Genomic DNA, 114,344 nt, shown 5'->3' on the forward strand with positions numbered 1-114,344 from the left:
TTGCCTGAATATGGCGAGGGGTCACGAGGATTTCCAATATAGGCTGCGCATAGATTCAATAGCCGCGCGACAAGGACAGCTCCCCGGCTCACGTCCAGTCGCGCCGAGCTGCGAGCCGCCAGTGGCTCCCCGCATTGCGGACACCTCAGTTCATCTTTCGGGCCCGATGCACCGGGAGCGTCACGACGAAACAGGCGCCGCCGTCCGGCGGGGTTTCGTAACGGACCGCCCCGCCGTGGCGTTCGGCGATCTGGCGAACCAGCGCCAGCCCTAACCCCCAGCCGCCCGTGGCCTCGCTGCGTCCCGAGGGCCTATAGAACGGCTCGAAAACGCGGGTGCTCTCGCCGGCCGGTATGCCCGGCCCGTGGTCGCGGACCCTGAGTTCCACCATGCTATCCGCCTGCGCGACCGTGGCTATGACGGGCGGGCTGCCGTGGCGCAGCGCGTTCTGCATCAGATTGCGCACCAGCCTGCCGATGAGGCGCGCATCGCCTGTGACAGTCGCGGGTGTGCCGGAGACCTCGACGCCGTTGCGCGCCCCTTCTTCCGAGACCAGAGCCAGAAGGTCGACGGACGCGGTCGCATCGAGTTTCTCGACGTGGTCGAGCCTGCTCGCCAGCAGGATCTCCTCGACCAGCGTGTCCAGCTCGGCGAGGTTGCGGACGATCTCCTCCCTGCGGTTCCCGCTCGGCGCCTGCTCATAAAGGTCGATCGCGATCCGCAGACGCGCAAGCGGCGAGCGCAATTCGTGGCTGGCATTGGCGAGCAGGGCGCGGTGTGACTTGATCAGCCGCTCGACGTGATCGGCGGCCCTGTTGAAGCTCTTCGCCACCGCCGCGACCTCATCGCTGCCGTCCGCCGGCACGCGAGCCACGAAATCGCCCCGCCCCCACGCATCGACGCCCGCGCGTAACCGCTCCAGCCGGCGCGTCAGGTGACGCACCACCGGATAGGCGGCGAGCCCGATGACGCCGGCGATCAACGCCAGGTAGGCGAGCGGATTGCGGCCAGCCGGCCGGAAAGGCCTCTCCATGCGCGCGGCGACAGTGCGACCGTCGGGCAACTCGGTTACCATGGTGTGAAAGTTACCGCGCGGGCCGTGGCGCCAGGGCCGCTCGACCATGTCGCGGGGGAGCGGCTGGCCGGCACTCGCGATCAGCCTGCCGCGCGGATCGTATACCGCTATGTCGGCGTCAAAGGCTCGTGAAAGCCGCTTGAGCGTCGCCCCGACCGACTGCCGGTCCATGTCGGGCGGAATGAGCGCGGCGACGAACCGCGCGCGTTGGCTCTGCCAACCGGACTCCTCCTCTCCCTGTCCCAGCCACACGAAGGCGGCACTGGCGACGGCGACCGCGGCAAGGCTCGCCAGCAGCGTCAGGTAAATCTTCAGGAACAACCGGCTGCGCATGCTCTAGGTCTCTGTTTTTGATGCATGTCGTCCCAAAACCGCCGCACATTTTTGGGCGACACGCATTATCCTTCGTCCTGGAAACGGGCGAAGACATAGCCGGCGCCGCGCACGGTGATGATGCGCCTCGGGTGCTTGGGATCGCTCTCTATGGCCGCCCTGATGCGCGAGATATGGACGTCGATGGAACGGTCGAAGGCATCCAGCTCCTCGCCCTTGACCGCGCCCATCAACTGCTCGCGCGAGAGCGTGCGGCCGGCATTTTCGGCAAGCGCCACGAGCAGGTCGAACTGATAGCTGGTCAGCACACATTCGTGGCCGTCGATTCTGACCGAGCGGGATCCCGGATCGATCTCCAGCCGTCCGAAACGTAAGATCCGCGAAACCGCCGCGCTGCCGTTGCGGCGGCGCAGGATCGCCTTCAGCCGGGCCAGCAGTTCGCGCGGATTGAAGGGCTTCGGCAGATAGTCGTCGGCTCCGAGCTCCAGACCAACGATGCGGTCTGTCTCCTCGCCTTTGGCCGTGAGCATCAGGATCGGCACGTCCGAGGCCGCGCGCATGCGCCGGCAGGTCTCGAAGCCGTCAAGGTCCGGCAGCATGACATCGAGAATCACGACGTCCGGCGCACGGCGGCCGAGGTCGCTGAGGCCCGCTGTGGCGGTCGCCGCGGTGTGGACGGTGTAGCCGTTTCCGGAGAGATAGTCCGAGAGCATGGCGGAGAGGCGCGTGTCGTCATCGACAATCAAGACCCGTTCCGCCATCTCTTGCGCTCCCATCAGTCACCTACAGCGCCGCGCGTTTTCTCAGACGCGCAAAGGTCGCTGTAGCACTTTGAATCGCTGCATGTTTTTATCCTTAAATCCGATACGATTTAAGGAAACATGCAGTAGTCGATTCACTCTTACCACCGGCCGTGCCCCCTGCGCTCCTTCAAATGTTCGACCAGTTTGGCGCGCTGCTCCGGCGTCAGCACTTCGGCGGCGTCGAGGAGCGCCGTCGTCATCTTGCGCGAGGCCTCGTCGATGGCCGCGATGCGTTCGCTGCGCAGTTTCTCGGCGGCGGCGCGGTCGATAGTTGACGCGCCGAGGAGTTCGATAACCTCCTCACGCGTCTCGCGGAAGTCCCGGAACGTCGGTCGGATCTCGGCGCGCGCCTTGTCGATGATGTCCCAAAGCTTGTCTTCCTGCTCGGGCGTCGCGTCGAGCTCATCGAGCACGGAGCCGATCCGGTGTTCCATGAAGCCACCTCCCATATGCGCCTGCATCATATGGCCGCCCATGCCGAAACGGCCCATGCCGAAGCCGAAATCATCGCTGCGCGCGGCAGCAAAACCGACCGCGCCGACAACTGCGACGGCCGCGATGCCGCCGATCGCTGCGCGCCGCGCCCATCCTTTCGAGGCGGGCCCGCCGGCGGCCGGGCTCGAAAGGTTCTTGTCTTCGTTTTCCATAATGGTCTCCTTTCACTCCGTAGCATCTGCTGCAGTGGAGGAAAGCTAACCGGGCAACGTTTCGAGCGTTCTGGACGAATGTAAAGAAATGTGAAGCGGTTCGGCGCGCTTCGTCTGCAAAGGGGTCGTGGCGAGCGGCGGTCCCCGTACTCGAGAGATCATGGTCTCGCTAATTACGGCGGCTCATGTGGACTTACGCACGATGAGGGTGCCCGGAAGTGTTACGGTCTCAGGCTCCAGCCGTCCCGTGATCATACCGATGATTATCTGAACCATTTCGTCGCGCGGCTGCTCGTATGTTGTGAGGCTGTAGGCGGACGATCCGCAGAGTTCGTAGTTGTCGAAGCCGACGACCGCTATGTCGTGCGGGACCCGCAAGCCAAAACGGCCGTGGATTTCATCCATAGCTCCGAGCGCCAGGATGTCGTTTTCGCACATCAGGACGTCGACTCGGTCCGCGGGCTCGGTCTGCTTGAGATAGTTGCGGGCGGCTTCGGCCCCGGCTTCGGCGCTGTATTTCTCAGCCGAGAACACCGAGACGTCATCCACACCCTTCTCCTTCCAGAAATCGACGAAATGTTGCCGACGTCTGAGTGCTGTCGACAGGACTGTCGCACCTGTCATGAAGCCGGGGCGCCGGTATCCTCTTTCAAAGAGATGATCGACAATCTCGCGTAGCGCCAGTTCGGCATCGCATGTGACTGCCGGCACGCCTTCGATCTGGCTGTCTCTCGCCAGCACGAACATGGGTGGCGTTCCCCGGCCTAGTTGCAGATCACTCAGTGTCTCGCTGCGAAATGCCGTTCCGAACAGGATGACGGCATCGACCTGACGCTGGTCTGCGTGAAGCAATGCGTGCACATGGTCGAAGTGCGTGTTGATATTGATCAGCAGGGCGACCATCCCCTCGGCCTGCAGTCGTTCGGTCAATGTCTCCAGGAAGGGCAACTTCTGAGGATTGGCGAAATCATCGACGAACACTGCCACCTGATGGGTGGAGTTGGTCGCGAGGCTGCGGGCAAGCAGATTCGGAGTGTAGTTGAGCGCCGCGGCCGCCTCGAGGACTTTGCGTTTGCTTTCCTCCGCGATCGATGCGCCCGGCGTGAAAGCCCGTATGACCGTCCACTTCGAGACACCCGCGGCATCCGCCACTTCCCTCGCCGTCGCCCGCTTGCGCATAGAGTCTCCTGCAAATGGAATAGCCATTCCATTTTTTATTCAGATGAAATGAATGCTTGCTTTTACTACATCCAACGATAATATGCACCCGCTTGCACCCGGTAGCAAACAGAAATGCACCCGGTAGCATTAGTTTTTCTCGCCATCCTGTGGAGTGGACGGCGAATTGAGGAGGAGCAAATGAAATCTCTCTTGAAGAAGCTGGCATTCGGCGCTGTCGCACTCGGTGTCGCCACCTCGGCAGCCATAAGTGCGAAAGCTCAGGAGCCTACCATCATCGCCGTGACGCACGGGCAGGCATCCGATCCGTTCTGGTCGATCGTGAAGAACGGCATCATGCAGGCCGGCAAAGACAGCGGCGTGCAGGTCGATTACCGCGCGCCCGAGACCTTCGACATGGTGGCGATGGCTCAGCTCATCGAAGCTGCTGTCAACCAGAATCCCGCGGGCATCGTCATTTCGAACCCGGACCCGGATGCGCTCGGCCCGGCAATCGAGAAGGCCGTCGCCGCCGGTATTCCGGTCATCTCGATGAACTCCGGCATCTCCGCCGCCGAAAAACTCGGCATCAAGCTGCATGTCGGCCAGGATGAGACGCCGGCTGGTATCAAGGTAGGCGAGAAGTTGAAGTCGCTCGGCCTCAAGCACGTCCTCTGCGTCAACCAGGAAGTTGGCAACGCCGCGCTCGACCAGCGTTGTGCAGGTACGGAACAGGGCTTCGAGGGCGGCAAGGTCACCGTACTGCCGACCACCTCCGATCCCGCCGAGATCGAATCGAAGATTCAGGCGGCGGTCACGTCCGACCCGTCGATCGATGTTGTGCTCGGCCTTTCGGCGCCGCTCGTCGGCGAGCGGGCGGTTGCGGTCGTGGAGAAGATGGGAGTCGGCGACAAGGTGAAGGTCGCCTCCTATGACCTCTCAGCGAGCTTCCTTCAGTCCGTGGCCGATGGCAAGGCGCTGTTCGCGGTCGATCAGCAGCCTTATCTGCAGGGATATCTGCCGGTGACCTTCCTGGCGCTCAATGCGCGCTACGGAACGATCCCGGCCGGCAACGTGGCTTCTGGTCCCAGCTTCGTGACCTCCGAAACGGCCGCGCAGGTGATCGAGAAATCCTCCCAGGGCATCCGCTAAGGCGGAGCCCGGCAGCCCCCGTCCCGGACGGGGACTGCCTGTCGCCGCCCATTAGGCCGACGCGACACTTCGGTTTGCAGGTGGCCTTCGCGCGCACGGACAACGACCGATATCTAAGGAACGAACCATGACGCTAGCCAACGAACAGAACGGGTCTGTAGTCGGACCCGATGAGCGGCTGAAAAAGGTTTCGACATTGACCGCAATTCTACGGCGTCCCGAACTCGGCGCTGTAGCCGGTCTAGTGCTCGTGACCATCTTCTTCTTCGTCACCGCCAATCCCGCCATGTTCACCTTGGCGGGTGTGATGAACTTTATGGCTCCGGCTGCCCAACTCGGCATCCTCGCCATCGGCGCAGCGCTCCTGATGATCGGCGGAGAATTCGACCTATCGATCGGCTCGATGGTCGCCTTTGCCGGCCTCGTTTTTGGCACGGCACTGGTCGTGTGGCAGGGGCCGCTCAGCGTCGCCATCCTCGTGGCGATCGCGTTTGCCGTATTCATCGGCATCACCAACGCGCAGCTCACGATGCGCACCGGCCTTCCGTCCTTCATCGTGACGCTGGCCTTCCTCTTCATCCTGCGCGGCCTGACGCTGGTGGGCCTGAAATGGGCAAGCGGTGGCGCGACCCAGCTTCGCGGCATGAAGGGAGCAGTGGCCGGCAGCCCGCTTGCCCCCTTGTTCTCGGGAGATGCCTTCCCCGGACTGTTCACCTGGCTTGCTGAAGCCGGCATCATCGACACCTTTCCGAACGGCACACCGAGGGTGCCCGGCATTCCCGTCGAGATCCTGTGGTTCGTTGCCATAGCGCTCCTTGCCACCTGGATCCTGTTGAGAACGCGCTTCGGCAACTGGATTTTCGCATCCGGCGGCGATCCGCGGGCCGCGCGCAAGTCGGGCGTGCCGGTGGCTAGGGTCAAGACCACGCTCTTCGTCGTCACCGCCCTTTGCGCCACGCTGGTCGCCATCCTCACGGTGCTCGATGCCGGCTCGACGGACGCCCGCCGCGGTTTTCAGAAAGAGTTCGAGGCAATCATCGCGGCCGTCATCGGCGGCTGCCTGCTGACCGGCGGCTACGGCTCCGCCATCGGCGCGTTCTTCGGATCGATTGTGTTCGGCATGGTGTTGATCGGCCTGACTTACACGTCGATCGACCAGGATTGGTACCTCGTTTTCCTCGGCGGCATGCTGCTGACAGCCGTCGTCTTCAACAACGTCATCCGCAAACGCGTCACGGGAGAACGCTGATGAGCACATCTCAGACGCCCCTCGTCGAGGTCAGGAACCTCGTCAAGCATTTCGGCTCCGTCATCGCCCTCAACGGCGTGTCCATGAGCGTCAATCGGAACGAGGTTCTATGCCTGCTCGGCGACAATGGCGCGGGCAAATCGACCCTGATCAACACGCTTGCAGGCGTGCACAAGCCGACCTCGGGCGATTTCCTGGTCGAGGGTCAGCCTCGGTTGTTCTCGGGTCCGCGCGACGCCCTCGATGCCGGCATTGCCACGGTCTATCAGGACCTTGCGATGATCCCGCTGATGTCGGTGACCCGCAACTTCTTCATGGGGCGGGAACCCGTGATCGGCTTCGGCCCCTTCAAGCGCATGAACATGGATGAGGCCGACAACGTGACGCGCGATGAGATGCACAAGATCGGCATCGACGTCCGCGACCCGCAGCAGGCGGTTGGCACGCTATCGGGCGGCGAGCGGCAATGCGTGGCGATCGCCAGAGCGGTTTATTTCGGCGCCAAGGTGCTGATCCTCGACGAACCGACGTCGGCGCTCGGCGTCGCCCAGACGTCAATGGTGCTGAAATATATCAACCAGGTCCGAGCCAAGGGCCTCGGCGTGATCTTCATCACCCACAACGTCCGTCACGCCTATGCCGTTGGCAACCGCTTCACGGTGCTCAACCGCGGCAAGACGCTCGGAACCTATGCCAAGAACGAGATTGGCATCGACGAACTGCAGAACCTGATGGCCGGAGGCAAGGAGCTGCAGTCTTTGTCGGAAGAGCTCGGCGGAACGATCTGATCGAAATCTGCTCGCATGCATGTCGGTGCGGCGCATCTCACGCCGCTCCACCCATCGCCATACCCAAAATAGCGGAACACTAGCCAATGAGTGCACCCAAGACTTCTCCCTTCCCACTCGCAGCCTGCGCGGAAATGCTCTGGCGCGACAAGCCGATCGAGTGGCGCGCCGCGCGCCTGAAAGAAATGGGTTTCGGCGTCGGTCTCTGGAACTGGCCGGACCACGACCTCACGAAGCTGGAAGCGACCGGGGCGACCTTCACGATCATGAACGGCTATCTGACCGGCCGCCTTACGGACGACGACGGTGCAGCAGAACTCCTGAGGACGGCAGGCGAGACCGCGCAGGTTGGAAAGCGGCTCGGCGTTGAGCGGCTCAACCTGCACGGCACAGGCTTGGGAGACGGAGGCCTACCTGTCCAGCCGATCGAAGTCGTCACGGGCGCGATGTGGCTGAAGGCGCGCGATACTCTCTGCCGCATCGTGGAGATGGCTGAAGAAGAAGGCGTCACCTTCACGCTCGAAAACCTCAACCTGCCGGTTGATCACCCCGGCGTGCCCTTCGGCCGTGCCGAGGACACGCTGGCGTTGGTCTCGAGCGTCGATCATCCGCGGCTCCGCCTTAATCTCGATCTCTATCATGCTCAGATCGGCGAGGGGAACCTGATTGAACTCTGCCGCAAGTGCCTGCCTTGGATCGGCGAGATCCAGGTGGCTGACGTACCCGGCCGCTGCGAGCCCGGTACTGGTGAGGTCAACTGGCACGGCATCGCCAAGGCGCTGAATGCCATGGGCTATTCCGGCCCGATCGGCATGGAAGCCTGGGCCGCTGGCGATCCCGAAGTGGCGCTCGAAGCGTTCCGCACAGCCTTCACCGTCTGACCTTTTCAACCCTGACAGGATCAATTCAATGCCCAAGAACAAACCCGTCAATGTCGGTCTCGTTGGTGCCGGGCGCATCGGTTCCTTTCACGGCGAGACCGTTACACGCCGCCTCGTCGATGCCGAGCTCGTCGCCATTGCCGATCCCGCTCCAGGGGCTGCGGCCGGTCTCGCCGCCAAGCTCGGCGTCGAAAGCTCCTACACCGATGTCGCGGATCTCCTTGCCCACCCGGACCTCGATGCCGTGATCATCGCTACGCCGGCGCGGTTTCATACAAACATCCTCGTGCAGGCCGCCGAAGCCGGTAAGGCGATCTTTTGCGAGAAGCCGATGGCGTTGACCTTGGAGGATGCCGACCGGGCAATCGCGGCGGCGCGCTCTGCCGGCGCTCCGCTTCAGGTCGGTTTCAACCGCCGCTGGGATCAGGCCTTCTCGGAAGGACGTACCGCAATCGTTGGCGGAAAGATCGGCGCCCCTCAGTTGCTCCGGTCGCTCACCCGCGATCCCGGTCCGTTTGGTGCCGACCCCGCCAGGATTCCGCCGTGGACGATCTTCTACGAACGCTGATCCACGATTTCGACACGCTGCTTTGGCTGAACCCGAATGCCAAGCCCGTCGAGGTTTCCGCCGTTGCCGACGCGCTGGTTCGTCCGGATTTCGCCGATAAGGGCTTCCACGACACGGCGGTGGTCACGATCCGATTTGACAACGGATCGATCGCTGTCGCGGAAGCGAACTTCTGCGCGATGTACGGCTACGACATCCGCGGCGAGGTCTTCGGTGCCAGTGGCATGGTGACGATGGGCGACATCCGTCGTTCAAGCATGACGCTGTTCGATAAGAACGGTGTGTCGAGCGAGACCTGGCGTCGCGACACCGACCATTTCGTCCACGGTTACACAGTGCAGCTCGCGTCCTTCGTAACCGCCGTTCGTCGCGGCGAGCTTACCGAAGGACCGACCGGTATGGACGCGCGCAATGCGCTGAACATCGCGCTTGCCTGCATTGAGTCCGTCTCAAAGAAGGCAGCCGTAGCGCTGGAATAACGGGCCGAGAAATCGAGGCGGTCATGAAGATGAGCGAGGCGACAAGACCTCCGACCAACGTCACGGAGCTTAAGGGCTTGATCGCTTCCAGAGCCCTTAAACTCCCGAAACAGCTCGAGCAGGTAGCTCGTCTGGCCCTCGCACGGCCAGATGTTGTCGCCTTCGGCAGCGCCCGCTCGATCGCTGTCGCTTGCTCCGTCTCTCCCACCACGGTGGCGCGCCTCGCAACCGCCCTCGGCTTCGACAGTTTTCGGGAGTTCAAGTTGTTCTTTCAACAGCATCTAAGGGGAACTGCAAGCTCCGAGGCCGGCGGTTGTTTTTGATCGGTTTCGGTCTGATTCCGATCTTCATGGCATGTCCTTTCGCGAATGTGGAAGAGGCGCGCCGCGGTCACAGACGGGGCGAGCGAAGGCATCAAGCATTTCGCCTAGTTCGATCAAGTTGTCTTGCCGCGCGCGAGACGAACATTGTCCACTTCAGACCGGCAGCCCGGCCTGTTTCCGCAAGCTCTTGTCGAAAGCGGATTCGGGTACGAAACGGCGCAGCAAGCGAACTTGGCCGGCGAGTTTTCCCGCGGTGTAGCGTCTTCTCGGCGCCTTCGCCGTTGCCGCTTTGACAACCGCCTCTGCCACGACCTCTGGGTCGTCGCCTCTTTCGACGCTCTTGCGCATCTGCACTTCCATGTCAGCGCGCACCGCATCGTAAACAGCAAGGGAGCGATCGGGCCTTGTTAGGTTCTCCTCGAATGCCGTGCGGGTATAGGCGGGCTCGACAAGCACGACCCGAATTCCGAATGTGCGCAGTTCGTGATCGAGCGACTCGGAGTAGCCTTCGACGGCATGCTTGGTCGATGCGTAGAGCGCATTGTAGGGGGAGGGGATCAGCCCCAGAATGGAACTTATGTTGATGATCCTGCCCTTGCCTTGACCCCGCATTGTAGGCAACACCGCGTTGGTCATGCGGAGCACGCCGAAGACGTTCACGTCGAACAGCGCCTGTGCCTGGGCAGTTGAGGACTCCTCTGCGCCGCCGAGCAGTCCAATGCCGGCATTGTTGACGAGCAGGTCGATACGCCCTGTCCCGGCAAGCACCTCCTCGACCAGTTTCGCCACGGATGCGTCATCGGTCACGTCGCAGGTCAGCATGGTGACGCCATCGGATCTTTCGGGCACCGCGCGACGGCTGGTTCCGAAGACGCGAAAGCCCGCCTTCTGCAAGGCTCTGGCCGTCGCGTGCCCGATGCCGGTCGATGCCCCAGTTACCAGGGCGACCCCAAGATTGGCTTTGTTCATTGAAATTGCTTCCTTCTTTGCGCTGGATTTCGTGGGGGAATGACGCAAGCGCTCTCGTTCATGCTGCCCGGCTAAGCTTCAGTCACGGGCGGCAAGCTTGTCTGTCCACCGACGGAACACGGCGCTGGCGTTGACACCTCCGAAGCCGAAGCCGTTGGAGATCGCGTAGTCCATCTCCGTTGGCCGGGCCTGGTTTGCAACGAAATCAATCCCGTCGCCGGCCGGATCAGGAGCGCTCAAATTGAGCGTCGGCGGGGCCGTCTGATCCCTAAGCGCCAGGATCGTGAAAATGGCTTCAAGCCCGCCGGCGGCTCCCAGCAGGTGGCCGGTGGCCGACTTCGTTCCGCTGACAGCCACGCTGAAATCCGCGCCGAAGACCCTCTTGATCGCCGCGATTTCCCCCAGGTCGCCGACTGGCGTGGAGGTCGCGTGCGCATTGAGGTGGCGGATCTCGCGCGGCGAAATCCCGGCCTGGGCAATCGCGATCTCCATGGCGCGGCGGGCGCCGTCGCCGTCCTCGGGACCGGACGTGACGTGGTGGGCGTCCGCAGTCGTGCCGTAGCCGACGAGCTCCGCGAGCGGCTTCGCACCGCGCGCAAGCGCGTGGCTCAATGCCTCGATGACCAGGATGCCGGCGCCTTCGCCCATGACGAAGCCGTCACGCAACATGTCGAAGGGGCGTGAGCCCCGGTCAGGCGTTTCATTGAAGCCGGTCGAAAGAGAGCGTGCCGCGGCAAAACCACCGAGGCTGACGATATTCATGCATGCTTCCGTTCCGCCGCACACGGCAATATCGGCTTCATTGGCGCGAATAACACGAGCCGCATCGCCGATCGCCTGAATGCCGGCGGCACACGCGGTCACCGGCGCGCCGATCGGCCCTTTGAAGCCGTAACGCATGGAAATTTGTCCCGCTGCCAGGTTCACCAGGAAAGATGGTACGGTGAAGGGTGAAAGACGCCGCACACCGCGCTGATCAACCGTTCGCACCGCCTCAGTTATGGCCGGAAACCCGCCGATGCCCGAAGCGATGATGGTCGCGGTGCGGGTCCGGTCATCTTCCGAGACCGGCTTCCACCCCGCCTGCGCAAGCGCCTCTTCCGCCGCCGCCAGCGCGAAGAGAATGAATCGGTCTACCTTGCGCTGATCCTTTGGAGCAAAGACGGTATTCGGATCGAAGCCCGCCTCGGGGTCGCCTTCCAGAGAGGGAACCGTCCCGCCGATCTTCGCCGGCAGGTCTCCCACCACTTCGTCCGGAAGCCGCCGGATTCCCGAACGGCCAGACAAGAGCCGAGACCAGGAAGCCGCGACATTGGCTCCGAGCGGGCTAACTGCTCCCATGCCTGTAATAACGATACGGCGCATGTGTTCTCCAACTGTTATTTTGTGTCATCCGTCTGCACGCCGTGCAGACGCTCGATCGGCGATTGCCGCATATTCACTTCGGCAATAGTCTCGTCCGGGTGATCTCGGGACGTGTCCCAGGGGCGAGCGGGTAAGAGTCCGAGAAGGCATCCTGCGGACGCGTGAGGCAATGACGCCACTGGTCTCATGCGTTTCTGGCGGAAGCGGCGATCCGCCGAACTTCGTTGGCGGCTGCCTCGAGAAAGCGCTGCGACATCTCTTCATCATTCAAGATACGAGAGATCGTCACGGCACCCACCATGAGCGACAGCATCGCCATGGCCTTGCCATAGGTTTTCGGGCTTTCCGCCTCCGGCATCAGTTCTTCGAGAATTTGAAGATGCGCTTGAACGCCGTCCTGGAACGGGGCTCTCACCTCCTCGCTTTGGCGCGCCGCATCAGCGCCAAGCGCCACCAAGGGACAACCGTCGCTCTTCTCTTCGCGATGGCCCAGCGACAGGTAGAGCTCAATAAGGGCCTCAAGGGGGTCAGGGCTCGCGGCAGCGACAGCCGACCATCTGCGGGTCGCGTGCTCCATCGCTCGCTTGGAGGCCTGCGCTGCAAGATCGTCCTTGGATTCGAACTGCTTGTAGAACCCGCCTTGTGTGAGACCGGCGCCCTTCATCAGGTCCTTGAGCCCGATGCCGTCGAAGCCGTGCTCTCGAAAAAGCCGGCTCGCTGCGTTGATGACCGCTTCGCGATTTGCCTCGGCCTGTGCGCGACTGACTCTCATGATTGACCTCGCCATTAGATTTCACTTGACATCTATACCACGGATAGATTTAGATCGCAATCTAATAGAGGCAGCGCCCGCCAACAAGGGTCATCTCACATGAACCGCAAATTTCTTCTCACATCGATCGGTCTTATGGCTGCAGCCGGCGGCGCCGCTTTTGCGTTCGTGTTCGAAACGCCAGCGCGGGACGCGGAGACTGCAGATCCCCGCGTCGCGTCGCCACTTGTAAGAGTCGTGGAAGCGACGAGGCCGGAAAGAGCCGAGCGCGCCTTTACAGGTACGATCGCCGCCCGAGTGCAGAGCAATCTTGGTTTTCGCGTGCCCGGCAAGATCATTCAGCGCCTCGTGGACGTCGGTGAACAGGTGAAGGCGGGGCAGCCGCTGCTGCGGATCGATGAGACCGATCTACAACTTGCGCTCACGGCAAAGCGCAACGCTGTCGCTGCAGCACGCGCTGTTCTGGTTCAGGTGCGTGCGGACGAGAGGCGATATGCTGTCCTGGTGAAGAACGGATTGGCGGCGACGCCGCAGCGTTACGAGCAGGCGAGGGCGGCGCTGGACACCGCCGCGGCACAGCTTGCCGCCGCGGAAGCGGAAGCGAAGGTCGCAGAGAACGAGGCGACCTATTCTGTCCTGGTGGCGGACGCCGATGGAACCGTAACTGAAACGCTTGCCGAGCCGGGGCAGGTTGTCGCCGCCGGTCAGCCGGTGGTCAGACTTGCCCACGCCGGCCCCCGCGAGGCGGTGGTCCCGCTTCCCGAGACGCTCCGGCCGGCGCTCGGCTCGGTGGCCGAGGCCAGCCTGTACGGGCGCGATGAGCGCCGCTACACGGCACGTCTCCGGCAGCTATCGGATTCCGCCGATGCCCAGACCCGTACATACGAGGCCCGCTATGTCCTCGACGGCGAGGCCGCGGCAGCACCGCTCGGCGCCACGGTGACAATCCGGCTTCCAAGCCAGGGGAGTGAACCGGAGGTCCAAGTGCCGCTCGGAGCGGTGCTCGACGACGGCGAGAGGACCGGCGTTTGGGTGGTGGATAGCACCACCTCTACCGTACACTTTCGGCCCGTCAAACTTGTTCGCGTGACCAGTGAAACCGCCATGATCTCCGGATTGAACTCTGGCGATGCGATCGTTTCGCTCGGCGCACATCTTCTGCAGGAAAGTGCTCGCGTCAGGACTGCGCCTGAGGGGAACAACTGATGACAAGCCTCAATCTTTCCGCGATCGCCGTTCGCGAACGCGCCGTCACCCTGTTCTTCATCCTCCTGCTGGTGGCCGCCGGCGCCTACGCCTTCCTCATGCTCGGACGGGCGGAGGATCCGAACTTCACCATCAAGACCATGACGGTCACGACGGCGTGGCCCGGTGCGACGGCGCACGAGATGCAGGATCTCGTCGCCGAACCGTTGGAGAAGCGGCTTCAGGAGCTGACCTGGTACGACCGGGTGGAGACGACCACACGGCCAGGTTATGCCTATATGACGGTCACGCTGAAGGACAGCACCCCGCCATCTGCCGTGCAGGAGGAGTTCTACCAGGCCCGCAAGAAGCTCGGGGATGAAGCCCGCAACCTGCCTTCGGGTGTCTTCGGTCCCTTCGTCAACGATGAATATTCGGACGTGAGCTTCGCCCTTTATGCGCTGAAGGCCAAGGGCATGCCGATGCGTGAGCTGGCGAGGCAAGCGGAGGTGATCCGCCAGGACCTCCTGCACGTGCCCGGCGTCAAGAAGATCAACATCCTCGGTGAACGTCCCGAACAGATATTCGTCGAGTTCTCCTACGCCAAACTGGCAACCCTCGGCGTCTCGGCACAGGATATCGTTGCCGCCTTGCAGCGGCAGAACACCGTCACACCGGCGGGCTCGATCGACACAAAGGGGCCGCAGGTCTTCATTCGGGTCGACGGCGCTTATGACAGTGTCCAAGCGATCGCCGACACGCCGATTGCGGCTACTGGGCGGACGCTGAAGCTCTCCGACATCGCCGAGGTCCGCCGCGGCTACCAGGATCCTCCGACCTACCTGATCCGGCGCCAGGGTGAGCCGACCATCATGCTCGCAGCCGTCATGCAGGAGGGCTGGGATGGTCTCGCGCTCGGCAAGGCGCTGGAGGACAGGACTGCGGCGATCGCATCGGCACTGCCGCTCGGGATGACGCTCGACAAGGTGACCGATCAGGCCGTCAACATCACCTCGGCGGTCGACGAGTTCATGATGAAGTTCGCGATGGCACTCGGCGTGGTGCTGGTGGTGAGCCTGCTCAGCCTCGGCTGGCGCGTCGGCATCGTCGTAGCGGCTGCCGTCCCCCTGACGCTTGCCGTCGTCTTCCTCATCATGCTGGAAACCGGCCGGTTCTTCGACCGCATCACGCTCGGTGCGCTCATCCTGGCGCTCGGCCTTCTCGTCGACGACGCCATCATCGCCATCGAGGTGATGGTGGTGAAGATGGAAGAAGGCATGGACCGCATCAAGGCGGCGGCCTATGCGTGGAGCCACACTGCGGCGCCGATGCTGTCGGGAACACTCGTGACGGTCGCCGGCTTCCTGCCGGTGGGCTTCGCGCGCTCGACGGCCGGCGAATACGCCGGCAACATCTTTTGGGTCGTGGGCTTCGCCCTCATCGTCTCCTGGATCGTCGCGGTGGTCTTCACGCCCTACCTCGGCGTTAAGATGCTGCCCGCGATCAAACCGATCGAAGGCGGTCATGACGCGATTTACAACACACCGAACTATCGGCGTCTGCGACGGCTTATCACCTTTGCGGTGCGCCACAAGTTTCTGACCTGTGCTATCGTCGGCATCGCCTTCGCGCTTTCTGTAGTCGGCATGGGCGGCGTCAAACAGCAGTTCTTCCCGACGTCAGACCGCCCGGAGGTGCTGGTGGAGGTTCGCCTGCCGCAAGGCACCAGCATCGAGACGACGACCGCGACCGTCGAGACGCTCGAACAGTGGCTGGACAAGCAGCCCGAAGCCAAGATCGTCACGAGCTATGTCGGTCAGGGCGCGCCCCGCTTCTTCTTTGCGATGGCGCCGGAATTGCCTGATCCCGCCTTCGCCAAGATTGTCGTGCTGACCCCGAACGCGGAGGCGCGCGAGGCCTTGAAACACCGGCTGCGCGAAGCGGTGGCACAGGGGCTCACACCTGAGGCCTATGTCCGCGTCACCCAGCTTGTGTTCGGACCCTACACACCGTTCCCGGTCGAGTTTCGGGTGATGGGACCTGATCCGGCCCAGCTATACAGCATTTCCGAGAAAGCACTCGACATCATGCGCGGCGTCCCGGACGTGCGGCAGGCCAACCGCGACTGGGGCAGTCGCACGCCCGTACTCCGCTTCGTCCCGGATCAGGAGCGACTGAGCCTCATCGGCCTTTCGCCGGCCGAAGCGGCCCAGCAACTGCAGTTCCTCCTTACCGGTATCCCCGTTACGCAGGTCCGCGAGGACATTCGCAATGTCCCGATCGTCGCACGCAGCGCCGGCAACGAACGACTGGATCCGACGCGCCTTGCGGATTTCTCCCTGATGAGCCGCGACGGCCGTCCGATTCCGCTCGACCAGATCGGCCATTCGGAGATCCATCTGGAAGAGCCGATCCTGAAGCGCCGCGATCGCACGCCCGTCATCACGATCCGCTCGGACATCAATGAGGCGACTCAACCTCCGGAGGTCTCCAAGCAGATCATGACCGCCCTTCAGCCGCTGATCGCATCGCTTCCCGCCGGCTATCGCATCGAATTGGGTGGATCGATCGAGGAGGCTGCCAAGGCCAATACCGCACTGGGCAAGGTTTTCCCGGCCATGATTGCCGCGATGCTGATCGTCATCATGCTGCAGGTGCGATCCTTCTCGACGATGGCCATGGTCATGCTGACGGCGCCGCTTGGCCTTGTCGGCGTCGTGCCGATGTTGCTCACCTTCAATCAGCCCTTCGGCTTCAACGCCATTCTGGGCCTCATCGGACTGGCCGGCATCCTGATGCGCAATACGCTTATCCTTACCGAACAGATCAAGGAGAACCGTGCGGCCGGCCTCGATGCCCATCACGCCGTCATCGAGGCCACGGTGCAACGCACGAGGCCCGTGATCTTGACCGCACTTGCCGCCGTGCTGGCCTTCATTCCCCTCACACACTCGGTCTTCTGGGGGTCGATGGCCTATACCCTGATTGGCGGTACGGCCGTTGGCACGGTGCTGATCCTGCTCTTCCTTCCGGCGCTCTACGCAGCCTGGTTCCGGATCAAGCCGACTGCAGGTGAGATCCAGGAGGAGCCGATAGAGGAACCGGAATTGCGCATAGCGATGGCTGCCGAGTAGGGCTGGTCGTCGGGCGGACATGGTGCGTCTCGCGCGCGAGGCTTTGCCGGACATACCTAGGTCAGTTCCACGACCTTGCCGCTTACACAGGGCATAGAGGCGGGCGAGTTCGAGGTCGAAGATGCCGCGGAAGCGGCGCGTGCGGTTAAGACCGCGTTCATCCCGTTCTTCCATCCGGTTCTGATCGAACACTGCGTTCAACGCGGCGAAGACACCGAAGCGGCCCTGCGCGAGCAGATTCGCTTAATCCTGAAGGCTCTCGGCAAGTCGGACTATGGGGGCTGTAAACGGGATCCAGCACTCCGGAAAAAACAAGGAAATAAGGGAATTTAGCAAGAATTGGCTGGGGAACCTGGATTCGAACCAGGACTAACGGAGTCAGAGTCCGCTGGTCTACCGTTAACCTATTCCCCAAGGTCCGCTGGTCAAGCTTAGCCGCCGCGTCGGTGTGGCGGGCTTATAAACAAAAGAACGGCGGATGCAAATACCTTTTGGCAAAAAAATGCGGCCGCGCTGTGTTCAACTCGTTCCGAGTTGCGGCAAAACGCGCAGGGCCGCTATGCGCTTCGTTTCGAAGGACTTGTCGTCCAAGGAGGGTAACACTGCGGCTCACGAGCCCTGTCTCAGCCTCAAAAAAGGTTTGGCGAAAAAGGGCGGCGCTGGTACAGTCGCGCCAACGCAAAATCGAGAGAGCGCCTTGAGCGGCCGCAAGGCTTCGCGCGGCGCCATGGTTGAGACACGTGAAAGACCCCGAACACGGCGAGGTGCCGTATGAATCCGGGGCGTCGGCAGCAGGTCGTGGCGAGGCGCGCAAGCATGCGTCGCGCGGCGGCAAGGGCAAGCGGAGGCGGCGCAAGCCCTCCGGTTCGCCGCCTGCAATTGCCAGCCGATCCGGCGAGACCGGAGAAGCAGGGCGTCCCGCAGCACTGGACGAGGCGGAGCCGGCGCGCAAGCGCAAACGGCGCCGGCGCTCGAAATCAGCAAAACCGCAGAACCAGCCCGCGGCCGCCGCTTCCGGCGGAGAGGCGCCGCTTCTCGATGCGACGGTTGCCGACAAGAAAGGTCATAAGCGCAGCAGGAAGGCGCGTCATCGGCGCGGGCTTCAGGGGCGGCCGTTGGCGTCGGCCGGTAAGGCACCTGCAACGCAGCGGCCCGGCGAATCACAGCGTCCACGTGGTGCCGAAACCGCTCCGCCGCAATCTCCACAGCAGCCGCGTTCCGAAAAGATGGGTGCTCCCTATGTGGCGCCGAGCGAGCCGCCGACGCCGCTTTACGCGGCGCTCGATCTCGGCACCAACAATTGTCGCCTCCTGGTCGCGCAGCCGACCCGCCCGGGTCAGTTCCGCGTCGTCGATGCGTTCTCCCGCATCGTCAGGCTGGGCGAGGGGCTCGGCGCGAGCGGGCGGCTCTCCGACGATGCGATGGAGCGCTCGGTCGAAGCGTTGAAGATCTGCGCCGGCAAGCTCAACACCCGCTCGATCCGCCGCCGCCGGCTGATAGCGACGGAGGCCGCGCGGTCGGCCGCCAATGGCGAGACCTTCCTGAAGCGCGTCGCCGAGGAGACCGGCCTCGAACTCGAAATCATCAATCGCGAGACCGAGGCGCGGCTCGCGGTTTCCGGCTGCTCCTCGCTCGTCGATCGTGAGACCAAGTCCGTCGTGCTCTTCGATATCGGCGGCGGCTCGTCCGAGATCGCCGTCATTCGCATTGGCGAGAACCGTTCGAGCCGGCTTGCCAATCACATTACCCATTGGACCTCGCTACCGGTCGGCGTCGTCACGCTTTCGGAGCGCCATGGCGGCGAGCACGTGACGCCTCAAAGCTTCGAGACGATGGTGCGTGAGGTCGAGGACATGCTCGCCGCCTTCGACAGCCCCTCGGTGGATGCGCTGGCCAGCGGCACCGACAGCGGCTTCCATCTGATCGGCACGTCGGGAACCGTGACGACGCTCGCCGGCGTCCACCTCGACCTGCCGCGCTATGATCGCCGCCGTGTGGATGGGCTATGGCTCTCCGACGACGAGGTTTCGGCGATGCAGGCGCGGCTCCTCTCCTGGGATTTCGCCGCGCGCGCCGCCAATCCCTGCATAGGGCCGGACCGGGCCGATCTGGTACTGGCGGGCTGCGCAATCCTCGAAGCGATCCGTCGCCGGTGGCCTTCGACGCGCATGCGGGTCGCCGATCGTGGTCTACGCGAGGGGCTCTTGACCGACATGATGGCAGACGATGGGGCCTGGCGCCGGGCGCGGCCGCGCCGCCACCAGCGCAGCTTCGGTCCTCCGCCGGCCGGCGAGGAGCGGCTGAAGTCCCACGAAGGAAACAACGCATGACGAAATCCCCGATCGGCGGCAACCGTAGCGGCCGCAAGCTCGGTCAGAAGGTGAAGAAAGGCAAGCTCAAGGCTTCGTCGCGCCGTTGGCTCGAGCGCCACATCAACGATCCGTACGTGCAGCGGGCGCAGCTCGAGGGCTATCGCGCCCGGGCGGCCTTCAAGCTTCTGGAGATCGATGAGAAGCACAAGATTCTTTCCGGCGCCAAGCGGATCATCGATCTGGGTGCCGCACCCGGAAGCTGGTCGCAGATCGCGGCCAAGGTCACGAATTCGACTGACGCCGATCCGCGTGTCGCGGCCATTGATTTTCTGGAAATGGATCCGATCCCGGGCGTCAATATTCTGCAACTGGATTTCCTCGATCCGGAGGCGCCGGAAAAGCTCAAGCAGGCGATCGGCGGAGCTCCGGACATCGTCATGTCGGATATGGCGGCGCCGACGACTGGCCATCGGCAAACCGACCACTTGCGCACAATGCATCTCTGCGAAGTGGCGGCGCATTTCGCCGTCGACGTGCTCGCCGAGGGCGGACATTTCCTGGCAAAGACCTTTCAGGGCGGCACCGAGCGCGATCTGCTCAACATGCTGAAGCAGAATTTCCGTCAGGTCGTGCACGTGAAGCCGGCCTCTTCCCGTGCCGAATCGGTGGAGATGTTCCTGCTCGCCAAGGGCTTCAAAGGCAGGCAACCGTCCGAGACCGGAGAGCCCGCGGAAGATCGAGCGGAGTAGGCCGATGCTGCTTTATGTGACCCTCGGCTCCAACGACCTCGAACGGGCCGGCGCGTTCTACGACAGGACGCTCGCGACGCTCGGCCTCAAACGCCGCAAGGAGGACGAGGTCGAGATCGGCTACGGCGCGGAGGGTGACTTCCGCTCCCGCCTGTGGGTCGTCACCCCGTTCAACCGCGAGGCTGCAACGATCGGCAACGGCTCGATGGTGGCGCTCGAAGCGGGTAGCCGCGCGGCGGTCGATGCGTTCTATGCCGCCGCCCTCGCCAATGGCGGTACGGATGAGGGCGCGCCGGGGCTTCGGCCGTTCCACCCGAATTTTTACGCGGCCTATGTCCGCGATCCGGACGGTAACAAGCTCTCCGCCGTCTGCGAGCGGCCGGAATAACTCCGTTTATTTTCCGGCCGTCGTCGTCTCCGCCTCCCGCATCGGCAAGCGGTGGCCGGAAACGGAAGCGCCGGCATTCTTCGCCATGGTCAAGAAGGGGATCGCCGCGAGCAGGTTGGCGGCGGCGATGATCATGAAGGCGACCTGGAAATCCTCGAGGCTGAGCGGACCGCCGCTGATCGCGGTCTCGATTTCGAGGATCGCGCCTGCGACCGCCACTCCCAAAGCAAGGCTGATCTGCTGCAGGACGGCGCTCATCGACGTCGCCTTGCTGGCATCGGCATCTTCGATATCGGCGAAGGAAAGCGCGTTGACGCTGGTGAAGAAGAAGGAGCGGGCGAAGCCGGCGATCAGCAGGATCGTGATCATCACCAGATAGGGCGTCGCCGGCGTGAAGAAGCCGTTGGCGAAGGTCATGACGCCGGCGATCACGGCCGCAATGATCAGCGTCGTGCGGAATCCGGCGAAGGCGAGCACACGGCGGGCGAGGAACTTGGTGGTGATGGCGCCGACCGCGCCGATGAAGGTGATGAGGCCAGACTGGAACGCGCTAAGGCCGAATCCGACTTGCAGCATCAGCGGCATCAGGAAAGGCACGGCACCGACGGAAATCCGGAAGATCGTGCCGCCGATCGAAGCAGCGCGGAAGGCGCCGTCGCGAAACAGCCGAAGATCGAGCACCGGGGCCGGATGCCGGCGCGCGTGGAAGATGTAGAGCAGCGACGCGGCGATTCCGGCGGAAACGGAGGCGATGCCGATCGCCGGCGGCAGCGCCGGCAGGCTGATGACGGAGAGACCGAAGACGACGCCGGCGGCGGCGATACCCCCGAGCAGAAAGCCGAAGATATCGAGCGGCGGCGGGCTTCGCCGCTCCATCTCCGGGAGGTAAATGCCGGAAAGCACATAGCCCGCAATGCCGGCCGGCACGTTGATCAGGAAAATCCAATGCCAGGAAAAATAGGTGGTGATGAAGCCGCCGAGCGGCGGGCCGGCAAGCGGACCGACCAGCGCCGGGATGGTGAGCAGCGCCATGGCCGAGACCAGCTCGCTACGTGGCGCGCTGCGGACGAGAACGAGGCGCGCGACCGGCGTCATCATGGCGCCGCCCATCCCCTGCAGGAAGCGTGAAAGAACGAAGGCGAGGAGGCTATCGGCGACAGCGCAGAATACCGACCCGGCGATGAAAACCAGCATCGCGGCGCGAAAGATGCGCTTGGCGCCGAAGCGGTCCGCCATCCAGCCACTCAACGGGATGAAGATCGCGAGCGCCACCATGTAGGAAGTCAGCGCCAGCTTCAGCGTGATCGGCCCGACGCCGATATCGCGCGCGATCGCCGGCAACGAGGTCGAAATGACCGTCGAATCCATCTGCTCCATAAACAGAGCGACGGCGAGGATCATTGGCACGATGCGATTCATGAAAAGGCCTTGGGGCTGTAGCGGTCGCGCGGGTAAAGGCTTCCGATGGCTTTGTAAGGGCCAAACCGGAGATTGCAGATCAAAAGCGTGTGATCCGGGCTGTCCTTTTCTGTCAAGGCGCTACTTCTCGCCTGTCATGTCTGGCGCGCGGGCAGCGCCAAATCAGCAGGAGGGAATCGTGACGGCATTTTCATTAAAGCGGCGAACCTTGTTCGCAGCAGGGGCGGGCGCTTTGGCGGCGCCGAGCCTGCTGGCGGGTCTTGTGAATGCTCAGGAGAGTGCGGACAAAGACGTCATGGCCAACGGTGCGGATTTCAAGACGTTGAAGCTCGGAAGCTTCAAAGTGACGGTGATCAGCGACGGCACGCGCGCCTCGGACAATCCGCACGAGACCTACGGTACCAATCAGCCAGCAGACGCGGTCACCGCGCTGCTCGAGCAGAATTTCCTGCCGACCGCCGGGTTCATCAATGGCTTTTCCCCGGTTCTGGTCGATACCGGATCGGACGTCGTGCTGTTTGATACAGGGCTCGGTGAGGGTGGCCGGGACGCGGGAACGGGCAAGCTCGCTCACGGTATCCGGGCCGCCGGCTACACGCCCGAGCAGGTTTCGGTGGTCGTGATCACCCATATGCATGGCGATCACATCGGCGGCCTGATGGAGGCTGGCAAGCCGGCCTTTGCCAATGCACGCTATGTGACGGGGAAGGTCGAATTCGATTTCTGGAAGGACCCTGCCCGCGTCGGGACGCCTGCCGAAAACGGACACAAGGCGGTGCTTCAGAAAGTCGTGCCGCTGGCCGAGAAGACGACTTTCATCGCCGACGGTGCCGAGGTCGTGCCTGGCATCACGGCCGTTGCCGCTTTCGGGCACTCCCCGGGGCACATGATCTACCGGCTCGATTCGGATGGGCAGGCGCTCATCCTCACGGCGGACACGGCCAACCACTATGTCCTGTCGCTGCAGCGGCCGGATTGGGAGGTCCGCTTCGACATGGACAAGTCAGCGGCGAGCGCGACCAGAAAGAAGGTCTTCGACATGATCGCGACGGATCGGCTGCCCTTCGTCGGCTATCACATGCCGTTCCCCGCTGTTGGTTTCGTCGAGCGGCAGGATCAGGGCTACCGTTTCGTGCCGGCGACCTACCAATTCGACATCTGAAAGTCCTTTGTTGCTCTGCAACAACATTTTAGCACGGCCCGGGAGATTTCCGGGCCTACAGCGCCGCGCGTCTTCAGACGCGCCAAGGTCGCTGCAGCACTTTGAGTTGCTGCATGTTTCTTGAATCGGCTACGATTCAAGAAACATGCAGTAGCCTATTTTCATTCTGACATATCCGTGTTACGAGCCCTCGCCAACTTCCAAGACAAGCTTTGAAGTCGCCCGGTGGACAAGTTGCTGATCGTCCCCGGGGATTTTCGTTTATTGAAGAGGAACTGGCCATGGCGCGTATCATCGAAACGGCAACCGGTCTGGAGGCTTTGACCTTCGACGACGTCCTGCTTCAGCCGGGACATTCCGAGGTCATGCCGGGCCAGACGAACATCGCGACGCGCATCGCGCAGGATATCGATCTCAATCTGCCGATCCTTTCATCCGCCATGGACACGGTCACCGAGGCACGGCTGGCGATCGCCATGGCCCAGGCCGGCGGCATCGGCGTCATCCACCGCAATCTGACGCCCGTCGAGCAGGCGGAAGAGGTTCGTCAGGTCAAGAAGTTCGAAAGCGGCATGGTCGTCAATCCGGTGACGATCGGCCCGGATGCGACGCTTGCAGACGCGTTGAGCCTGATGAAAGCGCATGGCATTTCCGGCATTCCCGTCGTCGAAAACGGTGGTGTCGGCGGGCAGACCCAAGGCCGTCTCGTCGGCATCCTCACCAATCGAGACGTTCGCTTCGCTTCCGATCCGTCGCAGAAGATCTATGAGCTGATGACCCGGGAAAACCTGGTTACCGTCAAGGAAAACGTCGATCAGCAGGAAGCCAAGCGTCTGCTGCACAAGCATCGGATCGAGAAGCTGCTGGTGGTCGACCCGGAGGGCCGCTGCGTCGGCCTGATCACGGTGAAGGACATCGAGAAGTCGCAGCTTAACCCCAACGCCTCCAAGGACGCTCAGGGGCGCCTTCGCGCCGCCGCCGCCGTCAGCGTCGGTGACGACGGCTACGAACGCGCCGAGCGGCTGATCGACGCTGGCGTCGACCTGATCGTCGTCGACACCGCCCATGGCCATTCGCAGCGCGTGCTGGATGCGGTCCGCCGGATAAAGAAGCTTACGAATTCCGTACGGATCATGGCCGGCAACGTCGCGACGGCGGACGGTACCAAGGCGCTGATCGATGCGGGTGCGGATGCGGTCAAGGTCGGCATCGGTCCCGGTTCCATCTGCACGACGCGCATCGTCGCCGGTGTCGGCGTGCCGCAGCTCGCGGCGATCATGGCGGCCGTCGAGGCTGCGCAGGCGGCGGGCATTCCGATTATCGCCGACGGCGGCATCAAATATTCCGGCGACCTTGCGAAGGCGATCGCCGCCGGCGCTTCCGCCGTGATGATCGGCTCGCTGCTTGCCGGCACCGACGAGAGCCCGGGCGAGGTCTTCCTCTATCAGGGCCGCTCCTTCAAGGCCTATCGCGGCATGGGCTCCGTCGGCGCGATGGCGCGCGGTTCGGCCGACCGTTATTTCCAGGCGGAAGTCCGCGACACGCTGAAGCTCGTGCCGGAAGGCATCGAGGGCCAGGTTCCCTATAAGGGGCCGGTGTCCGGCGTCCTGCATCAGCTCGCCGGCGGCCTCAAGGCGTCGATGGGCTACGTTGGCGGCGCGACGATCAAGGACTATCAGGAGCGCGCCACTTTTGTCCGCATCTCCGGCGCCGGCCTTCGCGAGAGCCACGCGCATGACGTGACGATCACCCGCGAGAGCCCGAACTACCCGGGCGCTGCCTGAAATATCTCCTTCGGTACGCCGGTCAGGGTTCAAAGCGCTACAGCGCCCTTCCTACCGCATGGCCGGTCACGCAGTTTTGTAAGTCTTTGTAAGTCTGTGACCGCCCGCTGGCTTATCTTGTCGGCGGGCGGTTTTTCGTTCATCGGCCGCCGAAACCAGGCCCAGAGCATTTGCAGCCAGGTGGAATCACCTGACATCGCACAAATGCGGCAAATACAAAGGGATAGAGCGGGCGCGCGAACGCGTGTGAGCGCATCCCGCTCCAGGAAACAGCCGAAGGAGGCCGTCATGGACAAGCCTGTGATCACCCAGGCGATGATCGATGCGTATGACGAATATACCCATTTGACCCTCGATCGCCGCCGCTTCATGGAAAGGCTGACGGCGCTTGCCGGTTCAGCTGCCGCTGCCGCGGCAATCGCGCCGATGCTGGCCGCCAACAGCGCCAAGGCCGAAATCGTTGCGGCGACCGACGAGCGGATCAAGGGAGAGGACATCACCTATCCCGGTGCCGACGGCGACATGAAGGGGTACCTGGTTCGGCCGGCCAACGCGACCGGCAAGCTTCCGGCCGTGATCGTCATCCATGAGAATCGCGGTCTCAATTCGCACATCAGGGACGTTGCGCGTCGCGTGGCGCTTGAAGGCTTCGTGGCACTTGCTCCCGATTTCCTCTCGCCCGATGGCGGTACTCCGAGCGACGAGGACAAGGCACGCGAGATGATCAGCGCACTCGATCAGGCCGAGACGAGCGAGAATGCGGTCGCAACCGTCACGTACCTGAACGGACACGCGGAAAGCACAGGCAATGTCGGCGCCATCGGCTTCTGCTGGGGCGGTGGTCTCGTCAACCGGCTTGCCGTGAACTCGCCGGACCTGAAGGCCGGCGTCGCCTATTACGGCTCCCAGCCGAAGGCCGAGGACGTGCCGAAGATCAGGGCGGCGTTGCTTCTGCACTACGCAGGGCTGGACGAGCGCATCAATGCCGGCATTGAAGATTATCGGAAGGCGCTGACGGAGAGCGGCAAGGACTTCACGATCCACGTCTACGAGGGCGCCAATCACGCTTTCAATAACGACACGTCGGCGGCTCGCTACAACAAGGAGGCGGCCGACCTCGCCTGGCAGCGTACGGTCGAGTTCCTGATGGCGAAGCTCGCGTGACACCGATCGGAGTGCAGCGAAAATCGGTGCCTCGGCCGAGGCGTGCCTCTTCGTTCGGCTGCTAAGTCGTCACCAGCCGGGCAGCATGTGGCTCTGCCTGAGGCGCGGATAACGCGGGAAGCCCTTGATATCATTGTCGAGATCGTCGTTGACGGCGATCGGCGTGATGTTGTCGAGGCAGGCCGTGATATGGTTGGTGATGGCGTTCGACAGCGACGGCGAGAGGCCGGGGCGCTTCATGATACCGATCTGCACCGGTGCGAGCGCCGGAAATCCGTCCGCCAGAGTGAGAACCTTCATGCCGGGGCGCAGCGCCGATTCCGGCAGCACCGACACGGCCATGCCGGCCAGTACCGCCGCGGCGACGACCGTCGACGACCAGCTCGTGAACAATATCTGGTATTCCCTGCCGGTCGCATCGAGCGCGGCGCAGGCCGCCTGCCGCCACAGACAGTCACGGCGTCCGACGGCAAGCGGGATCGGCGCGTTTTCGGGGAGCGGATGGTTGATCGAACTCACCCAGCAGAGCGGCTCGGTGCGCACGACGTCCGAGGCGCGCGCCCGCGGATTGTGGGTTACCAGCGCAATGTCGAGATCGCCCTTGGCCATCTTCTCGGCGAGATCGGCCGAAGGCTCGCAGACGATGTAGAGCTCGACGTTCGGATGCGTCTTGGCGAAACGCACGATGATTTCGGGCATGTAGCGATCGGCATAGTCGTCCGGCGTGCCGATCCGAAGCGTGCCCTCGAGCCGGTTGTCGTCGAAGGACGCAATCGCCTCGTTATTGAGGCGGATCATCCGGCGGGCGAAATTCAGGAGCCTGTCGCCCTCGACGGTCAGCCGGTTACCTCGGCCGTCCTTCATGAAAAGCGCTTTGCCGATGCGCTCTTCCAGGCGGCGCATCTGCATCGAAACGGCGGATTGCGTCTTGAAAACGCGGTCGGCGGCCTTGGTGAAGCTGCCGGTGTCTGCAATGGCGACGAAAGTTTGCAACTGATCGATATCGAGCGGTGCGGACATGGCCGGAATACCCATAAGATTGTTTGATGAATATCATTAAAAACATTCGTTGGACTGATCAATAAGGATTTGCGATTGATAAGTCGCAAATTACATCGATCCCTCGGCGCCTTCCCAGCCGATCTGCCAAATCGTTTCCGCCTGCCCCTGCGTAGACCTCCCCGCAGGGGACAGGTCTCTTCGTGCCTGAGAAAAAAGGAGTTCCGTCATGCGCACGACCCCACACGCCCTCGGTCTAGACCTCGTCGCTGGCAAGCCGTCGCTTGCCTCCCGCACGGCAGGCGTAGTCGGCGTGCTGACGGCTGTCTGGCGCCTGTACCGAAACCGCTGCCAAATCGCTCGCCTGCACGATCTCGACGACCGTCAGCTCCTCGACATGGGGTTGAAACGCGAAGATCTGCAGGAGGCCCTGACCTCGTCCTTCTTCGACAATCCGGGAAGCTACCTGACGCGGGCCTCGCGAAACCGGGTGAACCTCTTCTATAGGGGTGTTCGCCACGATTGATTATCCCCATGGCGCATCCCGCCGCCTCGGATGCGCCATTTGCGGCATGATCCTGCGCGAGGTTGCCGCCGTTGCGCAGATCATGCCGCAAAGTTCCAGTTACGGTGTGTAAGTTGCGCCGAACAGTTCCCCGCAGGGTATGAGCCAATAGACCCTGCTGCTTGCCCGGTACATGCCAAGACATGTACCGGGCTTTTTTTTATGCGTGGTGCCCGGTAAACGTTGTGCTGAATGTGCCCTCATCTGCCTGCCGGCACCTTCTCCCCGCAGGCGGGGAGAAGGGACTCGCGACGCTCGCTCAAGCCCGCCCGCCTGCGGGGGAGAGCTGGGGTGAGGGGCAAAACAGCGCTGCGTGAAGTCTAACCCTTGCCGCCAGAACTTTTTCTGTAGCTTTCGAAGAGGGCGTCGATGTTCTTCTGATATTCCTTCTGCATTTCCAGCCCGGTGTCGAACATCTTGTTCATCGCCTGCGAGAACTGAGTGAAGGCCGGGTTTTCTGCCGGCGTCTTATCAGGGGTGCCTGAGCTGTTGCTCATCATCTCCTGGAACGCCTTGAAGAACGGATTGTCGGCGAAAAAGTCGGGCGCCTTCGGCTTCTCCTCCGCCTTGCCCATGCCGAAGAAACCCTGCATCGCCTGGGTGAAGGGGTTGTCGAAGGGGTTCGGCGGAGGCGTCGGTTTTTTCGCGAGGCCCGTCGCCTCCATCCACTGCTGCATCAGCACCATGATCGGATTGTTGGCGAGGGCATCGCTCATCTGGCCCGTGGTCTGCTTGAAGAGGCCGCCCATGAGCGTGCTCGCCATCACCGGCAGCATCTGCTTGTAGATCTCCTGACCGATTCCTGTCATCTGCGCCGCCTGCGCCGCGATCGCTCGCGACATCTCCTTCGAGCCGAAAAGCTGGCCGAGGATATCGTTGCCGTCGGCAACGCCTTGAGGCGTAAAGGCTTGTCTCATGTCCTCGAAATATTTGGCGTAATTGCCGGTCGAGAGTGCCGTGAGCAGCGCGCCGAAATCATAGGGATTGGTGGTGTTGCGCTTGAAGGCGGTGGAAAAGGCCGGCATCAGCGCCGCCGCGGCCTTCGCCATCTGCTCCTGCGCGAGCCCGAATTGCTTCGCCATCAGTTCAAGGGCCTGGCCGTTCTGCGCCTGTGCGAACATGTCAAAAAGCGGTGCCATTGGCGTTTCCTTCCCGGCGAACGACGCATGTCATTGCACTATAACGGGAATCAAGGGACTGGAAACCGCTTTTTATGGAATGCCCGCCGGAGCGGAATCGGGTACCGATTCCAACCTCGCTCAGTACTGGTATTCGGCGAATACCGGCTCGACCGATTCGTTCCAGCGGCCGTGGTAGAGCGCGAGCATGTCCTCGGCGAGCGTCGCCCTTTTCGCCAGGACCTCGTCGAGCGGCGCTAGGAATTGGCTTTCGTCGATGCCGTCGCCATTGACCCGATTGCGGCGCTTGAGGCCGTCGCGCGAAATCGCGAGAACCTCGCGCGCGACGTCGAAGAGCGACATCGTCCTGAACTTTGCCGAAAGCGCCTGAGCGGGAACCGCGTTCCTCAGCGCAAGGACTTCCTCATAGGTCCAGTCGTGGCTCAACGCCTCGGCCCCCGCCAGAGCCTCCTCGTCATAGAGCAGCCCGACCCAGAAGGCGGGAAGCGCACAGATCCGTCGCCACGGGCCGCCGTCGGCGCCGCGCATCTCGAGGAAACGCTTCAGGCGGACGTCGGGGAAGAGCGTCGAGAGGTGGTTGGTCCAGTCGCCCATATTGGGCTGCCATTCGGCGATCTCGCCTTTCAGCGCCCCATTCATGAACTGGCGGAACGTGACGTGGGTACAGTCGTGATAATGTCCCCCGCGTACGACGAAATACATCGGCACGTCGAGCGCCCATTCCGCGTAATCGGCAAAACCGAAGTCCGGCTTGAAGGTCGAGGGTAGCAGGCCCGCGCGTCGATTGTCGGTGTCGCGCCAAATGTCTCCGCGCCAGGAGAGGAGCCCGTTCGGCTTGCCGTCGGTGAAGGGAGAACTTGCGAAGAGGGCGGTCGCAAGCGGCTGCAGCTTCATCGACACCTGCATCTTGCGCCGCATGTCCTCCTCGGACGAAAAGTCGAGATTCACCTGGATCGTGCAGGTGCGGTACATCATGTCGAGGCCCTTGGTGCCGACCTTCGGCATGTAGCGCGTCATGATCGCGTAACGAGACTTCGGCATGCGCGGCGTCTCTTCAAAGGTCCACTTCGGACTGCCGCCGATGCCGAGGAAGCGGATGCCGAGCGGCTCGGCGATCTCGCGAAGAACGGCCAGGTGCTGGTTCGATTCCTTGCAGGTCTGGTGCAGGTTCTCGAGCGGCGCGCCGGAAAGCTCGAATTGTCCGCCGGGCTCCAGCGAGATCGCGCCGTTGCCTTCGCGGTCGGCAAGGCCGATGATGTTGCCCTCGTCGACGATCGGCTCCCAACCATTCCTTTCGGCCATGCCGTTCAACAGCGCCTGAATGCTGGCCTCGCCGAAATAGGGCACGGGGCTGTTGTCGGCCTTGAAGAAGGCGAATTTCTCGTGCTCCGTGCCGATCCTAAACTTCTCCTTCGGCTTTGAGCCTGATGCCAAATAGGCGGTCAGGTCAGCGACAGAGGTAACCGGCGTCTGGTCGGTGGTATCTCGGGCCATATTCGTCTTCTTTGCCTGGGCGGCTCCTGCCGATCAGCAGGAGTGGATGGAGGGTGCTTGAACCGGAATCAAGTGCGGTGCAAGTCAATTTCTTTCAAGATGTCCTCAAAAAAACTCCGCGAAGGTTTTGCGACAAAACGCCATCTATCGCCAGTCGCCGATCGAGGCCTGGATGACCGCCATTGCCGCCACCGCCGCCGTGTCGGCGCGCAGAATACGCGGCCCGAGCGGGATCGCCGTCACGAAATCGAGACTGCGCAGGAGCGTGCGCTCGGCCTCTGAAAAGCCGCCTTCCGGACCGATCAGGAGCGCAAGCCGGCGTTCGCTGATACCGTTGAGGATAGGCAGCGGGTTTTGGCTTTCATTGCCCTCGTCGCAGAAGATCATGCGCCGGTCGCGGGGCCAGCTCGCGAGAATATCTTCAAGCTTCCGCGGCGCTTCCACGGCGGGGATGCCGAGAACGCCGCATTGCTCGGCCGCCTCGACGACATTGGCACGAACGCGGTCGAGGCTGGCGATCTTACCCTGAACGTGTTGCGTCATCACCGGCTGAAGCACGCCGGCGCCCATCTCGACCGCTTTCTGGACGAGATAGTCGAGACGGCCCACCTTGAGCGGCGCGAAGAGATAGACGAGATCTGAGGGGAGTGGTTGCGGGCGCGTCTGTTCGAGCGCCGTCAGGACCGCCTGTTTGCGCGAATGCATGGAAAGCTCCGCCCGCCACTCGCCATCCCGGCCGTTGAACACGAGGAGCGAGGAGCCCTCATCGAAGCGGAGCACGTTGACGAGGTAGTTGAACTGCTCTCTCGTGGCCTCGTGCCTTGCTCCCGTGTGAAGCGGACTCTCGACGAACAGTCGCTGCATGCGAAAGTTGGCGCGCATTTGGTCACCTACAGGAAAAGGCCGGAAAGGATGAAGTAGACTACGGCGGAGAGCAGCGCCGATACGGGAACCGTGATCACCCAGGCTGCAACGATCGTCAGGAAATAGGAGCGGCGCACCAGCCGGCGGCGGCGCACCTCGGCGAAATTCGTTTCGACCTTCTCCATGAAGTCGGCGTGGCCGGTCCTGCGGCGGACATATTCGAGTCTTCGCTTGGAGCGCCGCGTATACCATTCACGGAAGAAGCCGACGCCGAAGACGGCGCCGACCGCGGTGTGGGTCGAGCTGATCGGCAGCCCGAGGGCCGAAGCAAGCAGCACCGTTATTGCCGTCGCGAGCGCCACGCAGAAGGCCCGCATCGGATTGAGACGCGTGATCTCCTCGCCGACGACGCGGATGAGCAGCGGTCCGTAGAGCGTGAGGCCGAGCGAAATGCCGAGCGCGCCGATGAGCAGCACCCAGAAAGGCGCGTCCGATCGCGCCGTCGAGACGACGCCGTTGACGGCGGAGACGATCGCCGACAAGGGACCGATCGCGTTCGATACGTCGTTGGCGCCGTGCGCGAAGGAGAGCAGTGCTGCAGAAAAGATGAGCGGCAGGCGGAACAGCTTGCGCAGCGACTGGTTGCGGTTGTCGAGACCTTCCGACTGGCGGTGGATCCACGGCTTCGACAAGACGTAACAAGCGGCGCCGGCCAATACACCGATCAACAGAGCGGTCGGGAGTGAGACAAACGTCACCTGATCCAGGGCAAAGACCGCCACATAGGCCGTGAAGGATCCCGCCGTCACCCCGAGAACGACCGGCATCCAGCGCCGGGCGGCGGCGATCTTGTCGTCTCGATAGATGACGAATTCCTTGAGAAAGGCGAGAATGAGCGCAGCGATGGCGCCACCGAGTAGGGGAGACACCGACCAGCTTGCGGTGATGCCGGCGATCGACCACCATTTGACGCTGGCAAAGCCCGCGGCGGCGAGGCCGGCCCCGACGATGCCGCCGACGATGGAGTGCGTGGTCGAGACCGGTGCGCGCGAGTAGGTGGCGATATTGATCCAGATCGCCGAAGAGATCAGCGCCGACATCATCACCCAGACCAGCGTCTCGGCGCTCAAGAGCTGCGTGCCATCGACGATACCAGCTTCAATGGTAAGCGTGACACGGCGCCCGGCGATCAATGCACCGGCGATCTCGAACACCGCGGCGATCGAGAGCGCGGTCGCCATCGACATGGCTTTCGCACCAACCGCCGCGCCGACGTTGTTCGTCACGTCGTTGGCGCCGATGTTCATCGCCATGTAGCCCGCGACCGCTGCCGCAGCAATGACGACGGCCATGCCGGACGCGCCGGTGAAATAGCTCGCGGCGAAACCCATGCTGAGGATCAGGAAAAGAGCTGCGAGACCCGGCGCCGCCAGGCGGCGCATGACATGATGCGACGCCTCCTCGGCAAGACTGAACTTGTCGAGGTCCTTGTCGATCGTCAGCTTCTCCAGACGCGGGCGCGGTTTGACCACTGGATGTTCTCCATCGTGATGATCGCAGTAGCGGCAGCGGCCGGCGCATTCAAGCGGAATTGAGGAGGGCAGGATCAAGCGGCGGGCGAAGTCCTATCGATGCGCGCAAGGGGCGCGCCGGGATCGGCGTTAGTCCTTGGTGGTCTTCTGCTTCGGCTCCGGAGTGGGAGTCATCCGTTCGCCGAAGCCGAGGATGAGCTCCTTCAGCGAAGGCTCGGCCACGCGGCTCGCTGCCTCCTGGTAGTCGACCCACTCGAGTCGTCTCGCGCCCTTCTCCGGGAAGTTCTTGCAGAAGTCCTCGACTTCGAGCGCGTGCACCTGCACCTTGCAGGAAATCGCCAAGCCGTGATCCATGCGCTTCTGGTAGACATAGGAGCCGATCGTCGCCCTGTGCGCCTTGCCCTTGACTCCGGCCTCTTCGTAGGCCTCGCGTTCGGCGACCTCGTGCGCCCGCTTTCCCTGCATCGGCCACCCCTTGGGGATGACCCAGCGTCCGGTATCGCGGCTGGTGATCAGCAGGATTTCGAGCGCGTTGGTCTTCTTGCGGAAACGGTAGCACAATGCGGCATACTGCATGCGCGCCGGGCGACGCAGCATCAGATGCACATCAGAGGCCAGCCGATGCAAGATGTTCAAGGCGCGAATACTCCTTATGCGGGCGAATCGGCAACAATCAGTCACCTTAAGTGTATGCCTTACTTGCCTTACCTTCAAATGAAGTTGCTTTGAAAAGAATAACCGCTGGAAAGGCGCTGCGGTTCCGACGCAGGCGCGGTCCATTTCAGATAGAGCTCGGAATACATGTAATGCGTCGATCTGGCCCTTGCCAGGATGCGACATTGTTGTGCGCAGGAGCGCGAGGGGTGCGGTTTTCGGTATGTGGTGGCAGCGAGGCAACAGGGCCGTAAGAAGGAGTACCTCGGAGTTTCGCGGCGGTTGAGGTGCCGTTACGATCCGGCGCGGCCGCGTTGCTGCAGGCGTAGCCGTGCCACGCGTGCCCAGTCGCCGCTACGCTCCGCCTCGCGCGCGGCCGCCGCGACGAAATCGATGTGGCTCTGCGCGGCTGCCTTGGCCGCCTTCGGGTCACCGGCCATGATGGCCGCATAGATCGCCTCGTGCTGCACAAGAAGCTGGTCGCGCGCGCCGGGCGCACCGAAGACCGAGTTGCGGTGGAAGAAGATGCCCTGCGTCAGGAGGCGGTAGCAGGCCCTGAGCGTGTGCAGCAGGATAATGTTATGGGCGCTTTCCCCGATCGCATTGTGCAGCTCGACGTCGGCTTCGAGTTCCTCATCGAAGTTGCCGCTCTCATGTGCGGCGCGCATGCGTTCGATGACGCGGGTCAGGATATCGCGGTCGAAGTCCGTGGCGCGCTTTGCGGCGAGCTCCGCCGTCAGCCCTTCGAGTTCCCGCCGATATTCGAGATAATCCTGCGTTGCCTTGTGATGGCGTCCGATGAGCTCGATCAGCGGCTTCGAGAAGATCTGGCCGACGACGTCGGCGACGAACGTCCCTCCGCCGTGCCGGCTTTCGACGAGGCCGCGCGCTTCCAGTTCCTTGAGCGCCTCGCGGAGAATCGGCCGTGATACGTCGAACCGCTTCGACAGCTCCCTCTCCCCCGGAAGCCGGTCGCCGTCGCGCAGCACGCCCTCGAGGATCAGAAGCTCGATCTGCTGCACGACCTCGTCCGCCGTCCGGCTGTGGCTGATGCGCGCATAGAGGTCGGTCTGGTCTTCGGTCACGGCCATATCTCCCGGAGCGGTGAGGAAAAGCATGTGCGGTCTTCCGCTCGCCTGCCGCTCCCTTGCGGCAATCTAGCAGTCCCGGCAAAGTGGTCAAATTGATTGTCCACTTTGCCGCCGCCACACTGACAAAAGTCAAGCTGCGTCAATGCGTCCTGTTCTTTTTGCTCGGTTGGTTGATAAGAAAGTGATGATGAACGCGTGAGGGGGATGAAGCGCTTCATGTCGAAGGGCAGTTTTGCATTTCCGGTGGCGCCTTTGCGTGCCCAGGTGCTCGGCGAAGTTCATTCGCGGCCCTATGCGTTGGTCACGACGCCACGCGTCATCTTTCAGCTCGCTTTCATCACCGAGGGCGGAGCGATCGTCGATCATGCCGTGCTTTCCGAGCTATCGCGCTCGCGCGGCATCGCGCCACCCGGACGCGACGCCAATCACCATGCGATGCCCTGGGGGCAGGGGACGCTGCGCTGGGAACGGCACACGGAATTCTCCACCTATTTCTGGGACGCGCCGGCGCCGGAGCGCTTCGGCGGCGAAGTGCCGATCCATCCCTTCGGCGACGGCTTTTCGCCGCCGGGTTCGCTGATTTCCGGTATTCGGCTGGAAATTCGGCCCGATTCGCCCGAGGCACGCGAGGCAATCAAGGCCTTCGATCCGACGAGCCTCTGTTACAGCGAAACCAAGAACGGCCAGGCGGTACTTTTGACCGACTTTCGCCAGAACGGCGACGGCCTTACCCAGATCCTCGTCATCGACCGCGGCATGACCGAGGCGGGAACAGGCGCCCTGGTGCAGCGTCTGCTCGATATCGAGACCTATCGCACGTTGGCCATGCTCGGCCTGCCGCTCGCGCAGTCGCTCTCGCCGGAAATCCGCCGCACCGAGGATGGCCTGACCGCCGTCACGCAGCGGATGAAGGAGAATGTCCGCGAGGAGGCCGACGAGATGCTGGCCGAAATCACGCGGCTGGCCGCCGATCTCGAGGCCGGCGCCGCCTTAAGCCTTTATCGCTTCGGCGCAAGCCGCGCCTACTACGGCATCGTCCAGGAGCGCATTCGCACGCTTTCCGAAACGCCCGTGCCCGGTTACGAGACGATCGGCACCTTTCTCGAACGCAGGCTGGCGCCGGCGATGCGCACCTGCCAATCGGTCGAGGAGCGGCAGGAGAATCTCTCGCGCAAGCTCGCCCGCGCGACGGCGCTCTTGAGAAGCTGGATCGACGTCGAGCTCGAACGCCAGAACAGCGCGCTTCTGAATTCGATGGATCGTCGCGCCAAGCTGCAATTGCGCCTGCAGCAGACCGTCGAAGGATTGTCGGTGGCCGCGATTTCCTATTATGTCGTCGGGCTCTTCGGCTATCTTGCAAAGCCGCTGAGCCACCAAATTCCGGTCGATCCCGGCGTGCTCACCGGCTTCGCCGTTCCGTTCGCGGTCGTCGGCGTTTGGCTCATCGTCCGGCGCATTCGCCGCCGCCACGAGGAAAGTGCGCAGAAATAGCGGCCGTTGTCGCGCGGCTATTGCTCCCAGTAGGGCACCGGACCGTAGAGACCGGCGATATAGTCGATGAAAAGCCGCACCTTCGCCGGCAGAAATTGGCGGCTTGGATAGACGGCGGAGAGCGTGAGCCCGCGCGCGCCCTCCCATTGCGGCAGCACCTGGATGAGGCGCCCGTCTCGTAATTCCTTGCCGACATCCCAGGTGGAACGAAGCGCGATGCCGGCGCCGGCGATCACCGCCTCGCGGATGATTTCCGAAGAATTGGTAACGAGCGGACCCTCCGGCCGGTAGGAGAGGCTGCCGTCCGGCCCTTCCAGTTTCCAATTGTCGTTGTTGTGCGCCGGCAGGCAGATGTGGTTCGCGAGATCGCCGATCTCCTTCGGCACGCCATATCGGTCAATATAGCTCGGCGCCGCGCAGAGCAGACGGCGCACCGGCGCGAGCTTGCGGGCGACGAGGCTCGAGTCGCCGAGTTCACCGATGCGGACGGCAAGGTCGAAGCCTTCGGCGACGATATCGGTGAAATCGTCGCTGAGCACGATGTGGAGCTTGAGGTCGGGGTGGTCCTTCATGAAGCCGGTCAGATGAGGGGCGATGTGCATGCGGCCGAAGGATGTGGGTGCCGAGATGCGGAGCGTTCCCTGGGCCTGGGACGAGCGTCCCGAGGCATAGGCCTCGGCTTCCTCGATGCCCGCGAGAATGCCGAGCACGCGGTCATAGAAACCCTGGCCGGCTTCGGTCAGCGAGATCTGCCGTGTGGTTCGTTGCAGGAGCCTTGTCCCGAGCCGGTCCTCGAGCCGCTTGATGCGCTTGGAGATCACCGCCGCGGAAAAGCCGAGCGCGCGACCCGCCGCCGACATGCTGCCGGTCGACACGACACGCGCAAAGATTTCGAGGTCGCCGAGATTCGTCATCAATCTTGACCATTGTTTCCAAAAGCGAAAAGATCATTAGCATTTGCCGCGTCACCTTCCCAGTGGTAAACAAAAAATACCACCTGCGGCGCATTTGGTTGGAGGAGCTCATGCCGGAGACGATCGGCTTTCTGAAGCCCAGGCAGGCCGTCCTCGACCGTCGGCGCGAAATCATCGCCGATCTTGCCGATCTGTTGCCTGAAGGCTGTCTCATCAGCGAGGAACGCGGGCTGAAGCCCTTCGAGACGGATGCATTCCTTGCCTATCGCCGCGTGCCGCTCGCCGTAGTCCTGCCCGAAACGACGGAGCAGGTGGCCGCGGTCCTCAAATATTGCAGCCACTACGGCATCCCGGTCGTGCCGCGCGGTGCCGGCACGTCGCTCTCCGGTGGCGCCATACCGCAGGAGGACGCCATCGTCGTCGGCCTCTCCAAGATGTCGCGCATCCTCGACATCGACCTCTTCAACCGTACTGCGACGGTGCAGGCAGGGGTAACCAATCTCAACATTTCCGAGGCGGTTTCCGCCGATGGCTTCTTCTATGCGCCCGATCCGAGTTCACAGCTCGCCTGCACCATCGGGGGCAATATCGGCATGAATTCCGGCGGCGCCCATTGCCTGAAATATGGCGTGACGACCAACAATCTCCTGGGCGTGAAGATGGTGCTCTTCGACGGCACGGTCATCGAGCTCGGCGGCAAGGCGCTGGACGCGCCGGGCTACGACCTGCTCGGCCTCGTCTGCGGCTCGGAAGGCCAGCTCGGCATCGTCACGGAAGCGACCGTCAGGCTGATCGCCAAACCCGAAGGCGCGCGGCCCGTCCTCTTCGGCTTCGCCTCGTCGGAGGCGGCCGGTTCCTGCGTCGCCGATATCATCGGCTCGGGCATCATCCCGGTCGCGATCGAATTCATGGACAAGCCGGCGATCGAGATCTGCGAGGCCTTTGCCCACGCCGGCTACCCGCTCGATGTCGAAGCGCTGCTGATCGTCGAGGTGGAGGGCTCCGAGCCGGAAATGGACGCGATGCTCGAGAGCATCATCGAGATCGCGCGCCGGCATGGCGTCGTCACGATCAAGGAATCGCAGTCGGCGCTCGAGGCCGCATTGATCTGGAAGGGCCGGAAATCCGCTTTCGGTGCAACGGGCCGGGTCGCCGATTATATCTGCATGGACGGGACCGTACCGCTGAGCCAGCTTTCCTATGTCTTGCAAAGGACCGGCGAGATCGTTTCGGGCTACGGGCTGCGCGTCGCGAACGTCTTCCATGCCGGCGACGGCAACATGCACCCGCTGATCCTCTACAACATCAACGATCCGGAGGATGCGGCCCGCGCGGAAGCCGCTGGCAATGACATACTGAAACTTTGCGTCGACGCGGGCGGCTGCCTGACCGGCGAGCACGGCGTCGGCATCGAGAAACGCGACCTGATGCTGCATCAATACAGCAAGGCCGATCTTAACCAGCAGATGGCGGTGCGCGCGGCCTTCGATCCGCAGTGGCTCCTGAACCCGTCGAAGGTCTTTCCGCTCGAAGGGCGGCCGGCAGCATGATCGTCCATTTCGAACCGGCAAGCGAGGAGGGGATCGCCTCGATCGTTCGCTCCGCCGCCTCGGAGCGCGTCACCCTTGCGATCGTCGGAGGCGGGACGCGTCTAGGGCTCGGCAACCCGGTGCGGGCGGACCGGACACTTTCGACGCGGCGTCTTTCCGGCATCGTGAATTACAATCCGGCGGAGATGACGATGAGCGCGCTCGCGGGCACGCCGCTTTCTGAGGTCGAGGCGGCTCTCGAGGCGAAAGGGCAGATGCTCTCCTTCGAGCCGATGGATCATCGGCCGATCTTCGGAACTTCGGGCGAGCCGACGATCGGCGGCGTCTTTGCTGCCAATGTCTCCGGCCCCCGCCGCTATGTCGCCGGTGCCGCGCGCGACAGCCTGCTCGGTGTTCGTTTCGTCAACGGTCGCGGTGAGCTGATCAAGGCCGGCGGCCGGGTTATGAAGAACGTTACGGGGCTCGATCTCGTCAAGCTCATGGCGGGGTCCTACGGCACGCTCGGGATTCTGACCGAGGTCACGTTCAAGGTGCTGCCGCTTCCGTCGGCCACCGCCACCGTCGTGGTCTCCGGCCTCAACGATGCGGAAGCCGCCGCGGTCATGGCCGAGGCGATGGCGCAGCCGGTGGAAGTATCGGGTGCGGTGCACTTGCCGGAAAGCGTGCGAGGCCGCTTTGTTGGCGGGTCGCTGCCCGAAGGTGCGGCGACCGTGCTTCGGCTCGAGGGCTTGGAGGCCTCCATTGCCATGCGCGCCGAAAAACTCGCGGCCGCGCTGGCGCGCTTCGGACCAGTCTCGCGACTCGATGCCGTACAAAGCAAGCTCCTCTGGGCGGAGATTCGCGACGTGATGCCCTATGCCGACGGCACCAGGCGGCCCCTGTGGCGCGTCTCGGTCGCCCCCTCGGCGGGCCATCAGCTTGTAGCCGCCCTGCGCCTTCAGACCGGCGTGGATGCCTTCTACGACTGGCAGGGCGGCCTTGTCTGGCTGCGCATGGAAGCCGAGCCCGAGGCCGAACTCCTTCGCCGCTATGTCGGCGCACTCGGCGGCGGCCATGCCATGCTGATCCGCGCCGACGATGCATCACGCGGCCGCATCCCGGCCTTTGAACCGCAGGCCCCGGCTGTGGCACAATTGTCGGAGCGCGTCCGCGCCCAGCTCGATCCGTCGCGGATTTTCAATCCAGGGCGGATGGCGACCGCCGCTTGAGCGCTTGCGGCATCGTGATCCGGTGCCGCTGCCTCGCCGATTTAGGGCCGATCGCAGTCCGTCCCAACCAAGGAGAGACCGATGTCCGATCCCGGTTCGCAAACGCCGCTTTCCCGTGAGACCGATCGCTGGCTCGAACCGGGCAAGGTCAACATCCAGATCATCTATCTGCTCTATCTTGTCGGCTTTGCCGTCGGTATCACCGTGATCATCGGGCTTGTCCTTGCCTATCTCAACCGGGACAAGGCCGAGCTATGGGCAAGGACGCACTATACCTGGGCGATCCGCACTTTCTGGATAGCTCTACTCTTCGGCGTCGTCTCGGCGCTGCTGACCACGGTGCTGATCGGAGTGCTCGGCTTCGTCGCCACGGCGGTATGGATCGTCGTGCGCTGTGTCATCGGCCTACAAAGGGTTGCCCGCGAGGAACCAATCAGCGATCCCGAAAGCTGGTGGGTCTAGCGTGGATGAGGAAAGTGTGAGCGGTTTGAACGGCATCCACAAAAACAACGACCTAAAGCGCGTCGCATTGGAGTATTCGGTTGCAGACCAACTTTTCCCCTGAGCAACTCGCCGACCCGCATGTCGCCGAATCCGAAAAGATCCTGCGCAGGTGCGTCCACTGCGGCTTCTGCACGGCGACCTGTCCGACTTATGTGGTGCTCGGCGACGAACTCGACAGCCCGCGTGGCCGAATCTATCTGATAAAGGACATGCTGGAAAACGGGCGGGCGGCGGATTCCGAGACCGTCACCCATATCGATCGCTGTCTTTCCTGCCTCTCCTGCCTCACGACCTGTCCTTCGGGCGTCGACTACATGCATCTCGTCGACCATGCCCGCGTCCATATCGAACAGACCTACAGACGTCCGTTCAAGGACCGGCTTGCTCGCTCCATCATCGCCGCGACGCTGCCCTATCCTCCACGCTTTCGGCTAGCGCTGAGGGCGGCCGGTTTTGCGCGCCCGCTTGCGGGATTGCTGAAGCGGGTTCCGCTACTCAAGACCTTCGGCGTCATGTTGGATCTGGCGCCAAACGCCTTGCCGGCATCCCGCGCGGCAAAGCCGGCGGTCTATGCGGCGAGGGGCACGCCACGTGGTCGCGTCGCATTGCTTACTGGCTGCGCGCAGCCGGTGCTGGGGCCGGAAATCAACGATGCGACCATCCGCCTGCTCACGGGGCAAGGCGTCGAGGTCGTCGTCGCGGCGGGCGAGGGCTGTTGCGGCGCTCTCGTCCATCACATGGGGCGCGAGGAACAGGCGCTGCAAGCGGCCCGACGCAATATCGACATCTGGCTGAAGGCCGCGGAGGAGGACGGTCTCGACGCGATCGTCATCACCGCCTCCGGTTGCGGCACGACGATCAAGGACTACGGCCACATGCTGCGGCTCGACCCCGCCTATGCCGATAAGGCCGCGAAGGTCTCCGCGCTCGCGAAGGACATAACCGAATATCTCGCCGGTCTCGACTTGCCGGAGCAGGGGGCGCGGGGCCTGACCGTCGCCTACCACTCCGCCTGCTCGATGCAGCACGGGCAGAAGATCACCACGGCGCCGAAGCAACTTTTGAAACGGGCGGGTTTCACTGTCCGAGAGCCGGCGGAAGGCCATCTCTGCTGCGGCTCGGCCGGCACCTACAACATCCTGCAGCCGGAGATCTCGGCCAAGCTTAAGGCTCGCAAGGTCAGGAACATCGAGGCGACCAAGCCCGATGTGATCGCTACCGGTAACATAGGCTGCATCACGCAGATCGCCAGCGGAACGAAGATCCCGATCCTGCACACCGTCGAACTGCTCGACTGGGCCTATGGCGGGCCGAAGCCGGCGGAGCTTTGAAGTTTAGGTAGGTGGGCGAACGCCCTCATCCGTCTGCCGGCACCTTCTTCCGCAGGCGGGAGAAGGGACGATGCTACACCCGCAAAAGCTCCCTCTCCCACGCGGGGAGAGGGGAGGGTGAGGTCAGCCGCCGAAAATCTGGCGGAAGATGTCCACGCCGCGGTCGTCGAAATAGGTGTCGCCGGGCTTGCTGCCGGGGCCGATGACGATGACTTTCGTTCCGATGCCGGCGCGGTCGTAGAGGTGTTCGACATCCTCGTTCATCATGCGGATGCAGCCCGAGGACATGTTCTGGCCGATGGTCCAGGGCTGGTTGGTGCCATGGATGCGGAAGATCGTGTCGCGGCCGCCCTTGTAGAGGTAGAGGGCGCGCGCGCCGAGCGGATTGTCGATGCCGCCCGGCTGGGTGATCGGCAGGACACGGCCCTTCGCCCTCTCGCGCACGCGCATCTCGGGCGGCGGCGTCCAGGCCGGCCATTCGGCCTTGCGGCCCACCTTCACGACGCCCGACCAGCCGAAGCCGTCGCGGCCGACACCGATGCCGTAGCGCGTCGCGCGGTTCGGGCCATCGATGTAATAGAGGTATTTGCTGTTGGTATCGACGATGATCGTGCCGGGTGCCTCGTCCGTGCGGAAACGGACCTTAGTACGCCAATATTTCTTCGCCGGCCGCTTTTCATAAGCGGCGAGCACGACGTCGGAATTGATGACCGGTCCGCTGCGATCGGCGGGCGCGAACGCCGAAGCATTTGCTGCAGCAAGAAGGGCAGTGGCCGCGATGGTGAGCGCGGCCAGCCTGGTGGCATGACGTTTCATTTACGATTCCCTCTGAACCCCGTTACCGGCAAGCTATGCAATCTAATCCCAAGTGCAAGCCCGCGACATCTCCTATAGAGCAAGGACAACGGCGGAGCTTGTAACTAGGGGAACGGCTGTTGCTTCAAAACCACGCTTTGCCGACAGAAGAAGCGAGTAAGCGGAGGAAGTATTCTACCCTCCGCCTCCGTGTTAGATGACGATAACCTTGGTGCCGACCTTGACCCTCTCGTAGAGATCAACCACGTCTTCGTTGCGCATGCGGATACAGCCCGAGGACACGCCATAGCCGATCGTCCAAGGCGCATTAGTGCCGTGGATGCGATAGAGCGTGGAGCCGAGATACATGGCGCGCGCGCCAAGCGGGTTCGCAGGACCGCCGTCCATGCGCGCCGGTAGGTAGTGGCCCTTGGCCGCTTCGCGCGCGATCATCTCCTGCGGCGGGGTCCAATCCGGCCACTCGGCTTTGCGCGTGATTCTGTGCTCTCCCGCCCATTCGAAGCCCGGCTTGCCCACACCGACGCCATAGCGCCGCGCCTCTCCATTGCCGGTGACGAGGTAGAGGAAGCGGTTGTTGGTGTCGATGACGATCGTTCCGGGTTTCTCTTTCGTCTCGTAGGCGACCATCTGCGGCAGGAATTGCGGATCGAATTGAGACTTCACCAGTTTTTGCCGGCGCGCGATCGATGCCGGCTGCACGACGGCCGGACGCGGCTGGCGCGTTGCCTGGCGTGCAATCTGTTTTCGGGTGGCTGCCGGAACCTGCTGGCGATAGACGGCCGGGCGGACGCGCTCGCCGGTCAACTGCATCACCCAGGGGGCAGTGAGATCGGGGCTGACGATGACCGGCGGACGGTTCTGATAACGATCCTGCGCGCCGGCGGTGCCGGAGAGGATCAAGAGGAAGGATGCGGCAAGAAAAAGGGACTTCTTCATCATCGGACGGACTCGCTACCTTACGCCGAAAAATCTCCGGAGGGCACCGAAGCCGGAGGTCTTCCGGCCGGCGCTCGGATAATTCCAATGGGTTGGAACGGAGGGCAGAAAGAAACCGCACGCTTTTCCTCGCCCCACTCCAGCAATGGCGCGATGCTCTCACGCACCCGCCACCGAAAGGTAAACGGCGCTTCGATAAAAAGCGGCAGCATCAATAAAGCTTTGGGTAGGGTTATTCGCAGCTTTATGAATCTGGTGTGCAAATGGTAAAGAGAACAAAAAGGAAACAGAGGAGAGAGGCGAAGCATGGCAGAAAAGGGCTTGATCACCGGGGATGACGGGCTCACCCGTTGCGCCTGGCACAGCAACCTCGAGGACTACCGCCGCTATCACGACGAGGAATGGGGCCGGCCGGTCGCGGACGACCGCCGGCTGTTCGAGAAGATCTGCCTGGAAGGCTTTCAATCGGGCCTGTCTTGGCTGACGATCTTGAGAAAGCGCGAGGCGTTTCGCGCCGCATTCGCAGGCTTCGATTTCGATAAGGTCGCCGAATTCGGAGAAGAGGACATTGAGCGTTGCCTCGCCGATCCCGGGATCGTGCGCCATCGCGGCAAGATCGTCTCGACCATCAACAACGCCCGGCGGGCAAGGGAACTGCGTGACGAGTTCGCTTCGCTGGCCGCCTATTTCTGGTCGCACGAACCGGACGGAAGCGAGCGTCCGAAGGTGATGGATTACGACACGTTGATCGCCAATCCGACGACAGCGACTTCGGCCAGGATATCGAAGGATCTGAAGAAGCGCGGCTGGACCTTCGTCGGTCCCACCACCGTATATGCTTTCATGCAGGCCATGGGCCTCGTCAACGACCACATCGAAGGATGCTTCTGCCGCGCGTCCGTCGAGGAGATGCGGCGTCAGTTCGCAAGACCGCGGGCGTAGCGAGGATACGTCGTCCCTGGCACGCGATGATTGCCCTCCCCCTTCAAAGCGGGGAGGGCGTCTTGTCAGCCGCCGTTCTTGGCAAGCCATTCCCTCATCATCTTGATCTCGGCTTCCTGCGCCTTGATGATGTCTTCGGCGAGCTTGCGGATCGCGTCATCCTTGCCGTATTGAAGCTCGACCTTCGCCATGTCGATGGCACCCTGATGGTGAGCGATCATGCCGCGCACGAAATCGACATCGGTGTTGCCGCTGAAGACAATGTCCATGTCCTTGTGCATCTTGGCGTTCGCCTCGGCAAAGGCTTTGCTCGAGGCCGACATCTCGCCCGCCTGGCCGGTCATCTCCATGGAGCCGTGATGAATGCCGCTATGGCCATTGTCCTGTGCGAAGGCAGGGGTGGTGAAGACCGTGGCGAGCAGCAGGACGGCGGTGAAACTTTTCGGAGACATATATCTCTTCCTTTCCATCATTCTCTTGGTGGCGCGTGCTTCTCCGCGCCGGGAACATTTCGCCTCCGGGCGAGGCGCTGAAGCGGCCGGCGCCTCAAGGCGTCGGGTCATTCTTCGCGCTTTTTCGGAAGTGCGGCGCTAGATGGAGAGGACCACTTTAGGTGGCGGTGATCGCGGTTTGAGGAGAAGCGCACGAAGCTCTTTATCGCGATCCGGCGACAGCCGCGCGGAAGGCCGCGCCGGACGTGTCACTCCGAGCTGCGAGGCGCCGATCGCGACGCATGCCGAACAAAGAAACGGGTGCTCGGTCTTCGCCGGATGTCCGCACCGTTCGCCGTCTTCGCAGGCGGCCTCGGGCTTCGCGGAAGCGTGGCCGTGCCTGACCGGGGCCATCTGGTGATGATGTTCGACTGTGGCGTTCGCTCCCAGATCCCGGGCCTGCGCAGCCGCGGCAAGCCCACCGGTGAGCGGCGCAGCGAGAAAAAGAAGAATGATCGCGAGAAGGCGCAACATGCGAGCAAGATAGGGTGCTTCATTGCAATAGAAAAGGCAGCGATAGCGCAAGGCAGATGCCGGCCCTCATGAAGCTCAATGCCTGCCCGCTCCGGGAAGCGCGAACACGCCTTCGAGCAAGCCTTCGGCTCCGTGTTCGCTGAGCGTCGAATTGCCGATGCAGTAAAGCGGCGAGATTTGCCCCCTTGAACCGCGAACCGTCGTCGAGAAACAGAAGGAAGAGGAGCTTGCCGTCGCCTGTTCCAGGATGCTGAGGATCGTCGGCCGGTCGCCTTTGTCATAGGCGCGGAGGAGATCGATGATGCCGCAGGGATTTTGCCTGAGGCCAAGAAGCAAAAGCGTACGCGCACCCAAGACGAAAGTGCCGCTGGCAACGTCGCAACGCCATGGTTCTACTAGGCAACCGGCCTCTGCGATACTGCGGGTCCAAGCCTTGTGGGTCTCCGGATTCAGGGGCTTGACCGCTCCCGATCCGGGCGTCATCAAAGTCAGCATATCGCTACGGCTCCCCATTTAAGCCCTCTTAAACTTAACTTATAAGCGTATGCATTACAGTTTACAATCACAGCTTTGTTATCATGATGTCGGCTCTTGAACGCTTCGGCGGCCGCTAGGTTCCCTCCTGTTCCGGAGCTCACGGCGCTTTATTGTCGCCGCCCTTGCCGGTCTCGACTTGATCCGGTAGGGAAGGCACCGACCAAGCTTTAAAGCCCGGAATGCCTTCCATGAACGATAAACCGAAGAAAACGCAGAAGCTCAAGGCGCGCCTTCCGCGCGGCTTCGTCGATCGTTCGGCCGCGGACATTCGCGCCGCCGACGAGATGATCGCGAAGATCCGCGAAGTCTATGAGCGCTATGGCTTCGATCCGGTGGAAACGCCGCTGTTCGAATACACGGAGGCACTTGGCAAGTTTCTTCCCGACAGCGACCGTCCGAACGAAGGCGTCTTCTCGCTGACGGACGACGACGAGCAATGGATGAGCCTGCGCTACGACCTGACCGCGCCGCTCGCGCGCCACGTCGCGGAGAATTTCAACGAGATCCAGCTTCCCTACCGGACCTATCGCGCCGGCTACGTGTTCCGCAACGAAAAGCCGGGTCCAGGGCGCTTCCGCCAGTTCATGCAGTTCGATGCCGACACCGTCGGTGCGGCCGGTGTCCAGGCCGATGCCGAAATGTGCATGATGATGGCCGATACGATGGAAGCGCTCGGCATCGCACGCGGCGACTACGTGATCCGCGTCAACAACCGCAAGGTTCTGGACGGCGTGCTCGAGGCGATCGGCCTCGGCGGCGACGAGCAGGCGAACACGCGCCTGACGGTGCTCCGAGCCATCGACAAGCTCGACAAGTTCGGCCCCGAGGGCGTGCGCCTGCTGCTCGGCGAAGGGCGCAAGGATGAGAGCGGAGACTTCACCAAGGGCGCCGGGCTTAACGAGGAGCAGATCCGCAAGATCCTGTTCTTCGTGGGCATCACCGACTACGCGAAGAGCGCAGACGAACTTGCCGAGCTCGTCGCCGGCACCGCCCACGGGGCGGACGGCGTCGCGGAGCTGAACACCATCCGCAGCCTCGTGCTGAGCGCGGGTTACGAGGCGGACCGGATCAAGATCGATCCGTCGGTGGTGCGCGGCCTGGAATATTACACAGGCCCGGTCTTCGAGGCCGAGCTGCAATTTGCCGTCACCAACGAGAAGGGAGAGAAGGTCGTCTTCGGCTCTGTCGGCGGCGGTGGCCGTTATGATGGCCTCGTCTCGCGCTTCATGGGCCAGCCGGTGCCTGCGACGGGCTTCTCGATCGGTGTGTCGCGGCTGATGACTGCGCTGAAAAACCTCGGCAAGCTCGGCGTCGAGGAGGTGATCGCGCCGGTTGTCGTCTGCGTCATGGACCGCGACCCCGACAGCATGGGCCGCTACCAGCGCTTCGTGCAGGGGCTGCGCCATGCCGGTATCCGCGCCGAAATGTATCAGGGCAACAAGAAGCACTTTGGCGACCAGCTCAAGTATGCCGATCGCCGCGGCTCGCCGATTGCCATCATCCAGGGCGGTGACGAGCGTGCTGCCGGTGTTGTCCAGATCAAGGATTTGATCGAGGGCAAGCGGCTTTCGGGTGAAATCGAGGACAACGTCGCCTGGCGGGAGGCGCGCGTCGCCCAGGTTTCCGTTCCGGAAAGCGAACTCGTCGCGAAGGTCCGCGAAATTCTGGCGGGACAGGCAGAGGATCGGAAAAGGGCAGGCTGATGCCGCTGATCAATCTCCCCGCCTTTGCCGGAGACTTGCTCGCCGATTTCGAGCGGCTGAAGACGCTGCGTGTCGACACGCCGGTGATCCAGCCGGCCGAGCCCTTCCTCGACATGGCGGGTGAGGATCTGCGCCGGCGTATCTTCATGACGGAGAGCGAGACCGGTGAAAGCCTCTGCCTGCGGCCGGAATTCACCATTCCGGTCTGCCTACGGCATATCGAAACGGCGACCGGCACGCCACAGCGCTACGCCTATCTTGGCGAGGTCTTCCGCCAGCGGCGCGACGGCTCGAGCGAGTTCTATCAGGCGGGCATCGAAGACCTAGGCGACCCGGATACAGCGGGAGCGGACGCGCGGGCGATCGGCGACGCGATGCTGGTGCTCGCCCACCGGCTGCCGGACGCGCGGCTGAAGGTGACGCTCGGCGACCAGTCGGTCTTCGAGGCGGTAGTTGCCGCCTGCGGCTTGCCGGCGGGCTGGCAGAAGCGGCTGATCCATGCCTTCGGCGACCAGAAGCAGTTGCAGAAGCTCCTTGGCGAGCTTGCAGATCCCAAATCGCCCGGCGTCTTCGGCCCTGAAGTCGAGCGGCTTGCAATCATGGGCATTCTCGAGGACGAGGAACGGCTCGTCGCCCATATCGCTGGCACCATGGAGGCGACCGGCTATTCCACGAATGCCAGCCGTTCGCCCCGAGACATCGCCCGCCGATTGAAGGAAAAGCTGGAACTGGCGACGACGAGGCTCGATAAAGCGGCGCTTTCCGTCATGCGCGAGTTCCTGGCTTTTGACCTGGCGCTTGCTGACGCACCGGCCGCCCTTCACCAGTTCGCCGGCAGATCGGGACTGAAGATCGAAGACGCCCTTTCGCTTTTCGACGCGCGCGTTGCGGCGATTGCCAAGGTGGGGGCTGACCCCGGCGTCATCCGCTACCGCGCCGCCTTCGGTCGTCCGCTGGACTATTACACCAGTCTCGTCTTCGAGGTCGAGGTCGAGGGGACGCCGGCGGTGCTTGCCGGCGGCGGCCGCTTCGATCGCCTGCTGACGCTCCTGGGCGCTCGCGAGCATATTCCCGCCGTCGGTTTCTCTCTCTGGCTCGATCGGATCGAGCGGGCCATCGCTCTAGCAGGGAGCGCGAAATGACGATCACCATTGCGCTACCGTCCAAGGGCCGGATGAAGGACGACGCCTCGGCGATTTTCGAGCGTGCCGGCATGAAGATCGTCGCCGTCGGCAGCGACCGCTCCTATCGCGGCCGCGTCGAGGGTTGGGAAGACGTCGAGGTCGCCTTCCTCTCGGCCTCCGAGATTTCCCGCGAGGTCGGCAGCGGCGCCGTCGATTTCGGCGTCACCGGCGAGGACCTCGTGCGCGAAAGCCTGGCTGACGTCGACGCGCGCGTCGAATTTTCAGCGCGGCTCGGCTTCGGACATGCCGATGTCGTCGTGGCCGTACCGGAGATCTGGTACGACGTCGACACCATGGCCGATCTCGGCGACGTCGCCGCCGACTTCCGTGCCCGTCATGGCCGCCGGCTCGCGATCGCCACCAAATACTGGCGGCTGACGCAGCAGTTCTTCTCCGGCAGCCACGGCATCCAGCTCTACCGCATCGTCGAAAGCCTCGGCGCGACCGAGGGCGCGCCGGCTTCCGGCTCGGCAGACATCATCGTCGACATCACCTCGACCGGCTCCACGCTCAAGGCGAACCACCTGAAGATCCTCTCGGACGGCGTGATCCTGCGCTCGGAGGCTTGCCTCGTTCGCGCGCGCAAGGCGACCCACGAGGGCAATCCAGTCATCGATCGGATCGTCGCGGCTGTCCGCGCCGCGCTCTGACGCCGGTGTATGGGCTGGACGGAAATTGTCGGTTCGGCCCTGACAAATGCAACCGGCGTTACCTATGTAGGGGCGTCAGATACCCAACCTCCCAAGTCCCACCTCGAGGCATCCACTATGGCTGATCTTTCCTCTTTCCCGATCACGAGCCGCTGGCCGGCGAAAAATTCCGACATCATCCAACTCTACTCGCTGCCGACGCCGAACGGCGTGAAGGTCTCGATCGCTCTCGAAGAGCTTGGGCTCCCCTATGAGGCGCATCGTATCTCCTTCGATACCAACGAGCAGAAGTCGCCGGAGTTCGTGTCGCTCAATCCGAATGGCCGCATCCCGGCGATCATCGACCCGAACGGACCGGACGGCAAGCCGATCGGCCTCTTCGAGTCCGGCGCGATCCTGATCTATCTCGCGGAAAAGACCGGCAAGCTCATTCCGGCGGATGCGGGCCGCCGCTACGAAACGCTTTGCTGGGTCATGTTCCAGATGGGCGGCATCGGGCCGATGTTCGGGCAGTTCGGCCATTTCTTCAAATTCGCCGCCGACAAGGTCGCCAACAATTCCTATCCGGTTGAGCGCTACCGTGACGAGTCGAAGCGTCTTCTCGGTGTCCTGGAAGCAAGACTCGAAGGCCGGCAATGGTTGATGGGCGACGAGTACACCATCGCCGATATCGCCACCTATCCTTGGGTGGAGGGCGCGCGCAAGTTCTACGGCGGCGCCGAGGTGCTCGACTACAAGAGCTTCCCGAACGTCATGGCTTGGGTCGAGCGCGGCCTTGCGCGCCCGGCCGCACAGAAAGGCATGGAAATTCCCAGAAAGGAATGACCCTTACGTGATGCTCCGGCCCGAGTTGACGAAGCCCGGGCCGGGAGGATACGGCTGAGTAGAGACGTCGAGACGGGTGGACAAGGTGACGGGAAGACTTGTTGTTGTCGGTGGCGGGCAGGCCGCTTTCGCCTTGGTTGCCAAGCTCCGTGCACTTGGGGACCGGCGCCCGATCACCGTCATCGCCGCCGAGGAGAGCCTGCCCTATCAACGGCCGCCGCTTTCCAAGAAATACCTGCTCAAAGAAATGACCCTCGACCGGCTGCTCTATCGGCCGGAGAACTGGTATGCGGAGCACGAGATCGATATCCGCCTCGCGATGACGGTGACGCGGTTGGACCGGGCGGCAAAGCAAGTAACGCTCAGCGACGGCTCGAAGCTCGACTATGAAACGCTGGCCTTTGCTACGGGAGCCACACCACGCCGGCTACCGGCTTCGATCGGCGGCGATCTCGCCGGCGTCTATGTGGTGCGCGATTTCAAGGACGCGGACCAACTCGCCGAGGAGATGAGACCGGGGCGGCGCGTCCTGGTGGTCGGCGGCGGCTATATCGGCCTGGAAGCGGCGGCGGTCGCGAGAACCTGTGGGCTGGAGGTCACCGTCATCGAAATGGCGGATCGTATTCTCCAGCGCGTCGCTTCCGCGGCGACTTCCGCGATCGTCCGTGAAATCCATCGCTCGCATGGAGTCGATATCCGCGAACGCATGGGCCTTCACCGGCTGATTGGCGACGGAGGCCGGGTCTCGGGGGCCGAGCTTGCGGATGGCTCCATCATCCCGGTCGACCTTGTTATCGTCGGCATCGGCGTGACGGCGAATGATGTGCTGGCGCATGATGCCGGGCTCGATACCGCCAACGGCATCGTCGTAGACAGTCATGGCCGAACGTCCGATCCGGCCATCTTCGCCATAGGCGATTGTGCAGTCTTCCCCTGGCACGACATGCGCGTTCGCCTCGAGTCAGTGCAGAATGCCGTGGATCAGGCGGAAGCGATCGCCGCCATCCTCGCGGGCGGTTCAGAGCCTTACGATCCCAATCCCTGGTTCTGGTCGGACCAGTACGACGTCAAGCTGCAGATTGCCGGCTTTGGGCTTGGCCATGACGAGACATTGGTCCGCCCCGGCCAGCGCGAGGGCAGCGTCTCCGTCTGGTATTTCCGGCAGGGCAAGCTGATCGCGGTCGACGCCGTCAACGACGCCAAAGCCTATGTGACGGGGAAGAAATTGCTTGAGGCGGGTGCCACCCCGAACCGCGCACTCCTGGCCGATCCGCAGATCGATCTCAAGACGTTGCTGGCATAGCGGCCGAATTGCGTCACCCGCGCACCATTCTGCGCTGCGGTTTCGCGATTCATTAACGCAAAAAGCACTGTTTCATCTCGAAACGGCGGCCCGGCGGTTATTTTCATCCTTCCTTAAACGACGCAGAGCCAACAGATAGAGGCCCAACGCGGTACGCGTGGCGGGCGGACTTTTTATGTGGGCGACCTGCGATGTTCAAGATCCTTTCGTGCCTCGTCGTGGAACATGATCTGCGCCTGGTTGCGCTGGCCGCGGTGATCTGCTTCCTGTCTAGCTATGGTGCCGTGACCCTGATTCAGCGTGCGCGTGCTTCCAAGGGCAGGCCGCAGGCGATCTGGGTAGCGGCCGCAGGTGCCGCCAGCGGTTTCGGTATCTGGGCCACGCATTTCATCGCCATGCTCGCATACGATCCGGGTGTCGTGCTCGGCTATCAGGCGAAGCTCACGACATTGTCGCTGGTCGTCGCGATCGTACTGACAACGTCGGCCCTGGCGGTCGCGACGCATGTGAGGGGGCGGGCCGCATGGCTGCTTGGCGGCCTGGTTCTAGGCGCCGGCGTAGCCTGCATGCATTTCCTGGGCATGGCCGCGCTTGAGGTGCCCGGAGCCATCCGCTGGGACACGGCGCTCGTTGCTGCGTCCATCCTGGTCGGCTCACTGTTCGACATAGGCGCGCTCCTCGCGATCGACCGCGGCGGTAGCGCGCTGAAATCCAAGCTGATCGCAACATCGGCGATGACGCTCGGCATCGTCGCGCTGCACTTCACCGCCATGGGCGCGGTAACTCTCGAGATCGACCGCGCCGCAGAGATTCGCGAAGGAATGATCGCGCCGCATCTTCTGGCCTTCGTCATCGCCGGAACGGCCTTCTTCCTTCTCTCCGCCGTGCTGATCGCCGCCGCTTTTGCGCGCCAGGCGGAAATCCTCGCGGCGGCCTCGGAGAAAGAGTTCGCGCGCTTTGTGCGCAGCGTCAAGGAGTACGCGATCTGCATGCTCGATGTGGACGGCCGCGTCGCAAGCTGGAACGCCGGCGCCGAGGCCAACAAAGGCTACACGGCCGAGGAAATCATCGGCAAGAACTTCGCCTGCTTCTATTCTCCTGAGGAGCAGGAGGCGAAGCTGCCGGAGCGCGCTTTGCGCATTGCCCTTGATGCCGGCAAATATGAAACCGAGGGCTGGCGCTACCGCAAGGACGGGACGCGGCTTTGGGCGCATGTCATCATCGATCCGCTCATCGACGATGACGGGCGACATGCGGGCTTCATCACGATCGTCAAGGACATCACCAAGCAGAAAGAAGACGCCGACCGCATCGCCGAGGTCACCAAGAATCTCGACATTGCGCTCGAGAACATGAGTCAGGGCATATGTCTCTTCGATCGTGCCGATCGGCTATTGATCTCGAACCGTCGTAGCCTCGAGATATTCGGTCTCCCCGAATCGCTCGCGGGCAAGGGACTGACCTTCCGCGAAGTTCTTGGGCGAATATCGGCCCGCAGCTATGCGGATCCGACTACGGCGGAAGCGAAAGTGCAGGAGGCCTATCAGAAGCACAGGCTCGACATCGTCGCGAAGGGCGGTGGGGACCTGATCGAGAAATTGCCGAACGGCCGCTCCATCCTCACGAAGCACCGGACGCTTCCCGATGGCGGTTGGGTTTCCACCTACGAGGATATCACCGAGCGGCTCGACTCGGAGGAGCAGATCTCCTTCCTCGCCCGTCACGACAGTCTGACGGGTCTACCCAACCGGCCGGAGTTCAATAGTTACCTGGACGAGGAGCTCGATGCGGCCGCCTGGTTCTCGCGCAAGGTGGCGGTCATCGGCATCGATCTCGACAAGTTCAAGGAAGTCAACGACCTGCATGGGCATGCGGCAGGCGATTTCGTGCTGGTCACGATCGCACAGCGGATGAAGGCGCTGCTTCAGGAAGGCGAGTTCGTCGCCCGCTTCGGCGGAGACGAGTTTGCCGCCGTCAAGCGCTTCGAGGAGCTCGCCGAACTCAACGATTTCCTACTGCGCCTCGAGAACTGCCTGCACGAGGAGATGCGCTTCGGCGATTTCGAACTGAAGTCGGGCGGCAGCATGGGCGTGGCGATCTATCCTGCGGACGCGGAGTCCGCCGACGCGCTGATCAACAACGCCGATCTCGCGATGTATCGCGCGAAGGCGGCGCTGAACCAGACGGTCTGCTTCTACGAAGTGTCCATGGACGAGGCGGCCCGCAGCCGCCGCGCGCTCGCCAATGATCTTTGGGACGCGGTGGAGAAGAACCAGCTCGCGCTGCACTATCAGGTTCAGAAATCGGTCACCACGGGTGATGTCACCGGCTACGAGGTGCTGCTGCGCTGGAAGCATCCGGAACGCGGCATGGTGTCGCCGAACGAGTTCATTCCGCTCGCCGAGGAGTGCGGCGCCATTCTGCCGATCGGCGAATGGGTATTGCGCGAAGCCTGCCGTGAAGCGGCCAGCTGGGACCACCACTTCAAGATCGCGGTGAACCTGTCGCCGGTGCAGCTTGCGAATGGCGACATCGTCAACCTCGTCCAGGCAATCCTCGTCGAAACGGGGCTCGACCCGAAGCGGCTCGAACTGGAGATCACCGAGTCGACGATTATCGACGACAAGGAGCGGGCGCTATTGACGCTTCGAGAGATCAAGGCGCTCGGCGTGACGATCGCCATCGACGATTTCGGCACCGGCTATTCGTCGTTAGAAACGCTTCGCTCGTTCCCGTTCGATAAGATCAAGCTCGACAAGAGCTTCATGTGGGAAGTCGAAGGAAGCCCGCAGGCCAAAGCAATCGTCCGCGCCATCCTTGCCCTCGGGCAGAGCCTCTCGGTCCCTGTCCTCGCGGAGGGTGTCGAGACGCAGAACCAACTCGAAATCCTGCAGGCGGAAGGCTGCGACGAGGCGCAGGGCTACCTACTTGGGCGGCCGGCGCCGATCGCCGCAGTGATCGGTGTCCGGACGCAGGCTGCCTGACGCAGAAGCTCCTTGACCTTCGGGGCCGTCGATCATGAATCGCGGAAAAAGCAAGATGTCGAATATGGAACCCGAATAGCGCTCCTCCAGCTCGCATGAGTCGCTCGTGAAGGAAACGGGCTGCCACAGTCCTGTTTCGATAATGATTGACGTGGAGAAACAGAAGGCGAGGAGGCTTCTTGGTGCCTGCTCGAAGAGCTCAAGCACGCCACTTCGATCGGCCGGGTCGTAGCAGCGAATGAAATTCGTAGCGCGGATCGTCTTTACTCGGCGGCTCCGATGGGCGCCTTGACGAACAGCAAAAAGGGCGGCCTTAAGGCCGCCCTTCCTGTCGGATGGAATCCGCTGTGCTAGGGCTTTCGCCCTATCACATCATGTCCATGCCGCCCATGCCGCCCATGCCGCCCGGCATTGCCGGAGCGTCCTTCTTCGGCAGCTCGGCGATCATGGCTTCGGTGGTGATGAGCAGCGAAGCAACCGAGGCTGCGTCCTGCAGAGCGGTGCGCACGACCTTGACCGGGTCGATGATGCCCATGGCGATCATGTCGCCATATTCGCCGGTCTGGGCGTTGTAGCCGAAGTCGTCGGTGTTCTTCTCGAGGATCTTGCCGACAACGATCGAAGCTTCGTCACCAGCGTTCTCGACGATCTGGCGGGCCGGAGCCTGCAGGGCGCGGCGAACGATGTTGACGCCGGCTTCCTGGTCGTCGTTTTCACCCTTTACGGTGATCTTGACGGAGGAGCGCAGCAGGGCGACGCCGCCGCCCGGCACGATGCCTTCCTGAACGGCAGCGCGCGTCGCATTGAGGGCGTCGTCGATGCGGTCCTTCTTTTCCTTCACTTCGACTTCCGTCGCGCCGCCGACGCGGATGACGGCAACGCCGCCAGCGAGCTTGGCAAGGCGCTCCTGCAGCTTCTCGCGGTCATAGTCGGAGGTGGTTTCTTCGATCTGGGCCTTGATCTGAGCGACGCGGCCTTCGATGTCGGCCTTCTGGCCGGCGCCGTCGACGATCGTCGTGTTTTCCTTGGAGATCGAGACCTTCTTCGCACGGCCGAGCATGTCGAGCGTGACGTTTTCGAGCTTGATGCCGAGATCTTCGGAGATCACCGTGCCGCCCGTCAGGATGGCGATGTCTTCGAGCATGGCCTTGCGGCGGTCGCCGAAGCCAGGAGCCTTGACGGCAGCGATCTTCAGGCCGCCACGCAGCTTGTTGACGACGAGCGTAGCAAGAGCTTCGCCTTCGACGTCTTCAGCGATGATGAGGAGCGGCTTGCCGGTCTGGACGACGGCTTCGAGAACCGGGAGCATGGCCTGGAGGTTCGAGAGCTTCTTCTCGTGCAGGAGAATGAAAGCGTCTTCGAGGTCGGCGACCATCTTTTCCGGGTTGGTGACGAAGTAGGGCGAGAGATAGCCGCGATCGAACTGCATGCCTTCGACGACTTCGAGTTCGGTCTCGGCGGTCTTGGCTTCTTCAACCGTGATGACGCCTTCGTTGCCGACCTTCTGCATCGCTTCAGCGATGTCGAGGCCGATCTGTTTCTCGCCGTTTGCGGAGATCGTACCGACCTGGGCAACTTCATCCGAGGTGTTGATCTTCTTGGCCTTGGCGAGGAGGTCCTTGACGACTTCGGCAACGGCGAGGTCGATGCCGCGCTTCAGGTCCATCGGGTTCATGCCGGCAGCAACGGCCTTTGCACCTTCGCGAACGATTGCCTGGGCAAGAACGGTCGCGGTCGTGGTACCGTCACCGGCGATGTCGTTGGTCTTCGAAGCGACTTCGCGGACCATCTGGGCGCCCATGTTCTCGAACTTGTCTTCGAGCTCGATCTCCTTGGCGACCGAAACGCCGTCCTTGGTGATGCGAGGAGCGCCGAAGGACTTGTCGATGACGACGTTACGACCCTTCGGGCCGAGCGTTACCTTGACTGCATCGGCGAGGATGTCGACGCCGCGCAGCATCTTTTCGCGCGCAGTACGGCCGAACTTGACTTCTTTAGCTGCCATGTTTGAAAGCTCCTGGTTTCGAAATTCCGGAACGTGCCCGGTTTCAAATTACGGAAGTTTGGAGGCTTGCCGGCGATCAGCCGATAATGCCCATGATGTCGGCTTCCTTCATGATCAGAAGGTCTTCGCCGTTGATCTTGACTTCGGTGCCGGACCACTTGCCGAACAGGATGCGGTCGCCAGCCTTGACGTCGAGCGGAACAACCTTGCCGCTTTCGTCACGGGCACCCGAACCGACAGCCACGATTTCGCCTTCCTGCGGCTTTTCCTTAGCGGTGTCCGGAATGATGATGCCGCCCTTGGTCTTTTCTTCAGACTCGACGCGGCGGACGACAACGCGGTCGTGCAGCGGACGGAAATTGGTGCTTGCCATTGTCTAATCCCTCGATCAAATGACAGTGCGGATCCTTGATAGACCCGGTGGATGGTTGTTAGCACTCATAAATTGCGAGTGCTAGCGCCGCCGAGATAAGGCCGGGTGCGGGAGGAGTCAAGGACAGGCCGCGAGAAATTTTCCCGATGCCAATCGTTGACAGCCTGGCCCGATCGTCCTCGACGTTCGCGACGATGACGACTTTCGCGGCCGCTCTATGATGCGCTTTGCCGTGGGACGCGTGATGCCACCCAGGAGAAACACGATTTGGTCTCCCACGGCGGGCAAGCGGAAGCGAATGTAAACGCTGAACCACCGAATCCTTGGGAAGGGCGGCGTTTTTCTCTGGGCGAGGCTTGTATTCTTGCCCCTTCCTTGCGATGTCAGCCGGAAAGCCGACTTTGCAGGAAGCCAGCATGGCCGTCAGGATCAACAGTTTTCGGGAAATCGCCGGTCGCTACGACGTGGTGCTTTGCGATGTCTGGGGCGTGCTTCACAACGGCGTCCAGGCCTTCGCATCCGCATGCGAGGCGCTTGCCGAGGCGCGCGCCCAAGGGCTGACGGTCGTCCTCATCACCAATTCGCCCCGGCCGCATCCAGGCGTCAAGGTGCAGATCCGCGGCCTCGGCGTTCCCGACGAAGCCTATGACCGTATCGTCACCTCCGGCGACGTGACGCGGGCACTGATCGCCGCGGCTGAGAAGCGTATCTTCTTTATCGGCGCCGATCGCGATCTGCCGTTGCTCGAAGGGCTCGGCACCGAGATCGTCTCCGCCGATGACGCCGAGACGATCGTATGTGCCGGGTTCTACGACGACGAGACCGAGACGCCCGAGCATTATCGCGCGACGCTGACGGGGCTCGCCAAACGCAAGATACCCTTCATCTGCGCCAATCCCGATCTCGTCGTGGAGCGCGGCCACCGATTGATCCCCTGCGCCGGCGCGATCGCCAAGCTTTACGAAGACCTCGGCGGTGAGGCCCGCATCGCCGGCAAGCCCTACATCGCCATCTATCGAGCCGCCCTTGCGGAGGCGAAGGCGGCGAGGGGCGCTTTCGATCTTTCGCGCGTCGTCGCCATCGGCGACGGCATGCCGACGGATGTCAAGGGTGCGCAGGATGCGGGCTTCGATCTGCTCTATGTCAGCGCGGGCATTCACGCGCAGGAATACATGCATGAAAGCCGCACCGACGAAGCCAAGCTCGCCGCTTTTTTGAGGCAGAACGGGGCCACGCCGAAGTGGTGGATGCCGCGGCTCGGCTGACGGGAAGACGGAGATGACGGTCTTTCATCGCAACGAAACCCGTGATCCGCTTCCGGAGCGCCTCCATGGCGGCGTGATCGCGATCGGCAATTTCGACGGCGTCCACCGTGGCCACCAGTCGGTGCTGAACCGTGCGCTCGAGGTGGCGAAAGGCCGCGGCGTTCCCGCGCTAGTTCTCACCTTCGAGCCGCATCCGCGCACGGTCTTCCGGCCGGACCAGCCCGTGTTCCGGCTGACGCCGGCGCCGCTGAAGGCCCGCATCCTCGAAGGCATGGGGTTCGGCGCCGTCATTGAGTATCCCTTCGACCGGACTTTCTCTGAGCTCTCTGCCTCCGATTTCATTCACCGCATCCTGCGCGAGTGGCTACACGCCTCCCATGTCGTCACCGGTTTCGACTTCCATTTCGGCAAGGGGCGGGAAGGTGGACCGGCCTTCCTGATGGCGGCCGGCGAACGGGAGGGCTTTGGCGTGACCCTCGTGGATGCGTTCCGCGACGAGAACGCCGCGGTGATCTCCTCCAGCGTCATTCGCTCTTTGCTTGCCGAAGGCGACGTTTCCCATGCGGCGGGCCTGCTCGGCTATCGCTACACGGTCGAAGCAGAGGTGATCGGCGGCAAGAAGCTCGGTCGCACGCTCGGCTATCCGACGGCGAACATGCGCCTGCCGCCTGAGGCGGAGCTCAAGAGCGGCATCTATGCTGTGCGGTTCCGCCGGGGGGACGGATCGCTCCATGATGGCGTCGCGAGCTTCGGCCGCCGTCCGACCGTCGACAGCGACGGCGAGGCTCTGCTCGAAACCTTCGTCTTCGACTTTTCCGGCGATCTCTACGGCGAGGTTTGCGCGGTGTCCTTCTTCGGCCATCTGCGCGACGAGCTGAAATTCGACGGGCTGGAACCGCTGATGGTCCAGATGAAAGAGGATGAGAAGGAGGCGCGCGCGCTTCTTTCCGGCGTTCAGCCGCTGAGCGAGATCGACCGCAGGATCAATTTCGCCTGACGGAGCCGGCAGAACGCCACGTTCGCAGCCAAAGAATTCGGGCACGCGAAGCTCGCGGACCTTTTCAAAAGGCCGAAAACGCCTTAAAGAACCGGCCACTATGACCCGGCACCGTCGATTGATCGTCGATCAGCGAATTATTGGCCCGGCTTTCCGTGCGCGCTAGGCCGCGCCGGAAGGTCCGGGATTTCGGCGTTTCGCGCCCCCAGCCATCTTCAAGAGACCGATTCTTCCGCATGCGTGACGATCCCGCGCGGAAAAGGCGAATGCAAAGACCATGACAGAGACCGCTGAAAAGATCGATTATTCCTCCACTCTCTATTTGCCGCAAACGGAGTTTCCGATGCGCGCCGGCCTGCCGCAGAAGGAGCCGGAAATCGTCGCCCGTTGGCAGAAGATGGACCTTTACAAGAAGCTGCGCGCCTCGGCTGCCGGGCGCGAGAAATTCGTGCTGCACGACGGCCCGCCCTACGCCAACGGCAACATCCATATCGGCCACGCGCTGAACAAGATCCTGAAGGACGTGATCAACCGCTCCTTCCAGATGCGCGGCTACGACGCCAACTACGTTCCGGGCTGGGACTGCCACGGCCTGCCGATCGAATGGAAGATCGAGGAGAAATACCGCGAGAAGGGCCGGAACAAGGATGACGTTCCGGTCAACGAGTTCCGCAAGGAGTGCCGCGACTTCGCCAGCGGCTGGATCGAGGTGCAGACGGAGGAGTTCAAGCGCCTCGGAATCGAAGGCGACTTCGAAAAGCCGTATACGACGATGAACTTCCATGCGGAAGCACGCATTGCCGGCGAGCTGATGAAGATCGCCAAGGCCGGCCAGCTCTATCGCGGTTCGAAGCCGGTCATGTGGTCGGTCGTCGAGCGCACGGCGCTGGCCGAGGCCGAAGTCGAATATGCCGATGTCGAAAGCGACATGATCTGGGTGAAGTTCCCGGTAACCGAAGGGCCGGACGCGCTCGCCGGCGCCTTCGTCGTCATCTGGACGACGACGCCCTGGACGATCCCCGGCAACCGCGCGATCGCATATTCGTCGCGCTATGCCTACGGCCTCTACGAGGTAGCGACGGCAGAGAACGACTATGGCCCGCAGCCCGGTGAAAAGCTGATCTTCGCCAAGCGGCTCGCCGACGAATCGGCCGCCAAGGCGAAGGTCACGTTCAAATTCGTCCGCGACATCGAGGCGGGCGAGCTGGCGGCGGTCATCTGCGCCCATCCGCTGCACGGCCTCGGCGGCGGCTACGCTTTCAAGGTGCCGCTGCTCGACGGAGACCATGTGACCGACGATGCGGGTACCGGCTTCGTGCACACCGCACCCGGCCATGGCCGCGAGGACTTCGAGGCCTGGATGGACAGTGCCCGGGCACTCGAAGCGCGGGGCATCTCCTCCGCGATCCCTTTTACCGTGGATGATGCCGGTTATTTCACGGCTGAGGCGCACGGTTTCGGTCCCGATGCGGAAGGCGGCGCCGGCCGTGTTATCGACGACAAGGGCAAGAAGGGCGATGCCAATGATCGCGTGATCAAGGCGCTGATCGCCCGCCACGCGCTTTTCGCCCGCGGCCGGCTGAAGCATTCCTATCCGCATTCCTGGCGGTCGAAGAAGCCGGTGATCTTCCGCAACACGCCGCAATGGTTCGTCTATATGGACAAGGACTTCGGCGACGGCACGACGTTGCGCTCCCGCGCGCTTAATGCGATCGATGGAACCCGCTTCGTGCCCGGCGCCGGCCAGAACCGTTTGCGGGCGATGATTGAGCAGCGTCCCGACTGGGTACTGTCACGCCAGCGCGCCTGGGGCGTGCCGATCGCGATCTTCGCTGACGACCACGGCGAGATCCTCGTCGACGAAGAGGTCAATGCCCGCATTCTCGACGCCTTCGAAAGCGAAGGGGCGGACGCCTGGTTCGCGGAAGGTGCCAAGGAACGCTTCCTCGGAAACGACCACGACCATGCCCGCTGGAACCAGGTCATGGACATCCTCGACGTTTGGTTCGATTCCGGCTCGACTCATACCTTCACGCTCGAAGACCGTCCGGACCTGAAATGGCCGGCGGACGTCTATCTCGAGGGTTCCGACCAGCATCGCGGCTGGTTCCATTCCTCGCTGCTTGAAAGCTGCGCGACGCACGGCCGCGCACCTTATAACGCCGTCATCACTCATGGTTTCACCATGGATGAGAAGGGCGAGAAAATGTCGAAGTCGAAGGGCAACACCGTCACACCGCAAGAGGTGATGAAGGATGCCGGCGCCGACATCCTGCGGCTCTGGGTGATGACGACGGACTATTGGGAAGACCAGCGCCTCGGCAAGACCATCATCCAGACGAACATCGACGCCTATCGCAAGCTCAGGAACACGGTCCGCTGGATGCTCGGCACGCTGGCGCACGACAAGGGCGAGACGATCGCATTTGCCGACATGCCGGAACTCGAGCGGCTGATGCTGCACCGCCTCGCCGAACTCGACCGGCTGGTGCGCGAAGGCTACGACGCCTTCGACTTCAAGCGGATCGCGCGCGCCCTCATCGATTTCTCCAATGTCGAACTGTCGGCCTTCTATTTCGACGTCCGCAAGGACGCGCTCTACTGCGATGCGCCGTCGTCGCTGCGCCGCCGCGCAGCGCTGCAGGTCATCCGCACCCTGTTCGATTGCCTGGTGACCTGGCTCGCGCCGATGCTGCCCTTCACCGCCGAGGAAGCCTGGCTTTCCCGCAACCCCGAGGCCGTATCTGTGCATCTTGAACAGTTCCCGCTCGTGCCCGCGGAATGGCGCGACGACGCCCTCGCCGAGAAGTGGCGGAAGATTCGCGAAGTCCGCAAGGTGGTGACCGGCGCGCTCGAAATCGAACGCAAGGACAAGCGCATCGGCTCCTCACTCGAGTCCGCTCCGATCGTCCATATCACCGATCCGGAACTGCGCCGGGCGCTTCACGGTCAGGACTTCGCCGAGATCTGCATCACCTCGGCCATCGAGATCGACGGCAGCGAAGGGCCGGCCGGCGCCTTCACCTTGCCGGAGGTCGCGAAGGTGAGCGTCGTGCCGAAGCTGGCGGAGGGCCGCAAATGCGCCCGCTCCTGGCGAATCACCAAGGATGTTGGCTCTGATCCGCTCTATCCGGATGTATCGGCGCGCGACGCCGCTGCGTTGAGGGAGCTCGGCTTCAAGCCCTGACGGGACGTTTTACCGGGTGAATTGCGCTTGAGGCGTTCATCCGGTACAACCTGCCCGAAATTTGGCGGAATTTTCCGCCAAGGGGCGCTTGAGTGGCCGCGGCAGGCGAGGTGCGGTCGGCTGGAAGGAATTCATGGATATGACGCGAGAGATGCGAGTGTTTGCCGGCATTGCCGTTGTCGTGGCGGGCAGCCTGATGCTTTCCGGCTGCGTCGGCGGCCCCACCTACGGCACCGATAAGACGGCGGGCGAACAGTTGCTCGATGACCTCGGCAGCGCCGTCAGCCTCGCTCCGCCGAAGACGGCTCCTACCAAGTACCAGCCGCGTGCACCTCTCGTGCTGCCGCCGAAAGAGCAGCAGGCCGCGCTGATTGAGCCCCAGAAGTCGCTCGCGAGCCGCGAAGCCAATCCGGCTTGGGTCGAGTCGCCCGAAGAAGTCCGCCAGCGCCTGCGCGAAGAGGCCGACGCCAACAAGAACAACCCCAATTACGTCTCGCCGCTCGCCAAGGCGAACGCCAACGGCCGCCGGCTTTCCGCCAAGGAACAGCAGGAGGCCTATCGCGAGGCCCGCAAGATCGAACAGGGCGCCTATTCCGACAAGCGCCGCTTCCTGAGCGACCCGCCGCTCGAGTATCGCCGCCTGCCCGAAGGCGCTGAAACGGATCTCGGCGAGCCGGAAAAGGACAAGGAGCGCCGCCGCAAGAAGGAAGCGCAGGTCGCAAACAGCGGCAGCAAGTGGTACTGGCCGTTCTAGACGAGCTAGGTCGGAACTCAAGCATGGCAATCAGCATTCGCGATGCGGTTCCGGGTGACGCCGAGACGATCCTGCGTTTCATCACGGAACTCGCCACCTATGAAAAGGCCGCCCACGAGGTGGAGGCGACGGTCGAGCGTTTGCGCGGATCACTCTTCGGAACCGATGCGGTCGCACATGCCGTCATCTGCGAGGCCGACGGCAAGCCTGCCGGCTTTGCCATCTGGTTCTACAGCTATTCCACCTGGCAGGCGCGCAAGGGTCTTTATCTGGAGGACCTTTATGTCTCGCCGGAGTATCGCGGCTCGGGCGCCGGCAAGGCGCTCCTGAAGCATCTGGCGCGGATCGCCATCGCCGAAGACTGCGGCCGCTTCGAGTGGAGCGTGCTCGACTGGAACGAACCTGCCATTCGCGTCTACGAGGCGGTCGGCGCGGAGCCGATGTCCGAATGGAAGCGCTACCGGCTCGCCGGTGAGGCGCTCGCGGCGCTTGCGGCGGACTGAGCTTCACCGCCGCGCAGCAAAGAATTCCCGAAGAATATCCGCTGCTTCCTGCTCCGCGAGGCCGGAATAGACATCCGGCACATGATGGCAGGTGGGCGAGGCGTAGAACCTGACCCCATTATCGACGGCGCCGCCCTTCGGATCCTCCGCGCCATAATAGAGGCGGCGGATGCGGGCGAATGAGATCGCGGCCGCGCACATGGTGCAGGGTTCGAGCGTGACATAGAGATCGGCCCCCGAAAGCCGCTCGTCGCCGACAGCGGCCGCGGCCCGACGGATCACCTCGATCTCGGCGTGGGCGGTGACGTCGTTCAGTTCGCGCGTGCGGTTTCCGGCGGCAGCGATGATCTGGCCGTCGAGCACGAGGACCGCGCCGATCGGCACCTCGCCACGTGCCGCCGCCTTCCGGGCCTCTTGAAGGGCCGCATCCATGAAGCGCGCCGTTTCCGCCATAACTCGTTCAATATTTCTCTTAACCCACGGCCTTCGACCTGATAGGACAGCCGCAAAAGGCAGGCAACACAAATGACATCGAAAGACAAGCCCACGAAGCCCGGCGGCAAGCCGAGAAGCCGGGACAAGAAACCTCATGCGGGAGGCGAGAGCCGCTCCGCTGCGCCTGCCGTTGGGCCGGACGAGCCGCAGCGCATCTCGAAGATCTTGTCGCGCGCGGGCGTTGCATCGCGCCGCGATGTCGAGCGCATGATCATGGAAGGCCGGGTCAAGCTCAATGGAGTCGTGCTCGATACGCCGGTCGTAAATGCGACGCTGGCCGATCACATCGAGGTTGACGGACATCCGATCCGCGGCATCGAGCGCACGCGCCTCTGGCTCTATCACAAGCCGGCGGGCCTCGTCACGACCAATGCCGATCCGGAAGGCCGTCCGACGGTTTTCGAGAACCTGCCCGACGATCTGCCGCGCGTGCTTTCGGTCGGTCGGCTCGACATCAACACCGAGGGCCTGCTTCTGCTCACGAACGACGGTGGGCTTGCCCGCGTGCTCGAACTGCCGTCGACCGGTTGGTTGCGCCGCTATCGCGTTCGGGCGCATGGCGATATTGACCAGGCCGCGCTCGACCGGTTGAAGGAAGGCATCGCCGTCGACGGCGTTCTCTATGGCGCGATCGAGGCGACCCTCGATCGGGTCCAGGGCTCGAATGTGTGGATCACCATGGGTCTGCGCGAAGGCAAGAACCGCGAGATCAAGAACGTGCTTGGCGCCCTCGGGCTCGACGTGAACCGGCTGATCCGCATCTCCTACGGGCCCTTCCAACTCGGCGAACTACCGATTGGCCACGTTCAGGAAATCCGCGGCCGTACGCTGAGAGAACAGCTTGGCCCCCGATTGATCGCCGACGCCAAGGCGAATTTCGACGCGCCGATCTATAACGATCAGCCGGCTGCGGCCGAAGCCGAGCCGCCTGCTGCCGCCACGCCCGATCACGGCAAGGCGGAACGCGGCGGGTGGCGCGAAAAGCCGGAGGACAAGCGCGCGCGTGCCCTTGCCCGCCTCGACACGCGCCGCGACGATGGCCGCGACCACGAGCGTGGCAGCCGTAGCCGTGGGAAAGCGGAAGACCGGCCGGCGCGGCCGCCGGTGCGGCGAAGCCGCGCCTCGAACGTCTGGATGGCGCCGGGCGCGCGGCCCGTCGTCGAGAAGAAGGCGAAAGCGGCGGACGATGCCACGTCGAAGCCTGTTCGCGGCAAGGGCGCTGAGACGAAGCGGGCTCCCCGCGCCGCATCCGATGTCTCTCGGAAGGCCGCAGCCGCGCCTGGTGCGGAGGCGAAAGGCCGGACGAAGAAGCCTGGACGTCGCAAGGACGAGTCCGCCGGCGGTTTCGATCGGCGCCGGCCGCTCGATGCCGCAGAACGGAAATCACGCGATCACGGCGATCGCCCACCGCGCCGCGAGGTCGGCGAGCGCCCGCGCGGTGAGCGCGCTGCGCGTCCAAAAGGCGAAGGTCGCGCATTCTCCGCCAAGGCAGGGGAAAGCCGCAAGGATGCGGCACGCCCTCAGCGCCGTGGCGACGAGGCTCGGCCCTCTCACGACCGGCCGCGTGCGAAGCCCGCCGGCGCCAAACCGTCTGGGGCGAAATCGTCCGCCCCGCGCTCGTCCGGTCCCCGTGACGGCAAACCCAAGGGCGGCAAACCCGGGGATGGCAAACCTCGTGGCGGCAAACCTGGCGGTCGCAGCGGTGGCGGCAGGCCGCGAGGGAAGGGGAAGTAATCGGCCGTGCGTATCGTCGGCGGAGAGTTTCGTGGTCGCGCGCTCGCCACACCCAAATCCAACGACATCCGGCCGACCACTGACCGGACGCGCGAGAGCCTTTTCAACATCCTGAGCCATAGCTATCCCGAGGCGCTTGACGGCACTCGGGTACTCGATCTTTTTGCCGGCACGGGTGCCGTCGGGCTCGAGGCCTTGTCGCGCGGCTGCCGACAGGTGCTCTTCGTCGAACAGGGCGTCGAGGCCCGCGGTCTGCTCCGCGTCAATATCGAAACGCTCGGCCTCCAGGGGCGGGCCAAGATCTTTCGCCGCGACGCGACCGATCTCGGCCCGATCGGCACGATGGAGCCGTTTCATCTGGTCTTCGCAGACCCGCCCTACGCCCAGGGCCTTGGCGAACGGGCGTTGGAGGCGGCGGCCACCGGCGGATGGCTCGTGCCCGGCGCCCTGGCGATCCTGGAGGAGCGCGCCGACATACGGCCGCAACTCTCCGCTGCGTTCGAGCCGCTCGACGTGCGCGCATTCGGCGACACGAAAATGCACTTCTACCGATTTCGTGGCGCCTGAACTACCTTACAGCGCCGTGCGCCTTCAGACGCACAAGGCAAGCTGTGGCACTCCTTAAATCGGCTAGGATTTAAGGAAACATGCAGTAGGGTAAAGGTCTGCGACCTCTGCGCGCATTTGTTCTTCCGCCAAGGCGCAAACGGAACGGAGCAGATAATGGAGCAGAACGTATCCCCGCGGCGCGATCTGCCGGAGACGAAAGGCGGGCCGACGATCGCGCTCGCGCTCGGCGGCGGCGGCGCGCGGGGTCTTGCCCACATCCATGTCATCGATGCGCTGGACGAGATGGGTGTCCGGCCCGCGGCGATCGCCGGCTCGTCGATCGGGGCGCTGATGGGCGCTGGCATGGCCGCCGGCATGAGCGGCAAGGAAATCCGCGACCACGTGTTGGCAACCGTCGGCCACCGCGGCGAAGTGCTAAACCGCCTCTGGCAGTTACGGCCGGCCAGCCTGTCGGAGGCCGTCGCAAGCGGCCTCCGCTTCGGCCAGTTCAACATCGAGCGGGTACTGACAGCATTTCTGCCCGAAGCTGTTCCAGCCCGTTTTTCCGAGCTTCCTATTCCGCTCAAGGTCGTCGTCACCGACTATTACGGGCAGACGGAACGCGTCTGCGAGAGCGGCGATCTCCACAAGGCGCTCGCGGCCTCCTGCGCCTTGCCGGCGCTTTTCACGCCGGTGAAGATCGATGGCCGTGTGATGATAGACGGCGGGATCTACAACCCGATCCCCTTCGACCATCTGCGGGATGCGGCGGATATCGTCATTGCCGTTGACGTCGTCGGCGGTCCGGACGGCGACGGCAGGACGATCCCGAGCCGCATCGACAGCCTGTTCGGGGCAAGCCAGCTCATGATGCAGTCGATCATTGCCATGAAGATGAAGGCCGGCGCACCGGATATCCTGCTGCGGCCCGATGTCGGCCGCTACCGCGTGCTCGACTTCCTGCGGGCCAAGGAGTTGCTTGCCGCCACGCATGAGACAAAGGAGCAGGTGAAGCGCGCGCTGTCGGAGCGTATTGGAGCGTGGGAGGAGAAGCCGTAGCTCACTCCGCCTTCGCCAGCGTTTCGTCTCCTTGCGGTTGGTCGTCGGCGGGAAGGGTCGGCAGGATTCGCTCCTCCGTTTCGGCCGCGTGGTTCACGTCGCGCTTCGGCTTGACCAGCGGCTCCGGTCGGACCGGTCTCGAATGCAGCATGTGGCGGCCGGCCGTGATGCCTTCAGCTTCCTGCAGCACCAGCCGCGCCTCGTCGCGACGGCGAATGTCGTCCATGATCGCGATCGCTTCGTCGCCGTTCACGCCCAGCGTCTCGAGCGTCTTGCGGCCGAAGAGCAGGCCGGATTCGAACGTCTCGCGCAGCTCGTAGTCAACGCCGAGCGCACGCAGCTCGAGCGTGTGCAGGCGGTCGTAGGAGCGCGCGAAGATGCGGGCGTTCGGATATTCCGCCTTGACGAGACTGATGATCCTGTCCGTGATTTCCTTCTTCTGCGTGCAGACGGCGACGATCTTTGCCCGTTCGATGCCGGCCGCCCTCAAAACGTCGAGCCGGGTGCCGTCGCCGAAATAGATGCGGAAGCCGAAGGTTGCCGCCTGGCGCACACGCGCGGCGGAGTGGTCGATGATCGTCACGTCGCGGCCGCCGGCAAGCAGGATCTGCGCCGCGATCTGGGCGAAACGGGAAAAACCGATCATCAGCACGTCGGCACCGGCCCCCTCGAAGTCCTCGTCCAGTTCCTCGGCCATTTCGTCCTGCTCGTGCATGAGCCGTTTCGAAAGCATCGCCGCGACGGGCGTCAGCGCCATCGAGAGCGTGACGATGGCAACGAGCAGTGAGGAAGTGCCTTGCGAGAAGACCCCGGCCGCGGCCGCAGCGGTGAAGAGCACGAAGCCGAATTCACCACCTTGGGGCAGAAGCAGGCCGATCCGCAGCGCATCATTGTGGGGCGAACCTGTCACCCGGCAGAGCCCGTAGAGAACAAGGCTCTTGACCGCCATCAGCACTGGCACCGCGATGATGATCTGGAGAAGGTTCTCCGCAACGACGTCGAGCTCCAGCGACAGGCCGACCGCCATGAAGAACAGCGCCTGAAGGATACCGCGGAAAGGCTCGATATCCGCCTCGAGCTCGTGGCGGTAGGAGGATTCCGCGAGCAATACGCCGGCAAGAAAGGCGCCCATCGCCATGGAAAGGCCCGCAAGCTGCATCATCGTCGCCGCGCCCATGACGACGAGCAGCGCGGCCGCGATCATGACGTCGCGTGCCCCCGTGCGCGCGATCACCTGGAAGAGAGGATTGAGCAGATAGCGACCCGCAGCGAACAGCGCCGCGACGGCGGTAACCGCGATCGCGAAATCCTCGAGAGGCGTCGTCGTGTCTTCCGGCGCCTGCGCCGCCATCAGCGGAATAAGGGCGAGCAGGGGAACGATCGCCAGATCCTGCAGCAGGAGGATGGAGAAGGCGCGCTGGCCGTAGCGCGTGTTGGTATCGTTGTTCTCATCGAGAATCTGCATGGCGAAGGCAGTGGAGGAGAGCGCCAGGCCGAAGCCGGCGATGATGCTTCCGGCCCCTCCGAGAAGACCGCTGGATGTAATCAGGAACGACAGAACGAGGCCGGTGAAGACCACCTGCGCAGTGCCGAGCCCGAAGATATCCCGCCGCATCTGCCACAGCCGCGACGGCTTCAACTCCAGACCGATGATGAACAGCAGGAAGACGACGCCAAGTTCCGACACATGCAGAATCTCCTCGCCCTCGGTGATCCGTTGGGCGACCGGGCCGATCAATATGCCGGCTGCGAGATAGCCGAGAATGGTGCCGAGCCCCAGGCGCTTGAACAGCGGTGCTGCGACCACGGCGCCGCCAAGCAGCATAAGCGCCTGGGTATAGAGGATCGGTGTCGTTTCCATGCTCGCGCTTTCATTCAACGGCCGGCGGCGCCACACGATGGCCGCTCGGCTGACTATCATTTTGCTGCTGAGACGGGAATCATGTCGATGCCCTTGATGCATGCTTCAGTGCACAATAAATGGGGCAGGAATGAAAGGCCAAATCATGTCTGAGATGATCGATTCCGCCGTCCTGGAAACACGTGCCGCCGAGCTCGTCGACCACGCACGCCGCGCCGGTGCGGATGCTGCCGATGCGGTCGTCGTGCGCGGCCGCTCCCGTTCCGTCTCGGTTCGGCTTGGCAAGGTCGAGGCGACGGAGGCTTCCGAAAGCGACGACTTCTCGCTCCGGGTCTTCGTCGGGCGGCGCGTCGCCAGCGTCTCCGCCAATCCCGGCTTCGGCCTGAAGGTCCTGGCGGAACGGGCGGTGGCGATGGCGAAGGCCTCGCCCGAGGACCCCTACGCCTCGCTCGCCGATCCCGACCGGCTGGCGAGATCCTATCCGGACCTCGATCTCTTCGATAGCAGCGAGGTCTCGACGGAGGCGTTGACGGAGGCGGCGCTCGCCGCCGAAGAGGCCGCGCGCTCGGTCGCAGGCGTCACCAATTCCAGCGGCGCCAGCGCTTCGGCCGGCATGGGCGGACTGGTCCTCGTCACCTCCCACGGCTTTTCCGGCTCCTATCTGGCGACGCGGTTCGGGCGCTCGGTGAGCGCGATCGCAGGCGAAGGCACGAAGATGGAGCGCGACTACGATTACGACAGCCGGCTCTATTTCGACGAGCTGCGCACTGCCGACGACATCGGCCGCGTTGCCGGCGAGCGGGCGGTGGCGCGCCTCGATCCGCGTCGCGTGCCGACGGCGAAGAATGTGACCGTCGTCTTCGATCCGCGCATGGCGCGCGGCTTCGTCGGCCATCTGGCAGGCGCCATCAATGGCGCCTCGGTGGCGCGCAAGACAAGCTTCCTGCGCGACATGATGGGCAAGCAGATCATGAAGGCGGGCATTTCCGTCACCGACGATCCGCTGATCGTTCGCGGCTCCTCTTCGCGCCCCTTCGACGGCGAAGGGGTCAGCGGTTCGAAACTGTCGATGGTCGAAGATGGCGTTCTCAGGCACTGGTTCCTGTCCACATCTGCGGCCAAGGAACTGGGGCTCGAAACCAACGGCCGCGGTGTTCGAGGCGGACCGACAGTCAATCCGGCCTCGACCAATCTCGCGCTCGAGCCGGGCTCGATTTCGCGCGAGGACCTGATCCGCGGTGTAGGCACCGGCTTCTATGTGACCGAGCTCATCGGCCAGGGAGTCAATATGGTGACAGGCGAGTACAGCCGCGGCGCCTCGGGCTTCTGGATCGAGAACGGGGAAATCACTTATCCCGTGTCGGAGGTGACCATCGCCTCCAATCTCAAGCAGATGTTCATGGCCTTGACGCCGGCCGATGATATCGACAGGAAATTCGGCATCGCCGCGCCGACCTTTGCGATCGAAGGCATGACGCTCGCCGGAACATGAATGCGGACGATGCGTTCCGCCAGGAGTTGAAGGTGCGTGGGGCTGGTCTCCGCGTGTAAGGATTTGAATGTCAGAAACAGCCCTTTCGATCGTGCCGGCTTGGGACGAAGATCTCGAGCTCATCCTCGCCGCGGCGGTCGCGGCTGGCGACACGGCGCTCGGATATTTTCGCAAGTCGTTCGGCGTCCATTGGAAGAACGAAGGCCGGTCCCCCGTAAGCGAAGCGGACCTTGCCGCCAACGACATCCTCAAGGGGCGGCTGCTCGCCGCGCGACCCGATTACGGCTGGCTCTCGGAGGAGACCGACGATGACGAAACCCGTCTCACCCGCGAAACCGTCTTCGTCGTCGATCCGATCGACGGTACCCGTGCCTTCATTTCCGGAAAGGACCTCTGGTGCGTGAGCATCGCCGTCGTCCATCGGGGACAGCCGGTGGCGGGCGTTCTCTATGCGCCTGCCCTCGGCGAGGTCTTCCAGGCGACGCTTGACGGCGAGGCACGAAAGAACGGCGACGCGATTGCGGTGCGAGATGCCGGCGACATTCTGAAGATCGCGATCGCCGAGGACCTGATCGGCAAGCTCGCGCTGCCCTACCGCAAGACGATGTTGCGCGTGTCGCATGTGCCGTCGCTTGCCTACCGCTTGGCGATGATCGCGGACGGCCGCATCGATGGGACGGTCGTCAAGAGGAACTCTCATGATTGGGACCTTGCCGCCGCCGATCTCATCCTTTCGCGCGCCGGCGGGGCGCTTCGTAGCGTCGATGGCGAGCCTCTCTCCTACAATCGCCCGATCGTTACGCATGGCGTTCTGGGAGCGGCTTCGGGGTCGGCGCTCTCGGCTTTGCTCGCCGCCTCCAGGCCTCTTGAGCCCCATTGACCTTTACGGGCGAATGCCGCAAACCAACGCCCACACCAAAAAACAGATGGAATTCCGATGGCTCACGACTCCGAGAAAAAACAACGGCTGCATCTCGTCTTCGGCGGAGAGTTGACGACGCTCACCGACGTGCAATTTCGGGACCTCGAAAATCTGGATATCGTTGGCATCTTCCCCGATTACGAGAGTGCCCACGTCGCCTGGAAGGCCAAGGCGCAGATGACCGTGGACAATGCCCACATGCGCTATTTCATCGTTCATATGCATCGCCTGCTTGACCCGGAAAACAAATGATGCCGACGGTGTCGGACGGAGCTGAGGGCAAGCATTCATGAGTAGCCTGCGTGCACGGCTCGCGCTCTCCGGCTATCGCTGGGTCGGTACGGCGATTTACCCCTTCTTCTGGTCTTATCTTGCGCTCCGGGCGGCGAAGGGCAAGGAGGATCCGGCGCGTCGGCGCGAGCGCTACGGCTATGCCAGTGCGCCCCGCCCGCCGGGACCTCTCGTCTGGTTCCATGCCGCCAGCGTCGGCGAGACGGTGGCCGTCACGCCGCTGATCAAAGAAATTCGCCGTCGCGGCATCGCCGTGGTGCTGACCACGGGAACGACGACCTCGGCCAAGGTCGCGGCAGAGCGACTCGGGTCGACCGTCGTGCACCAATATGTGCCGCTCGACTTCAAACCGGCGGTAAGCCGGTTCCTCGAATACTGGCAGCCGGATCTGGCGATCATCGCCGAATCCGAAATCTGGCCGATGACGATCATCGAACTCGGTCGGCGCCACATTCCGCAGGTCCTCGTCAACGGCCGCCTTTCCGACCGGACCTTCGCCCGCTGGAAGAAGCGGCCGTCGCTCGCGGACGCGCTTTTCGAGAATCTTGCGCTGGTCATCGCCCAGTCCGATGTCGATGCGGATCGTTTCCGCACGCTCGGCGCGCTGCCGGTCATGGTTTCGGGCAATCTCAAAGTCGACACGGATGCTCCGCCGCACGACCCGCGGGCGCTACGCGAATACCGCCAGCAGATCGGTACGCGCAAGACCTGGGCGGCGATCTCCACCTTCGAGGGCGAGGAAACTGCCGCCGGCACCGTTCATCAAGCGCTGAAGGATCGCGCGGGCCTTTTGACGATCATCGTGCCGCGCCACCCGGAGCGTTGCGACGCCATCGAGGCCGCGCTTGTCGCGAAGGGCCTGAAGGTTGCACGTCGGACGCGCGGCGATCCGCTGACGCCCGACGTCGACATATTCCTCGGAGATACGATCGGCGAGATGGGGCTCTATCTGAGGTTGACCGAAGTCGCCTTCGTAGGCCGTTCGCTCTTTGCCGAGGGTGGTCAGAATCCGCTGGAGCCCGCCATGCTCGGCTGTGCGGTGCTTTCGGGCGGCAACGTCCAGAATTTCCGCGAGACCTATCAGATGCTCGCCAAGAACGGCAGCGCCAAGATTGTGCGCGATACCGAGATGCTCGCAAAGGGAGTGAACTACCTGCTCGCCAACGACGACATGCGTCGCTCGATGATCGACGCGGGGCTTGAAACCGTGCAACAGATGCGAGGCGCGCTGACGGCGACGATGAAGGGGCTCGAGCCCTACATCAATCCGCTGGTGGTGAAAGCGCGGCTGGAGCCGCGCGCGGAAGGCTAGGTCGGGATCATGGCCGCAACAGGCATTGCCGGCATATTGTTCGACAAGGACGGCACCCTGCTCGACTACGTGAAGAGCTGGGTTCCGGTCAACTACGAGCTGGCGCGCATCGCCGCCAAGGGCGACAATGATCTCGCAAGGACGCTCCTTTACGCGGGCGGTATGGACCCGGATACGGGGCACGTCGCCCCCGACAGCCTGCTTGCCGCCGGAAACACGGTGGAGATCGCTTCCGGCATGGTGGCAGCCGGCGCGCCGTTCACGGTCGAGGAACTGACCACCCTTTTCGATGGGCTCTTCGCCTGTTCCGCCGATTATGCCGTCCCGGTGACCGACCTCGCCGCCTTTTTTGCCGGATTGCACGCGAAAGGCTATCGCCTCGGTGTCGCATCGAGCGACAACGAGCGTTCGATCCGCGAGACGGCGAAACGCTTCGGTTTCGACAATTACCTGCATTACGTTGCCGGCTATGATAGCGGCTATGGGGTCAAGCCGGAGCCCGGCATGGTGCTCGGATTCTGCGCCGCGACGGGGCTCATGCCGGAGCAGGTGGCGGTCGTGGGCGATAACAATCACGACATGCATATGGGCCGCAGGGCGGGCGTCGGCATGACAGTCGCCGTGCTCACGGGCACCGGTTCGCGCCAGTCGCTTGCCGACGCCTCGGATCATTGCCTCGCCGATATCACTGAGCTGGAAGCGGTGCTCACCGCCTGACCGGCTTGCCTTTTTTTCCGTTCTGACGTTCTTTGTCGGCGATCATGCCGTCGCCGGCCGTGCGACGGAGAGTTTTGGGTACAGCCCTTCCTGGCCGTGCGGGCAGGGGCCGGGGCAGGCATTGCGGGTAGAGATGGTTTCTGAAGCGCCTCCGTTCTGGTGGACCAAGGCCGACTGGCGCGCCTATGCTCTTTGGCCGTTCTCCTGGCTCTACGGCCGCATCGCCGGCATGCGCATGGACCGGGCGCGCCGCGCCACGGCGCCGGTGCCGCTCATCTGCGTCGGCAATTTCACCGTCGGCGGCGCGGGAAAGACGCCGACGGCAATCGCGCTCGCGCGGGCCGCCAAGGCGAAAGGTTTGAAGCCGGGTTTCCTGAGCCGCGGCTATGGCGGTTCGCTGGATGTCACGACAATCGTCGACCCGGAACACCATCGCGCTCGCGAGGTCGGCGACGAGCCGCTACTGCTCGCGCGCGAGGCGCTGACGGTCGTCTGTCGGCGCCGGGTCGAGGGCGCCCGCAAGCTTGCCGCCGAAGGCGCAGACATCATCATCATGGATGACGGCTTCCAGAGTGCGAGACTCGTCTTCGATTTCGCGCTGCTGGTGATCGATTCGGGCCGCGGCATCGGCAACGGCCATCTGGTGCCGTCCGGTCCCGTTCGCGCCCCGATCGGCGATCAGATCCGCCACGCCACGGCGCTTCTGAAGATCGGTCACGAATCCGCCGCCGATCCGCTGGTCCGCCGCGCCGCGCGGGCGGGCAAGCCCGTCTACGCGGCCGAGACCATCCGCACCGACGATAGGTCGCTGGCCGGCGTCAAAGTGCTTGCCTGGGCCGGCATTGCCGACCCGGAGAAGTTTTTCCGCACGGTGCGGGAGACCGGCGCAATCATCGAAGAGACCCGAAGCTTTCCCGATCATCATCACTTCTCCGAGGACGAAGTCGCGGACCTTGTCGATCGCGCCGCGAGCCAGGGCCTGACGCTCGTCACGACGGCGAAGGACATGGTTCGCCTGGAGCCCGGTCACGGCCGGGCAGGGGAACTGGCGGCAAAAAGCAGAGTGATCGAGATCGACGTGCGGTTCGACGATCCCGCGGCGCCGGGAAAGATCATCGATACGGCGCTTGCCGCCGCTCGCGCCCGCCGGCTGCGTGCGCCCGGATCCGGCTGAAATTAGCGAGACTGACTTGGTAAAGCTCCGGCGCGCCGCTCCGCTTCAAGGGAGGCGGCTGCGTCCACATAGGGCTCCTGGCGCGCGACGCTCCAGTACCGCAGCTCGTCGACCGGAACGGCCTTGCCGGTCACGGCACAGACGACATGCGACCCGGCAAGCACGACCTGAAAGTCGCCGTCGAGATAACGGATCTTCGCCTCGCGGGAGGAGCTTCCTTCGAAACGGTTCATCATGCCTGCGTCAGCCTCGTCTTCTCGTGAACGTCCTGATCTATCGCGGCGCTCTGCAAAAAACCAGCGGATTTCCGACGATCGTTCCGCAAGGCTTCAGCTCCGGCCGAAAAGCCGCTCTATGTCGGCGAGCTTGAGCTCGATATAGGTCGGCCGGCCGTGATTGCACTGACCGGAGCCCGGCGTCGCCTCCATCTGGCGAAGCAGCGCGTTCATCTCTTCGGTGCGCAGGCGGCGGCCGGAGCGCACCGAACCATGGCAGGCCATGGTGGCGGCCAGATATTCGAGCCGCCCTTGAAGACCATTTGCCGTGTCCCACTCGGCAAGCTCGTCGGCAAGCTGCCTTACCAGTCCGGCCGCATCCACCTCGCCGAGCATTGCCGGGGTCTCTCGCACGGCAACCGCTCCGGGTCCGAAGCGTTCGATCGCCAGGCCGAGCCGCATGAATTCCTCCGCATGTGCCACCAGTCGGTCGCAGTCGTCTTCCGGGAGGTCGACGATCTCCGGGATGAGAAGCGCCTGGGCCGGCACTGGCCGCGAATGCAGCGCCGCCCGCATCGTTTCGAAGACGAGCCTTTCATGTGCGGCGTGCTGGTCGACGATGACGAGCCCGTCATCGGTCTGCGCGACGATGTAGTTTTCGTGAAGCTGCGCACGGGCGGCGCCGAGCGGGAAGGAAGGTGCCGGCCCTTCGGCCTGTCTCAACTCGGCCGGCTGTGCGGCTGCCCGCGCCGATGGCTGCGCGAATTCCGTGAACCTTGCCTGCGGGGCCTCGGCGAAACCGCTGGCGGCCTCGTCGAAGCGCATCGGCCGGTAGGGTGAGGCGGCGGCCGTCCAGAGCTCCCGCGGCCCTTGGTGCTCGGGTCTGTAGGCCTCGGGTCGGAAGGCACGCATCATGGCGCTGGCGCCGGTCGTTGCGGCGCGATCGCCGCCGCGCGCCAGGGCCTCGCGGATCGCGCCGATGATCAGCCCTCGGATCAGTCCCGGATCGCGGAAGCGCACGTCCGACTTCGCCGGATGGACGTTGACGTCTACGAGGGCGGGGTCGAGCGTGATCGACAGCACCGCGACCGCGTAACGTCCCTGCGGGATGGTCTCGGCATAGGCGGCGCGGATCGCGGAGAGAATGAGCTTGTCCTGAACCGGTCGGCCATTGACGAAGGCATATTGCTGCAGCGAATTGCCGCGATTGAAGGTCGGCACGCCGGCAAAGCCCGTGAGGCGTGCGCCCTCGCGCTCGGCATCGATCTCGATGGCGTTGTCGCGGAAGTCCTTGCCGAGCACCTGCGCCATTCGCGCCAGCCGATCGTCACCCGTCGCGGGAAATTCGAGCGTCGAGCGATCGGAGCCGGAAAGCACGAAACGCACCTTTGGAAAGGCGACCGCCATGCGGCGCACGACTTCGGAAATCGCCGCAGCCTCGGCCTTTTCGGATTTCATGAATTTGAGCCGAGCCGGCGTCGCAAAGAAAAGATCGCGCACTTCCACCACGGTACCGACATTGGCGGCCGATGGGCGCACGGGCTCGCTCCGGCCGCCGGTGACCGTGATCGCCGCACCCTCTCGCGCCTCTGCCGTCCGCGTGGTGATCGAAAGGCGCGCCACCGATCCGATCGAGGGAAGCGCCTCGCCGCGAAAACCGAGCGTGCGGATGTCGATGAGGCTGTCGCTGATCTTGGAGGTGCAGTGGCGGCGGATCGCCAGTTCGAGGTCCGCGGGCGACATGCCGCTGCCATTGTCGGTGACCCGGAGCAGCGTCTTGCCGCCGCCCGCCGTCGCGATCTCGATCCTGGTCGCACCCGCATCGAGTGCATTCTCGATCAGTTCCTTGGCGGCGCTGGCGGGTCGTTCGATGACCTCGCCCGCCGCGATCTGGTTGATGAGCGTTTCGGAGAGTTGCTTAATGGCCATGGCCCATTTTCCAAGATTCGGCGAAAGAGGGAAAGGGCCGCGCGTCCTCTTCTTCGACAAGGCCGGCTCGAAGACCTCATCCCGGCCCCGGGGCCCCGGAAAAACGGGGACAACGACTTAATCCGGCTTTAACGTTCTGCTGCGATTTTCCACAACAACCTGAATGACCACGGGTTTGTCTTTGGAGCCGCGCGGCGTTGCTGGACGCCGCCCGTATCCGCCCGAAGAGATGCCGTCCACGGCCAGCCAGCATGTTCCGAAAAGAAACCGCTACCGCATGACCTCGATCGGAACGGTCCAGAGGCAAAACCGTGCGGTATGCCGAAGCGTTGCAGCGGCTTTAGTGCATTCGATTTGAGATGCACGGAGCTGCGGCGGGAACGAGGACAGCGCGATGAACGATGCGGCGTCGGGCGGCGCGGACATCATGAGGACGGTTCTGGAGGCGAGCAGCGATGCGCTCGGCCTGGCGCTTCTCGTTTGCGGCCGGGACGACACGATCCTTTTTGCGAGCGCCTCTATGCTGCAGTTCTTCCCTGTTGCCGCGCATATGCTGGTCCCGGGCACGCGGCTGCGCGATTTTCTGGGAGCGGTCTATGATACCGGCGTGCGCCCGGGAACCTTACCGGAGGCGAGCCGGCGCCGACCGAACCGCGAAGGCTGGATCGCCGAGCACATGGCGCTTCATTGGCGCGAACGCTACGAAAGTGTGGAGCGGGCCGGACGGTCGCGGTGGATCTGCCTGCGCAAGCGCCGCCTGTCGAGCGGCATCGGCATTCTTGCCGTCAGCGACATCTCCGAGCAGAAGAAGCGCGACGAACAGCTCCAGACCGATCTCGAACGCGTCGCGCTGACCGAAGACATTCTCGACGCCCAACCCAATCCGGTCTGCGTCAAGGATCGCAATCTCAACTACATCGCCGTCAACAAGGCCTTCTGCGCCATTCATGATCTCACGCAGGACGCGATCCTCGGGCGCTCCGCCTGGGATCTTGTGGAGGCAGAACTCGCAGAGCGGTTCGAACACTCGGACCGCTACGTCCTTTGGACCGGCAGAACCCACTCGGAGGCCGAGCATATTGTCCGTTCGGACGGCAGCGATCTCTGGGCCGTCACGCGCAAATATCGCATCGGCTCGCCCGGTCGCTATTTTGTCGTGACATGCATGAACGACGTGACCGACATCGCCGTGTGGTACCATGGCACGGAAGGCGGCGGCGATGCCGGGCTGCAGGTCCGCGATTACAGCATCTTTACGCCGGCCCAGAATTTCTACGATCCCTTCCGGGCCTTGAACGTGCAACAGCTCGTCGAAACCGGATCGATGATCGAGACGATGCCGGCGCGCGGCCTTCGTGTGCTCCTGGCGACGGCGGATCGGGATTTGGAGGAACGCTTTGTACCCCGCCTGCGCGGCTCCGGCCTTGATGCCTGTGCGGTCCGGAGCGTCAGGGAGCTCGAAGCCTTCGTAGAAGCCGCCGAAAGCCGTGGCTTGAAGCTCGACATTCTTCTGATCGACACTTCGCTTGCGGAGGGGGACCGTGCCATCGCCTCATGGTGCGCCAGTCCGTGCCTTCAGATTTCCGGCGATATGGACGTAACGGCGCTGCTCGCCGAGATCTTCCGCATCTGCGCCGAGTCCCGGCCAGCGCGATCGCCGCTGCCGCAGCCGGACTGGGGCATTGCCCTCGAAAGCGATGTCGAGCCCGCGCAGCATGCTCCGGCGGTGGAGGTGCTGGTCGCCGAGGACAACCAGATCAACCAGTTCGTTTTCGCGCAGATTCTCGAGGGGCTCGACGTCTCCCATCGGATCGCCGCCGATGGCAAGGAAGCTGTGCAGCTTTGGCGAGAGCTTCGGCCTGCCCTGGTCCTGATGGATGTATCGATGCCGGTCATGAACGGCTTCGAGGCGGCCGCAGCCATCCGCGAGGCCGAAAAGCGCGTCGGAGGCCGTACGCCGATCGTGGCGGTGACCGCACAAGCGCTCGACATCGATCTAGAGCAATGCAGGGCGTCCGGCATGGACGACTACATTATGAAGCCGATCAGCCCGGATATGATCGAGGCGGTGCTCCGCAAATACATGCGGCCTGCAGACATGCGTGCGGCGGGCTGACCTCGAGTTTTGCCCGTTCGCGTCCATCGGGCACTGTCGACGGTAGATTTCGCAGTGAGGTGATATGGGATTGTTAACCATCGGTCGTCATCGTCCACCGTATGGTTGTCTCGACCGACGCTGTCGCAAGTACAGGACCCGTAGAGGTTCAGTGTTGTGGCGCCCTTGAAAGTCCCTTGACGGCGCACCGCCCGTGAGCCCGATTGCCGCAAAGTGTAGAACATCGAAGGAATGAGCCCGTCCCACCCCGCCGTCGAGCACCTTTTATCCCGCCGACCGGGCACCGGTTCCGGCCGGATCGTGCGGCGGTGTGAGCGGCTCGCTGCAGAGCTGGCCGGTACTGTCGGGAATTCGCCGCGATGACGTGCAACTTGCCAACGGGTCGCCGCCTGAGCTCGGACGAGCCGCATGCGGTAGCGCTCGTCGATCCGCTGACGGGTCTCGGCAATGCGCGTTACCTGCGCCAAAGCGTCTGCACCCTCGCGGACGAACGGGCAAGTGATCCGGCGCCTTTCACCATCGCCCTTGCCAACCTCGATGGCTTCAAGCCGATCAACGACCTTTTCGGGCCGGAAGCGGGTGATCGCATCCTGCGCCAGGTGGCGCATCGGCTGAAGGCCTGTGTTCCGGAAAGCGCAACGGTGACACGCACGACGGACGACGAATTCGCAATCGTTCTGCCGTTGACGTTTGAACGAAAGGGCGCTGAGAAGCTCGGCCAGATGCTGAAGGAGGCGCTTTCCGCCCCCTTCGCGCTCGGTGATCGCAACGTCCGACTCTCCGCGTCCTTTGGTTTCGCGGTCTATCCCTTCGCCGGGGGCACCTTCGAGGATCTGCTGAAGAGCGCTGATACGGCGCTCTATCGCTCGAAACGCCGCGGCCGCGGCCAGATCACCGTCTATTCCCAGGAAATCGCCCAGGAGATGAAGCGCGCGACCGCGCTTGAGCAGGCGTTGCGCAACGCGATCATCGCCGATGAGGTCGACATGCATTTCCAGCCGATCGTCGACCTGCGCACGGACACCGTGGTCGGCTTCGAGGCGCTGGCGAGATGGTGCGACGCGGATCTCGGCTATGTCTCGCCCTCAGTATTCGTTCCGCTCGCCGAGGAGCGCGGCTTCATCGACGCGCTGGCCGACGCGCTTCTGCGCAAGGCGGCCCAGGCAGCCCTGTCGTGGCCGAAGGAACTTTTCCTTTCCTTCAATCTGTCATCCGCCCAGTTGACGGATCCGGCAACAAGCGCTCGGCTGCTGGCGATCATCGGCCAGGTCGGGCTCGATCCTCGCCGCCTCGAACTCGAAATCACCGAAACCGCCGTGATGGCCGACGCGAACGTCGCTCAGAGGATCGTCTCCGAATTGAGGGCGGCGGGCGTGCGCGTGTCGCTCGACGATTTCGGAACGGGGCAATCCAGCCTTGGGCGATTAAGGGACTTCACCTTCGACAAGGTGAAGATCGACCGCGCCTTCGTATCCCGGATTTCGGCCGACCGTGCCTCCGAGCACATCGTCAGGGCCATCGTCTCGATGTGCGAGGGGCTGGAACTGGAGGTCGTTGCCGAGGGCATCGAGCACTCTTCCGAGGCCGCGAAACTGAAGGCGCTCGGCTGCGGCATGGGGCAGGGCTATTTCTACGGCAAGCCTGCGGATGCTCTCGCCACGATGCGTTATCTGTCGCACCGCTATCGAGATGTCGCGGCAGTACGCTGAAGCGGCATGGGAAAGCGTGCGCGGTTTTTCCGCTCGCATCTGAACTTGCTGCGGATTATCAGCCGTCGATCTGTGAACGGTCGCGCACGCCCTCCTCGAGGAGCCAGTCGCGAACCCGCCGCGCCTGCGAGTTGAGCCCGCGCGACCGCGGCCAGACGACATAGAATGCCTGGCCGGTCTTCAGCACATGTCCCCCGACCGGCACCAGGGCGCCGGAGCGCATCTGGCGTTCGATCAGATGTTCCCAGCCGAGTGCGATCCCTTCGCCGGCAAGCACGGCCTGGATCACCAGGACATAGTCGTTGATGGCGAGCCGCTTGCCTTGCGCGGGATAGGCGATGCCAGCGCTTGCGAACCATTCCGTCCAGTCGCAGGCGCGCCGCACCGGCTCCTCCAGATGGATGAGACTGTGCTTGAGCAGCTCCGCTGGTGTCCTGGGCAGGCCATGCGCCTCAATATAGGCCGGCGTCGCCACCGCGTTGACCACTTCTTCGGCTAGCAGTGCCGCGTGATAGCGCGGCCATTGGCCAGGGTCGCCACCACGAACGCCCAAGGGGATCGGTTCCTCGTCGAGATCGAGGTCGCGTACGCTCGTCTGGATGCGAAGATCGATTTCCGGCAGGTCCTCGCGCAGCCGGTTGAGGCGCGGCAGCATCCACATGGAGGCAAACGCCGTCGACGCCGCGAGCGTCACGTTCGTCTCGCGGCCCTTGGCGCGGATGTCCTCCGCCGATTTCTGGATGCGTGCGAGGCCGACGGAGACATCGGCGTGGAACTTCTCCCCGGCTTCCGTCAATTCGACCGCCCGGTGCACGCGGTGAAAGAGCGGAACGCCGAGCTGGTCTTCAAGCCCGCGTATGGCGTAGGAGACCGCTGCCTGAGTCATGCCGAGCTCATTGGCGGCGCGCGTGAAATTCTGATGGCGGCCAGCCGCCTCGAAAACGATGAGGCTTGCGGCCGAGGGAAGAAGGCGGCGCAGGTTTTCCATAAGGTCCACTTATATCATGCGTCGAATTTTTCCTGCGTCACAACGGCCTCTCTCGTCAATACCATCATTGCAAATGATGGGAGGTGACGATGGAAACGGTGTCAGAAGCCGGAGAAGTGCCAAGACGGAACCGCGGCGCGCGAGCGCAGCGGCGCGAGGGCGGCAGGGTTCCCGGCGTTCCCTATATCGTTCGCAACATACCGACCTACGACATTCTCGGCGAGGAGAGCCTGGAGCGCATCGAACGGACGGCGGATCGTATTCTTGCGGAAGTCGGCATCGAGTTCCGCGACGACCCGGCGGCGCTCGACCATTGGGAACGGGCCGGCGCGAAGATTGATGGCGTCCGCGTCACTTTCGAGCCGGGCATGTTGAAGGAGATCGTCCGCTCCGCACCGTCGCAATTCACGCAGCACGCCCGAAACCCCGGCCGCAGCATCGAGATCGGTGGCCGCAACGTCGTCTTCTCGCCGGCCTATGGCTCTCCCTTCGTCACGGATCTCGACAAGGGGCGGCGCTATGGAACGATCGAGGACTTCCGCAATCTTGTGAAGCTCGCCCAATCGAGCCCATGGCTGCACCATTCCGGCGGGACGATCTGCGAACCGGTCGACGTGCCGGTCAACAAGCGTCACCTCGATATGGTCTATAGCCACATCAAATACTCCGACCGCGCCTTCATGGGCTCGATCACGGCGGAGGAGCGCGCCGAGGATTCGATCGAAATGGCGCGCATTCTCTTCGGCGCCGACTTCGTCGACCGGAACTGCGTCATACTCGGCAATGTCAACGTCAATTCGCCGCTCGTCTGGGACGGGACGATGACGAAGTCGCTGCGCGCCTATGCGCGTGCCAACCAGGCGGCGGTCATCGTGCCTTTCATTCTCGGCGGCGCTATGGGACCGGTCACCAATGCCGGCGCCATTGCGCAATCCTATGCGGAAACGCTAGCCGGTTGTGCGCTGACGCAGCTCGAACGCAAGGGCGCGCCGGTGATCTTCGGCAATTTCCTGTCGTCCATGTCGCTCCGCTCCGGCTCGCCGACATTCGGCACGCCCGAACCGGCAATCGGCAGCATGGTCATAGGCCAGCTCGCTCGCCGGCTCGGCCTTCCCTTACGCTGCGCCGGCAATTTCTCCAATTCGAAACGACCGGACGCCCAGGCCATGCAGGAGGGCGTCATGTCAATGCTTTCGGCCGTGCACTGCGGTGCCAATTTCATCCTGCATTCGGCGGGCTTCGTCGACGGGCTGCTCGCCATGTCCTACGAGAAATTCGTGATGGATACCGATTTCTGCGGCGCGCTTCACTCCTATCTCGCCGGCGTCGTGGTCGACGACAACACGCTCGCCATGGACGCCTTTCTGGAGGTCGGGCCTGGCAACCATTTTCTCGGCTGCGAGCACACGATGCGCAACTATCAGACCGCCTTTTGGGACAGTGCGCTTTCCGACAACGAGCCTTTCGAGAAATGGGTCGAGCAGGGGGAGACGGACATGGCGCTGCGTGCCAACCGATATTGGAAGAAGGCGCTCGCCGAATACGAAGCGCCTACCTTGGACGTGGCGATCGATGAGGCGCTGCGGGACTATGTCGCAAGGCGCAAGAGCAGTATGCCCGACGCTTGGTATTGAGAGTCTCCGAACAAGCGCTGCGACGCGCGGAAATTGAATCGGCTACGATCTCAGGAAAGATGCAGTAGAGAAGAAAAAAGCGGCGCCTTCGACGCCGCTCTCGCTAGCCAGTCGTTCGCAGGCTTACTGCTGCGGTGCCGGCTGTGTCGGCTGAGTCGGAGCCGGGGTCGTGCCGGTCGCAGAAGTTGTCGACGTGTCGACCGGCTGAGCGGCATTCCGCTCGGCCATCAGTTGCGACTTCGTCTTGAACTCCGGTGCGGCCTTCAGCGACTCGGCCGTTTCCGTGGTCGTCAGCTTCATCGTGTTCGCCTCAGCGTCCTCGGTGACCTCGATCTTGTCGAACGGCACTGCGACGTTCTTTTCACCGATGCCGAGGAAACCGCCAACTCCAACCACCGCAGCGGCCACGCCGCCTTCCTTCTTGATGATCAGGTCGTTGATCTCACCGATGCTTTCATCGTTGGGGTTGTAGACCGATTGTCCAATATAGGTGTTGGCGGAAATCTGGTCTTCAGCCTGTTCAGTCAAGTAGGTGGCTTCGCCAGCGGCCATTTCGGTCGACTTATCGGCGGGAGCCGGCGTCTGCGCCTGCTCGCCAGGTGCCGGGGCCGGTGTGGTCGCATCCGGTGTTGCCGGAGCCGGTTCCATGGTCTGGGTCTCGGGTGCCGGAGCCGGCGGCGTGGTTGTCTGCTGTGCGAAACTTGTCGGGGCAACGGCAACGCCCACGAGAAGCGCGCCAGCGGCAACGGAAGATATAAGTCTCTCTCTCATTTCAGACTGCCTTTCGTTGACGTTGTCGAGCAAGGCGCAGGCTCAGGCATCGGCCAGCGACACTGCGCCAGTGACACTCAAGCAACGCCCGGCGGCGGAAACTGTTCCGTAGAATTTGCAGCCGCCAAACGCATGACCTCTGAGTATTGGCTGCCTTTCAGCCAGTGGAAATGCGACGATCGGCAATTGGCCGGAAAGTCCGCGCCTGGCGACGCACCCATCGTGCTCGCGGATACGCCGCGCAGCCAGGTGACCACGCGGCGTACGAATATCGAGTAACGGTCGTCTTCCCCGACCACTAATGGCTCTCGCGAAGCACCTCGTCGCCGCTCTTCCCGACGAGGAAGTCCAGGTCGGCGCCCCTGTCTGCCTGCAGCACGGTGTCGTGATAGAGCTTATAGTAGCCGCGCTGCCATTTCTGCTCCGGCGGCTGCCAGGCAGCCATGCGGGCTGCGAGTTCCTGCTCGCTGATCAGCAGGTTCAACTCGCCTTTCATGGCGTCGAGGCGGATGCGGTCCCCGGTCTTGACGATCGCCAGCGGTCCGCCCGCATTGGCTTCCGGGCTCACATGCAGAACCACGGTGCCGAAGGCGGTGCCGGACATGCGCGCATCCGAGATACGGACCATGTCGCGAACGCCCTTTTCCACGAGGCGGCGGGGGATCGGCATGTTGCCGACTTCCGCCATGCCTGGATAACCCTTCGGTCCGCAGCCCTTGAGGACGAGGATCGTATCCTCGGTCACCGGCAGGTCCGGGTCGTCGATCTTCGCCTTCAAGTCTTCGATGGTTTCGAAAACATAGGCCGGTCCCTCATGGGCGAGCAGGTGCTCGCTCGCCGCCGACGGCTTGATGACCGCGCCGTTCGGCGCGAGATTGCCCTTGAGCACGCGAATGCCGGCAGCCGCGCGGATGGGATTGTCGAGCGGGCGGATGACATCGTCGTTATAGACCTCCGCGCCCTCCCAATATTTGCTGATCGGCACGCCGGAAACGGTCGGCGCATCGGCGTGAAGAAGGTGCTGAATGCGGTTCATGACCGCCGGCAGGCCGCCCGCATAGGCGAGATCCTCGATCAGATACTTGCCCGAGGGCATGCAGTTGACGATGCAGGGCACCTGCCCGCCGACGCGGTCGAAATCGTCGAGACAGAGATCGACGCCGGCACGTCCGGCGATCGCCAGCATATGCACGACGGCGTTTGTCGACCCACCGACTGCGGCATTGGCGATGATGCCGTTCTCGAAGTTCTCCTTCGTCAGGATCTTCGACAATCTCAGATCTTCGTGCACCATCGCGACGATCCGCTTGCCGGTCATGTGCGCGAGCGCCATGCGGCGAGCGTCGACGGCAGGCAGCGCTGCATTGGTCGGCAGCGAAAGCCCCATGGCTTCCACCACCGAAGCCATCGTGGTCGCGGTACCCATGGTCATGCATACGCCCGGCGAGCGCGACATGCCGCTTTCGGCGGCCATGAACTCCTGCATGCTCATTTCGCCGGCCCGCACGGCCTCCGAGAATTTCCAGACATCCGTGCCGGAGCCGATATCCTTGCCCTTCCATTTGCCGTTCAGCATCGGTCCGGAGGAAACGACGATCGTCGGCAGATCGACGGAGGCGGCGCCCATCAATTGCCCAGGTGTCGTCTTGTCGCAGCCGCCGAGGAGCACGACACCGTCGATGCCATAGGCGCGGATAGCCTCCTCGACGTCCATCGCGAGCAGATTGCGGAAGAGCATGGCGGTCGGCCGCATCTGCGTTTCGCCGAGCGACGACACCGGAAACTCGACCGGAAAGCCGCCCGCTTCCCAGACGCCGCGCTTCACGCCTTCGGCGAGGATGCGCAGATGGCTGTTGCAGGGAGTGAGTTCGGACCAGGTATTGCAGATGCCGATGATCGGCCGCCCATCGAAAACGTGGTCGGGAAAGCCCTGGTTCTTCATCCAGGACCGATGAATGAAGCCGTCCTTGTGTGTCCCGCCGTACCAGTGGCGGCTTCTCAGCTCTTTTTTCTTATCGCTCATTCGAGCACTCCCTTTCCATCGCGATTCAGCGCATGGATCAATTGTATGACTTTTTATCGGCGAGGCGCCAGAACTTAATTGAGATCAGAGCCGGAAGGCGGGTTCGAAGCGTCCTTTGACCTCGATGCCGAGCTCGAACGTTTTGCCGGCGTCCGGATCGGCGGCGCGCGCGGCATCGTCCATGTCCTGCCAGGCGGAGGTCACCAGCAGCCGCTCGGCCTTCGCTCCCACAAAAGCCGGGCAGCTTGGCTGGGTCGCAGGCACAGCATAGCGGGCGACCTTCCGGCCGTCGGGCTTATAGACCTCGACGGCGCCCGCACCCCAGCGTGCGTTCCAGATCAGCCCATCGGCATCGCAAACGGCGCCGTCGACGCCGCCCGGTGCGGCACTCTCGTCGGAGAGTACGACGGCATCGCCGGTCGGAAGACCGGTCGCCGGATCGATATCGACCCGCATCAGATGGTTGACGTCCGTGTCGGTGAAATAAGCAGTAGCCCCATCCGGCGAGAAGCAGATCGCGTTCGGGATGGTGATGTTGCTGTATAGCTTCGTCACCCGATCCCCGGCCACATGGTATATCGCCCCGGCATGCTTCTCGGCCTTCCGTCCCATCGTGCCGATCCAGAGCGCGCCCGAGGGATGAACGCGTCCGTCATTGGAGCGGTTGCCCGGCTTGTCTTCGAGGGTGGCGAAGAGGCTGAGCGCATAGCTTTCCGTATCGCGGATGAACAGGCCCTGATCGGAGGCGATCAGTTGCCGCGTCGGATCGATCACCGCGAGCACGCTACCGAGGAAGGGCAGGGGATGAACCGTCTTGCGGCCGCTTTCGAGGTGAAGCTCATGCAGCTCCTGGCCCTTGATGTTGAACCACCAGGCCGTCCCGGTCGCCGGGTCGAAGGTCGGGCCTTCTCCGAGCTCGGAGGCGAAGTCGCAGAGGATGCGGCCGGAAAAGGGTACGAGCTCGGTCATTGCCTTCCTCCATAAACGGCGTCATAGGCTGCAAGCGTCGCCGCCGCCCGCTCCCGGACGTCAGCGGCACTCATGCCCGGTTTGTAGAGGCTGGAGCCGAGGCCGAAGGAGCGGACCCCAATTTTTGCGTAATCGGCGAAATTCGCCTCCGACACGCCGCCGACGGCGGCGATCTCGAGGTCGCCCGGAAGCACCGCGCGGATCGCCGCGATGCCGGACGGGCCAAGCACGCTTGCCGGGAAGAATTTAAGACCGCTTGCTCCGGCCGCCGCCGCCGCCAGCGCCTCCGTCGGCGTGAAGACACCCGGCATCGTCACCATGCCTTTCGCGGCGGCAAGGCGAATGACCGAAGGCTCGACATTGGGACTTACCATCAGCCGCCCGCCGACGTCGGCGAGGCGGTCCACGTCGGCAGTCGTGAGCACCGTGCCCGCGCCGATCAGAGAGCCGGGCGGAGCCATTTTCACGGCCGTTTCGATGGAGCGGAACGGTTCGGGGGAGTTCAATGGAATCTCGATCGCCGTGAAGCCCGTCTCGATCAGGGCGCCGACCACGCCCTCGGCCTCCTCGGGCTTCAGCCCGCGCAGGATGGCGATCAGTGGGTATTTCAACGGCGGCAGGGAAATGCGGTTCATGTTCTTTCTTTCCGTCAAAGAGGCCATATCGCCCGGGCGGCGGCGGCGAGCCCGGCTCGGACTGCCTCATCCGCATCGACGACACGGACGGTGAGGCCTTGGCTCTCCAGGGCCGTGCGATAGAGTGCGCCGAGTCCGCCGGAGGCGACGAGGCAGATGCCGTCCACGCGGCCGGCCGCAGCGAGTGCTCCGGCAATTTCGAGGCCGATCAGGGTGCCTGAGAGCCGCGCCCTCGCGTCGGCGGCGCCGGTATTGTTCAGAAGTTGTCCCGCTCGGACGGAGAAAAGCAGGTTCGTTGCAAGCGCCGGATTTTCCCGCGCGCTCCTGACGGCCTCGGCGAAAGCAGGGCTTTCGGCCGCAAAGCCGTCCGCATCCGCCACGGCGTGGCTCAGAATCGTATGGCGCGAGATTGCCTCGAAGAGCTCGCCCGTCATGAAGGTGGAGAAGCCCTCGACCGTTTCGTCCGCAAGGCGAACCCATTTGCTGTGGGTCCCTGGCATGCAGACGAGATGCCGTCCGCCGCCGAGCATTCCGGCTGCGCCGAGGAGCTGCGTTTCCTCGCCGCGCATGACGTCCGGGTGCTGGTCGTTGCGCTGGGCAAGCCCCGGCAGGATGCGGATGTCGCGATCGACGTCCGGCACTGCGATGGCATGGCTGGCGATTGCGGAAAGCGCTGCCGGCGTTTCGAGGTAGCCGGCTTCCTTCCAACCCTGACGGGCGCCCGCCATCCCACAGATGATGATCGGCAGATGGGCAGGCGCCGAGACGGCGGCGAGGTGGTTGTCGAGCACGGCGTGGAAACCGGTCTTCGCCGCGGTCGTCATGCCTTCCGCGCTACGGCGCTCGGCAACCACCGCTCCGTCTTCGCCGATGATCCACAGCCGGAAGCTCGAGGTCCCCCAGTCCACCGCGGCGTAGTAACCTGCCGTCATCAAAACACGCCTCCATCGATGATCATGGTCTGTGCAGTCATGGCCGCCGAGCTGTCCGATGCCAGGAAGAGACAAGGTCCGACGAGATCGTCGGCGATGAGCATGCGTTTCAAGCACTGTCGTTCCTGCATGCGCGCGATCGCCTCGTCGTCGAGCCAGAGCCGCCTCTGCCGTTCGGTGACGATCATGCCCGGCAGGACGGCGTTGACGCGGATATTATCGGGGCCGAGCTTCCCGGCGAGCGACTTGGTCAGGCCGATGATTCCCGCCTTGGCAGTGGCATAGGTGGGGATTTCCGGCATGTTGAGCATGAAGGCGATGGAGGAGAAATTGATGATCGATCCGCCGCCTTGGCGTCTCATATGCGGCGCGATCGCCTGGGACATGAAGAAATAATGCCTGAGATTGACGGCAAGCCCTTCATCCCAGCTTTGCTCGGTTACCGCCTCAAGCGTCTGGCGGTCGTCTCTTGCGGCGTTGTTGACGAGGACATGCACCGAACCGAGCGCCGCGGCCGCCGCTTCGGCAGCGTTCCGGGCCGCTTCGACATCGCGGAGGTCGGCGGGAATGAAGTGAGGTACTCGCCCGGTCTCTGCCGCGAGCCTTTCGCAGAGCGCTCGGCTCGGCTCTTCCGCGATATCGACGAAGGCTACGCGCGCGCCCTGTCGCGCGAAGGCCTCGACCAGAGCGGCGCCTATGCCGGAACCGCCGCCGGTGACCAGAACGCCGCGGTTGCGCAGGTCAGGAAACTGGCTGCTCGGTAAGGTCATGAATGGGCCTCTCCCCGACACCGCGGATGCGGAATGAACGAGTTCCATTATATGGAACGGTGTTTTATTATCTGGAATTATCGCGCCAAGACGTTTATCCTGTCAAGGTGGCAGGGCCGGTGGAAACGGAAGAGATGAGTCGAAATAGAGCAAGCGATTTGCAAGAGGAGGCTGCCGGCACCGGCACGCTTGGCAAGGCCATGGCAGTGCTCGAGGCCGTGGCCATGGCTGACCGCCCGCAACGGTTCACGGACATACTTCAATCCGTTCGACAGCCGCGCGGCACGTTGCACCGGTTGCTTGGCCACCTTGTCGAGGAGGGGCTCCTGGTACAGCGCCGGGATCTGTCCTACGAACCCGGGCTTCGCCTTCTGAAGTTCGCCTACCGCTCCTGGTCCGGCAACCGGTTTCGCGACATCGCCGAGCCGCATCTCCTGCGTTTGCACGAATTGACCGGCGAGACGGTGCATTTGGGCATCCTGCGCGAAACCGAGATCATCTATGTGGACAAGGTGGAAAGCCGGCAGACCGTGCGCATGAGCTCGCAGATCGGCAAGGCATCGCCGGCCTATTGCACGGGCATCGGCAAGGCGGCGCTTTCGTCGCTCTCTCCGAGCGAGCTGGAGCGGATTGCCGCGAAGCTGGAGTTCCGTCCCTTTACCGCACGCACCCATCGTTCTGCTCAATCGCTGCTGGCCGAAATCGAGGAGATTCGCCGTGACGGGCACGCCTTCGATCGCGAGGAGCATGAGGCCGAGATCTGCTGTGTGGCTGCGCCGATCGCGGTTCAAGAACAAGATCTGGTTGCCGGCGTCTCGGTGACGGGACCGTCCTATCGCGTCAACATGGAGCAGCTTGCTGCCTGGGCCGCGGATGTGCGCAGGGCGGCGTCGGCGATAGAGGAGGAAGTGCGGATTCGTCTTGGTCCGCGCCGAGATGGGCGCTAGAGCTTTTTCCTCGAAGAGCGAAGGCTCCAGGATCACTTTACGGTAAATTAGAAGTTTCGACTGGACGAAAGCACTCAAGATTAGTAGGTTTCAACCTGTTGTAGACCGCCTCCACGATTGGTTGCACGCTCATGCGGTTTAGTGGAGGCTTTGACAATCGCACTATGACACCGAAGCGGCCGGTTCTCGGATCGGGCCGGATCCGGGAGCCGGAAAGATGATAGACTTCAGCGCCGATATATCCACATTGGTTCTGCCCGATGGCCGGTCTATAAGCGAACCGATCGACAACGAGGACGTTATCAGGCGCGTCCTCGACCGCGTGTCGGAGGCCTATGGTTTTCGCGGTTTCATGGTTCTCGCCGTTCCCGATACCGGCTGTCACAGCCTTGCCGCGCAGGCATTGATGACGACATGGCCGTCCGATTTCCTGAGGCGCTACGACAGTGCCGGTCTGATCGACGGCAGCCCCGTGATCCAGCGGTTGCGACGCAGCACCATTCCGTTCACCTACGACGCCTACCAACTGGCGCGACGACGCCTGGACGGCAAGGGCGACGCAGCCGTTTGCGTCTTCGAGTATGCCAACATGCCGCGGGGTGTCTACCTGCCTGTGCATGACGCTGCCGGACATCGCGCAGCCATCGCCTTCGGTGGCGATCGCTCTGCCGTCTCCAGTGACGAATTGCAGGCGCTCAATCTGTGGGCCGGCCTTGTTTACAGCCGATTGAGCGAGGTGAGGACGCGCGACAGGCGCGGCCCGGGAAGTCTTTCCCGGCGGGAGATAGAATGCCTGCGCTGGGCCGCGGCGGGCAAGACCACGGTGGAGATGGCACGGATCATGGCGCTGTCGGAATACACCGTGAACCACTATCTGAACCGTGCGACCCGCAAACTGGATTCGGTCAACCGCGTTCAAACTGTCGCCAAGGCGATCCGTGCCGGGCTGATCAATTAGGACGGACGAGGTGCGCCGCGGCTTCCGCCTGCATGCCGCTCACGAGCCGCCGCCACTTCGCGGGCGTGGCGACTGAGGCGCTGTGAAATACACAGGCTTTTGCGTATCAAAAGTGACGATCGTCAATCACCTGTTGGCATTGCTCGGCGGCTCAGGCTATTTGATAAACGATGAATGCCATGGAACGCGCGAATGCAAGATATGATGACGACGGGGACGACTGAGATCGATCTGCCCCGGGGCGGTGATTTCGCGTCTGAAATCGCAAGGCTGGAGACCCAGTTCGACATCATCCGCTATATGCGGCGGATTACGCAGATCTTTGGCTTCAAGACCTTCCTCATTTGTACCATTCCGGCCATCGACGTGGAGCGGCTGTCCGCCACCACGGTGATCTCGAACATGCCGGCCGAACTCCTCAACAAGTACGACAGTCTGTCGATGCTGCGTTTCAGCACTGGTGTGCGCCGTTTGAGAGAGACTACGACGCCGTTCCAGATCACGCTCGAGGACTGGGAGAAAGAGAGAGGCAAACCTGAATCCGCCGCGGACTATATCGCCATGCTGCGCGACAACGGTATCTTCCAGGCAAACTATTTTCCGGTCCATGACGCCGAAGGCGGGCGTGGTGCGGTCATCCTCATGGGCCCACAGGCGGAATTGCCGATGACGGCGGCGATGGAACTACAGATGATCGCGATCCACGTCTATAACCGCCTGGTCGAGATCGGCTCCGTCTGGAAGAGCACCAACACCGTCTTGTCCGAGCGCGAAATTCAGTGCCTGAGTTGGACAGCGGCCGGCAAGACCAGCGCTGAGATTGCCGGCATCCTCGGTTTGTCAGAGCACACCGTCAATCACTACCTGAACCACGTCACCAAGAAGCTCGACGCGGTCAACCGCACGCAGGCAGTCGTGAAGGCGATGAAGAGGGGCTATATCACCTGATCCAAAGCACGTCGCTGACCGGGTTTGAATGCGGCTTGCCGAAATTGCCGGGTGAAGCGAAGCAGCCAATGATTGCCAGTTCGTCGTGCTCTCTGCCTGTGCCTAAATCGTGCGCATGCCCGGAAATCGAGCAAGTCTACTCTCGCATTTTTCGCGACGCGATCTCTCAACCATCTGAAAAAATTGGCTTTTATAGGTGTCCCGCAAACTGGCACGCATTCTGCATATCCCTTGGCATGTCCAGAGGGGACTAAAATAAGACAGCGCCCAAGAAGGTCGCGAAGAAAGGGCCGCCACCGATCGCCCGTGATCCCGGATGTACGGACACGGCGATCGGCTGGCGGCTCGTCATTTTTTCTCCGTCGCATTGGCGAAGCGTCCCGGCTCCATTATCTACTGCCCACTGCATGTTGCTTGGATCGAATTCGATTTAAGGACAAAAACATGCAGCAAGTGCTACAGCGGCCGTTGCGCGTCTGAAAAGACGCGCGGCGCTGCAATTCCTTAAATCGGATTCGATTTGGGGATAGATTACACAGCAGTTCAAAGCGTTACCGCACGCACAGGGCCTCGGCCGCGCGAACGGAACAGATAAGAGGGCGAGATGCCGGACGTGACCAGGGAAATGGTTCTTGAGAAGCTGCGGAACGTCCGCGGTCCGGACATGGAGAGCAATATCGTCGATCTCGGCCTTGTCTCCGATGTCTTCATTTCCGACGGCAAGGCCTATTTCTCGATCACCGTGCCGGCGGATCGGGCCAAGGAACTCGAACCGATGCGTGCGGCGGCCGAACGGGTCGTGCGCGAGATACCCGGCGTGAAGGCGGCTATGGTGGCATTGACCGCTGACCGCAAGGCAGCGCCCCAGTCCGCACCGGTGCAGCGCCCGGCGCCAGCCTCCGGGCAGCCGCATGGCCAACGGCCGGCCGGCGCTGCGAAGACGGGCATTCCGGGGGTTGGCGCCATCATCGCCGTCGCCTCGGGCAAGGGTGGCGTCGGCAAGTCCACGACGTCCGTCAATCTGGCGCTGGCGCTTCAGGCAAACGGCCTCAAGGTCGGGCTCCTCGACGCCGATATCTACGGCCCCTCGATGCCGCGACTGTTGAAGATTTCCGGCCGGCCTCAGCAGATCGAGGGGCGCCTCATCCGCCCGATGGAAAACTACGGGCTGAAGGTGATGTCTATGGGCTTTCTCGTCGACGAGGAGGTCGCGATGATCTGGCGCGGCCCGATGATCCAGTCGGCGCTCCTGCAGATGTTGCGCGAGGTGGCCTGGGGCGAGCTCGACGTTCTCGTCGTCGACATGCCGCCGGGTACAGGCGACGCGCAACTAACCATGGCCCAGCAGGTGCCGCTCGCCGGCGCCGTCATCGTGTCGACGCCGCAGGACCTCGCGCTCGTCGATGCTCGCAAGGGCTTGACGATGTTCCGCAAGGTGGAGGTCCCGGTCCTCGGGATCGTCGAGAATATGAGCTATTTCGTGGCGCCGGATACGGGCACGCGCTATGACATTTTCGGCCACGGCGGCGCGAAGAAGGAAGCCGAACGCATCGGCGTGCCGTTCCTTGGCGAAGTGCCTCTGACGATGGCCATTCGCGAAACCTCGGATGCGGGAACGCCTCTGGTGGTGTCCGAGCCTGAAGGCCAGGTTGCACGCATCTACCGCGAGATCGCCGCACGGGTCTGGGAGCAGGTCGCCGTAGCGCGGCAGGACAAGAGCCGGGTAATGCCCAACATCGTTTTCGAGTAGATTTCAGTCCATGGAAGCGGAACGGCGCCGCGGTTTTTCGCCCGCATTTCGCTCTAACTCATCGGAAATGATCACATAATGTAATCCAGGGTGGATGCGAGTTCAGCACCGGAGCAACATGCCGCAGGGAACCGCATCTGTGGGGGGCATTGATTTTGCGTGACCTTTGCGTCATATGCCTTGCCTTCGCGCGCGCCGGGCAATCGTCCCGGCGCCTCTCGCCGGAGATTTCGGCCCCGCGACAACCGGCTACCGATTGTCGATTCGGGCGGAAGCCTTCATCAGATTGATCTGCATCGTGGAAATCGTGTTGGCGGCTGATCGCTCCAAACCTTCAGGGTTCATCGTCGTCGGCCGCATGAAAAAGGCGACCACATGATCACAGGCTACTGCGTCAACGGTGAAGCTGTCGTTCTCTCGACGGCAGAGCCGCCGGCGGCCCTGCGCCCCGACATCGTCTGGATCGACCTCGTCGAGCCGACCAAGGCGGAAGACCTGATGATGGAGGGTCTGCTCGGGATTTCGATCCCGACGCGGCAGGACCTCAAGGACATAGAGCCGTCGAGCCGGCTCTACACCGACGACGACGCCGTCTTCATGACCGCGTCGCTGGTCTACAGGAGCGACACTGAAATGCCGGGGCTGACGGATGTCGGCTTTATTCTGGCGGGTAAGCGGCTTGTCACGGTGCGCTACGCCGAACCGCGGGCGTTCGGGCTCTTCAAGGCCGGGATGCATCGCATCTCCGGCGGCTGCCGCAACGGCGCTGTGATCCTGACACGGCTGCTCGAGACGATCGCCGACCGCACGGCGGAAATTCTCGAGCAGGCGGTCGACAAGATCGACGAGTTGTCGCTTGAGGTCTTCGGCGAAAAGGCTTCCGGCAAGCGCCGGCCGCCGCACTTCCTCGAGGCGCGCCTGCGCGACGTGGCCGGTCATCACCGGCTCCTCGCCAAGACGCGTGACAGCCTCGCGTCGCTTTCGCGGCTGCTGACCTTCGTCTACACCGTGCCCGATGTGCAGGAGGACAAGGACAGCCGCGAACTTTGCCGCTCCATCTCCCGAGACATACAATCGCTTTCCGAGCATGCGGCCTTTATTTCAGGCAACATCACCTTTCTGCTCGATGCTTCGCTCGGTCTCATCAATGTCGAGCAGAATGCGATCATCAAGATCTTCTCGATTGCTTCGGTCGTTCTCCTGCCGCCGACCCTGGTGGCATCCGTCTACGGCATGAATTTTCGCGTGATGCCGGAGCTCGAATGGCAGTTCGGCTATCCGTGGGCGCTTGCGGCCATGGTGCTTTCGGCCGTGATACCCTTCCTCTTTTTCCGCTGGAAAGGCTGGCTTTAAGGGCCTGTTGGACGCGCATGTCTCAATTGTCTGCTCCCGCCGTGCATGGGTCCGAAAATACGCGTCGACTGATTGCTCTGGCGCTTGGCTCCATCGGCGTCGTCTACGGCGATATCGGCACCAGCCCGCTTTATGCCTTTCGCGAGGCACTGCGCCCCGTTTCGCATGACGGTGTGACGGACGTGGAGATCATCGGCTTGATCTCGCTGATGATCTGGTCGCTGACGATCATCGTCACGATAAAATACGTGCTTTTCCTGCTGCGAGCGGACAACCAGGGCGAGGGTGGGACCCTGTCCCTGCTGGCGCTGCTCATGAAGACCGCCAACGGACATACGGCGATCCTATTCTTCATGGGGATTGCCGGGGCGGCGCTCTTCATCGGCGACGCGATGATCACGCCGGCGCTGTCGGTGCTCTCGGCCGTAGAGGGGTTGAAGCTGGTGACGCCGGCGCTGAGTGAATATGTCGTTCCGATCGCGGTGGTGATCCTCCTGCTCCTCTTTACGGTGCAGTCGAAGGGCACCGGCGCGGTTTCCAATTTCTTCGGGCCGATAACGCTGGTCTGGTTCCTTGTCATGGGCGCGATCGGTCTCGTGCATATCGCGGACGATCTGTCGATCTTCAAAGCTTTCAACCCGTTCTACGCCGTCACCTTCCTGCTCAACGAAGGCTATGTCGGCATCGTCGTGCTCGGCGCCGTCTTCCTCACCGTTACCGGAGCCGAGGCCCTTTACGCCGATCTCGGCCACTTCGGCCGGAGGCCTATCCAGTGGGCCTGGTTCACCATCGTCTTCCCCGCGCTGACCCTTAACTATCTTGGGCAGGGCGCCTTCGTTCTCGAGAATCCCGAGGCGATGTCCGATCCGTTCTTCCTGATGTTCCCGAAATGGGCGCTGCTTCCCGCCGTCATTCTCGCCACGGCGGCGACGATCATCGCCAGCCAGGCGGTGATCACGGGCGCCTTTTCGCTCACGCGCCAGGCGATCCACCTCGGCTTCCTGCCGCGCATGGCGATCTTCCACACCTCCGAGACCCATACGGGGCAGATCTATCTGCCGAACGTCAATACGCTGCTGATGTTCGGCGTCATGGCGCTGGTTTTCGTCTTCGGCTCGTCCGAGGCGCTGGCGACCGCCTATGGCATCTCCGTCACTGGCGCGATGGTGGTCACGACGGTTCTCTCCTTCGAATTCCTGCGTATGCGCTGGAACTGGTCCGGCTGGTGGGCCGCCGGCGCGCTCCTGCCGCTGTTCCTATTGGAATTCGTCTTCCTCGGAGCCAATATGCTGAAGGTCCACGATGGCGGCTATGTGCCGATCCTGATCGCTGCGACCTTCATTATCATCATGTGGACCTGGAAGCGCGGCACCGAGATCCTGCACGCCAAGACGCGCCATATCGACATTCCGCTGGCGAGCTTCATCAAATCGATCGAACGCAAGAGTGAACATGCGCCCGTGGCGGTGCCGGGCACGGCGATCTTCTTGACGAGCGACCCGGATTCGACGCCCGCCGCCCTGCTGCACAATATCAAGCACAATCATGTGCTGCATCAGCAGAACTTCGTCCTTACGATCCGTACCGCCAACACGCCGAAGGTGCCGAAGGAAGAGCGCGTCAGCGTGCGGCCGCTGTCCGACCGCTTCACGCTGCTCGAAATGAAGTTCGGCTTCATGGAGACGCAGAACGTCTCGCAGGCGCTGGGCCTCTTCCGCAAATCGGGGCTCAAATTCGACATCATGTCGACCTCGTTCTATCTCGGCCGCCGCAAGCTCGTTCCCGACGCCCAATCGGGCATGCCGCATTGGCAGGACCGCCTGTTCATTGCGCTCGCCAACGCGGCGATCGACCCGTCCGATTATTTCCGCCTGCCGACGAACCGCGTGGTCGAGCTCGGTTCGCACGTGATCATCTAAGCGGAACCCCGACAATCTGCCGCTTCGGGCGCGTCCGCATTAACCAAACATCAAGGTTAATGCTTCATTTTCGAGGCTCGAACGAAGCGGTCCCGGGGAGCCGTCCGATCGCTTCCAAAACCTAGCGTTCTGCACGGAATCTTGCTGCTGGTCGTGTACCGGCCCGCGAGAACGCGTGCCCGAGTAGAGTTGCGTGGAGCTGACCGGTGCGTAAGAGTGAAAGAGTGCGTCGCAAGTTTCGCCTGCCCCTCACGACGTGGCGCGCCCCGGCCATCATAGGCCTTGCGCTCTTCCTCGGCTTTCCCTCGGCCGTCGCCTATTCCGACCTCGCGACCTTTCTTTCCGGCATCAATCGCGGCGGAGAGCGCTGGCGCATGTATATGACGCAATCGCCCGCGGGCTCCGTCCACGAGGTCGAGATGGTGTTCGCCGATCCGATCACCACCGGTGCGCTCGATGGCGGCGCCGGCATGACGATGCCGGACGGCAGCCGTGTGGCGTTGACGGCTGAAACCAAACATCAGGGGACGCCGGACGAGGATCGCGTCACCCGCAAGCTCAAGAAGGGGCGCATCGTCGCCGTCAGCCCGGTGACGCCACCGAAGGATTTTACCGCCGGCTCGATCCTTCAGCGCACGAGCTCGCTCATGGAACCGGTCTTCGACGGCCCCGAGCGAATGATCTTTGCCAAGCCGAAGATCAAAGGCAAGGAGATCGAGATCGCCACGGCCTTCTACCGGAAGAAGCCGCCGAAGCTCGAACCCGGCCTTTCGCCGATGCTTGCCAAGCTCGTCACCAACGACAAGCCCGATATTCTCGCGACTGCCTATGTCCGGCCCGAGCCGGACTATGCGCGTGAATCGCCTTTCGATTCGATTCTGCGGAAGGACAAGAACGGCGGGCGTTTCATTCCGGATATCGCGCCTGATGACCATGCCTGGGCAGCAACGCCGTTGCCCGCCTCAGTCTTCAGCAAGGAAGAGCAGACCTGCCTGGCCGAAGGGATCTATTTCGAAGCCCGCAGCGAGCCTGTGAAAGGGCAGGCGGCGGTCGCGCAGGTGATTCTCAATCGCGTTCGCAATCCGACTTATCCGAAGACGATTTGCGGTGTCGTCTACCAGAACAAGGCCTGGCGCAATCGCTGCCAGTTCTCCTTCGCCTGCGACATGATCCGCGACCTGATCTATTCGCGCTCCCATTGGAAAACGGCCAAGGAAGTGGCGATGGCCGTCACCGCCGGCAAGATCTGGTTGCCCGAGGTGGGCTCCGCAACGCATTATCACGCCACCTATGTGAAGCCCGCCTGGGCGAAGACGATGAAGCGGGTCGGCAAGATCGGGCTGCACATCTTTTATCGGACCTACGGCGGCGGCTGGAGTTGACGAGTCCGGCAACTTGGCAGCGGCAGAAGCAACGGCTGAAGCCGCGTCATTCGGCGAAGATTCCCGCTGCCGCTTTGTCGCAGGCTCGGCGGAAATATCGTTAACTCTCTGAATTCGTGCAGGAATTTTGTCCACCTTCAACGTCCCCGCATGCCTTGACTATGCGGGGTCGTAAAACTATGTTGCGCGCGACTTCAAATGGGGCCGAAGCGTGGCTTGAACACCGGCCGTTTGTATGACCGAGATCGCGTTCGACCGCGTGGGGCTGCAAAGGGGAGCCATGTGACGGAGAAGCCGGAAGAGAGTCTGGAAGCGCGGCTCAAGCGCCTTGGCGAAGACATCAAGTCCAAGCGGGCGGATGTCTCGGACGAGACGGAAAGGCGCGCCGACGAAAGCCGCAAGGGCTACGCAGCGGCGATGAAGCTTTCGAGCGAATTCATCGCCGGCATCGTGGTCGGGGCGTTTCTGGGCTATCTTTTGGACCACTTTGCGGGTACAGGGCCGTGGGGCATGATCGTCCTCCTGCTTCTCGGGTTCTGTGCCGGTGTGTTGAACGTGCTGCGTTCCGCCGGTCTGGTGGCGACACCGGATCAGCCGAAAGGCGGCCCTGGCAGTGACAAAAAGGACGAGGGCGGCGCCTGAGGTGTCGTCCGGAAGAACACGGTTTCCGCTCATGGGCGGGCAAAACGAAAGAGAAGCGCGGTGTCAAACGATCCGACCCACCAGTTCCTGGTCAACAAGATTGTCCCGATCGAGATTGGCGGAATTGACTTTTCCTTCACCAATGCGTCGCTGTTCATGGTTGCGACTGTCGGTGCGGCCGCTGGCTTCCTCTATCTGACGACGTCGCGGCGCGGGCTGATCCCGACGCGCATGCAGTCGGTGTCGGAAATGTCCTATGAGTTCATCGCCTCGATGCTTCGGGAAGGCGCCGGCAGCCATGGGATGAAATTCTTCCCGATGGTGTTCTCGCTGTTCATGTTCATCCTGACGGCGAACCTGCTCGGCATGTTCCCGTACTTCTTCACTGTCACCAGCCAGATCATTGTGACCTTCGCGCTCGCCGTCTTCGTGATCGGCACGGTCATTCTCTATGGTTTCTACAAACACGGCCTCGGCTTCCTCAATCTCTTCGTGCCGCATGGTGTGCCGGGCGCGCTTCTGCCGCTGGTGGTGGCAATCGAAGTCATCTCGTTCCTTTCCCGTCCGATCAGCCTTTCGGTCCGTCTCTTCGCCAACATGCTGGCGGGCCATATCACGCTGAAGGTCTTCGCAGGCTTCGTCGCTTCGCTCAGCGCTTTCGGCGCGCTCGGCATCGGCGGCGCGGTCCTGCCGCTCATCATGACCGTCGCTCTCACCGGTCTCGAATTCCTGGTCGCCTTCCTCCAGGCCTATGTCTTTGCGGTGCTGACCTGCATGTACCTCAATGACGCCGTCCACCCGGGAAGCCACTAAGGAATAACAGTCGCTCGCTTCCGGTCGGCTTGAGCCGCCGGGGGCGCAAATCCTAGCCGCAACACCATTCGAAGGAGTCAATCATGGACGCGGAAGCAGCAAAGTTCTTGGGTGCAGGTCTTGCATGCCTTGGTATGGCCGGCACGGCTCTCGGCCTCGGCAACATCTTCGGCAACTATCTCGCCGGCGCCCTGCGCAACCCGTCGGCTGCTGACGGCCAGTTCGGCCGCCTCGTATTCGGCTTCGCCGTTACGGAAGCTCTGGGCATCTTCTCGCTGCTCGTAGCGCTCCTCCTCCTCTTCGCCGTCTAATATCGGCTGGAGTTTTCGGCCGCGGCCCCTGGGTCGCGGCCGCGCATTTTCTTGCACCTGGAGGTGAGCATGTTTGTGACCGCGGCCTATGCCCAGCAGTCAACCAACACCGAAGGCAACGAAGCGCACGATGCTCCTGCGGCCGGTGAGGTGCACACCGAAACGGGTGTGGCCCACGAAGGCGAGCATGGATCCGGCGTGTTCCCGCCCTTCGATTCGACCCATTTCGCATCGCAAGTGCTCTGGCTCGCGATCACGTTCGGCCTCTTCTACCTGCTGATGTCGAAGGTCATTATTCCGCGCATCGGCGGAATTCTCGAAACGCGCCATGACCGGATCGCACAGGATCTCGACGAGGCCTCCCGCTTGAAGGGCGAGGCCGACGCTGCCATCGCCGCTTACGAGCAGGAGCTGGCAAGCGCCAAAGCCAAGGGCCATTCGATCGCCGATACCGCCCGCGAAGCGGCCAAGACCAAGGCGAACGCGGAGCGTGCCGCCATCGAAGCCGATCTCGCCAAGAAGATCGTCGCTGCCGAGACGCGCATTGCCAATATCAAGTCCAAGGCACTTGCCGATGTCGGCGCGATCGCCGAGGAAACGGCTACCGCCGTCGTCAAGCAACTGATCGGTGGAACCGTCACCAAGACCGAGATCGCTGCGGCGGTCAAGGCATCGGCCGGCAACTGAGGAGCAACGAATTATGGCACTTGATGCGACTTTCTATGCCCTCGTCGGCCTGATCCTCTTCTTCGCTCTCATCGCCTACCTCAAGGTTCCGGGCATGATCGGTAAGGCGCTTGACGCCCGCGCCGACAAGATCAGCAACGAGCTGGCGGAAGCCAAGCGGCTGCGCGAGGAAGCGCAGAGCCTGGTCGCCGAATACCAGCGCAAGCGCAAGGACGCCGAGGCCGAGGCTGCGAGCATCGTCGCCGCCGCACAACGCGAGGCGGAAATGCTGACGGCGGAAGCCAAGCAGAAGACCGAGGAATATGTCGCGCGCCGCACGGCACTTTCCGAGCAGAAGATCAAGCAGGCCGAAAGTGACGCCATCAACGCGGTTCGCTCGGCGGCCGTGGACCTGGCGATCAGCGCCGCGGAGAAGGTGCTGGCGAGCAAGACTGATGCCGGCGCACAGGAAGCGCTCTTCAAGAAGGCGCTCGGCGAGGTCAAGTCGCGGCTCAACTGAGGCGCTCGTTTCTTGTCTGACATTCCAGAGGGCCCCGCTTCGGCGGGGCTTCTCTTTTGGAGCAGTCCTGTCAAGCGCGGCCTATTGCCGGGCCCATAAGGCGAAGCCTGTCGAGATGTGTTGCGGGCACTCCCTCCGACTGGCGCCTCCATTGCGAGCGCCCCGGTGTGGTCGAACGGCGTCCCATAAAATGACCGCCAAGAGCGGGCGATTGCGACCATGGCTTTGGGCATCGCCGACCGTTTAACGACAACTGCCGCAACTGGAGCAGCGAGGGGAGACGTTGTGGGGCCACTAATGGCGTCATCGCCGCCGCATCCCGCTGTTGCGGAGATATCAGGCGTGATGATTTCCTGAGCGTCGAGATGAGATTCGAAACGGAGCCGCAAGCGCCTTTTATGGCGCGTCGTCAGATCTGCCGAAAGGGGCGGAAGGTCATGCGGTGGAGCGAGCAGGGACCATGGCTGTCGATGGCAATGCGGTGTTTCTCAGTCGCATAGCCTGCATGAAGGGCGAAGCCATAGGCTGGGAAGGTCGCGTCGGCGCGGGCCATCATGCGGTCACGGGTGACCTTGGCGACGATCGATGCTGCAGCGATGGAGACGGAGCGCGAGTCGCCCTTGACGACTGCCTTCGCATGGCAGGAGAGGCCCGGCGGCACGTCGCGACCGTCGACGAGGACGAAACGCGCTGCCGTAGCAAGGCCGTGGACCGCGCGCCGCATGGCATCGAGACTGGCTTTCAGGATATCGGTTGAATCGATGCGCGTCGCCGAGGACGAGGCGATCGAAACCGTCGCCGTCGCCAGAATTTCTTTAAACAGCGCCTCGCGCTGCTCTGCGGTCAGGAGTTTGCTGTCGTTGAGCCCTGCCGGGACCGCATCGGGATCGAGGATGACCGCAGCGGCGACGACCGGGCCCGCAAGCGGCCCTCGTCCGGCTTCATCGGCGCCGGCCACCGGCCAGAAGCCGTCAAGGCGCGCTGCGGCCTCGAAGCTGAAATCCGGAACAGGCAGCTCAAGCGGAAAAAGTGGGGAATCGGGCGACTTGCGACGTGACATGCGGGGGACCCTCGCACATTCACCCGATTCCCTTCAAGCCCCTCGGTACAGGTGCGGCGGTGACCGAGGGGCGCCAGCGCATCCCGAGGCAAAGTGGATGTGCTGGAACCGAATTCTCTACTGCATGTTCCTTAAACCGGACCGGATTTCAGGATAAAAACATGCAGCAATTCAAAGTGCAGCAGCATCCCTTGTGCATCTGAAAAGACGACCGCGCCGTAATGCCGCTCCCGGATCCGTCCGTTGCGCGGCAAGGATCGACCTCCGCAACACGGGCGTACCCGCAAGCGCTCTAAAGCAGTGACAACTGAACGCCCATCCCGAGCGGTGGCACGAAGATGTCGTTCCTCAACTGCCGGCGCGTCAGGTTTAGCCCAAGCCGCTTGGCCGCGAGTTCGAAGCGGCGGCCGATCTGCCAGGCATAGGGCCCGCTTCCCTTCATCCGCTTTCCGAACTCGGCGTCGTAATCCTTGCCGCCGCGCATGGAGCGTATGAGCGACATGACATGGCGATAGCGGTGCGGATAGTTGCGGAGCAGCCAATCGCGGAAGAGCGGGCTCACCTCCAGCGGCAGCCGCAGGAGCACATAGCTTGCCTCCGACGCGCCTGCCGTCTTCGCCGAATCGAGCACGCGTTCAATTTCATGATCATTCAGCGCCGGGATTATGGGCGCTACCAGAACGCCGGTCGGAATGCCGGCCTCGGAAAGCGCACGTATCGCCTCGAGCCGTTTCGGCGGCGTCGACGCCCGCGGCTCCATGGTGCGTGCCAGCTTGCGGTCGAGCGTCGTCACCGAAATGCCGACCCGTGCCAGGCCCATTTCCGCCATCGGACCAAGCAGGTCGATATCGCGCGTCACCATGGCCGATTTGGTGACGATCATCACCGGATGGTTGGCCGCCTTCAGCACCTCCAATATCTGGCGCATGATCCGCCATTCCTTTTCGATCGGCTGATAGGGGTCGGTATTGGTGCCGATCGCAATTGGACGGACTTTATAGTCCGGCCTTGCCAGTTCGCGTTCCAAAAGGCGAGGGGCATCCGGCTTGGCGAAGAGCTTGGCTTCGAAATCGAGCCCTGCCGACAGCCCCATATAGGCGTGCGTGGGCCGCGCGAAACAATAGATGCAGCCGTGTTCGCAGCCGCGATAGGGATTGATGGAGCGATCAAAGGAAATGTCCGGCGAATCGTTGCGCGTAATGACGGCCCTTGGCTTTTCCACCTGAACCTCGGTTTTGAACGGCGGCAATTCCTCGATTGTCTGCCAGCCGTCGTCGAAAGCCTCGCGTGTGCGCGGCTCAAAGCGTCCGGACATATTGAGGGCGGCACCGCGGCCACGTCGACGATCGATATCGATCCTGACGCCGGTTCCCGAGACGATGGCTTCGGCCACGTCCGCGCTGTTGCCGGGCGCAAAGGCGCCCTGCTTGAGTTGAGACAGCTCGTTCATCGAAATCTCCTCGGAATCGGATATGCGATTCCGTTTCGTGATGATTATTTTCCTAATCCATGACAGAGAACAAAGCAAGAACAAAAAAACACGAGGCGGAAGCAGAACGGCGGCAATCCATCAGGCAAGTTGTGGTGTTTGGTTCGGCAATGCGGTAGGAACGGTCATGCTGACGATCATCATGGAAACAAGGGACAACGAAGCGGAATTGGCGCAGACGCTCACCGCGCTGGTTGCGGGCGCCGTGGAGGGGCTTGTCAGCGATGTCATCATCCTTGACCACGGCTCGAGCGACGGCTCCCCGCATGTTGCCGATGCAGCCGGCTGCCGCTTCTGCGTGGAATGGGATCTCGGCGATATCGTCCGCTCCGCGCGCGGCGAATGGTTGATGTTTCTCGAGCCGGGGGCGCGGCCGACCGGGCGCTGGGTGGACGAGCTCCTGGAATACATATCGACCAGCAAAGACCCGGCGCGGTTTTCTCCCTCGCGCATCCACAAGCGCCCGCTTCTCAAGCGGCTATCGCGCCGCGCGCCGCTGGAGGCGGGATTCCTGATGCGCAAGAGGGATGCGGTTGCTGTCGTGCGCGGCAACATGCGGCTGAGCGACATCGCGAATGGTCGGGCAGTGCGCAAGCTCGCGACCGAGCTCGTACCGGCCTGGGTGACCATCGGCAATCGGCCGGCGACGGAGCGGGCCTGATCTACAGCGCCGCGCGTCTTGTCAGCGGGCAGCAAGAAAGGGGGTGCGCCTTGCGGCACCCCCAAGTGGCTCTCAAATGACCTTGACTTGAAAATGTCTTGCCATGCGTGCCCCCCTTTCCGAATGGACAGCATGTCGTAGCCTTCCCTCCGCCCCAATATGCCCCAGGAAAGAGGGTGTCCTTGCATTCGCTCGATTTGGATAAACGGTGCCTGCCTTGCCCGCTTCGAGCGAAGCCGACGGTAGCAATGTAGCGTCTTCGTCTGTCACGGTCTGTTCCAGACGGAACATGGAAATCGTCAGCCGCGCTGCAGATGCTCGTCCAGCCGCGGCATGATTTCCACGAAATTGCAGGGCATGTGCCGGTAGTCGAGCTGCTGCTTCAGGATTCCGTCCCAGGCGTCCTTGCAGGCACCGGGTGAGCCGGGCAGAACGAAGATGAATGTGCGGTTGGCGACGCCGCCCGTCGCCCGAGACTGGATCGTCGAGGTGCCGATCTTGTCGTAGGAGATACGGTGAAACACCTCGGAGAAGCCATCCATCCGCTTTTCGAAGAGCGGCTCCAGCGCTTCCGGTGTCACGTCGCGGCCGGTGAAGCCGGTGCCGCCGGTGGTGATGACGACGTCGATCGCCTCATTCAGCGTCCAGCTTTTGACCTGATCGTAGATCTTCTGCCGGTCGTCTGAAACAATCGCCCGTGCTTCGAGGCGATGGCCGGCCTCGCGTATCCTCGCTTCGAGCGTGTCGCCGGACTTGTCGTTCGCGCGCGTGCGCGTGTCGGAGACCGTGAGCACGGCGATGCCGACAGCAATGAAGGGGCGTGTTTCGTCGAGGCCGGGCATCGGATTTATCCTCTTTTCCCCGCGGTTCGCGTGGCTTGAACGTACCATTCCGGATGGCTGGCGGAAATCTCTTCGCCGGCGGCTGCGGCGCTTTCTTCGCCGTCGAACAGCCCGAAACAGGTGGCGCCGGAGCCGGACATCCGCACGAGTGTGGCGCCTGCAGCATTCAACGCGGCCGACACGTCTGCTATCACCGGTTCAAGGGCGCGCGCCGGAGGTTCCAGATCGTTACGCATGGCGGCCATCGCTGTCAGCCATTCCGCCTTCGAGCGGGCGCCTTCAGGCAAGCCAAGCGGCGGATTGTTCTTTTTCACAAGCGTTCGGAAGATGACGGGAGTGGAAACGGCCACGAGCGGATTGACGAGGACGATCGCGAAGGACGGCAGGTCGGGAAGCGGCGTGATTTCCTCTCCGATCCCCTTCGCGAGGAGCGGCCGGCCGTCAAGGCACATCGGCACGTCGGCACCGAGCGCGAGCGCAAGGCTCTCGAGCGTTGCAGGCGCAACCGACGCACTCCAGAGCGTCATGAGCCCGCGCAGCGTTGCGGCCGCGTCTGCCGACCCGCCGCCTATGCCGGAGGCGATCGGCAGGTTTTTTTCGAGATGCATATGGACCGGACCTGCTGCTGCACCTTCCAGCGCAAGCTCACGGCGCAACAGGTCGCGGGCGCGAAGCACAAGATTGCCGTCCTTGCCTTCAGCGGAAAGCGGCAGGACGGGTGCGAAACGGCCCGACAGCGTGAAGCGGTCCGTGTCCGCCGGCGTCAGTCCGATCCGGTCGCCGCAGTCGGCGAACGTCACCAAGCTTTCCAGAAGATGGTGGCCATCGGCGCGCTGGCCGACAACATGCAAAGCAAGATTGATCTTGGCGGGCGCCGCAAAGGTCAATGCGAAGCCCGGAATGCCGTCTGTCCGCATGCCTTGATCAGGACTTCTTGCCCGGCGTCGCCACCTCGGGTCCATTCTTCTTCGGCAGCGTTTCCTTGGCGTCAGCGGCGGCCGGAACCCGCTCCTTGAGCGGCGGGAGGCCGTTTTCGATCTTCGCCTTGATCTTCGGAATTTCCGCTTCCTCGGGCTTCAGTTCGAGCGCCTGGTTCCATTGGAACACCGCTTCTAGCTTGCGCCCGACGCGCCAATAGGCATCGCCGAGGTGATCGTTGATCGTCGCGTCGCCGGCCATTAGTTCCGCAGCGCGCTCGAGCTCGGCCACCGCTTCGTCGAAGCGGCCCATGCGGAAATAGGCCCAGCCGAGCGAGTCGACGATATAGCCGTCGTCGGGCTTCAGCTCGACCGCCTTGCGGATCATGTCGAGACCCTCTTCGAGCTTTATGTTCATGTCGACCCAGGAATAGCCGAGATAGTTCAGGACCTGGGGTTGATCCGGATTGAGCTCCAGCGCCTTGAGGAAGTTCGGCTCCGCCTTCTCCCAGATCTTCTGCCGTTCATAGGCGATGCCGCGCTGGAAGAAGACGGTCCAGTCGCTGCGCTTCGGCACGGGGCCGATCGCCTCCACCGCTCGGTCGTAAAGCTCGCCCATCTCCTTGTAGGCTTTGGCATCGGAAAGCACGCTGCCATAGGCGAGATAGTTGCGGATATTCTTGGGATCGACGTCGATCAGGGCCTTCAGGTGTCTCTTCGCTTCGTCGACCTTGCCGATACTGGCGAGGCTGAGACCGAGCTGAAGCTCGGAAAGGCGGCGCATCGGCGAATCTTCGGGCACGCTCTTGTAGAGCGCTATGGCCTCTTCCGGTTTCTTCAGGTTCTCCGCGATACCACCGAGCATCACCAGAATATCGGGACTCTCCGGATCGAGCCGGCGCGCCGTCTGCAAGTAGAGCGAAACAATGTCTTCCGCTCCCTCACGATTGAGCGCTCCGCCGATGGAGAAGAGCACCGCCGCAGCACCCTGCACGGCAGTACGCACCTGCTGTTCCTGGGGCTTGCCTTCTTCGATGCTCTTTCTCAGCGCCTCGAGCGGCGTGTAGTTGTTGACGAGATTTTCGCCGACGGCAATCGTGTCCAGCGCCTTCTGCTTGTTGCCTTCCCGCGCTTCAAAGCGTGCCAGCGCCTCGACGGCGCGCATGAACGTGTCCGGTGCGGCGCTGCCGCCTTCACGGTCGAGAATGGCGTCGTTCAGCCGGGCGCGCGCTGTCGCCTTGTCGCCGGCCGCAAGCGCGAGCGCTCCGGCATGATAATTCTTGAACACCCGGAACCATTCCGGTCCCTCCAGGCCCTTGATCTGGGCCAGCGCCTCCTTCGGGCGGCCTTGGCCGAACTTGGCCCAGGCGGAGAGCAGATTGCTCATCAGACGGTCGAGGTCGTTCGGTCCCTGATAGTTCAAGAGCTTTTGTGCATTGCGGTATTCCCGCTTGCGGATCGCCTCGATGGCGCGGACCACCGTCGTGATCCGCTCGACGGCTGGATCGGACTTCAGTTCCTCGGCGATCTTGACGCCCTGATCGAACTGGCCGCTCATCAGCAGCGTGATCATCAGCCGCTGCTTGACGTCGTTGTTGTTGGGCTCGAACTGCAAGGCGGTCCGGTAGAGCTCCGTTGCCGTCGCGTAATCGCGATCGACATCGGCCGTCCGCGCGGCAAGGAATGCGCCCGCAAACGTGTTGACGCTGCGAATGTCGAAAGGCTTGGCGTCCTCGACCGGCGCCTTCTCTTCGGCAAACACTTGCTGGCCGCCGGTCACCGATGCGAGGACCAGCATCGCTGCGCCGCTGAGAAGGCGAAGGAATGTATTCTGCCGCATATCAAACCTTTCATTGCCGGTGGTCACGCCTGTGGCGCCACCGCTGGTTGTGCAGAAAGCGATCGGAAATCGTTTCGCACAAGTCTTGGAGAATAGAATGGCTTTTTTGGCGCAGTGCGGCAAGAAATTCCTCCAAGGGGAAGTAATATCCTGTCAGCCCGCGCTCAGCTCACACGGTCGATGCAAAAATCGATCACCTCGATCATTGCCGATTTCCAGGGAGAGGCCGGCAGCGGCGCAAGCGCATCGCGTGCGATCGTGCCGTAGTGCTTGGCCCGCGCGATTGTGTCGGTCAGCCCACCGTAACGGCGGATGAGACCAAGCGCCTTTTCGAGATTTGCCTGATCGCTGGCGCCACCCTCGATCGCCTCCCGCCAGAACGCCCGATCTTCCGGCGTGCCGCGGCGGTAGGAAAGAATGACGGGAAGCGTGATCTTGCCCTCGCGGAAATCGTCACCGACATTCTTGCCGAGCTCGCTCGACGAGCCGCCATAGTCGAGAACGTCATCGACCAGTTGGAAGGCGAGGCCGAGATTCGTGCCGTAGGACTTCAGCGCGTTGCGGTCGGCCTTCGCAGCGCCCGCGACGATCGGCCCGACCTCGGCGGCTGCGGCGAAGAGCGCTGCCGTCTTGGCGCGGATGACCTGGAGATAGTCGTCCTCGGTCGTCTCCATGTTCTTGGCGACGGAGAGCTGCAGCACCTCGCCCTCCGCGATCACCGAAGCGGCGGTCGAAAGCACGTCGAGCGCCTCGAGCGAGCCCACGTCGACCATCATGCGGAACGCCTGGCCGAGCAGGAAATCGCCGACGAGCACGCTCGCCTGGTTGCCCCAGATCGTCCGCGCCGTCGACTTGCCGCGTCTGAGGTCGCTCTCGTCGACCACATCGTCGTGCAGCAGCGTTGCCGTATGCATGAATTCGACGCTGGTCGCGAGCTTGATATGGCCGTCGCCCTCATAGCCGAACATGGCGGCCGCCGCGAGAGTCAGCATCGGCCTGAGCCGCTTGCCGCCCGACGAGATAAGGTGGTTGGCGACTTCCGGAATCATTTGAACGTCGGAGCCCGCCTTGGAGAGAATGAGCTGGTTGACGCGTTCCATATCGGGCAAAGTGAGATCGACAAGCGGCTTCACAGACGCCTGTTTGTTTTTATTGTCTTCCAGCGGTATCACTACGCCCAACGCCCCGGACTCCTGTTTCGTCGTCGGTTGCGACAATAGAAAGAGGGGCCTCGGGCGGCAAGAGGCGAATTGCCTCGCTCGCTGCAATTTGAGACAGGAAAAAAGAGCCTCTATGAAGGAACTGATCCGCACCAACGACGCCGTGCTTCTCTCCTTCGCCGAAAGCCTGATGAAGGATGCGGGCATCGCCTGTCTCATAGCCGATCGGGATATGAGCATTCTCGAAGGCTCGCTCGGCCTCCTGCCGCGGCGCTTTCTGGTCGCCGAAGAGGACGCCGAGAGAGCCCGGAAGATACTGATCGACGCGGGCTTGGAAAAGGAATTGCGGCAATGATGCCGGCGGACTTTCCCGTAAGGCCCGAACGGAGATGACGAGAACGTCGGAAACGGTGGACGCGTTCCACCGCGGCAGATTCCACCTGATCCAACCGCTTGGCCAGGGGCATCGCTCCGGCATGGATGCGATGCTGCTTGCCTCCCTCGTCTCCTGCAGCCGCCCGTGCCGCGTCGCCGATCTCGGCGCCGGCGCCGGGGCGGCCGGCATGGCCGTCGCCTCGCGGATCGAGGAGGCCGAGGTGCTCCTCGTCGAGCGTTCGCCGATCATGGCGGATTTTGCCCGCCGCAGCCTCGCCTTGCCCGAGAACGCCCGTTTCGCTGCCCGGGTCTCGGTTCTCGAGGCGGACGTCGCGCTGAACGGCAAGGCGCGCGCGGCCGCGGGCCTTGCCGACGATGTTTTCGACCATGTGATCATGAATCCGCCATTCAACGATGCCGCGGACCGCAGGACCCCCGACCGCCTCAAGGAGGAAGCTCATGCCATGAGCGACGATCTCTTCGAGACCTGGATCAAGACGGCAGGCGCCATCATGAAGCCGAGCGGCCAGCTCTCGCTCATTGCACGGCCGGAATCGATCGCCGAGATCGTTGCGGCCTGCGGCCGCCGCTTCGGCGGCATCGAGATCACGCCGCTCCTGCCGCGGGCCGGTGAGAACGCCGTACGCATTCTCGTGACGGCGATCAAACAGAGCCGCAAGCGGTTGGCGCTGCGCGCGCCACTCGTCATGCACGGGGAGGCAACTCATCGCTTCTCGCCGGAGGTCGACGATCTTAACAACGGGCGTGCGGTCTATCATCGCCGATGATTAACGGTAAGCACGGCATTGCGTTTGTCGCCGCAATGCATACATGCAGTGACAAGTTCGTATGGCAGGAGTTGAGATGGCCGGATTCTTGAAAAAGCTGATGCCGAGGCGTTTTCGCAGGGATGGAGTGACCATACCGGCGATCAGGCTGCATGGCGCGATCATGGCCGGCGGCGGTCAGTTCCGCCCGGTTCTCAATCTTGCCGGTGTGGCGCCGCTTCTTGAGAAGGCCTTCTCGATCAAGGAGGCTCCGGCCGTTGCCATTTCCGTTAATTCGCCGGGCGGCTCGCCGGTGCAGTCGCGCCTCATCTATCAGCGCATCCGCGACCTTGCGGAGGAGAAGAAGAAGCGCGTGCTGATCTTCGTGGAGGACGTGGCAGCCTCCGGCGGCTACATGATCGCGCTCGCCGGCGACGAGATCATCGCCGACCCGACCTCGATCGTCGGCTCGATCGGCGTCGTTTCAGGCGGCTTCGGTTTTCCGGAGCTTCTGAGAAAGATCGGTGTCGAACGTCGCGTGTATACGGCCGGCGAAAACAAGGTGGTGCTCGATCCGTTTCAGCCGGAGAAGCAGCGCGACGTCGAGTTCCTGAAGAGCCTGCAACTCGACATCCATGATATCTTCATTCAGATGGTGAAGACGCGGCGGGGCTCGCTGCTGGCGGACCACCCGGATATCTTCTCGGGTCTCTTCTGGACCGGCAAACGCAGCCAGGAACTCGGCCTTGTCGACAGCCTCGGCGATATGCGGGGCGAAGTGAAGAAGCGCTATGGCGAGAAGGCGAGGCTCGAGCTCATTCAACCCGCTCGTAGCCTGTTCGGCCGGCGTCAGCCGGGGGCCGCCGTTGCCGGGTCGATCGCGGGGCCGCTCGCCGCGTCGGCGGCTGCGGGTCTGGTTGAGGCTGTCGAGGAAAGGGCCCTATGGGCGCGTTTCGGACTTTGACGCGGGCATCTGGTCAGCCGCGCAAGGTCGCGCTACCACTCTGGTGAAGATCACCCAGCTCATCGACTCCGATCTGAGGAGGAGGAACAATGCCGCAGATCATCCTGCTTCTGATCGTGGCTATCATCGCCTGGATCGGATATCGCAAGTTCATCGCCGACGCGGAGAGGCTGACTCGCCAGCGTGAGCGCCTGCGCCGTGAACAGCAGACCGGCGCCAACGGTACACTTGTGAAAGATCCGAAGACCGGAGAATACCGCCTGAAGCGCGACGACGAGTGACATTCGCCGGATTGCGCCCAGGCGCGGTCGGTCGGCGCAAGGCTTGACCCTTACCTTCTGGCATGGCACCTGTCCGCGCAAATTTCGAAGAATTCGGACGTGATCTCATGACCACCGCATCCATCCCGGACCATATGAACCCGAAGCGTTCCTTTCAGGCCCTGATCCTGACGCTGCACAACTATTGGGCCGATAAGGGCTGCGCCGTGCTCCAGCCCTACGACATGGAGGTCGGCGCGGGTACCTTCCATCCCGCAACGACGCTGCGCGCGCTCGGTCCGAAGCCCTGGCGCGCCGCTTACGTCCAGCCCTCGCGCCGTCCGACCGATGGCCGCTACGGCGAGAATCCGAACCGGCTGCAGCACTATTACCAGTACCAGGTGCTCCTGAAGCCGAACCCGTCCAATCTGCAGGAGCTCTATCTCGGCTCCCTCGAGGCAATCGGCCTCGATCCGCTCTTGCACGATATCCGTTTCGTCGAGGACGACTGGGAAAGCCCGACGCTTGGCGCCTGGGGACTTGGCTGGGAATGCTGGTGCGACGGCATGGAAGTGTCGCAGTTCACCTATTTCCAGCAGGTCTGCGGCATCGAGTGCTCGCCGGTTTCAGGTGAACTGACCTATGGTCTCGAGCGCTTGGCGATGTACGTCCAGGGCGTCGACAATGTCTACGACCTCAACTTCAATGGCCGTGACGGTGCCGAGAAGATCACCTATGGCGATGTCTTCCTGCAGGCCGAGCAGGAATATTCACGGCACAATTTCGAATATGCCAACACCGCGATGTTGCAACAGCATTTCATCGATGCCGAGAAGGAGTGCCTGGCATTGCTTGCTGCCGGCGCGCCGGGCGACGCCAGCAACAACCGCCTGCACAAATGCGTCTTCCCCGCCTATGATCAATGCATCAAGGCGAGCCACGTCTTCAATCTTCTCGATGCGCGCGGCGTGATTTCGGTCACGGAGCGCCAGAGCTACATCCTGCGCGTGCGCACGCTGGCGAAGGCTTGTGGCGAGGCCTTCCTGCTCACCGATGCCGGCGGCGCGAACAGGGAAGCCGCCTGATCACCAGACCAGCGCGGCCGCTGTGCGCAAGGTAGGACAAGCCCTTCAGCCGACAGCCGCATGCCGGCAGGCAGGGGTGGGCAATCCGGTTCGCTCCCCCCGCCATCGATCCGCCAGATCAGTTTCGTCACCGCATATGTGTCGTTCGACCACTCGCTGGCATAGGTCTGCAGCGCGCGGCGAACACCGCTCAGCCCGTCGGCCGGCGTTGCGCTCGCATGGGCAACGAAGAGAGCCATAAAGGCGATCACGTTGATGGAGGTTGCGAGCGGTTTCATGATCTTGTCTTCGGTTCTGCGGTTGTTCGATGGTTCAACTATCGGCGATTGGCGGGCTCGGCGCCGTTACCGGCGGAACAGCCCAATCGGGCGCATGACGTCACCGGCAGAGCTTGAAGTCTGAGCAGAGTCGAAGGACGGCGGGGGAGCCTTGCCGTTCCTCCGGCTGATGCAGAAAAGCCTTTGAAGTCGGAGCGCGATTGAGGAAAAGTGTGCGCGTTTTCGCCTGCCTCGGCGTCGCGTTAATCGAGTCGGGGCCGGCGGGTCTCAAGGAGGGGTTTCATGATCGGACTGGCAATCGGCGTCGCCGTCGTTCTTTATCTCGTTTTCGTCTACAACGGCCTCGTCAAGGCGCGGCAGGTCGCCGAGGAGGCCTGGTCCGGCATCGACGTGCAGTTGAAGCGCCGTGCCGACCTCATCCCAAATCTCATCGAGACCGTGAAGGGCTACGCGGCGCATGAGAAGTCGACGCTGGAAGAGGTCGTCGCGCTGCGCAACCGGGCGCAGGCCGTGCCGGAGGGCGACGTCGCCGAAAGAGCGGCCGTCGAAGGCGCGCTTTCGCAGGCACTTGGACGTCTCTTCGCGCTTGCCGAAGCCTATCCGGATTTGAAAGCCAACGAGAATTTCGCGGAACTGCAGCGCTCGCTGGAGACGATTGAAGGCGAGATCCAGATGTCGCGGCGCTACTACAACGGTGCCGCCCGCGATCTCAACGTCAAAGTCGAGAGCTTCCCGTCCAATCTGATCGCCAATGTGTTTCGCTTCGCCAAGGCCGGCTATTTCGAGATCACCAACGAGGCCGATCGTGCGGTGCCGTCGGTCAAGTTCTAGTGGCATGTCGCCCAAAAGTGGACAGCGTTTTTGGGGTAGCGACATGCAAGATGCTTCTAATGCATGTCGCCCAAAAGTGGGCAGCGGTTTTGGGGTAACGACATGCAAAATGCAAATGCGCGCGAAAAGGAAATCGCGATGAGGCGGCTGTTCGCGGCGCTTGTGTTTACTTTTTTTGCCTTGGC

Annotated in this window: 104 protein-coding genes, 1 tRNA gene and 1 pseudogene (1 of these 106 running past the window's edge); 65 read left to right on the plus strand and 41 right to left on the minus strand. The window is 63.0% G+C overall.

Going from position 1 to position 114,344, the window contains the following annotated elements; translation table 11 throughout:
• Positions 1-145 precede the first annotated feature (145 nt).
• From AYK65_RS03665 to AYK65_RS03680, 4 genes are all read right to left on the minus strand, one after another.
• A complete protein-coding gene (locus AYK65_RS03665; RefSeq protein ID WP_026613110.1) occupies positions 146-1,408 on the minus strand; it encodes a sensor histidine kinase in 1,263 nt (420 codons plus the stop codon).
• A gap of 65 nt (positions 1,409-1,473) precedes the next feature.
• Positions 1,474-2,169 carry a response regulator gene (locus tag AYK65_RS03670; protein WP_046119754.1) on the minus strand — a complete coding sequence of 232 codons (696 nt, stop codon included), beginning with the start codon at positions 2,167-2,169 and terminating at the stop codon, positions 1,474-1,476.
• 140 nt (positions 2,170-2,309) lie between these two features.
• On the minus strand, positions 2,310-2,858 hold the full coding sequence (locus AYK65_RS03675) for a Spy/CpxP family protein refolding chaperone (RefSeq protein WP_026613108.1): 549 nt from the start codon (positions 2,856-2,858) through the stop codon (positions 2,310-2,312).
• 183 nt (positions 2,859-3,041) lie between these two features.
• The gene (locus tag AYK65_RS03680; protein WP_046119753.1) at positions 3,042-4,037 is read right to left on the minus strand and encodes a LacI family DNA-binding transcriptional regulator; all 996 of its coding nucleotides are present in this window, start codon (positions 4,035-4,037) and stop codon (positions 3,042-3,044) included.
• Between the two features lie 180 nt (positions 4,038-4,217).
• On the opposite strand from AYK65_RS03680, the gene AYK65_RS03685 reads away from it, so the two are divergent.
• From AYK65_RS03685 to AYK65_RS03710, 6 genes and pseudogenes are all read left to right on the plus strand, one after another.
• Positions 4,218-5,168, plus strand: a complete 951-nt coding sequence (locus tag AYK65_RS03685; RefSeq protein ID WP_046119752.1) for a sugar ABC transporter substrate-binding protein — start codon at positions 4,218-4,220, stop codon at positions 5,166-5,168.
• Between the two features lie 127 nt (positions 5,169-5,295).
• Positions 5,296-6,417, plus strand: a complete 1,122-nt coding sequence (locus AYK65_RS03690; RefSeq protein WP_046119751.1) for an ABC transporter permease — start codon at positions 5,296-5,298, stop codon at positions 6,415-6,417.
• The gene (locus tag AYK65_RS03695; protein ID WP_046119750.1) at positions 6,417-7,205 is read left to right on the plus strand and encodes an ATP-binding cassette domain-containing protein; all 789 of its coding nucleotides are present in this window, start codon (positions 6,417-6,419) and stop codon (positions 7,203-7,205) included. The genes AYK65_RS03690 and AYK65_RS03695 overlap by 1 nt, the downstream gene beginning before the upstream one ends.
• Before the next feature lie 86 nt (positions 7,206-7,291).
• Positions 7,292-8,086, plus strand: coding sequence for a hydroxypyruvate isomerase family protein (locus AYK65_RS03700; RefSeq protein ID WP_026613103.1), 795 nt, complete (start codon positions 7,292-7,294; stop codon positions 8,084-8,086).
• Positions 8,087-8,114: 28 nt separating this feature from the next.
• Positions 8,115-9,133: pseudogene (locus AYK65_RS03705) on the plus strand (Gfo/Idh/MocA family oxidoreductase).
• Positions 9,134-9,156: 23 nt separating this feature from the next.
• Positions 9,157-9,456 (plus strand): MurR/RpiR family transcriptional regulator, encoded by a 300-nt coding sequence (locus AYK65_RS03710; RefSeq protein WP_026613101.1) that lies wholly within the window; start codon positions 9,157-9,159, stop codon positions 9,454-9,456.
• A 153-nt stretch (positions 9,457-9,609) separates the two neighbouring features.
• Here the strand turns inward: AYK65_RS03710 and AYK65_RS03715 are convergent, their stop codons facing one another.
• The 3 genes from AYK65_RS03715 to AYK65_RS03725 all read right to left on the minus strand — a co-directional run bounded on the left by AYK65_RS03715 (position 9,610) and on the right by AYK65_RS03725 (position 12,562).
• On the minus strand, positions 9,610-10,425 hold the full coding sequence (locus AYK65_RS03715) for an oxidoreductase (protein WP_046118666.1): 816 nt from the start codon (positions 10,423-10,425) through the stop codon (positions 9,610-9,612).
• A gap of 78 nt (positions 10,426-10,503) precedes the next feature.
• The gene (gene fabF, locus AYK65_RS03720) at positions 10,504-11,790 is read right to left on the minus strand and encodes a beta-ketoacyl-ACP synthase II (protein WP_026613099.1); all 1,287 of its coding nucleotides are present in this window, start codon (positions 11,788-11,790) and stop codon (positions 10,504-10,506) included.
• 184 nt (positions 11,791-11,974) lie between these two features.
• Positions 11,975-12,562, minus strand: a complete 588-nt coding sequence (locus AYK65_RS03725; RefSeq protein WP_026613098.1) for a TetR/AcrR family transcriptional regulator — start codon at positions 12,560-12,562, stop codon at positions 11,975-11,977.
• A gap of 99 nt (positions 12,563-12,661) precedes the next feature.
• Here AYK65_RS03725 and AYK65_RS03730 point away from each other — a divergent pair, with 99 nt between their 5' ends.
• From AYK65_RS03730 to AYK65_RS03740, 3 genes are all read left to right on the plus strand, one after another.
• A complete protein-coding gene (locus tag AYK65_RS03730) occupies positions 12,662-13,768 on the plus strand; it encodes an efflux RND transporter periplasmic adaptor subunit (RefSeq protein WP_046118521.1) in 1,107 nt (368 codons plus the stop codon).
• Positions 13,768-16,881, plus strand: coding sequence for an efflux RND transporter permease subunit (locus AYK65_RS03735; protein WP_046117898.1), 3,114 nt, complete (start codon positions 13,768-13,770; stop codon positions 16,879-16,881). Before AYK65_RS03730 ends, AYK65_RS03735 begins: the two co-directional genes overlap by 1 nt.
• Before the next feature lie 75 nt (positions 16,882-16,956).
• Positions 16,957-17,214, plus strand: a complete 258-nt coding sequence (locus AYK65_RS03740; RefSeq protein ID WP_026613095.1) for a hypothetical protein — start codon at positions 16,957-16,959, stop codon at positions 17,212-17,214.
• A gap of 7 nt (positions 17,215-17,221) precedes the next feature.
• Here the strand turns inward: AYK65_RS03740 and AYK65_RS03745 are convergent.
• Positions 17,222-17,295, minus strand: a tRNA-Gln gene (locus tag AYK65_RS03745).
• 326 nt (positions 17,296-17,621) lie between these two features.
• Between AYK65_RS03745 and AYK65_RS03750 the strand changes: the two genes are divergently transcribed.
• Genes AYK65_RS03750 through AYK65_RS03760 form a run of 3 tightly spaced genes read left to right on the plus strand, consistent with a single transcriptional unit; the run spans position 17,622 to position 20,330 of the window.
• Entirely contained in the window at positions 17,622-19,211 is a 1,590-nt protein-coding gene (locus AYK65_RS03750) for a Ppx/GppA phosphatase family protein (RefSeq protein WP_026613057.1), read from the plus strand.
• On the plus strand, positions 19,208-19,942 hold the full coding sequence (locus AYK65_RS03755) for an RlmE family RNA methyltransferase (RefSeq protein ID WP_026613056.1): 735 nt from the start codon (positions 19,208-19,210) through the stop codon (positions 19,940-19,942). Before AYK65_RS03750 ends, AYK65_RS03755 begins: the two co-directional genes overlap by 4 nt.
• A gap of 4 nt (positions 19,943-19,946) precedes the next feature.
• Complete coding sequence (locus AYK65_RS03760) at positions 19,947-20,330, plus strand: VOC family protein (protein ID WP_026613055.1); 384 nt, start codon at positions 19,947-19,949, stop codon at positions 20,328-20,330.
• 6 nt (positions 20,331-20,336) lie between these two features.
• Here AYK65_RS03760 and AYK65_RS03765 read toward each other — a convergent pair whose 3' ends face one another.
• A complete protein-coding gene (locus tag AYK65_RS03765; RefSeq protein WP_046118518.1) occupies positions 20,337-21,749 on the minus strand; it encodes a DHA2 family efflux MFS transporter permease subunit in 1,413 nt (470 codons plus the stop codon).
• Positions 21,750-21,885: 136 nt separating this feature from the next.
• Here AYK65_RS03765 and AYK65_RS03770 point away from each other — a divergent pair, with 136 nt between their 5' ends.
• From AYK65_RS03770 to AYK65_RS03780, 3 genes are all read left to right on the plus strand, one after another.
• Positions 21,886-22,911, plus strand: a complete 1,026-nt coding sequence (locus AYK65_RS03770) for an MBL fold metallo-hydrolase (RefSeq protein WP_046118517.1) — start codon at positions 21,886-21,888, stop codon at positions 22,909-22,911.
• Between the two features lie 281 nt (positions 22,912-23,192).
• Entirely contained in the window at positions 23,193-24,695 is a 1,503-nt protein-coding gene (gene guaB, locus AYK65_RS03775; protein WP_081157942.1) for an IMP dehydrogenase, read from the plus strand.
• 288 nt (positions 24,696-24,983) lie between these two features.
• Complete coding sequence (locus AYK65_RS03780) at positions 24,984-25,859, plus strand: dienelactone hydrolase family protein (RefSeq protein WP_046118515.1); 876 nt, start codon at positions 24,984-24,986, stop codon at positions 25,857-25,859.
• Positions 25,860-25,928: 69 nt separating this feature from the next.
• Here the strand turns inward: AYK65_RS03780 and AYK65_RS03785 are convergent, their stop codons facing one another.
• Positions 25,929-26,879, minus strand: a complete 951-nt coding sequence (locus tag AYK65_RS03785; protein WP_026613050.1) for a LysR substrate-binding domain-containing protein — start codon at positions 26,877-26,879, stop codon at positions 25,929-25,931.
• Between the two features lie 208 nt (positions 26,880-27,087).
• Between AYK65_RS03785 and AYK65_RS03790 the strand changes: the two genes are divergently transcribed.
• On the plus strand, positions 27,088-27,384 hold the full coding sequence (locus AYK65_RS03790; RefSeq protein WP_026613049.1) for a DUF1127 domain-containing protein: 297 nt from the start codon (positions 27,088-27,090) through the stop codon (positions 27,382-27,384).
• Between the two features lie 359 nt (positions 27,385-27,743).
• On the opposite strand, the gene AYK65_RS03795 is transcribed toward AYK65_RS03790, so the two are convergent.
• The 6 genes from AYK65_RS03795 to AYK65_RS03820 all read right to left on the minus strand — a co-directional run bounded on the left by AYK65_RS03795 (position 27,744) and on the right by AYK65_RS03820 (position 34,191).
• Positions 27,744-28,562 (minus strand): DUF937 domain-containing protein, encoded by an 819-nt coding sequence (locus tag AYK65_RS03795; RefSeq protein WP_026613048.1) that lies wholly within the window; start codon positions 28,560-28,562, stop codon positions 27,744-27,746.
• Between the two features lie 120 nt (positions 28,563-28,682).
• Complete coding sequence (locus tag AYK65_RS03800) at positions 28,683-30,056, minus strand: glutamate--cysteine ligase (RefSeq protein ID WP_046118514.1); 1,374 nt, start codon at positions 30,054-30,056, stop codon at positions 28,683-28,685.
• 144 nt (positions 30,057-30,200) lie between these two features.
• Positions 30,201-30,938, minus strand: a complete 738-nt coding sequence (locus AYK65_RS03805) for a 16S rRNA (uracil(1498)-N(3))-methyltransferase (protein WP_046118513.1) — start codon at positions 30,936-30,938, stop codon at positions 30,201-30,203.
• 8 nt (positions 30,939-30,946) lie between these two features.
• Positions 30,947-32,452 carry an inorganic phosphate transporter gene (locus AYK65_RS03810; protein ID WP_046118512.1) on the minus strand — a complete coding sequence of 502 codons (1,506 nt, stop codon included), beginning with the start codon at positions 32,450-32,452 and terminating at the stop codon, positions 30,947-30,949.
• A 129-nt stretch (positions 32,453-32,581) separates the two neighbouring features.
• Positions 32,582-33,088, minus strand: coding sequence for an NUDIX hydrolase (locus tag AYK65_RS03815; protein WP_046118511.1), 507 nt, complete (start codon positions 33,086-33,088; stop codon positions 32,582-32,584).
• Between the two features lie 311 nt (positions 33,089-33,399).
• Positions 33,400-34,191: a FadR/GntR family transcriptional regulator gene (locus AYK65_RS03820; protein WP_205625818.1), complete on the minus strand. Its 792-nt coding sequence runs from the start codon at positions 34,189-34,191 to the stop codon at positions 33,400-33,402.
• A gap of 222 nt (positions 34,192-34,413) precedes the next feature.
• Here AYK65_RS03820 and AYK65_RS03825 point away from each other — a divergent pair, with 222 nt between their 5' ends.
• Positions 34,414-35,688: a DUF3422 family protein gene (locus AYK65_RS03825; protein ID WP_026613042.1), complete on the plus strand. Its 1,275-nt coding sequence runs from the start codon at positions 34,414-34,416 to the stop codon at positions 35,686-35,688.
• A 17-nt stretch (positions 35,689-35,705) separates the two neighbouring features.
• Here the strand turns inward: AYK65_RS03825 and AYK65_RS03830 are convergent, their stop codons facing one another.
• The gene (locus AYK65_RS03830) at positions 35,706-36,602 is read right to left on the minus strand and encodes a LysR family transcriptional regulator (RefSeq protein ID WP_026613041.1); all 897 of its coding nucleotides are present in this window, start codon (positions 36,600-36,602) and stop codon (positions 35,706-35,708) included.
• Positions 36,603-36,712: 110 nt separating this feature from the next.
• Here AYK65_RS03830 and AYK65_RS03835 point away from each other — a divergent pair, with 110 nt between their 5' ends.
• The 4 genes from AYK65_RS03835 (at position 36,713) to glcF (ending at position 41,195) form a co-directional block, all read left to right on the plus strand.
• Positions 36,713-38,152 (plus strand): FAD-linked oxidase C-terminal domain-containing protein, encoded by a 1,440-nt coding sequence (locus AYK65_RS03835; protein WP_046118510.1) that lies wholly within the window; start codon positions 36,713-36,715, stop codon positions 38,150-38,152.
• On the plus strand, positions 38,149-39,360 hold the full coding sequence (gene glcE / locus AYK65_RS03840; protein WP_046118509.1) for a glycolate oxidase subunit GlcE: 1,212 nt from the start codon (positions 38,149-38,151) through the stop codon (positions 39,358-39,360). The genes AYK65_RS03835 and glcE overlap by 4 nt, the downstream gene beginning before the upstream one ends.
• Positions 39,361-39,441: 81 nt before the next feature.
• Positions 39,442-39,822 carry a DUF4870 family protein gene (locus AYK65_RS03845; protein WP_026613038.1) on the plus strand — a complete coding sequence of 127 codons (381 nt, stop codon included), beginning with the start codon at positions 39,442-39,444 and terminating at the stop codon, positions 39,820-39,822.
• Between the two features lie 80 nt (positions 39,823-39,902).
• The gene (gene glcF / locus AYK65_RS03850) at positions 39,903-41,195 is read left to right on the plus strand and encodes a glycolate oxidase subunit GlcF (RefSeq protein WP_046118508.1); all 1,293 of its coding nucleotides are present in this window, start codon (positions 39,903-39,905) and stop codon (positions 41,193-41,195) included.
• 123 nt (positions 41,196-41,318) lie between these two features.
• On the opposite strand, the gene AYK65_RS03855 is transcribed toward glcF, so the two are convergent.
• Both AYK65_RS03855 and AYK65_RS03860 read right to left on the minus strand, forming a co-directional pair.
• The gene (locus AYK65_RS03855; RefSeq protein ID WP_026613036.1) at positions 41,319-42,011 is read right to left on the minus strand and encodes a L,D-transpeptidase; all 693 of its coding nucleotides are present in this window, start codon (positions 42,009-42,011) and stop codon (positions 41,319-41,321) included.
• Between the two features lie 192 nt (positions 42,012-42,203).
• Positions 42,204-42,950 carry a L,D-transpeptidase gene (locus AYK65_RS03860; RefSeq protein ID WP_081157943.1) on the minus strand — a complete coding sequence of 249 codons (747 nt, stop codon included), beginning with the start codon at positions 42,948-42,950 and terminating at the stop codon, positions 42,204-42,206.
• A gap of 303 nt (positions 42,951-43,253) precedes the next feature.
• On the opposite strand from AYK65_RS03860, the gene AYK65_RS03865 reads away from it, so the two are divergent.
• The gene (locus AYK65_RS03865) at positions 43,254-43,889 is read left to right on the plus strand and encodes a DNA-3-methyladenine glycosylase I (protein WP_026613034.1); all 636 of its coding nucleotides are present in this window, start codon (positions 43,254-43,256) and stop codon (positions 43,887-43,889) included.
• Between the two features lie 65 nt (positions 43,890-43,954).
• On the opposite strand, the gene copM is transcribed toward AYK65_RS03865, so the two are convergent.
• On the minus strand, positions 43,955-44,341 hold the full coding sequence (copM, locus tag AYK65_RS03870) for a CopM family metallochaperone (protein WP_046118506.1): 387 nt from the start codon (positions 44,339-44,341) through the stop codon (positions 43,955-43,957).
• Between the two features lie 588 nt (positions 44,342-44,929).
• A complete protein-coding gene (locus tag AYK65_RS03880) occupies positions 44,930-45,349 on the minus strand; it encodes a hypothetical protein (RefSeq protein ID WP_026613031.1) in 420 nt (139 codons plus the stop codon).
• Positions 45,350-45,579: 230 nt separating this feature from the next.
• Between AYK65_RS03880 and hisS the strand changes: the two genes are divergently transcribed.
• The 6 genes from hisS to AYK65_RS03910 all read left to right on the plus strand — a co-directional run bounded on the left by hisS (position 45,580) and on the right by AYK65_RS03910 (position 54,040).
• Positions 45,580-47,094 carry a histidine--tRNA ligase gene (hisS, locus tag AYK65_RS03885; RefSeq protein ID WP_046118504.1) on the plus strand — a complete coding sequence of 505 codons (1,515 nt, stop codon included), beginning with the start codon at positions 45,580-45,582 and terminating at the stop codon, positions 47,092-47,094.
• Positions 47,094-48,236, plus strand: coding sequence for an ATP phosphoribosyltransferase regulatory subunit (locus AYK65_RS03890; protein WP_081157944.1), 1,143 nt, complete (start codon positions 47,094-47,096; stop codon positions 48,234-48,236). Before hisS ends, AYK65_RS03890 begins: the two co-directional genes overlap by 1 nt.
• Entirely contained in the window at positions 48,233-48,928 is a 696-nt protein-coding gene (gene hisG / locus AYK65_RS03895; protein ID WP_026613028.1) for an ATP phosphoribosyltransferase, read from the plus strand. The genes AYK65_RS03890 and hisG overlap by 4 nt, the downstream gene beginning before the upstream one ends.
• Before the next feature lie 117 nt (positions 48,929-49,045).
• Positions 49,046-49,753, plus strand: coding sequence for a glutathione binding-like protein (locus tag AYK65_RS03900; protein ID WP_046118502.1), 708 nt, complete (start codon positions 49,046-49,048; stop codon positions 49,751-49,753).
• 85 nt (positions 49,754-49,838) lie between these two features.
• Complete coding sequence (locus tag AYK65_RS03905) at positions 49,839-51,056, plus strand: NAD(P)/FAD-dependent oxidoreductase (RefSeq protein ID WP_139793124.1); 1,218 nt, start codon at positions 49,839-49,841, stop codon at positions 51,054-51,056.
• Between the two features lie 191 nt (positions 51,057-51,247).
• Complete coding sequence (locus tag AYK65_RS03910) at positions 51,248-54,040, plus strand: bifunctional diguanylate cyclase/phosphodiesterase (protein ID WP_081157945.1); 2,793 nt, start codon at positions 51,248-51,250, stop codon at positions 54,038-54,040.
• A 367-nt stretch (positions 54,041-54,407) separates the two neighbouring features.
• Here the strand turns inward: AYK65_RS03910 and groL are convergent, their stop codons facing one another.
• A complete protein-coding gene (gene groL, locus AYK65_RS03915) occupies positions 54,408-56,045 on the minus strand; it encodes a chaperonin GroEL (protein WP_026613024.1) in 1,638 nt (545 codons plus the stop codon).
• A 76-nt stretch (positions 56,046-56,121) separates the two neighbouring features.
• The gene (groES, locus tag AYK65_RS03920) at positions 56,122-56,418 is read right to left on the minus strand and encodes a co-chaperone GroES (protein WP_026613023.1); all 297 of its coding nucleotides are present in this window, start codon (positions 56,416-56,418) and stop codon (positions 56,122-56,124) included.
• A gap of 416 nt (positions 56,419-56,834) precedes the next feature.
• Here groES and AYK65_RS03925 point away from each other — a divergent pair, with 416 nt between their 5' ends.
• The 5 genes from AYK65_RS03925 to AYK65_RS03945 all read left to right on the plus strand — a co-directional run bounded on the left by AYK65_RS03925 (position 56,835) and on the right by AYK65_RS03945 (position 63,124).
• Complete coding sequence (locus AYK65_RS03925; protein WP_081157946.1) at positions 56,835-57,683, plus strand: TIGR01459 family HAD-type hydrolase; 849 nt, start codon at positions 56,835-56,837, stop codon at positions 57,681-57,683.
• A gap of 13 nt (positions 57,684-57,696) precedes the next feature.
• The gene (locus AYK65_RS03930) at positions 57,697-58,680 is read left to right on the plus strand and encodes a bifunctional riboflavin kinase/FAD synthetase (protein ID WP_026613021.1); all 984 of its coding nucleotides are present in this window, start codon (positions 57,697-57,699) and stop codon (positions 58,678-58,680) included.
• A gap of 277 nt (positions 58,681-58,957) precedes the next feature.
• Entirely contained in the window at positions 58,958-61,867 is a 2,910-nt protein-coding gene (gene ileS, locus AYK65_RS03935; RefSeq protein WP_046118497.1) for an isoleucine--tRNA ligase, read from the plus strand.
• A gap of 133 nt (positions 61,868-62,000) precedes the next feature.
• On the plus strand, positions 62,001-62,621 hold the full coding sequence (locus AYK65_RS03940; RefSeq protein WP_026613019.1) for a hypothetical protein: 621 nt from the start codon (positions 62,001-62,003) through the stop codon (positions 62,619-62,621).
• A gap of 23 nt (positions 62,622-62,644) precedes the next feature.
• Entirely contained in the window at positions 62,645-63,124 is a 480-nt protein-coding gene (locus tag AYK65_RS03945; protein ID WP_026613018.1) for a GNAT family N-acetyltransferase, read from the plus strand.
• Between the two features lie 3 nt (positions 63,125-63,127).
• On the opposite strand, the gene AYK65_RS03950 is transcribed toward AYK65_RS03945, so the two are convergent.
• Complete coding sequence (locus AYK65_RS03950) at positions 63,128-63,577, minus strand: nucleoside deaminase (protein WP_026613017.1); 450 nt, start codon at positions 63,575-63,577, stop codon at positions 63,128-63,130.
• A gap of 72 nt (positions 63,578-63,649) precedes the next feature.
• On the opposite strand from AYK65_RS03950, the gene AYK65_RS03955 reads away from it, so the two are divergent.
• From AYK65_RS03955 to AYK65_RS03965, 3 genes are all read left to right on the plus strand, one after another.
• Positions 63,650-65,353 (plus strand): pseudouridine synthase, encoded by a 1,704-nt coding sequence (locus AYK65_RS03955; RefSeq protein WP_081157947.1) that lies wholly within the window; start codon positions 63,650-63,652, stop codon positions 65,351-65,353.
• 6 nt (positions 65,354-65,359) lie between these two features.
• On the plus strand, positions 65,360-65,920 hold the full coding sequence (gene rsmD / locus AYK65_RS03960) for a 16S rRNA (guanine(966)-N(2))-methyltransferase RsmD (RefSeq protein ID WP_026613015.1): 561 nt from the start codon (positions 65,360-65,362) through the stop codon (positions 65,918-65,920).
• Between the two features lie 156 nt (positions 65,921-66,076).
• Positions 66,077-66,961, plus strand: coding sequence for a patatin-like phospholipase family protein (locus AYK65_RS03965; RefSeq protein WP_046118496.1), 885 nt, complete (start codon positions 66,077-66,079; stop codon positions 66,959-66,961).
• 1 nt (position 66,962) lies between these two features.
• On the opposite strand, the gene AYK65_RS03970 is transcribed toward AYK65_RS03965, so the two are convergent.
• Positions 66,963-68,822 carry a monovalent cation:proton antiporter-2 (CPA2) family protein gene (locus tag AYK65_RS03970; RefSeq protein ID WP_026613013.1) on the minus strand — a complete coding sequence of 620 codons (1,860 nt, stop codon included), beginning with the start codon at positions 68,820-68,822 and terminating at the stop codon, positions 66,963-66,965.
• A 145-nt stretch (positions 68,823-68,967) separates the two neighbouring features.
• On the opposite strand from AYK65_RS03970, the gene AYK65_RS03975 reads away from it, so the two are divergent.
• The 6 genes from AYK65_RS03975 to lpxK all read left to right on the plus strand — a co-directional run bounded on the left by AYK65_RS03975 (position 68,968) and on the right by lpxK (position 74,730).
• Complete coding sequence (locus AYK65_RS03975; RefSeq protein WP_046118495.1) at positions 68,968-70,314, plus strand: TldD/PmbA family protein; 1,347 nt, start codon at positions 68,968-68,970, stop codon at positions 70,312-70,314.
• A gap of 67 nt (positions 70,315-70,381) precedes the next feature.
• Positions 70,382-71,194 carry a 3'(2'),5'-bisphosphate nucleotidase CysQ gene (locus AYK65_RS03980; RefSeq protein WP_081157948.1) on the plus strand — a complete coding sequence of 271 codons (813 nt, stop codon included), beginning with the start codon at positions 70,382-70,384 and terminating at the stop codon, positions 71,192-71,194.
• 57 nt (positions 71,195-71,251) lie between these two features.
• Complete coding sequence (locus AYK65_RS03985) at positions 71,252-71,488, plus strand: DUF4170 domain-containing protein (protein ID WP_026613010.1); 237 nt, start codon at positions 71,252-71,254, stop codon at positions 71,486-71,488.
• A 37-nt stretch (positions 71,489-71,525) separates the two neighbouring features.
• Complete coding sequence (gene waaA, locus AYK65_RS03990; RefSeq protein WP_026613009.1) at positions 71,526-72,839, plus strand: lipid IV(A) 3-deoxy-D-manno-octulosonic acid transferase; 1,314 nt, start codon at positions 71,526-71,528, stop codon at positions 72,837-72,839.
• A gap of 9 nt (positions 72,840-72,848) precedes the next feature.
• Entirely contained in the window at positions 72,849-73,556 is a 708-nt protein-coding gene (locus AYK65_RS03995) for an HAD family hydrolase (protein ID WP_034884898.1), read from the plus strand.
• A gap of 133 nt (positions 73,557-73,689) precedes the next feature.
• Complete coding sequence (lpxK, locus tag AYK65_RS04000; protein ID WP_046118493.1) at positions 73,690-74,730, plus strand: tetraacyldisaccharide 4'-kinase; 1,041 nt, start codon at positions 73,690-73,692, stop codon at positions 74,728-74,730.
• Between the two features lie 2 nt (positions 74,731-74,732).
• Here lpxK and AYK65_RS04005 read toward each other — a convergent pair whose 3' ends face one another.
• Together AYK65_RS04005 and mutL are read right to left on the minus strand one after the other, a co-directional pair.
• On the minus strand, positions 74,733-74,966 hold the full coding sequence (locus AYK65_RS04005; protein WP_026613006.1) for a DUF2093 domain-containing protein: 234 nt from the start codon (positions 74,964-74,966) through the stop codon (positions 74,733-74,735).
• 93 nt (positions 74,967-75,059) lie between these two features.
• Positions 75,060-76,874 (minus strand): DNA mismatch repair endonuclease MutL, encoded by a 1,815-nt coding sequence (gene mutL, locus AYK65_RS04010; protein ID WP_026613005.1) that lies wholly within the window; start codon positions 76,872-76,874, stop codon positions 75,060-75,062.
• A 394-nt stretch (positions 76,875-77,268) separates the two neighbouring features.
• Between mutL and AYK65_RS04015 the strand changes: the two genes are divergently transcribed.
• A complete protein-coding gene (locus AYK65_RS04015; protein WP_081157949.1) occupies positions 77,269-78,990 on the plus strand; it encodes a response regulator in 1,722 nt (573 codons plus the stop codon).
• A gap of 359 nt (positions 78,991-79,349) precedes the next feature.
• Positions 79,350-80,699 carry a putative bifunctional diguanylate cyclase/phosphodiesterase gene (locus AYK65_RS04020; RefSeq protein ID WP_046118491.1) on the plus strand — a complete coding sequence of 450 codons (1,350 nt, stop codon included), beginning with the start codon at positions 79,350-79,352 and terminating at the stop codon, positions 80,697-80,699.
• A gap of 58 nt (positions 80,700-80,757) precedes the next feature.
• Here the strand turns inward: AYK65_RS04020 and AYK65_RS04025 are convergent, their stop codons facing one another.
• Positions 80,758-81,687 carry a LysR substrate-binding domain-containing protein gene (locus tag AYK65_RS04025; protein WP_046118490.1) on the minus strand — a complete coding sequence of 310 codons (930 nt, stop codon included), beginning with the start codon at positions 81,685-81,687 and terminating at the stop codon, positions 80,758-80,760.
• 89 nt (positions 81,688-81,776) lie between these two features.
• Between AYK65_RS04025 and AYK65_RS04030 the strand changes: the two genes are divergently transcribed.
• Positions 81,777-83,321 (plus strand): trimethylamine methyltransferase family protein, encoded by a 1,545-nt coding sequence (locus AYK65_RS04030; RefSeq protein WP_081157950.1) that lies wholly within the window; start codon positions 81,777-81,779, stop codon positions 83,319-83,321.
• A gap of 123 nt (positions 83,322-83,444) precedes the next feature.
• On the opposite strand, the gene AYK65_RS04035 is transcribed toward AYK65_RS04030, so the two are convergent.
• From AYK65_RS04035 to AYK65_RS04060, 6 genes are all read right to left on the minus strand, one after another.
• The gene (locus tag AYK65_RS04035; protein WP_026613000.1) at positions 83,445-84,092 is read right to left on the minus strand and encodes a PRC-barrel domain-containing protein; all 648 of its coding nucleotides are present in this window, start codon (positions 84,090-84,092) and stop codon (positions 83,445-83,447) included.
• A gap of 298 nt (positions 84,093-84,390) precedes the next feature.
• Complete coding sequence (locus tag AYK65_RS04040; protein WP_046118488.1) at positions 84,391-86,115, minus strand: IlvD/Edd family dehydratase; 1,725 nt, start codon at positions 86,113-86,115, stop codon at positions 84,391-84,393.
• An 84-nt stretch (positions 86,116-86,199) separates the two neighbouring features.
• A complete protein-coding gene (locus AYK65_RS04045; protein WP_046118487.1) occupies positions 86,200-87,084 on the minus strand; it encodes an SMP-30/gluconolactonase/LRE family protein in 885 nt (294 codons plus the stop codon).
• Entirely contained in the window at positions 87,081-87,719 is a 639-nt protein-coding gene (locus tag AYK65_RS04050) for a 2-dehydro-3-deoxy-6-phosphogalactonate aldolase (protein ID WP_046118486.1), read from the minus strand. The genes AYK65_RS04045 and AYK65_RS04050 overlap by 4 nt, the downstream gene beginning before the upstream one ends.
• Positions 87,720-87,733: 14 nt before the next feature.
• A complete protein-coding gene (locus AYK65_RS04055; protein ID WP_172401977.1) occupies positions 87,734-88,654 on the minus strand; it encodes a 2-dehydro-3-deoxygalactonokinase in 921 nt (306 codons plus the stop codon).
• Entirely contained in the window at positions 88,651-89,421 is a 771-nt protein-coding gene (locus AYK65_RS04060; protein WP_046118484.1) for an SDR family NAD(P)-dependent oxidoreductase, read from the minus strand. Before AYK65_RS04060 ends, AYK65_RS04055 begins: the two co-directional genes overlap by 4 nt.
• Before the next feature lie 134 nt (positions 89,422-89,555).
• On the opposite strand from AYK65_RS04060, the gene AYK65_RS04065 reads away from it, so the two are divergent.
• From AYK65_RS04065 to AYK65_RS04120, 12 genes are all read left to right on the plus strand, one after another.
• Positions 89,556-90,368, plus strand: a complete 813-nt coding sequence (locus AYK65_RS04065; RefSeq protein ID WP_034885020.1) for an IclR family transcriptional regulator — start codon at positions 89,556-89,558, stop codon at positions 90,366-90,368.
• A 217-nt stretch (positions 90,369-90,585) separates the two neighbouring features.
• The gene (locus AYK65_RS04070) at positions 90,586-91,326 is read left to right on the plus strand and encodes a helix-turn-helix transcriptional regulator (RefSeq protein WP_081157951.1); all 741 of its coding nucleotides are present in this window, start codon (positions 90,586-90,588) and stop codon (positions 91,324-91,326) included.
• Positions 91,327-91,518: 192 nt separating this feature from the next.
• Positions 91,519-92,274, plus strand: coding sequence for an autoinducer binding domain-containing protein (locus tag AYK65_RS04075; protein ID WP_081157952.1), 756 nt, complete (start codon positions 91,519-91,521; stop codon positions 92,272-92,274).
• Between the two features lie 604 nt (positions 92,275-92,878).
• A complete protein-coding gene (gene apbC, locus AYK65_RS04080; RefSeq protein WP_046118482.1) occupies positions 92,879-94,024 on the plus strand; it encodes an iron-sulfur cluster carrier protein ApbC in 1,146 nt (381 codons plus the stop codon).
• Between the two features lie 375 nt (positions 94,025-94,399).
• Positions 94,400-95,377, plus strand: coding sequence for a magnesium transporter CorA family protein (locus tag AYK65_RS04085; RefSeq protein WP_046118480.1), 978 nt, complete (start codon positions 94,400-94,402; stop codon positions 95,375-95,377).
• Positions 95,378-95,394: 17 nt separating this feature from the next.
• Complete coding sequence (locus AYK65_RS04090; RefSeq protein WP_034884893.1) at positions 95,395-97,296, plus strand: potassium transporter Kup; 1,902 nt, start codon at positions 95,395-95,397, stop codon at positions 97,294-97,296.
• Between the two features lie 206 nt (positions 97,297-97,502).
• Positions 97,503-98,678 (plus strand): cell wall hydrolase, encoded by a 1,176-nt coding sequence (locus tag AYK65_RS04095; RefSeq protein ID WP_046118479.1) that lies wholly within the window; start codon positions 97,503-97,505, stop codon positions 98,676-98,678.
• 282 nt (positions 98,679-98,960) lie between these two features.
• Positions 98,961-99,320, plus strand: a complete 360-nt coding sequence (locus tag AYK65_RS04100; RefSeq protein WP_046118478.1) for an AtpZ/AtpI family protein — start codon at positions 98,961-98,963, stop codon at positions 99,318-99,320.
• Between the two features lie 60 nt (positions 99,321-99,380).
• Entirely contained in the window at positions 99,381-100,133 is a 753-nt protein-coding gene (locus AYK65_RS04105; protein ID WP_046118477.1) for a F0F1 ATP synthase subunit A, read from the plus strand.
• Between the two features lie 83 nt (positions 100,134-100,216).
• A complete protein-coding gene (locus AYK65_RS04110) occupies positions 100,217-100,444 on the plus strand; it encodes a F0F1 ATP synthase subunit C (protein WP_026612986.1) in 228 nt (75 codons plus the stop codon).
• Positions 100,445-100,513: 69 nt separating this feature from the next.
• Positions 100,514-101,131, plus strand: coding sequence for a F0F1 ATP synthase subunit B (locus AYK65_RS04115; RefSeq protein WP_046118476.1), 618 nt, complete (start codon positions 100,514-100,516; stop codon positions 101,129-101,131).
• Positions 101,132-101,144: 13 nt separating this feature from the next.
• Complete coding sequence (locus AYK65_RS04120; protein WP_081157953.1) at positions 101,145-101,630, plus strand: F0F1 ATP synthase subunit B; 486 nt, start codon at positions 101,145-101,147, stop codon at positions 101,628-101,630.
• A 409-nt stretch (positions 101,631-102,039) separates the two neighbouring features.
• Here AYK65_RS04120 and AYK65_RS04125 read toward each other — a convergent pair whose 3' ends face one another.
• The 3 genes from AYK65_RS04125 to AYK65_RS04130 all read right to left on the minus strand — a co-directional run bounded on the left by AYK65_RS04125 (position 102,040) and on the right by AYK65_RS04130 (position 104,140).
• Positions 102,040-102,690, minus strand: coding sequence for a ribonuclease HII (locus AYK65_RS04125; protein ID WP_026612983.1), 651 nt, complete (start codon positions 102,688-102,690; stop codon positions 102,040-102,042).
• Positions 102,691-102,821: 131 nt separating this feature from the next.
• Complete coding sequence (locus tag AYK65_RS33455; RefSeq protein ID WP_267885987.1) at positions 102,822-102,944, minus strand: hypothetical protein; 123 nt, start codon at positions 102,942-102,944, stop codon at positions 102,822-102,824.
• 38 nt (positions 102,945-102,982) lie between these two features.
• A complete protein-coding gene (locus AYK65_RS04130; protein ID WP_046118474.1) occupies positions 102,983-104,140 on the minus strand; it encodes a PA0069 family radical SAM protein in 1,158 nt (385 codons plus the stop codon).
• A gap of 166 nt (positions 104,141-104,306) precedes the next feature.
• Between AYK65_RS04130 and AYK65_RS04135 the strand changes: the two genes are divergently transcribed.
• Entirely contained in the window at positions 104,307-104,840 is a 534-nt protein-coding gene (locus AYK65_RS04135) for a glycosyltransferase family protein (protein ID WP_046118473.1), read from the plus strand.
• Between the two features lie 299 nt (positions 104,841-105,139).
• On the opposite strand, the gene moaB is transcribed toward AYK65_RS04135, so the two are convergent.
• The 4 genes from moaB to AYK65_RS04155 all read right to left on the minus strand — a co-directional run bounded on the left by moaB (position 105,140) and on the right by AYK65_RS04155 (position 109,620).
• A complete protein-coding gene (moaB, locus tag AYK65_RS04140; RefSeq protein WP_026612980.1) occupies positions 105,140-105,682 on the minus strand; it encodes a molybdenum cofactor biosynthesis protein B in 543 nt (180 codons plus the stop codon).
• A 5-nt stretch (positions 105,683-105,687) separates the two neighbouring features.
• Positions 105,688-106,599 (minus strand): 4-(cytidine 5'-diphospho)-2-C-methyl-D-erythritol kinase, encoded by a 912-nt coding sequence (locus tag AYK65_RS04145; protein ID WP_026612979.1) that lies wholly within the window; start codon positions 106,597-106,599, stop codon positions 105,688-105,690.
• A 7-nt stretch (positions 106,600-106,606) separates the two neighbouring features.
• Positions 106,607-108,439, minus strand: coding sequence for a tetratricopeptide repeat protein (locus tag AYK65_RS04150; RefSeq protein WP_026612978.1), 1,833 nt, complete (start codon positions 108,437-108,439; stop codon positions 106,607-106,609).
• Between the two features lie 164 nt (positions 108,440-108,603).
• Positions 108,604-109,620 (minus strand): polyprenyl synthetase family protein, encoded by a 1,017-nt coding sequence (locus AYK65_RS04155; protein ID WP_046118471.1) that lies wholly within the window; start codon positions 109,618-109,620, stop codon positions 108,604-108,606.
• A gap of 112 nt (positions 109,621-109,732) precedes the next feature.
• On the opposite strand from AYK65_RS04155, the gene AYK65_RS04160 reads away from it, so the two are divergent.
• From AYK65_RS04160 to AYK65_RS04195, 7 genes are all read left to right on the plus strand, one after another.
• Positions 109,733-109,954 (plus strand): putative signal transducing protein, encoded by a 222-nt coding sequence (locus AYK65_RS04160; protein ID WP_026612976.1) that lies wholly within the window; start codon positions 109,733-109,735, stop codon positions 109,952-109,954.
• A gap of 34 nt (positions 109,955-109,988) precedes the next feature.
• Entirely contained in the window at positions 109,989-110,762 is a 774-nt protein-coding gene (locus AYK65_RS04165) for a tRNA1(Val) (adenine(37)-N6)-methyltransferase (protein WP_046118470.1), read from the plus strand.
• A 76-nt stretch (positions 110,763-110,838) separates the two neighbouring features.
• Positions 110,839-111,705 carry a S49 family peptidase gene (locus AYK65_RS04170; protein WP_026612974.1) on the plus strand — a complete coding sequence of 289 codons (867 nt, stop codon included), beginning with the start codon at positions 110,839-110,841 and terminating at the stop codon, positions 111,703-111,705.
• Positions 111,706-111,794: 89 nt separating this feature from the next.
• Positions 111,795-111,986, plus strand: coding sequence for a hypothetical protein (locus tag AYK65_RS04175; protein WP_026612973.1), 192 nt, complete (start codon positions 111,795-111,797; stop codon positions 111,984-111,986).
• Between the two features lie 107 nt (positions 111,987-112,093).
• Positions 112,094-113,050 (plus strand): glycine--tRNA ligase subunit alpha, encoded by a 957-nt coding sequence (locus AYK65_RS04180; protein ID WP_026612972.1) that lies wholly within the window; start codon positions 112,094-112,096, stop codon positions 113,048-113,050.
• Positions 113,051-113,610: 560 nt separating this feature from the next.
• On the plus strand, positions 113,611-114,159 hold the full coding sequence (locus AYK65_RS04190) for a LemA family protein (RefSeq protein ID WP_026612970.1): 549 nt from the start codon (positions 113,611-113,613) through the stop codon (positions 114,157-114,159).
• A 138-nt stretch (positions 114,160-114,297) separates the two neighbouring features.
• Positions 114,298-114,344: the 5' portion of a DUF2207 domain-containing protein gene (locus tag AYK65_RS04195; protein WP_081158070.1), read on the plus strand. 1,888 nt of this gene lie beyond the right edge of the window; the window shows 47 of its 1,935 coding nt (coding positions 1-47); the start codon lies at positions 114,298-114,300; its stop codon lies beyond the right edge, outside the window.

The organism is Ensifer aridi, from assembly GCF_002078505.1.
Lineage (GTDB): Bacteria > Pseudomonadota > Alphaproteobacteria > Rhizobiales > Rhizobiaceae > Sinorhizobium > Sinorhizobium aridi.

Bases quoted from the DNA above. Each gene is read 5' to 3' on its own strand.
- AYK65_RS03760 (WP_026613055.1), top strand. From the start codon at position 19,947: ATGCTGCTTTATGTGACCCTCGGCTCCAACGACCTCGAACGGGCCGGC.
- AYK65_RS04015 (WP_081157949.1), top strand. From the start codon at position 77,269: ATGAACGATGCGGCGTCGGGCGGCGCGGACATCATGAGGACGGTTCTG.
- AYK65_RS03965 (WP_046118496.1), top strand. From the start codon at position 66,077: ATGGAGCAGAACGTATCCCCGCGGCGCGATCTGCCGGAGACGAAAGGC.
- ileS (WP_046118497.1), top strand. From the start codon at position 58,958: ATGACAGAGACCGCTGAAAAGATCGATTATTCCTCCACTCTCTATTTG.
- lpxK (WP_046118493.1), top strand. From the start codon at position 73,690: ATGGTTTCTGAAGCGCCTCCGTTCTGGTGGACCAAGGCCGACTGGCGC.
- AYK65_RS03930 (WP_026613021.1), top strand. From the start codon at position 57,697: ATGACGGTCTTTCATCGCAACGAAACCCGTGATCCGCTTCCGGAGCGC.
- AYK65_RS03695 (WP_046119750.1), top strand. From the start codon at position 6,417: ATGAGCACATCTCAGACGCCCCTCGTCGAGGTCAGGAACCTCGTCAAG.
- AYK65_RS03825 (WP_026613042.1), top strand. From the start codon at position 34,414: ATGTCGAAGGGCAGTTTTGCATTTCCGGTGGCGCCTTTGCGTGCCCAG.
- AYK65_RS03770 (WP_046118517.1), top strand. From the start codon at position 21,886: ATGTCTGGCGCGCGGGCAGCGCCAAATCAGCAGGAGGGAATCGTGACG.
- hisG (WP_026613028.1), top strand. From the start codon at position 48,233: ATGACGATCACCATTGCGCTACCGTCCAAGGGCCGGATGAAGGACGAC.
- AYK65_RS03755 (WP_026613056.1), top strand. From the start codon at position 19,208: ATGACGAAATCCCCGATCGGCGGCAACCGTAGCGGCCGCAAGCTCGGT.
- AYK65_RS03890 (WP_081157944.1), top strand. From the start codon at position 47,094: ATGCCGCTGATCAATCTCCCCGCCTTTGCCGGAGACTTGCTCGCCGAT.
- AYK65_RS03900 (WP_046118502.1), top strand. From the start codon at position 49,046: ATGGCTGATCTTTCCTCTTTCCCGATCACGAGCCGCTGGCCGGCGAAA.
- AYK65_RS04050 (WP_046118486.1), bottom strand. From the start codon at position 87,719: ATGAACCGCATTTCCCTGCCGCCGTTGAAATACCCACTGATCGCCATC.
- AYK65_RS03845 (WP_026613038.1), top strand. From the start codon at position 39,442: ATGTCCGATCCCGGTTCGCAAACGCCGCTTTCCCGTGAGACCGATCGC.
- AYK65_RS04020 (WP_046118491.1), top strand. From the start codon at position 79,350: ATGACGTGCAACTTGCCAACGGGTCGCCGCCTGAGCTCGGACGAGCCG.
- AYK65_RS04045 (WP_046118487.1), bottom strand. From the start codon at position 87,084: ATGACCGAGCTCGTACCCTTTTCCGGCCGCATCCTCTGCGACTTCGCC.
- AYK65_RS04075 (WP_081157952.1), top strand. From the start codon at position 91,519: ATGCAAGATATGATGACGACGGGGACGACTGAGATCGATCTGCCCCGG.
- AYK65_RS03925 (WP_081157946.1), top strand. From the start codon at position 56,835: ATGGCCGTCAGGATCAACAGTTTTCGGGAAATCGCCGGTCGCTACGAC.
- hisS (WP_046118504.1), top strand. From the start codon at position 45,580: ATGAACGATAAACCGAAGAAAACGCAGAAGCTCAAGGCGCGCCTTCCG.
- AYK65_RS03945 (WP_026613018.1), top strand. From the start codon at position 62,645: ATGGCAATCAGCATTCGCGATGCGGTTCCGGGTGACGCCGAGACGATC.
- AYK65_RS03685 (WP_046119752.1), top strand. From the start codon at position 4,218: ATGAAATCTCTCTTGAAGAAGCTGGCATTCGGCGCTGTCGCACTCGGT.
- AYK65_RS04150 (WP_026612978.1), bottom strand. From the start codon at position 108,439: ATGCGGCAGAATACATTCCTTCGCCTTCTCAGCGGCGCAGCGATGCTG.
- AYK65_RS03830 (WP_026613041.1), bottom strand. From the start codon at position 36,602: ATGACGAATCTCGGCGACCTCGAAATCTTTGCGCGTGTCGTGTCGACC.
- AYK65_RS04040 (WP_046118488.1), bottom strand. From the start codon at position 86,115: ATGAGCGATAAGAAAAAAGAGCTGAGAAGCCGCCACTGGTACGGCGGG.
- AYK65_RS03680 (WP_046119753.1), bottom strand. From the start codon at position 4,037: ATGCGCAAGCGGGCGACGGCGAGGGAAGTGGCGGATGCCGCGGGTGTC.
- AYK65_RS03735 (WP_046117898.1), top strand. From the start codon at position 13,768: ATGACAAGCCTCAATCTTTCCGCGATCGCCGTTCGCGAACGCGCCGTC.
- AYK65_RS04160 (WP_026612976.1), top strand. From the start codon at position 109,733: ATGAAGGAACTGATCCGCACCAACGACGCCGTGCTTCTCTCCTTCGCC.
- AYK65_RS04090 (WP_034884893.1), top strand. From the start codon at position 95,395: ATGTCTCAATTGTCTGCTCCCGCCGTGCATGGGTCCGAAAATACGCGT.
- AYK65_RS04025 (WP_046118490.1), bottom strand. From the start codon at position 81,687: ATGGAAAACCTGCGCCGCCTTCTTCCCTCGGCCGCAAGCCTCATCGTT.
- AYK65_RS03980 (WP_081157948.1), top strand. From the start codon at position 70,382: ATGTCAGAAACAGCCCTTTCGATCGTGCCGGCTTGGGACGAAGATCTC.
- glcE (WP_046118509.1), top strand. From the start codon at position 38,149: ATGATCGTCCATTTCGAACCGGCAAGCGAGGAGGGGATCGCCTCGATC.
- AYK65_RS04145 (WP_026612979.1), bottom strand. From the start codon at position 106,599: ATGCGGACAGACGGCATTCCGGGCTTCGCATTGACCTTTGCGGCGCCC.
- guaB (WP_081157942.1), top strand. From the start codon at position 23,193: ATGGCGCGTATCATCGAAACGGCAACCGGTCTGGAGGCTTTGACCTTC.
- AYK65_RS03880 (WP_026613031.1), bottom strand. From the start codon at position 45,349: ATGCTGACTTTGATGACGCCCGGATCGGGAGCGGTCAAGCCCCTGAAT.
- AYK65_RS03710 (WP_026613101.1), top strand. From the start codon at position 9,157: ATGAAGATGAGCGAGGCGACAAGACCTCCGACCAACGTCACGGAGCTT.
- AYK65_RS04125 (WP_026612983.1), bottom strand. From the start codon at position 102,690: ATGTCACGTCGCAAGTCGCCCGATTCCCCACTTTTTCCGCTTGAGCTG.
- AYK65_RS03950 (WP_026613017.1), bottom strand. From the start codon at position 63,577: ATGGCGGAAACGGCGCGCTTCATGGATGCGGCCCTTCAAGAGGCCCGG.
- AYK65_RS03975 (WP_046118495.1), top strand. From the start codon at position 68,968: ATGTCTGAGATGATCGATTCCGCCGTCCTGGAAACACGTGCCGCCGAG.
- AYK65_RS04065 (WP_034885020.1), top strand. From the start codon at position 89,556: ATGAGTCGAAATAGAGCAAGCGATTTGCAAGAGGAGGCTGCCGGCACC.
- moaB (WP_026612980.1), bottom strand. From the start codon at position 105,682: ATGCCCGGCCTCGACGAAACACGCCCCTTCATTGCTGTCGGCATCGCC.
- AYK65_RS03670 (WP_046119754.1), bottom strand. From the start codon at position 2,169: ATGGCGGAACGGGTCTTGATTGTCGATGACGACACGCGCCTCTCCGCC.
- AYK65_RS04070 (WP_081157951.1), top strand. From the start codon at position 90,586: ATGATAGACTTCAGCGCCGATATATCCACATTGGTTCTGCCCGATGGC.
- mutL (WP_026613005.1), bottom strand. From the start codon at position 76,874: ATGGCCATTAAGCAACTCTCCGAAACGCTCATCAACCAGATCGCGGCG.
- copM (WP_046118506.1), bottom strand. From the start codon at position 44,341: ATGTCTCCGAAAAGTTTCACCGCCGTCCTGCTGCTCGCCACGGTCTTC.
- AYK65_RS03800 (WP_046118514.1), bottom strand. From the start codon at position 30,056: ATGGCCCGAGATACCACCGACCAGACGCCGGTTACCTCTGTCGCTGAC.
- AYK65_RS03970 (WP_026613013.1), bottom strand. From the start codon at position 68,822: ATGGAAACGACACCGATCCTCTATACCCAGGCGCTTATGCTGCTTGGC.
- AYK65_RS03690 (WP_046119751.1), top strand. From the start codon at position 5,296: ATGACGCTAGCCAACGAACAGAACGGGTCTGTAGTCGGACCCGATGAG.
- AYK65_RS04180 (WP_026612972.1), top strand. From the start codon at position 112,094: ATGACCACCGCATCCATCCCGGACCATATGAACCCGAAGCGTTCCTTT.
- AYK65_RS03665 (WP_026613110.1), bottom strand. From the start codon at position 1,408: ATGCGCAGCCGGTTGTTCCTGAAGATTTACCTGACGCTGCTGGCGAGC.
- AYK65_RS04165 (WP_046118470.1), top strand. From the start codon at position 109,989: ATGACGAGAACGTCGGAAACGGTGGACGCGTTCCACCGCGGCAGATTC.
- groES (WP_026613023.1), bottom strand. From the start codon at position 56,418: ATGGCAAGCACCAATTTCCGTCCGCTGCACGACCGCGTTGTCGTCCGC.
- AYK65_RS03730 (WP_046118521.1), top strand. From the start codon at position 12,662: ATGAACCGCAAATTTCTTCTCACATCGATCGGTCTTATGGCTGCAGCC.
- AYK65_RS03955 (WP_081157947.1), top strand. From the start codon at position 63,650: ATGACATCGAAAGACAAGCCCACGAAGCCCGGCGGCAAGCCGAGAAGC.
- AYK65_RS03715 (WP_046118666.1), bottom strand. From the start codon at position 10,425: ATGAACAAAGCCAATCTTGGGGTCGCCCTGGTAACTGGGGCATCGACC.
- AYK65_RS04190 (WP_026612970.1), top strand. From the start codon at position 113,611: ATGATCGGACTGGCAATCGGCGTCGCCGTCGTTCTTTATCTCGTTTTC.
- AYK65_RS04115 (WP_046118476.1), top strand. From the start codon at position 100,514: ATGTTTGTGACCGCGGCCTATGCCCAGCAGTCAACCAACACCGAAGGC.
- AYK65_RS04170 (WP_026612974.1), top strand. From the start codon at position 110,839: ATGGCCGGATTCTTGAAAAAGCTGATGCCGAGGCGTTTTCGCAGGGAT.
- AYK65_RS04175 (WP_026612973.1), top strand. From the start codon at position 111,795: ATGCCGCAGATCATCCTGCTTCTGATCGTGGCTATCATCGCCTGGATC.
- AYK65_RS04060 (WP_046118484.1), bottom strand. From the start codon at position 89,421: ATGACCTTACCGAGCAGCCAGTTTCCTGACCTGCGCAACCGCGGCGTT.
- AYK65_RS03780 (WP_046118515.1), top strand. From the start codon at position 24,984: ATGGACAAGCCTGTGATCACCCAGGCGATGATCGATGCGTATGACGAA.
- fabF (WP_026613099.1), bottom strand. From the start codon at position 11,790: ATGCGCCGTATCGTTATTACAGGCATGGGAGCAGTTAGCCCGCTCGGA.
- AYK65_RS03985 (WP_026613010.1), top strand. From the start codon at position 71,252: ATGGCTCACGACTCCGAGAAAAAACAACGGCTGCATCTCGTCTTCGGC.
- apbC (WP_046118482.1), top strand. From the start codon at position 92,879: ATGCCGGACGTGACCAGGGAAATGGTTCTTGAGAAGCTGCGGAACGTC.
- AYK65_RS03700 (WP_026613103.1), top strand. From the start codon at position 7,292: ATGAGTGCACCCAAGACTTCTCCCTTCCCACTCGCAGCCTGCGCGGAA.
- AYK65_RS03675 (WP_026613108.1), bottom strand. From the start codon at position 2,858: ATGGAAAACGAAGACAAGAACCTTTCGAGCCCGGCCGCCGGCGGGCCC.
- AYK65_RS03835 (WP_046118510.1), top strand. From the start codon at position 36,713: ATGCCGGAGACGATCGGCTTTCTGAAGCCCAGGCAGGCCGTCCTCGAC.
- AYK65_RS04085 (WP_046118480.1), top strand. From the start codon at position 94,400: ATGATCACAGGCTACTGCGTCAACGGTGAAGCTGTCGTTCTCTCGACG.
- AYK65_RS03795 (WP_026613048.1), bottom strand. From the start codon at position 28,562: ATGGCACCGCTTTTTGACATGTTCGCACAGGCGCAGAACGGCCAGGCC.
- AYK65_RS03910 (WP_081157945.1), top strand. From the start codon at position 51,248: ATGTTCAAGATCCTTTCGTGCCTCGTCGTGGAACATGATCTGCGCCTG.
- AYK65_RS03865 (WP_026613034.1), top strand. From the start codon at position 43,254: ATGGCAGAAAAGGGCTTGATCACCGGGGATGACGGGCTCACCCGTTGC.
- AYK65_RS03805 (WP_046118513.1), bottom strand. From the start codon at position 30,938: ATGCGCGCCAACTTTCGCATGCAGCGACTGTTCGTCGAGAGTCCGCTT.
- AYK65_RS04110 (WP_026612986.1), top strand. From the start codon at position 100,217: ATGGACGCGGAAGCAGCAAAGTTCTTGGGTGCAGGTCTTGCATGCCTT.
- AYK65_RS04030 (WP_081157950.1), top strand. From the start codon at position 81,777: ATGGAAACGGTGTCAGAAGCCGGAGAAGTGCCAAGACGGAACCGCGGC.
- AYK65_RS03790 (WP_026613049.1), top strand. From the start codon at position 27,088: ATGCGCACGACCCCACACGCCCTCGGTCTAGACCTCGTCGCTGGCAAG.
- waaA (WP_026613009.1), top strand. From the start codon at position 71,526: ATGAGTAGCCTGCGTGCACGGCTCGCGCTCTCCGGCTATCGCTGGGTC.
- AYK65_RS03765 (WP_046118518.1), bottom strand. From the start codon at position 21,749: ATGAATCGCATCGTGCCAATGATCCTCGCCGTCGCTCTGTTTATGGAG.
- AYK65_RS04130 (WP_046118474.1), bottom strand. From the start codon at position 104,140: ATGAACGAGCTGTCTCAACTCAAGCAGGGCGCCTTTGCGCCCGGCAAC.
- AYK65_RS03860 (WP_081157943.1), bottom strand. From the start codon at position 42,950: ATGATGAAGAAGTCCCTTTTTCTTGCCGCATCCTTCCTCTTGATCCTC.
- groL (WP_026613024.1), bottom strand. From the start codon at position 56,045: ATGGCAGCTAAAGAAGTCAAGTTCGGCCGTACTGCGCGCGAAAAGATG.
- AYK65_RS04035 (WP_026613000.1), bottom strand. From the start codon at position 84,092: ATGAGAGAGAGACTTATATCTTCCGTTGCCGCTGGCGCGCTTCTCGTG.
- AYK65_RS03785 (WP_026613050.1), bottom strand. From the start codon at position 26,879: ATGTCCGCACCGCTCGATATCGATCAGTTGCAAACTTTCGTCGCCATT.
- AYK65_RS03940 (WP_026613019.1), top strand. From the start codon at position 62,001: ATGGATATGACGCGAGAGATGCGAGTGTTTGCCGGCATTGCCGTTGTC.
- AYK65_RS03995 (WP_034884898.1), top strand. From the start codon at position 72,849: ATGGCCGCAACAGGCATTGCCGGCATATTGTTCGACAAGGACGGCACC.
- AYK65_RS03725 (WP_026613098.1), bottom strand. From the start codon at position 12,562: ATGAGAGTCAGTCGCGCACAGGCCGAGGCAAATCGCGAAGCGGTCATC.
- AYK65_RS04120 (WP_081157953.1), top strand. From the start codon at position 101,145: ATGGCACTTGATGCGACTTTCTATGCCCTCGTCGGCCTGATCCTCTTC.
- AYK65_RS04135 (WP_046118473.1), top strand. From the start codon at position 104,307: ATGCTGACGATCATCATGGAAACAAGGGACAACGAAGCGGAATTGGCG.
- AYK65_RS04005 (WP_026613006.1), bottom strand. From the start codon at position 74,966: ATGATGAACCGTTTCGAAGGAAGCTCCTCCCGCGAGGCGAAGATCCGT.
- AYK65_RS03855 (WP_026613036.1), bottom strand. From the start codon at position 42,011: ATGAAACGTCATGCCACCAGGCTGGCCGCGCTCACCATCGCGGCCACT.